General features: G+C 71.6%; 105 protein-coding genes, 1 tRNA gene and 3 pseudogenes (1 of these 109 cut by a window edge). 67 read left to right on the forward strand and 42 right to left on the reverse strand.

Annotated elements, in window-relative coordinates; genetic code table 11:
• Together ACK8GG_RS14945 and ACK8GG_RS14950 are read left to right on the forward strand one after the other, a co-directional pair.
• A partial coding sequence (locus tag ACK8GG_RS14945; protein ID WP_440356604.1) for an RNA-guided endonuclease TnpB family protein occupies window positions 1–471 on the forward strand: 471 nt, incomplete at its 5' end.
• Window positions 472–571: 100 nt separating this feature from the next.
• Entirely contained in the window at window positions 572–2,359 is a 1,788-nt protein-coding gene (locus ACK8GG_RS14950; protein ID WP_440356605.1) for a S9 family peptidase, read from the forward strand.
• Between the two features lie 75 nt (window positions 2,360–2,434).
• Here ACK8GG_RS14950 and ACK8GG_RS14955 read toward each other — a convergent pair whose 3' ends face one another.
• The 3 genes from ACK8GG_RS14955 to ACK8GG_RS14965 form a co-directional block, all read right to left on the reverse strand.
• Window positions 2,435–3,814: an FAD-dependent oxidoreductase gene (locus ACK8GG_RS14955; protein WP_502216355.1), complete on the reverse strand. Its 1,380-nt coding sequence runs from the start codon at window positions 3,812–3,814 to the stop codon at window positions 2,435–2,437.
• Between the two features lie 19 nt (window positions 3,815–3,833).
• Window positions 3,834–4,997 (reverse strand): carboxylate-amine ligase, encoded by a 1,164-nt coding sequence (locus tag ACK8GG_RS14960; protein WP_440356607.1) that lies wholly within the window; start codon window positions 4,995–4,997, stop codon window positions 3,834–3,836.
• Between the two features lie 93 nt (window positions 4,998–5,090).
• Window positions 5,091–5,759 (reverse strand): DedA family protein, encoded by a 669-nt coding sequence (locus ACK8GG_RS14965; protein WP_440356608.1) that lies wholly within the window; start codon window positions 5,757–5,759, stop codon window positions 5,091–5,093.
• A gap of 128 nt (window positions 5,760–5,887) precedes the next feature.
• Here ACK8GG_RS14965 and ACK8GG_RS14970 point away from each other — a divergent pair, with 128 nt between their 5' ends.
• A complete protein-coding gene (locus ACK8GG_RS14970; RefSeq protein WP_440355038.1) occupies window positions 5,888–7,570 on the forward strand; it encodes an alpha-amylase family protein in 1,683 nt (560 codons plus the stop codon).
• Window positions 7,571–7,610: 40 nt separating this feature from the next.
• On the forward strand, window positions 7,611–8,369 hold the full coding sequence (gene fabG / locus ACK8GG_RS14975) for a 3-oxoacyl-ACP reductase FabG (protein ID WP_440356609.1): 759 nt from the start codon (window positions 7,611–7,613) through the stop codon (window positions 8,367–8,369).
• Between the two features lie 75 nt (window positions 8,370–8,444).
• Here the strand turns inward: fabG and ACK8GG_RS14980 are convergent, their stop codons facing one another.
• Window positions 8,445–8,867: a hypothetical protein gene (locus ACK8GG_RS14980; RefSeq protein ID WP_440355039.1), complete on the reverse strand. Its 423-nt coding sequence runs from the start codon at window positions 8,865–8,867 to the stop codon at window positions 8,445–8,447.
• Entirely contained in the window at window positions 8,860–9,252 is a 393-nt protein-coding gene (locus ACK8GG_RS14985; protein ID WP_440351731.1) for a hypothetical protein, read from the reverse strand. Before ACK8GG_RS14985 ends, ACK8GG_RS14980 begins: the two co-directional genes overlap by 8 nt.
• A 138-nt stretch (window positions 9,253–9,390) precedes the next feature.
• Between ACK8GG_RS14985 and ACK8GG_RS14990 the strand changes: the two genes are divergently transcribed.
• The 6 genes from ACK8GG_RS14990 to ACK8GG_RS15015 all read left to right on the forward strand — a co-directional run bounded on the left by ACK8GG_RS14990 (window position 9,391) and on the right by ACK8GG_RS15015 (window position 15,558).
• Window positions 9,391–10,152, forward strand: coding sequence for a hypothetical protein (locus ACK8GG_RS14990; protein WP_440355040.1), 762 nt, complete (start codon window positions 9,391–9,393; stop codon window positions 10,150–10,152).
• 37 nt (window positions 10,153–10,189) lie between these two features.
• A complete protein-coding gene (locus tag ACK8GG_RS14995) occupies window positions 10,190–11,089 on the forward strand; it encodes a Gfo/Idh/MocA family protein (RefSeq protein WP_440355041.1) in 900 nt (299 codons plus the stop codon).
• Between the two features lie 134 nt (window positions 11,090–11,223).
• On the forward strand, window positions 11,224–13,134 hold the full coding sequence (locus ACK8GG_RS15000) for a sensor histidine kinase (protein WP_440356610.1): 1,911 nt from the start codon (window positions 11,224–11,226) through the stop codon (window positions 13,132–13,134).
• Complete coding sequence (locus ACK8GG_RS15005; protein ID WP_440355043.1) at window positions 13,098–13,754, forward strand: response regulator transcription factor; 657 nt, start codon at window positions 13,098–13,100, stop codon at window positions 13,752–13,754. Before ACK8GG_RS15000 ends, ACK8GG_RS15005 begins: the two co-directional genes overlap by 37 nt.
• Window positions 13,755–13,807: 53 nt before the next feature.
• Window positions 13,808–14,482: a GntR family transcriptional regulator gene (locus ACK8GG_RS15010; RefSeq protein WP_440355044.1), complete on the forward strand. Its 675-nt coding sequence runs from the start codon at window positions 13,808–13,810 to the stop codon at window positions 14,480–14,482.
• Between the two features lie 68 nt (window positions 14,483–14,550).
• The gene (locus ACK8GG_RS15015; protein WP_440355045.1) at window positions 14,551–15,558 is read left to right on the forward strand and encodes a 1-aminocyclopropane-1-carboxylate deaminase; all 1,008 of its coding nucleotides are present in this window, start codon (window positions 14,551–14,553) and stop codon (window positions 15,556–15,558) included.
• 66 nt (window positions 15,559–15,624) lie between these two features.
• On the opposite strand, the gene ACK8GG_RS15020 is transcribed toward ACK8GG_RS15015, so the two are convergent.
• Window positions 15,625–15,816, reverse strand: coding sequence for a DUF2795 domain-containing protein (locus ACK8GG_RS15020; protein WP_440351724.1), 192 nt, complete (start codon window positions 15,814–15,816; stop codon window positions 15,625–15,627).
• Between the two features lie 90 nt (window positions 15,817–15,906).
• Here ACK8GG_RS15020 and ACK8GG_RS15025 point away from each other — a divergent pair, with 90 nt between their 5' ends.
• On the forward strand, window positions 15,907–16,221 hold the full coding sequence (locus ACK8GG_RS15025; protein WP_440356611.1) for a hypothetical protein: 315 nt from the start codon (window positions 15,907–15,909) through the stop codon (window positions 16,219–16,221).
• A 19-nt stretch (window positions 16,222–16,240) separates the two neighbouring features.
• Here ACK8GG_RS15025 and ACK8GG_RS15030 read toward each other — a convergent pair whose 3' ends face one another.
• On the reverse strand, window positions 16,241–17,041 hold the full coding sequence (locus tag ACK8GG_RS15030) for a flavodoxin family protein (RefSeq protein WP_440356612.1): 801 nt from the start codon (window positions 17,039–17,041) through the stop codon (window positions 16,241–16,243).
• A gap of 158 nt (window positions 17,042–17,199) precedes the next feature.
• Here ACK8GG_RS15030 and ACK8GG_RS15035 point away from each other — a divergent pair, with 158 nt between their 5' ends.
• Together ACK8GG_RS15035 and ACK8GG_RS15040 are read left to right on the forward strand one after the other, a co-directional pair.
• Window positions 17,200–18,456 carry an erythromycin esterase family protein gene (locus tag ACK8GG_RS15035; RefSeq protein WP_440355048.1) on the forward strand — a complete coding sequence of 419 codons (1,257 nt, stop codon included), beginning with the start codon at window positions 17,200–17,202 and terminating at the stop codon, window positions 18,454–18,456.
• Window positions 18,457–18,750: 294 nt separating this feature from the next.
• Complete coding sequence (locus ACK8GG_RS15040) at window positions 18,751–19,899, forward strand: hypothetical protein (RefSeq protein WP_440351720.1); 1,149 nt, start codon at window positions 18,751–18,753, stop codon at window positions 19,897–19,899.
• An 80-nt stretch (window positions 19,900–19,979) separates the two neighbouring features.
• On the opposite strand, the gene ACK8GG_RS15045 is transcribed toward ACK8GG_RS15040, so the two are convergent.
• A complete protein-coding gene (locus ACK8GG_RS15045) occupies window positions 19,980–20,246 on the reverse strand; it encodes a helix-turn-helix domain-containing protein (RefSeq protein WP_440356613.1) in 267 nt (88 codons plus the stop codon).
• Window positions 20,247–20,330: 84 nt separating this feature from the next.
• On the opposite strand from ACK8GG_RS15045, the gene map reads away from it, so the two are divergent.
• The gene (gene map, locus ACK8GG_RS15050) at window positions 20,331–21,143 is read left to right on the forward strand and encodes a type I methionyl aminopeptidase (RefSeq protein WP_440356614.1); all 813 of its coding nucleotides are present in this window, start codon (window positions 20,331–20,333) and stop codon (window positions 21,141–21,143) included.
• Between the two features lie 16 nt (window positions 21,144–21,159).
• On the opposite strand, the gene ACK8GG_RS15055 is transcribed toward map, so the two are convergent.
• From ACK8GG_RS15055 to ACK8GG_RS15070, 4 genes and pseudogenes are all read right to left on the reverse strand, one after another.
• Window positions 21,160–21,732 (reverse strand): hypothetical protein, encoded by a 573-nt coding sequence (locus tag ACK8GG_RS15055; protein WP_440356615.1) that lies wholly within the window; start codon window positions 21,730–21,732, stop codon window positions 21,160–21,162.
• A 151-nt stretch (window positions 21,733–21,883) separates the two neighbouring features.
• Window positions 21,884–22,480, reverse strand: a complete 597-nt coding sequence (locus tag ACK8GG_RS15060; RefSeq protein ID WP_440356616.1) for a DUF4291 domain-containing protein — start codon at window positions 22,478–22,480, stop codon at window positions 21,884–21,886.
• Window positions 22,481–22,704: 224 nt separating this feature from the next.
• Window positions 22,705–23,022 (reverse strand): helix-turn-helix domain-containing protein, encoded by a 318-nt coding sequence (locus ACK8GG_RS15065; protein ID WP_440355052.1) that lies wholly within the window; start codon window positions 23,020–23,022, stop codon window positions 22,705–22,707.
• A gap of 2 nt (window positions 23,023–23,024) precedes the next feature.
• A pseudogene (locus ACK8GG_RS15070) lies at window positions 23,025–23,375 on the reverse strand (type II toxin-antitoxin system RelE/ParE family toxin).
• A gap of 568 nt (window positions 23,376–23,943) precedes the next feature.
• Here ACK8GG_RS15070 and hpnE point away from each other — a divergent pair.
• The 6 genes and pseudogenes from hpnE (at window position 23,944) to hpnH (ending at window position 30,905) form a co-directional block, all read left to right on the forward strand.
• Window positions 23,944–25,320 (forward strand): hydroxysqualene dehydroxylase HpnE, encoded by a 1,377-nt coding sequence (hpnE, locus tag ACK8GG_RS15075; protein WP_440355053.1) that lies wholly within the window; start codon window positions 23,944–23,946, stop codon window positions 25,318–25,320.
• Window positions 25,317–26,327, forward strand: a complete 1,011-nt coding sequence (locus ACK8GG_RS15080) for a polyprenyl synthetase family protein (protein WP_440351695.1) — start codon at window positions 25,317–25,319, stop codon at window positions 26,325–26,327. The genes hpnE and ACK8GG_RS15080 overlap by 4 nt, the downstream gene beginning before the upstream one ends.
• Complete coding sequence (gene shc / locus ACK8GG_RS15085) at window positions 26,327–28,312, forward strand: squalene--hopene cyclase (protein WP_440356617.1); 1,986 nt, start codon at window positions 26,327–26,329, stop codon at window positions 28,310–28,312. The genes ACK8GG_RS15080 and shc overlap by 1 nt, the downstream gene beginning before the upstream one ends.
• An 89-nt stretch (window positions 28,313–28,401) precedes the next feature.
• Window positions 28,402–28,866 (forward strand): annotated as a pseudogene (locus ACK8GG_RS15090) (phosphorylase family protein); the annotation flags it as partial.
• A 78-nt stretch (window positions 28,867–28,944) separates the two neighbouring features.
• Window positions 28,945–29,901 carry a 4-hydroxy-3-methylbut-2-enyl diphosphate reductase gene (locus tag ACK8GG_RS15095; RefSeq protein WP_440356704.1) on the forward strand — a complete coding sequence of 319 codons (957 nt, stop codon included), beginning with the start codon at window positions 28,945–28,947 and terminating at the stop codon, window positions 29,899–29,901.
• Between the two features lie 2 nt (window positions 29,902–29,903).
• The gene (gene hpnH / locus ACK8GG_RS15100; RefSeq protein WP_440351752.1) at window positions 29,904–30,905 is read left to right on the forward strand and encodes an adenosyl-hopene transferase HpnH; all 1,002 of its coding nucleotides are present in this window, start codon (window positions 29,904–29,906) and stop codon (window positions 30,903–30,905) included.
• A 142-nt stretch (window positions 30,906–31,047) separates the two neighbouring features.
• Here the strand turns inward: hpnH and ACK8GG_RS15105 are convergent, their stop codons facing one another.
• Complete coding sequence (locus ACK8GG_RS15105) at window positions 31,048–32,721, reverse strand: B12-binding domain-containing radical SAM protein (RefSeq protein ID WP_440356618.1); 1,674 nt, start codon at window positions 32,719–32,721, stop codon at window positions 31,048–31,050.
• A gap of 248 nt (window positions 32,722–32,969) precedes the next feature.
• Between ACK8GG_RS15105 and ACK8GG_RS15110 the strand changes: the two genes are divergently transcribed.
• Window positions 32,970–34,304 carry a glycosyltransferase gene (locus ACK8GG_RS15110; protein WP_440356619.1) on the forward strand — a complete coding sequence of 445 codons (1,335 nt, stop codon included), beginning with the start codon at window positions 32,970–32,972 and terminating at the stop codon, window positions 34,302–34,304.
• Window positions 34,305–34,440: 136 nt separating this feature from the next.
• Here the strand turns inward: ACK8GG_RS15110 and ACK8GG_RS15115 are convergent, their stop codons facing one another.
• Complete coding sequence (locus ACK8GG_RS15115) at window positions 34,441–35,340, reverse strand: DMT family transporter (RefSeq protein WP_440356620.1); 900 nt, start codon at window positions 35,338–35,340, stop codon at window positions 34,441–34,443.
• A 77-nt stretch (window positions 35,341–35,417) separates the two neighbouring features.
• Between ACK8GG_RS15115 and ACK8GG_RS15120 the strand changes: the two genes are divergently transcribed.
• The 3 genes from ACK8GG_RS15120 to hpnD all read left to right on the forward strand — a co-directional run bounded on the left by ACK8GG_RS15120 (window position 35,418) and on the right by hpnD (window position 38,438).
• Window positions 35,418–36,578 (forward strand): DMT family transporter, encoded by a 1,161-nt coding sequence (locus tag ACK8GG_RS15120; protein ID WP_440355059.1) that lies wholly within the window; start codon window positions 35,418–35,420, stop codon window positions 36,576–36,578.
• 127 nt (window positions 36,579–36,705) lie between these two features.
• The gene (hpnC, locus tag ACK8GG_RS15125; protein WP_440355060.1) at window positions 36,706–37,575 is read left to right on the forward strand and encodes a squalene synthase HpnC; all 870 of its coding nucleotides are present in this window, start codon (window positions 36,706–36,708) and stop codon (window positions 37,573–37,575) included.
• Window positions 37,572–38,438 (forward strand): presqualene diphosphate synthase HpnD, encoded by an 867-nt coding sequence (hpnD, locus tag ACK8GG_RS15130; RefSeq protein WP_440351688.1) that lies wholly within the window; start codon window positions 37,572–37,574, stop codon window positions 38,436–38,438. Before hpnC ends, hpnD begins: the two co-directional genes overlap by 4 nt.
• A 65-nt stretch (window positions 38,439–38,503) precedes the next feature.
• On the opposite strand, the gene ACK8GG_RS15135 is transcribed toward hpnD, so the two are convergent.
• Window positions 38,504–39,268 (reverse strand): SDR family NAD(P)-dependent oxidoreductase, encoded by a 765-nt coding sequence (locus ACK8GG_RS15135; protein WP_440355061.1) that lies wholly within the window; start codon window positions 39,266–39,268, stop codon window positions 38,504–38,506.
• Between the two features lie 305 nt (window positions 39,269–39,573).
• On the opposite strand from ACK8GG_RS15135, the gene ACK8GG_RS15140 reads away from it, so the two are divergent.
• Window positions 39,574–40,836: an SGNH/GDSL hydrolase family protein gene (locus tag ACK8GG_RS15140; RefSeq protein WP_440356621.1), complete on the forward strand. Its 1,263-nt coding sequence runs from the start codon at window positions 39,574–39,576 to the stop codon at window positions 40,834–40,836.
• A 51-nt stretch (window positions 40,837–40,887) separates the two neighbouring features.
• Here the strand turns inward: ACK8GG_RS15140 and ACK8GG_RS15145 are convergent, their stop codons facing one another.
• Window positions 40,888–41,523: a winged helix-turn-helix transcriptional regulator gene (locus ACK8GG_RS15145; RefSeq protein WP_440356622.1), complete on the reverse strand. Its 636-nt coding sequence runs from the start codon at window positions 41,521–41,523 to the stop codon at window positions 40,888–40,890.
• Window positions 41,524–41,586: 63 nt separating this feature from the next.
• Here ACK8GG_RS15145 and ACK8GG_RS15150 point away from each other — a divergent pair, with 63 nt between their 5' ends.
• The gene (locus tag ACK8GG_RS15150) at window positions 41,587–42,798 is read left to right on the forward strand and encodes a pyridoxal phosphate-dependent aminotransferase (protein WP_440356623.1); all 1,212 of its coding nucleotides are present in this window, start codon (window positions 41,587–41,589) and stop codon (window positions 42,796–42,798) included.
• An 18-nt stretch (window positions 42,799–42,816) separates the two neighbouring features.
• Here ACK8GG_RS15150 and ACK8GG_RS15155 read toward each other — a convergent pair whose 3' ends face one another.
• Together ACK8GG_RS15155 and ACK8GG_RS15160 are read right to left on the reverse strand one after the other, a co-directional pair.
• The gene (locus tag ACK8GG_RS15155) at window positions 42,817–43,077 is read right to left on the reverse strand and encodes a Txe/YoeB family addiction module toxin (protein ID WP_440355065.1); all 261 of its coding nucleotides are present in this window, start codon (window positions 43,075–43,077) and stop codon (window positions 42,817–42,819) included.
• Window positions 43,074–43,331, reverse strand: a complete 258-nt coding sequence (locus ACK8GG_RS15160) for a type II toxin-antitoxin system Phd/YefM family antitoxin (RefSeq protein ID WP_440355066.1) — start codon at window positions 43,329–43,331, stop codon at window positions 43,074–43,076. Before ACK8GG_RS15160 ends, ACK8GG_RS15155 begins: the two co-directional genes overlap by 4 nt.
• Before the next feature lie 110 nt (window positions 43,332–43,441).
• On the opposite strand from ACK8GG_RS15160, the gene ACK8GG_RS15165 reads away from it, so the two are divergent.
• The 5 genes from ACK8GG_RS15165 to ACK8GG_RS15185 all read left to right on the forward strand — a co-directional run bounded on the left by ACK8GG_RS15165 (window position 43,442) and on the right by ACK8GG_RS15185 (window position 47,438).
• Window positions 43,442–43,918, forward strand: coding sequence for a TauD/TfdA dioxygenase family protein (locus ACK8GG_RS15165; RefSeq protein WP_440355205.1), 477 nt, complete (start codon window positions 43,442–43,444; stop codon window positions 43,916–43,918).
• 23 nt (window positions 43,919–43,941) lie between these two features.
• Window positions 43,942–45,192: an ATP-grasp domain-containing protein gene (locus ACK8GG_RS15170; protein ID WP_440356624.1), complete on the forward strand. Its 1,251-nt coding sequence runs from the start codon at window positions 43,942–43,944 to the stop codon at window positions 45,190–45,192.
• Window positions 45,192–45,809, forward strand: coding sequence for a histidine phosphatase family protein (locus ACK8GG_RS15175; RefSeq protein WP_440355206.1), 618 nt, complete (start codon window positions 45,192–45,194; stop codon window positions 45,807–45,809). Before ACK8GG_RS15170 ends, ACK8GG_RS15175 begins: the two co-directional genes overlap by 1 nt.
• Entirely contained in the window at window positions 45,806–46,351 is a 546-nt protein-coding gene (locus ACK8GG_RS15180) for a chloramphenicol phosphotransferase CPT family protein (protein ID WP_440355068.1), read from the forward strand. The genes ACK8GG_RS15175 and ACK8GG_RS15180 overlap by 4 nt, the downstream gene beginning before the upstream one ends.
• Before the next feature lie 67 nt (window positions 46,352–46,418).
• Window positions 46,419–47,438 carry an enolase C-terminal domain-like protein gene (locus ACK8GG_RS15185; protein ID WP_440355069.1) on the forward strand — a complete coding sequence of 340 codons (1,020 nt, stop codon included), beginning with the start codon at window positions 46,419–46,421 and terminating at the stop codon, window positions 47,436–47,438.
• Between the two features lie 409 nt (window positions 47,439–47,847).
• Here the strand turns inward: ACK8GG_RS15185 and ACK8GG_RS15190 are convergent.
• The 5 genes and pseudogenes from ACK8GG_RS15190 to ACK8GG_RS15210 form a co-directional block, all read right to left on the reverse strand.
• A pseudogene (locus ACK8GG_RS15190) lies at window positions 47,848–49,021 on the reverse strand (IS30 family transposase).
• A 998-nt stretch (window positions 49,022–50,019) separates the two neighbouring features.
• A tRNA-Arg gene (locus tag ACK8GG_RS15195) sits at window positions 50,020–50,091 on the reverse strand.
• A 78-nt stretch (window positions 50,092–50,169) separates the two neighbouring features.
• On the reverse strand, window positions 50,170–50,856 hold the full coding sequence (locus tag ACK8GG_RS15200) for a winged helix-turn-helix domain-containing protein (protein WP_440351683.1): 687 nt from the start codon (window positions 50,854–50,856) through the stop codon (window positions 50,170–50,172).
• Window positions 50,857–51,029: 173 nt separating this feature from the next.
• A complete protein-coding gene (locus ACK8GG_RS15205; protein WP_440355072.1) occupies window positions 51,030–51,695 on the reverse strand; it encodes a DUF305 domain-containing protein in 666 nt (221 codons plus the stop codon).
• An 8-nt stretch (window positions 51,696–51,703) separates the two neighbouring features.
• A complete protein-coding gene (locus ACK8GG_RS15210; RefSeq protein WP_440355073.1) occupies window positions 51,704–52,507 on the reverse strand; it encodes a thioredoxin-like domain-containing protein in 804 nt (267 codons plus the stop codon).
• Between the two features lie 292 nt (window positions 52,508–52,799).
• Here ACK8GG_RS15210 and argS point away from each other — a divergent pair, with 292 nt between their 5' ends.
• From argS to ACK8GG_RS15240, 6 genes are all read left to right on the forward strand, one after another.
• A complete protein-coding gene (argS, locus tag ACK8GG_RS15215) occupies window positions 52,800–54,467 on the forward strand; it encodes an arginine--tRNA ligase (RefSeq protein ID WP_440356625.1) in 1,668 nt (555 codons plus the stop codon).
• Window positions 54,468–54,520: 53 nt separating this feature from the next.
• Window positions 54,521–55,906: a diaminopimelate decarboxylase gene (lysA, locus tag ACK8GG_RS15220; protein ID WP_440356626.1), complete on the forward strand. Its 1,386-nt coding sequence runs from the start codon at window positions 54,521–54,523 to the stop codon at window positions 55,904–55,906.
• 8 nt (window positions 55,907–55,914) lie between these two features.
• Window positions 55,915–57,231 (forward strand): homoserine dehydrogenase, encoded by a 1,317-nt coding sequence (locus ACK8GG_RS15225; protein WP_440355207.1) that lies wholly within the window; start codon window positions 55,915–55,917, stop codon window positions 57,229–57,231.
• Window positions 57,232–57,465: 234 nt separating this feature from the next.
• Window positions 57,466–58,515 carry a threonine synthase gene (thrC, locus tag ACK8GG_RS15230; protein WP_440351678.1) on the forward strand — a complete coding sequence of 350 codons (1,050 nt, stop codon included), beginning with the start codon at window positions 57,466–57,468 and terminating at the stop codon, window positions 58,513–58,515.
• A gap of 216 nt (window positions 58,516–58,731) precedes the next feature.
• Window positions 58,732–61,971: an efflux RND transporter permease subunit gene (locus ACK8GG_RS15235; RefSeq protein ID WP_440356627.1), complete on the forward strand. Its 3,240-nt coding sequence runs from the start codon at window positions 58,732–58,734 to the stop codon at window positions 61,969–61,971.
• 109 nt (window positions 61,972–62,080) lie between these two features.
• Window positions 62,081–62,884: a polysaccharide deacetylase family protein gene (locus ACK8GG_RS15240; protein WP_440355077.1), complete on the forward strand. Its 804-nt coding sequence runs from the start codon at window positions 62,081–62,083 to the stop codon at window positions 62,882–62,884.
• Here the strand turns inward: ACK8GG_RS15240 and ACK8GG_RS15245 are convergent.
• Window positions 62,865–63,290, reverse strand: a complete 426-nt coding sequence (locus ACK8GG_RS15245) for a hypothetical protein (RefSeq protein ID WP_440355078.1) — start codon at window positions 63,288–63,290, stop codon at window positions 62,865–62,867. The two genes, ACK8GG_RS15240 and ACK8GG_RS15245, sit on opposite strands and share 20 nt — an antisense overlap.
• Window positions 63,291–63,415: 125 nt before the next feature.
• On the opposite strand from ACK8GG_RS15245, the gene thrB reads away from it, so the two are divergent.
• Together thrB and rho are read left to right on the forward strand one after the other, a co-directional pair.
• Window positions 63,416–64,360, forward strand: a complete 945-nt coding sequence (gene thrB / locus ACK8GG_RS15250) for a homoserine kinase (protein WP_440356628.1) — start codon at window positions 63,416–63,418, stop codon at window positions 64,358–64,360.
• Window positions 64,361–64,651: 291 nt separating this feature from the next.
• Window positions 64,652–66,736 carry a transcription termination factor Rho gene (rho, locus tag ACK8GG_RS15255; protein ID WP_440356629.1) on the forward strand — a complete coding sequence of 695 codons (2,085 nt, stop codon included), beginning with the start codon at window positions 64,652–64,654 and terminating at the stop codon, window positions 66,734–66,736.
• A gap of 108 nt (window positions 66,737–66,844) precedes the next feature.
• Here rho and ACK8GG_RS15260 read toward each other — a convergent pair whose 3' ends face one another.
• Complete coding sequence (locus tag ACK8GG_RS15260) at window positions 66,845–67,741, reverse strand: phosphatase domain-containing protein (RefSeq protein WP_440356630.1); 897 nt, start codon at window positions 67,739–67,741, stop codon at window positions 66,845–66,847.
• A gap of 174 nt (window positions 67,742–67,915) precedes the next feature.
• On the reverse strand, window positions 67,916–68,038 hold the full coding sequence (locus ACK8GG_RS15265; RefSeq protein WP_440351671.1) for a hypothetical protein: 123 nt from the start codon (window positions 68,036–68,038) through the stop codon (window positions 67,916–67,918).
• A gap of 289 nt (window positions 68,039–68,327) precedes the next feature.
• Between ACK8GG_RS15265 and rpmE the strand changes: the two genes are divergently transcribed.
• From rpmE to ACK8GG_RS15355, 18 genes are all read left to right on the forward strand, one after another.
• Complete coding sequence (gene rpmE / locus ACK8GG_RS15270; protein WP_440351670.1) at window positions 68,328–68,552, forward strand: 50S ribosomal protein L31; 225 nt, start codon at window positions 68,328–68,330, stop codon at window positions 68,550–68,552.
• A 116-nt stretch (window positions 68,553–68,668) separates the two neighbouring features.
• Complete coding sequence (gene prfA, locus ACK8GG_RS15275) at window positions 68,669–69,757, forward strand: peptide chain release factor 1 (protein WP_440351669.1); 1,089 nt, start codon at window positions 68,669–68,671, stop codon at window positions 69,755–69,757.
• A 10-nt stretch (window positions 69,758–69,767) separates the two neighbouring features.
• The gene (gene prmC / locus ACK8GG_RS15280) at window positions 69,768–70,697 is read left to right on the forward strand and encodes a peptide chain release factor N(5)-glutamine methyltransferase (protein WP_440356631.1); all 930 of its coding nucleotides are present in this window, start codon (window positions 69,768–69,770) and stop codon (window positions 70,695–70,697) included.
• Window positions 70,697–71,341, forward strand: a complete 645-nt coding sequence (locus ACK8GG_RS15285; protein ID WP_440356705.1) for an L-threonylcarbamoyladenylate synthase — start codon at window positions 70,697–70,699, stop codon at window positions 71,339–71,341. Before prmC ends, ACK8GG_RS15285 begins: the two co-directional genes overlap by 1 nt.
• A 1-nt stretch (window position 71,342) precedes the next feature.
• The gene (locus tag ACK8GG_RS15290; RefSeq protein ID WP_440351667.1) at window positions 71,343–71,951 is read left to right on the forward strand and encodes an arsenate reductase/protein-tyrosine-phosphatase family protein; all 609 of its coding nucleotides are present in this window, start codon (window positions 71,343–71,345) and stop codon (window positions 71,949–71,951) included.
• Between the two features lie 139 nt (window positions 71,952–72,090).
• A complete protein-coding gene (gene glyA, locus ACK8GG_RS15295) occupies window positions 72,091–73,377 on the forward strand; it encodes a serine hydroxymethyltransferase (protein ID WP_440356632.1) in 1,287 nt (428 codons plus the stop codon).
• Entirely contained in the window at window positions 73,374–73,805 is a 432-nt protein-coding gene (locus ACK8GG_RS15300; protein ID WP_440355084.1) for a hypothetical protein, read from the forward strand. The genes glyA and ACK8GG_RS15300 overlap by 4 nt, the downstream gene beginning before the upstream one ends.
• 189 nt (window positions 73,806–73,994) lie before the next feature.
• The gene (locus ACK8GG_RS15305) at window positions 73,995–74,213 is read left to right on the forward strand and encodes a hypothetical protein (RefSeq protein WP_440351664.1); all 219 of its coding nucleotides are present in this window, start codon (window positions 73,995–73,997) and stop codon (window positions 74,211–74,213) included.
• A gap of 43 nt (window positions 74,214–74,256) precedes the next feature.
• A complete protein-coding gene (atpB, locus tag ACK8GG_RS15310; protein ID WP_440351663.1) occupies window positions 74,257–75,036 on the forward strand; it encodes a F0F1 ATP synthase subunit A in 780 nt (259 codons plus the stop codon).
• Between the two features lie 96 nt (window positions 75,037–75,132).
• Window positions 75,133–75,360, forward strand: a complete 228-nt coding sequence (gene atpE, locus ACK8GG_RS15315) for an ATP synthase F0 subunit C (protein ID WP_440351662.1) — start codon at window positions 75,133–75,135, stop codon at window positions 75,358–75,360.
• 30 nt (window positions 75,361–75,390) lie between these two features.
• On the forward strand, window positions 75,391–75,918 hold the full coding sequence (locus ACK8GG_RS15320) for a F0F1 ATP synthase subunit B (RefSeq protein WP_440355085.1): 528 nt from the start codon (window positions 75,391–75,393) through the stop codon (window positions 75,916–75,918).
• Window positions 75,918–76,742, forward strand: coding sequence for a F0F1 ATP synthase subunit delta (locus ACK8GG_RS15325; protein WP_440355086.1), 825 nt, complete (start codon window positions 75,918–75,920; stop codon window positions 76,740–76,742). The genes ACK8GG_RS15320 and ACK8GG_RS15325 overlap by 1 nt, the downstream gene beginning before the upstream one ends.
• An 83-nt stretch (window positions 76,743–76,825) precedes the next feature.
• Window positions 76,826–78,469 carry a F0F1 ATP synthase subunit alpha gene (gene atpA / locus ACK8GG_RS15330; RefSeq protein WP_440355087.1) on the forward strand — a complete coding sequence of 548 codons (1,644 nt, stop codon included), beginning with the start codon at window positions 76,826–76,828 and terminating at the stop codon, window positions 78,467–78,469.
• Window positions 78,470–78,479: 10 nt separating this feature from the next.
• Window positions 78,480–79,421 carry a F0F1 ATP synthase subunit gamma gene (locus tag ACK8GG_RS15335; RefSeq protein WP_440355088.1) on the forward strand — a complete coding sequence of 314 codons (942 nt, stop codon included), beginning with the start codon at window positions 78,480–78,482 and terminating at the stop codon, window positions 79,419–79,421.
• A complete protein-coding gene (gene atpD, locus ACK8GG_RS15340) occupies window positions 79,421–80,875 on the forward strand; it encodes a F0F1 ATP synthase subunit beta (RefSeq protein WP_440351657.1) in 1,455 nt (484 codons plus the stop codon). The genes ACK8GG_RS15335 and atpD overlap by 1 nt, the downstream gene beginning before the upstream one ends.
• 331 nt (window positions 80,876–81,206) lie before the next feature.
• On the forward strand, window positions 81,207–82,394 hold the full coding sequence (locus ACK8GG_RS15345) for an LCP family protein (RefSeq protein ID WP_440356633.1): 1,188 nt from the start codon (window positions 81,207–81,209) through the stop codon (window positions 82,392–82,394).
• A gap of 90 nt (window positions 82,395–82,484) precedes the next feature.
• Window positions 82,485–82,772, forward strand: a complete 288-nt coding sequence (locus ACK8GG_RS15350) for a F0F1 ATP synthase subunit epsilon (RefSeq protein ID WP_440351655.1) — start codon at window positions 82,485–82,487, stop codon at window positions 82,770–82,772.
• Window positions 82,773–82,784: 12 nt separating this feature from the next.
• Entirely contained in the window at window positions 82,785–83,246 is a 462-nt protein-coding gene (locus tag ACK8GG_RS15355; protein WP_440355090.1) for a DUF2550 domain-containing protein, read from the forward strand.
• Between the two features lie 75 nt (window positions 83,247–83,321).
• Here ACK8GG_RS15355 and ACK8GG_RS15360 read toward each other — a convergent pair whose 3' ends face one another.
• Window positions 83,322–83,894, reverse strand: coding sequence for a cob(I)yrinic acid a,c-diamide adenosyltransferase (locus tag ACK8GG_RS15360; RefSeq protein ID WP_440355091.1), 573 nt, complete (start codon window positions 83,892–83,894; stop codon window positions 83,322–83,324).
• Between ACK8GG_RS15360 and murA the strand changes: the two genes are divergently transcribed.
• Together murA and ACK8GG_RS15370 are read left to right on the forward strand one after the other, a co-directional pair.
• Window positions 83,893–85,290 carry a UDP-N-acetylglucosamine 1-carboxyvinyltransferase gene (gene murA, locus ACK8GG_RS15365; protein WP_440356634.1) on the forward strand — a complete coding sequence of 466 codons (1,398 nt, stop codon included), beginning with the start codon at window positions 83,893–83,895 and terminating at the stop codon, window positions 85,288–85,290. The genes ACK8GG_RS15360 and murA overlap by 2 nt on opposite strands.
• Before the next feature lie 97 nt (window positions 85,291–85,387).
• A complete protein-coding gene (locus ACK8GG_RS15370; protein ID WP_440351651.1) occupies window positions 85,388–86,236 on the forward strand; it encodes a 3-hydroxyacyl-CoA dehydrogenase family protein in 849 nt (282 codons plus the stop codon).
• Window positions 86,237–86,374: 138 nt separating this feature from the next.
• Here ACK8GG_RS15370 and ACK8GG_RS15375 read toward each other — a convergent pair whose 3' ends face one another.
• On the reverse strand, window positions 86,375–87,217 hold the full coding sequence (locus ACK8GG_RS15375) for an ABC transporter permease (protein WP_440351650.1): 843 nt from the start codon (window positions 87,215–87,217) through the stop codon (window positions 86,375–86,377).
• Window positions 87,214–88,062, reverse strand: coding sequence for an ABC transporter ATP-binding protein (locus tag ACK8GG_RS15380; protein ID WP_440356635.1), 849 nt, complete (start codon window positions 88,060–88,062; stop codon window positions 87,214–87,216). The genes ACK8GG_RS15375 and ACK8GG_RS15380 overlap by 4 nt, the downstream gene beginning before the upstream one ends.
• Window positions 88,063–88,246: 184 nt before the next feature.
• Between ACK8GG_RS15380 and ACK8GG_RS15385 the strand changes: the two genes are divergently transcribed.
• Window positions 88,247–90,256, forward strand: coding sequence for a protein meaA (locus ACK8GG_RS15385; RefSeq protein WP_440356636.1), 2,010 nt, complete (start codon window positions 88,247–88,249; stop codon window positions 90,254–90,256).
• Window positions 90,257–90,421: 165 nt separating this feature from the next.
• Here the strand turns inward: ACK8GG_RS15385 and ACK8GG_RS15390 are convergent, their stop codons facing one another.
• Complete coding sequence (locus tag ACK8GG_RS15390) at window positions 90,422–90,721, reverse strand: DUF1540 domain-containing protein (RefSeq protein ID WP_440351647.1); 300 nt, start codon at window positions 90,719–90,721, stop codon at window positions 90,422–90,424.
• A gap of 137 nt (window positions 90,722–90,858) precedes the next feature.
• The gene (locus ACK8GG_RS15395) at window positions 90,859–91,476 is read right to left on the reverse strand and encodes a DUF4126 domain-containing protein (RefSeq protein ID WP_440355096.1); all 618 of its coding nucleotides are present in this window, start codon (window positions 91,474–91,476) and stop codon (window positions 90,859–90,861) included.
• A gap of 71 nt (window positions 91,477–91,547) precedes the next feature.
• On the opposite strand from ACK8GG_RS15395, the gene nucS reads away from it, so the two are divergent.
• Window positions 91,548–92,207, forward strand: coding sequence for an endonuclease NucS (nucS, locus tag ACK8GG_RS15400; protein WP_440351645.1), 660 nt, complete (start codon window positions 91,548–91,550; stop codon window positions 92,205–92,207).
• Window positions 92,208–92,214: 7 nt separating this feature from the next.
• Here nucS and ACK8GG_RS15405 read toward each other — a convergent pair whose 3' ends face one another.
• A complete protein-coding gene (locus tag ACK8GG_RS15405; protein ID WP_440356637.1) occupies window positions 92,215–93,711 on the reverse strand; it encodes an aldehyde dehydrogenase family protein in 1,497 nt (498 codons plus the stop codon).
• A gap of 172 nt (window positions 93,712–93,883) precedes the next feature.
• Here ACK8GG_RS15405 and ACK8GG_RS15410 point away from each other — a divergent pair, with 172 nt between their 5' ends.
• The 4 genes from ACK8GG_RS15410 (at window position 93,884) to ACK8GG_RS15425 (ending at window position 97,612) form a co-directional block, all read left to right on the forward strand.
• Entirely contained in the window at window positions 93,884–94,375 is a 492-nt protein-coding gene (locus ACK8GG_RS15410; protein WP_440356638.1) for an FHA domain-containing protein, read from the forward strand.
• A 174-nt stretch (window positions 94,376–94,549) separates the two neighbouring features.
• Window positions 94,550–96,337, forward strand: coding sequence for a 3-hydroxyacyl-CoA dehydrogenase family protein (locus tag ACK8GG_RS15415; RefSeq protein ID WP_440356639.1), 1,788 nt, complete (start codon window positions 94,550–94,552; stop codon window positions 96,335–96,337).
• A gap of 74 nt (window positions 96,338–96,411) precedes the next feature.
• Window positions 96,412–96,735: an Rv1322 family protein gene (locus tag ACK8GG_RS15420; protein WP_440351641.1), complete on the forward strand. Its 324-nt coding sequence runs from the start codon at window positions 96,412–96,414 to the stop codon at window positions 96,733–96,735.
• Window positions 96,736–96,802: 67 nt separating this feature from the next.
• Complete coding sequence (locus tag ACK8GG_RS15425; RefSeq protein ID WP_440351640.1) at window positions 96,803–97,612, forward strand: alpha/beta hydrolase; 810 nt, start codon at window positions 96,803–96,805, stop codon at window positions 97,610–97,612.
• Between the two features lie 21 nt (window positions 97,613–97,633).
• On the opposite strand, the gene ACK8GG_RS15430 is transcribed toward ACK8GG_RS15425, so the two are convergent.
• The 7 genes from ACK8GG_RS15430 to ACK8GG_RS15460 form a co-directional block, all read right to left on the reverse strand.
• Window positions 97,634–98,737 (reverse strand): glycosyltransferase family 2 protein, encoded by a 1,104-nt coding sequence (locus ACK8GG_RS15430; protein ID WP_440356640.1) that lies wholly within the window; start codon window positions 98,735–98,737, stop codon window positions 97,634–97,636.
• A gap of 52 nt (window positions 98,738–98,789) precedes the next feature.
• Window positions 98,790–99,653, reverse strand: coding sequence for a glycosyltransferase (locus ACK8GG_RS15435; RefSeq protein WP_440355101.1), 864 nt, complete (start codon window positions 99,651–99,653; stop codon window positions 98,790–98,792).
• Window positions 99,650–100,486, reverse strand: a complete 837-nt coding sequence (locus ACK8GG_RS15440) for a glycosyltransferase family 2 protein (protein ID WP_440355102.1) — start codon at window positions 100,484–100,486, stop codon at window positions 99,650–99,652. Before ACK8GG_RS15440 ends, ACK8GG_RS15435 begins: the two co-directional genes overlap by 4 nt.
• Window positions 100,483–101,835 (reverse strand): O-antigen ligase family protein, encoded by a 1,353-nt coding sequence (locus ACK8GG_RS15445; RefSeq protein ID WP_440356641.1) that lies wholly within the window; start codon window positions 101,833–101,835, stop codon window positions 100,483–100,485. Before ACK8GG_RS15445 ends, ACK8GG_RS15440 begins: the two co-directional genes overlap by 4 nt.
• 30 nt (window positions 101,836–101,865) lie before the next feature.
• Complete coding sequence (locus tag ACK8GG_RS15450; protein WP_440356642.1) at window positions 101,866–102,705, reverse strand: hypothetical protein; 840 nt, start codon at window positions 102,703–102,705, stop codon at window positions 101,866–101,868.
• A gap of 41 nt (window positions 102,706–102,746) precedes the next feature.
• Window positions 102,747–103,985, reverse strand: coding sequence for a glycosyltransferase family 4 protein (locus tag ACK8GG_RS15455; RefSeq protein ID WP_440356643.1), 1,239 nt, complete (start codon window positions 103,983–103,985; stop codon window positions 102,747–102,749).
• Window positions 103,986–104,382: 397 nt separating this feature from the next.
• A complete protein-coding gene (locus ACK8GG_RS15460) occupies window positions 104,383–105,933 on the reverse strand; it encodes a lipopolysaccharide biosynthesis protein (RefSeq protein ID WP_440355106.1) in 1,551 nt (516 codons plus the stop codon).
• 256 nt (window positions 105,934–106,189) lie between these two features.
• On the opposite strand from ACK8GG_RS15460, the gene ACK8GG_RS15465 reads away from it, so the two are divergent.
• Together ACK8GG_RS15465 and ACK8GG_RS15470 are read left to right on the forward strand one after the other, a co-directional pair.
• The gene (locus ACK8GG_RS15465) at window positions 106,190–107,560 is read left to right on the forward strand and encodes a polysaccharide pyruvyl transferase family protein (protein WP_440356644.1); all 1,371 of its coding nucleotides are present in this window, start codon (window positions 106,190–106,192) and stop codon (window positions 107,558–107,560) included.
• Window positions 107,560–108,900 carry a Coenzyme F420 hydrogenase/dehydrogenase, beta subunit C-terminal domain gene (locus tag ACK8GG_RS15470; RefSeq protein ID WP_440355108.1) on the forward strand — a complete coding sequence of 447 codons (1,341 nt, stop codon included), beginning with the start codon at window positions 107,560–107,562 and terminating at the stop codon, window positions 108,898–108,900. Before ACK8GG_RS15465 ends, ACK8GG_RS15470 begins: the two co-directional genes overlap by 1 nt.
• A 141-nt stretch (window positions 108,901–109,041) precedes the next feature.
• Here the strand turns inward: ACK8GG_RS15470 and ACK8GG_RS15475 are convergent, their stop codons facing one another.
• The 3 genes from ACK8GG_RS15475 to ACK8GG_RS15485 form a co-directional block, all read right to left on the reverse strand.
• Window positions 109,042–110,373, reverse strand: coding sequence for a right-handed parallel beta-helix repeat-containing protein (locus tag ACK8GG_RS15475; protein WP_440355109.1), 1,332 nt, complete (start codon window positions 110,371–110,373; stop codon window positions 109,042–109,044).
• Between the two features lie 205 nt (window positions 110,374–110,578).
• Window positions 110,579–112,339, reverse strand: coding sequence for a coiled-coil domain-containing protein (locus tag ACK8GG_RS15480; protein WP_440355110.1), 1,761 nt, complete (start codon window positions 112,337–112,339; stop codon window positions 110,579–110,581).
• A 208-nt stretch (window positions 112,340–112,547) separates the two neighbouring features.
• Window positions 112,548–112,921: the 3' portion of a DivIVA domain-containing protein gene (locus tag ACK8GG_RS15485; RefSeq protein WP_440351628.1), read on the reverse strand. The gene runs 880 nt beyond the window's last position; 374 of the gene's 1,254 nt are visible here — the last part of the coding sequence; its start codon lies beyond the right edge, outside the window; its stop codon occupies window positions 112,548–112,550.

The following is a 112,921-nucleotide window of genomic DNA, read 5'->3' on the forward strand; positions in this document are numbered from 1 at the left end:
ACGATCGTGGTGGAAGACCTCAACGTGACCGGGATGCTGGCGAATCGGCGGCTGGCCCGGCACATCGCCGACGCCGGTTTCGCCGAGATCCGCCGGCAGTTGGCCTACAAGACCTCCTGGAACGGCGGCCGGCTGCTTACCGCCGGCCGCTGGTATCCGTCCTCGAAGACCTGCTCAGGATGCGGCGCGGTGAAAACCAAACTCGCCCTGTCCGAGCGCGAATACGAATGCCAGACGTGCGGCCTGACCCTGGACCGGGACCTCAACGCCGCACGCAACCTCGCCGCCCTCGCGGCCGAGATCACCACCGCCGGGAGTGGCCCGGTGGCAGGACGTGGAGCCGACCGTAAGACCCGCATCCGCGGGCAGGTGGCTGTGAAGCGTCTACCCGGCACCGCTGCGGCGGGTCAGACCGGGACCGTCCCATCGCAAGGCGGGACTGCCTCACGTGTGCTCATTAAAGCGCACTGAAAGGTAACGGGAGTCCGCCACCGCGTTCACCCCCTCTGGCGACCTGCTCTTTCTCGCGGCGCGCCCCGATCCCGAACAGGCCGACGGCGACGAGGAGCCGGTGGCCTCGCTCTGGCTGCTCCCCGCCGACGGTGCGGAGGCGCGGCTGGTCGCCACCCGGACGGCCGGGCTCGGCGGCCTGCGGACCGCGGCGGACGCGCCCGTGGTACTGCTCGCCTCGGACGTGCTGCCCCGTGCCACCGACGCCGCCGACGACGAGCGCCGCCGCAAGGAGCGCAAGGAGAAGAAGGTCACCGCGATCCTGCACGCCACCTACCCGATCCGCTACTGGGACCGCGACCTCGGCCCGGCCGCGCCGCACCTGTTCACCGCCCGGCTCGACACCGACCTGGGCGAACCCGTCGCCGGCCGGGCCGAGCCCCGCCTCGACCTGCACGACCTCACCCCCGACGCCCCCGCCACGCTCACGGAGCAATCCGCCGACATCGCGCCCGACGGTCGTACGGTGGTCGCGACCTGGCGGGTGCCGGCCGGGCGTGGCGGGGTCCACGACACGCTTGTCGCCATCGACGTCGCCGGCGGCGAGCGGCGGGTGCTGGTGGACGATCCGCAGGCGGACCTCTCCGCTCCGGTGATCTCGCCCGACGGCCGGCGGGTGGCGTACCTGCGCGAGACCCTCTCCACGCCCCAGCGGGCGCCGCGGTTCGAACTCTGGGTGGCCGAGTTGGCGACAGGGCAGCGGCGGCAGGTCGCCGCGGACTGGGACCGCTGGCCGCGCAGCCCGCTCTGGACGCGGGACGGGGCGGCGCTCTGTGTCATCGCCGATGACGACGGCCGGGCCCCGGTCTTCCGGATCGACCTGGCCACCGACGAGGTCACCCGGATCACCTCCGACGACGCCGCCTTCTCCGACCTTCAGCTCAGCCCCGACGGCGACACCCTCTACGCGCTGCGCACCTCGTACGCCGCCCCGCCGCACCCGGTGCGGATCGACGTTGCCGCCGCGGCCTCCTCGGGCACGCCGGTGCCGGCGACCCCACTGCGCGGCCCGGCGCCGCAGCCCGCGCTCCCCGGCACCCTCACCGAGGTCGAGGCGACCGCCGCCGACGGGCAGCGGGTGCGTTCCTGGCTGGCGCTGCCGGCCGGTGCCGGCGCGCAGAATCCGGCCCCGCTGCTGCTTTGGATCCACGGTGGACCGCTGAGCTCCTGGAACGCCTGGTCCTGGCGGTGGAATCCGTGGCTGATGGTGGCGCGCGGCTACGCGGTGCTGCTGCCCGACCCCGCGCTCTCCACCGGCTACGGCCAGGACTTCATCCAGCGCGGCTGGGGTGCCTGGGGTGGTGCGCCCTACACCGACCTGATGGCGATCACCGATGCGGCCGTCGCCCGCGAGGACATCGACGCCACCCGGACCGCGGCGATGGGCGGTTCCTTCGGTGGCTACATGGCGAACTGGATCGCCGGGCAGACCGACCGGTTCGACGCGATAGTCACCCACGCGAGCATCTGGGCGCTGGACCAGTTCGGCACGACCACCGACGCCGCCTACTACTGGGAACGGGAGATGACCGCGGAGATGGCCCACGACAACTCCCCGCACCGCTTCGCCGAGCGGATCGTCACGCCGATGCTGGTCATCCACGGCGACAAGGACTACCGGGTGCCGATCGGCGAAGGCCTGCGCCTCTGGTACGACCTGCTCTCCCGCTCGAGCCGGCCCGCCGACGAACAGGGCGGCACCCCGCACCGCTTCCTCTACTACCCGGACGAGAACCACTGGGTGCTCAGCCCGCAGCACGCCAGAATCTGGTACGAGGTGGTCCTCGCCTTCCTCGCCGAGCACGTCCTCGGCGAAGCGCCCCCGGCCCTGCCGGAGGTGCTCGGCTGAGCGGCGGGTGGCCGCCGGGACGGTCAGTCCCGGCGGCCACCCGAAGCGGTCGGCCGCACCGGCCGGTGGGAACGATCAGCCGCGGGCGCGGCGGTGGATCGTCTCGGCCGCCTTGCGGGCGGCGATCAGCACCGGGTCCCAGACCGGCGCGAACGGCGGGGCGTAGCCCAAGTCCAGGTAGACCATGTCGTCCACGGTCATGCCGTTCCAGAGCGCCACGGCGAGCGCGTCGATGCGCTTGGCCGCCTCGGCCCGCCCGACGATCTGCGCTCCGAGCAGCCGGCCGTCGAAGCGGTCGGCGATCAGCTTGACCGTCATCGGCTGCGCGTCCGGGTAGTAACCGGCCCGGTTCGTCGACTCGATCCGCTCGGTGATGAACTCGAAACCCGCCTCCACCGCGTCGCGCTCACGCAGCCCGGTGCGGGCAACCTCCAGCTCGCAGACCTTCGTCACCGCGGTGCCGATCACCCCGGGAAAGCCGGCGTAGCCGCCGCCGATGTTGATCCCCGCCACCCGGCCCTGCTTGTTGGCGTGCGTGCCGAGCGGCACGTTGACCGGCATGCCGCTGACCCGGTGCAGCGTCTCCACGCAGTCACCGGCCGCCCAGACCCCCGGTACGCCCCGCACCTGCATCCGCCGGTCCACCCGGATCCCGCCGCTGGGCCCCAGCGGCAACCCGGCCTCGGCGGCGAGCGCCACGTTGGGGCGTACGCCCAGGCCGAGCACCACCACGTCGGCGTCGATTGCGCCGTCGTCCGTGCTGACCTGGCACACCCGCCCGCCGGAGGCGCGCAGGCCGGTCACCTCCACGCCGGTGCGCAGCTCGATGCCGAGGCCGCGGATCGACTCGCTCACCAGCGCCGCCATGTCCGGATCCACCGTGGAGAGCGGCTGGTCGCCGCGTTCGACGACGGTCACCTTCAGGCCACGCTGTTTGAGCGCCTCGGCCATCTCCAGCCCGACGTACCCGCCGCCGACCACCACCGCCCGCCGTGGCCGGGGCTCGCCCTCGAGCCACCCGCGCAACGCCGCCCCGTCGTCGAGGGTCTGGATGCCGAAGACCCCGCCGGCGCGGATGCGCGCCCACTGCGGTGTCGCCGGATGCGCGCCGGCGGCGTACATCAGCGAGTCGAAGGGTTCGCGGAACTCGCTGCCGTCGGCGAGGTTGCGGCCGTGCACCTCACGCCGGTCCAGGTCGATGCCGGTCACCTCGTGCCGCAGCCGCACGTCGATGTCGTACGAGTCGCGGAAGGTCTGCGGGTCACGGGCGACGAGGTCGTCGCGGTCGCCGACCGCGCCGCTGATCCAGTAGGGGATGCCGCAGGCCGAGTAGGAGGTGAAGTTGCCCCGCTCGAAGGCGACGATCTCCAGGTCGGCGCGGTCGCGGCGGCGCCGGGCCTGGGACGCCGCCGACATGCCGGCGGCGTCCGCACCGATGACCACCAGGCGTTCCACGCTCACATCCTGACATTCATCAGGCGTCGCCCCGGGTCTGTCGGGCAACATCGTCGACCACGGCGCGCAGCTCGCCGGTGCGGGCGTACACGGCGCGCTGGCGGGTCGCGCCGGTGCCGTGGGAGCGCAGCGTCGCCAGCAGCTCCCGTACCAGTTCCAGGTCGCCGTGCTGCTTCAACGCCGGGGTGACGTGGCTGACGAGCCGGTCGACCAGCTCCCAGGCCGGCCGCAGCCCGCCCTCGAAGAGGTCCAGTGCCTCACCGTCGAGGCCGTCGTGCGCGGCCCGCCAGTGGGCGCCGACGAGCAGGTGGTGGTCGGCCCGCAGCGCCGGCCGGCCCGCCTCGATGTCGGTCATCGCGGTCGCCACCAGTCCGCGGGTCAGCGCGGCCATCAGGATGGTGTCGTCCAGGCTCGGGCAGACGTCGCCGATCCGCAGCTCCACCGTGGGGTAGTTCGCCGACAGCCGGGCGTACCAGTAGAGCATTCCGGTGTCGAGCATCATGCCGCTGGCGATCAGCTGGTCGATGAGGCGCTCGTAGTGGGCGTGCGACTCCAGCCAGGGTGTCGGCGCCACCGACGGCCACCGTTCCCACTCCACCGAACGCCAGCTGGCGTACCCGGTGTCCTCGCTGCCGGAGATGGGGGAGTTGGTGGTCATCGCGTGCAGCGTCGGCAGCCAGGGCCGGACGTGGTTGAGGACCTGCACGCCGGTCTCCGGGTCGGGGATCCCGACGTGCACGTGCATGCCGTTGTTGCCGGGGCCGGGGACGAGCAGCCGCAGCCGCTCCATGATCCGGTCGAAGCGGGGCTTGTCGACCACCGGCGGGACCGGGCCCTCGACCGGGCCGGTGCCGATGGCGAGCAGCCGTACGCCGGCCCGCTCGGCCGCGTCGGCGACGGCGGTACGCAGCATTGACAGCGAGTGGCGGATCGCCGACAGCTGCACCCCGGGCGGGCTGCCGATCTCGATCTGGCTGGTCTGCAGCTCCCGGTCGACCTGCCCGTGCAGCTCGGCCGGCACCTGCTCCATCACCAGGTCGACGGCGGGCACGGCGACGCCGGTGTGCGGGTCGACCAGCAGGAACTCCTCCTCGACGCCGACGGTGCGCAGCCCGGCCCCGCCCTGGGCCGAGGGCTGCTCCTGCGTTGTCGGGACCTGTCCGTGTGTCAGTGCGTCGGTCATGCCTTCCACCACCCGTTTCCGCGCCGCGACTGCTCCGCGGCGGTCGGGGGAGTCGTTACCCGCCGGCGGGTGGGCGGGAAACCCGGCGCCGGGTCACCGGGCACGGTCGCGCTCGGCGCGGGCCGATCGTGACTCGCGGCGCTTGCGGACGCGTTTGACCACCCACCGCGCCGCCGCCAGGCCGAACGCGGCGACCAGGAAGTAGTCGACCCAGCTGCTGTACCGCTCGACGTCCTCCCAGCGGTCACCGAGGGCATAGCCCAGGCCGATGAAGAGGGCGTTCCAGATGCCGCTGCCGACCGTTGTCAAGAGCAGGAATTCGCCCATCGGCATCCGGTTCGCTCCGGCCGGGATGGAGACGATCGTGCGTACCACAGGCACCATCCGGCCGAAGAAGACCGTGGCGCGGGCGTGTCTCTCGAACCACCGGTCGGCCTTTTCCAGGTCCTCCAGCTCGACCAGGGGGATCCGGTCCAGCCAGCGCTTGAGCCGGTCCTCGCCGATGCCGGCGCCGAGGTAGTAGAGCGCCACCGCGCCGAAGACCGAACCGAGGGTGGCGGCGACCAGCACGGCGAAGAAGTTGCTGCGCCCCTGGCCGGCTAGGTAGCCGGCCATGGCCAGCACGACCTCGCTGGGGATCGGCGGGATCGCGTTCTCCAGCGCCACGAGCAGACCGACACCGGGAGCGCCCAGGGAGTCGATGACGCCGGCGATCCAGCCGGTCAACCCTCCGATCTCGGTCGGGTCGGCGGCAAGCGGCATGGCGGCAGCGCTCCTCACTGGTGTCGATGATCCGGCCGTAACCTCCTACCCAGGCGGGCCGCGCTCATGCCGTGTCGTACGCGTCGGGCCGGTTTGGGCGGCAACCGAACCGGCTACGTCAGAAGGGCATGGACGACAGGTGGTACTCCAAGGCGGTCATCTACTGCCTCGACATCGACACGTTCGCCGACTCCGACGGTGACGGCGTCGGCGACATCCGGGGCCTCATCGGCCGGCTCGACTATCTCGCCCGGTTGGGGGTGGACTGCCTCTGGCTGCATCCGATCCACCCGTCGCCGGGGCGCGACGACGGCTACGACGTCACCGACTACTACAACGTGGATCCGCGCTTCGGCACCCTCGGCGACTTCGCCGACCTGCTGCACCAGGCGGAGAGCCGCGGCATCCGCGTCATCATCGACCTGGTGGTGAACCACACCTCCGACGAGCATCCGTGGTTCGTCGCGGCGCGCTCCGATCCCGGCTCGCCGTACCGGGACTGGTACGTCTGGTCCGACACCGAGCCGGCCGACCGCTTCCAGGGCATGGTCTTCCCCGGCGAGCAGCACGAGACCTGGAGCTACGACCGGAAGGCGAAGGGCTGGTACTACCACCGCTTCTACAAGTTCCAGCCGGACCTGAACTTCGGCAACCCCGCCGTCCGGGCCGAGATCAAAAAGATCATGTCCTTCTGGCTGCAGCTCGGGGTGGCCGGATTCCGCATCGACGCCGCCCCCTTCGTGATCGAGCAGACGGTGCCGGGGCAGCCGGAGGCGGCCAAGGACCTGGAGTTCCTCACCGAGCTCCGCGAGCACGTGCAGTGGCGCCGCGCCGACGCCGTGCTGCTCGCCGAGGCAAACGTCGAGCCCGACGAGCTGCCCGTCTACTTCGGCGACCTCGGCGGTTCGGCGAACCGGCTGCACATGCTCTTCGACTTCATGCTCAACGGGCGGCTGATGCTCGCCCTGGCCCGCCGGCACCCCGAGCCGGTGATCGAGGCGCTGCGGGACACCCCGGCCCTGCCGCGCGGATCCCAGTGGGCGACCTTCCTGCGCAACCACGACGAGATCGACCTCTCCAAGCTCACCGCCGAGCAGCGCGACGAGGTCTTCGCCGCCTTCGGCCCCGAGGAGCGCATGCGCATCTACGGGCGGGGCATCCGACGCCGGCTCGCCCCGATGCTCGGCAACGACCGGCGCCGCATCGAGTTGGCGTACGCGTTGCAGTTCTCGCTGCGGGGCACCCCGGTGCTGCGTTACGGCGAGGAGATCGGAATGGGCGAGGACCTCTCGTTGCCGGGGCGGCAGTCGATCCGTACGCCGATGCAGTGGTCCCACCAGCCCAACGCCGGATTCTCGCCGGCCGATCCGGACAAGCTCGTCCAACCGGTGATCGACTCCGGTGACTTCGGCTACGAGCGGGTCAACGTGACCGCGCAGCGGGCCGATCCGGGTTCGCTGCTGGCCTGGTTCCAGCGGATGATGGCCACCGTCCGCGAGGCGCCGGAGATCGGCCAGGGCAGCTGCACGCACGTCGACGTGAAGCTCCCGTCCGGGGTGCTCGCCCACCGCGCCGACGGGCCCACCGGCAGCATGCTCTTCCTGCACAACCTTGCCACCGACGATGCCGAGGTGGATCTGGGTTCGCTCTTCGCCGACGCGGACCATCCGGTCGACGTCCTCTCCGACCGTCGCTACGAGCCGGCCGGCAAGCTCGACGCGCTGCGGCTGGGCGGCTACGGCTATCGATGGATCCGGCTGCGCCGCAGCTGGTCACCGGAGGCGGTCCAGGCTCCGCCCGCGCTGGGTTAAGCTCCTGCGACCAGCTCGCAGATCATCGTCGGAGGTAAGCATGTCGGAGTCCGCCCGCGTCGCCATCGTCACCGGAGCAGCCAGGGGAATCGGGGCCGCTACCGCGCTCCGGCTCGCCGCCGACGGCATGGCGGTCGCGGTGGTCGACATCGATGCCGCGGCCACCGGCGAGACGGTCGCCACGATCGAGGCCGCCGGCGGCCGGGCGATCGGCGTCGGCGCCGACGTCTCCGACGCCGATCAGGTCGCCGCTGCCGTCGCGCGGGTGGCCGACGAACTGGGCGCGCCCACGGTGCTGGTGAACAACGCGGGCGTACTCCGGGACAACCTGCTGTTCAAGATGAGCCCGACCGACTGGGACACGGTGATGAACGTGCACCTGCGCGGGGCGTTCCTCTTCACGCAGGCGACGCAGAAGCACATGGTCGAGCAGCGCTGGGGGCGCATCGTCAACCTCTCCAGCACCTCGGCGCTGGGCAACCGGGGGCAGGTGAACTACTCGGCGGCGAAGGCGGGCCTGCAGGGCTTCACCAAGACCCTCGCCATCGAGCTGGGCCCGTTCGGGATCACCGCGAACGCGGTCGCACCCGGCTTCATCGTCACCGAGATGACGGCGGCCACCGCCGAGCGAATGAAGATCGACTTCGACGAGCTGCAGAAGCATGCCGCCTCGGAGATCCCGGTCCGCCGGGTCGGGCGCCCGGAGGACATCGCGCACACCATCTCGTTCCTGGCGGGCGAGGGCGCGTCCTTCGTCTCCGGGCAGGTCATCTACGTCGCCGGCGGTCCGAAGGACTGACATCGTCGCCGGGCTGCCGGGACTGCACCGCGGTCCCGGCAGCCAGCGGCGCCGGGCGCGATCAGGCCGTGCGGATCACCGCTCGGCGGGGCGGCTGCGGTAGAGCCAGAGCAGGCCGAGCACCGGCAGCAGCAGCGGGATGTAGCCGTACCCCTCGCCGAAGTGCGACCAGACGGTGGCGTCCGGGAAGAGCTCGGTGCGGACGACGCTGAGCAGCCCGACGCCGAGCACGCCGACGAGTTCGACACCGATGCAGGCCAGCGCCGCGCGCCGGCCTCCGGCGTCGCCACGGGCCAGTCCGACCGTCGCCACCAGGTAGATCAGGGCAGCGGCCAGCGAGAGCAGGTACGCCACCGGCGCCTCGTCGAACTTGGTGGCGATCTGCACGCCGGCCCGGCAGGTCGCGGCGATGGCGAAGAGGATGTAGACGGCGATCAGCAGCCGCCCCGGTCCCTGATTGGTCCGCAGCCTTTCGGCCTGTCGCGTCGGCTCAACCACCGGCCACCTCCCAGGTCTGCTGCAGGCGCACGATCAGCACCGGAATCGTCAGGCAGATGACGCAGACGATCGCCGACCCCCACCGGGTCGGCTCCATCTTCGCCAGCACCGCGGCGAGGGCGGGCAGGCAGACGGCGGTCACCAGATAGCCGGCGAAGGTGGCGGCCTCGCCGGGGCGCTCGCCGCCGCTGATCGCGATCAGCGCGACGGCGGTCAGCACCAGGAGCGAGACCTGCACCACCGCCAGGCCGATCATCTGGACGCGATCCGGCACCCACTGCCGGAACGCGGCGAACCCGCTGTACGCCGCCACCAGGAGTGGAATCACGATCGCCAGGGCCGCCGGTAGACCCGCCACGGGGCTCGCTGCTGCTGCGATGGTCACCGGCCCAGCCTACTAAGCCGTGTAGTACGCGTATTTCGCCGCCTCCGCCGGTGGCGCGTACGTCCCGTCGTCCCTAGGCTTCGGCCTGACCCGGCAACGCTTCGGCCCGGCCGGCAACGATACGAGGAGATTCAGCGCGTGGATGTGGTGATCCTGTTGCTGGTCTCCGTGCAGGTCGGCTGGAGTGTGCTGGGGCTCTCGGTGCTCGCGCTGATCCTGCGCCGCCCCTGGCGGCGGCGTCCCCGCGTCGACCCGAAGCGGGTGCGCGCCGAGGCGGCCGAACTCGCGGCCCACGCCGAGCGCCTCCAGATCCGCGCCGCCGCCGCGGTGGCCGAGGCGGTCGAAGCCGAACAGCGCTTCGCCGCCGCCGAGTGGGAGTGGCGCCAGGCACGGCAGACCCTGGAGGAGGCGGACCGGGCGTACGCCGCGGCGCGGCGGTCGGCTTTCGGCAGCCGCCGGCCGGGCCCGGGCGCGCCGATGCGCAGCGCCCGGGAACGGGCCGTGGAGCGTGCGGCCCTGGACGCCTACCGCCGGGGAGAACTGGACATCGAGCAGTTGCGGCGGGTGTGGCGGCGTACCGCGGAACCGGGCACGGCCCAGGTCCGCCGGGAACGGGCCGTGGAGCCGGCCCGGATGCGTCAACGCTGGGCGCGACGGCGCCACGACGCGGCATTCACGGTTGTCCGGCAGGCGTACGACGAGGTCCAGATCGCCGAGATCTGTGCCCGCGCCCTGGTCGCCGAGGCCGTGATCTCGGTGCTGGAGGCAGATCTGGCCGGGCGGGCGGTGAGTCGCCTGCCGCGGCGGCGCTGGGTGCCGGCTCCGCTGTACCGGCGGGCCGCACTGCGGGCGACGGTGCCGGTCGGCGCGTCAGCTGCGCCGGGAGCGCAGGCCGGTTAGTGTCGAACGCCCGCTCCACCGCTGTACGGGAGGCGTCTTGCTGCGGTTCGGTCTCTTCGGCACCGGCCACTGGGCCACCGTGGCCCACGGCGCCGCCCTGGCGACGCACCCGGGTGCCCGGCTCGCCGGTGTCTGGGGACGCGATCCGGCCAAGGCCGAGGCGCTCGCCCGACGGCACGACGTACCGGCCTTCGCCGACGTCGACGCCCTGATCGACGCGGTCGACGCGGTGGCGGTGGCCCTCCCACCGGATGTCCAGGCCGAGATCGCCGTCCGCGCGGCCCGCGCCGGCCGGCACCTGCTGCTGGACAAGCCGCTGGCGCTGACGGTCGCCGACGCCGACGCCGTGGTGGCCGCGGCCCGCGAGGCCGGCGTCGCCTCGATCGTCTTCTTCACCCGGCGCTTCCTGCCTCCGATCGCGGGCTTCCTCGCCGCCACCGCCGCCACCGGGGGCTGGCACGGGGCGCAGGCCAGCATGCTCGCCTCCATCTACCAGCCGGGGAACCCGTACGAGGGCTCCGGTTGGCGGCGTTCGCACGGCGGGCTCTGGGATGTCGGACCGCACGTGCTCTCGATGCTCGTGCCGGTGCTCGGCCCGGTCCGGCAGGTGGCGGCGATGAACGCCCCGCGGCAGACCACCCACCTGCTGCTCGCCCACGACGGCGGCGCGGCGAGCACGGTGTCGCTGACCCTTGACTCGCCGCCGGCGGCCACCTTCAGCGATGTGGTCTTCCACGGTGAGCAGGGGCGTGCCGCGGTGCCGCAGGGGCGGTGGGACCCGACCGAGGCGCTGGGCCTGGCCTTGGACCAGCTGCTGGAGCAGGTGCACACCGGCAGCCGCGACCACGAGTGCGACGTGCGCTTCGGCCGCGACGTGGTCGCCGTCCTGGCGGCGGCCGAGACCGCGATGGCGCAGGGCCGCACGGTCACCCTCTGACCGCGGACCCCGGCAGGCGGCAGCGGTCCGGGCTGCGCTCGTTGACGCCGGGCGGCACCGGTGGGGGTAGCCCCACCCCTGTCGGGCGGCTGCGGGCACTGTGCCGGGGCGGGCCCGGCGTCCAGACTGGTCACATGCAGCGTGTGGCCGAACATGTGCGAGCCCTGGGGCGCGGGGTGGTGTGGACGGGGGTCGCCGCGCTCGCCTGGCTCGCCGCGGCGGTGCAGTTCGCCGCCTTCGTCCCGGGCTTCGGTCTGGGGCTGGTGCTGCTCTTGCCGCCGGTGCTGCTGCTCGCCCGCCGGGTGCCACGACTGGCACGGCGCCTGGCGGGCGCCGGGGCAGCGCAGCCGGTGCCGGATTCCTACCGGCCCAGGCCCGCACCGCCGGTGCCCGGGCCGGACGGGCGTTACGAGCGTGAGCGCATCCTCTACCGCTCGCCGTGGGTGCCGAGGGCGATCGGCCACCTGGACTGGGTGCTGGGGGACCCGGCGACGTGGCGGGACCTGGGCTGGATGCTGCTGGCCCCGGTCTCCGCGCTCCTCGCCGGGTTGCCGGCGGCGCTGGTCGCCGGCGGCGGGTGGCTGGCGGTCACCGGCGGGCAACCCTGGGCGGTGCCGGCCGGGCTGGTGGCGCTGGCGGCCGGTCCGGCGCTCGCCCCGGCGCTGCTGCGTCTGCACGATCGTTGGAACCGCCGTCTGCTCGGCCCGCCGCGTGCGCCCGCGCGCAGCGGCTGGCGGCACTGGCTGGGTGTGCGGGTGGTGGCGCTGTTCCGGCTGCTCGCGCTCGCCGGGCTGACCCTGCTCGGCATACCGGTGGCGCTGCTGGTGTTGCTGGCGACCGTGCTCTCCTTCGGGGTCGGGCTGGTGCCGCTCTTCCAGCCGGTGGTGCGGGGTCTGCGGGTGCTGACGAACCTGCGGCGGCGGCTGGCCGGACGCTGGTCGGACCGGCCGGTGGCCGAGCCGTACCGGCCCCGCCCGGAGCTGCCGCCGCTCCGGCCGGACGGGCTCTACCCGGTCGGCCGCCATCTCTACCGTTCGCCCCGGGCGGCCCGGTACGCGGCCGGCGACAGCTGGGTACGCCGCGACCCGGCGACCTGGCGGGACATCACTTTCGGAATCGCCGATCCGTTCGTCGGCGTGGTGCTGCTCGCACCGCTGGTTGCGGTCGGCTACGGCATCCGAGGGCTGGTGCTGCCCTGGCTGGTCTCCCTCTTCACCGGCAACGGCGGCAACGACTGGTACGGCGCGCTCGCCGGCTCGTCGGCCGCGGCGCTCCCGGTCGGCGTGGCGCTGACCGTGCTGGGGCTCGCCGCCGCGCCGGCCGCGCTGCGCTGGCACGGGCGCTGGACGGCGCTGCTGCTCGGCCCGACCCGCCGCGCCGAACTCGACCTGCGGGTACGCCGGCTCACCGAGACCCGCGCCGACGCGACCCGGGAGCAGGCCACCGAACTGCGCCGCATCGAGCGCGACCTGCACGACGGCACCCAGGCCCGGTTGATCGCCCTCGGCCTGACGCTGAACCAGATCGACCGGCTGCTGGATCAGGACCCGGCGGCGGCGCGGGCCCTGCTGGCCGAGGCGCGGGCCGCCTCCACCCGGGCGCTGGGGGAACTGCGCGACCTGGTGCGCGGCATCCACCCGCCGGTGCTCGCCGAACGCGGTCTCGGCGACGCGGTGCGTTCCCTGGCGCTGGAGGCGCCGCTGCCGGTGGAGGTGACGGTGTCGCTGCCGCAGCGGCCGGAGGAGGCGGTCGAGTCGGCGGTCTACTTCGCCGTGCAGGAGCTGCTCGGCAATGTCCTCAAGCACGCGCAGGCGCAGCGGGTGCGGATCAGTCTGGCGCAGGACGGGGCAGTGCTGCGGGTCCGGGTCGCCGACGACGGCCGTGGCGGCGCCGACCCGGGCCGGGGCAGCGGACTGCACGGGCTGCGCCGCCGGCTCGGTACATTCGACGCGACCGTCACCGTGGACAGTCCGGTCGGCGGTCCGACCATCGTGGAGCTGGAGGTGCCGTGCGCGTCGTCCTCGCCGAGGATCTCTACCTGCTGAGGGAGGGGCTGGTCCGGCTCCTCGGCGATCACGGCTTCGACGTGGTCGCGGCGGTCGCCACCGGTCCTGACCTGTTGCGGGCGCTGCTGGAGCACCGCCCCGACGTCGCCGTGGTCGACGTCCGGCTGCCGCCGACGCAGACCGACGAGGGGTTGCAGGCCGCGCTCGCCGCCCGCCGCGAGATCCCGGGGCTGCCGGTGCTGGTCCTCTCCCAGCACGTGCAGCAGCTCTATGCCCGGGAACTGCTCGCCGACGGCTCCGGCGGGATCGGGTATCTGCTCAAGGACCGGGTCCTGGACGACGCGCAGTTCGTCGACGCGGTGCGCCGGGTCGCCGCCGGGGGCACCGCGATGGACCCGGAGGTGATCGCGGCGTTGCTGCGGCCGGGCCCGGTGCCCGGTCCGGTGGCGCGGCTGACGCCCCGGGAGCGCGAGGTGCTGGGGCTGATGGCCGAGGGCCGGTCGAACGCGGCGATCGGGCAGCGGCTCTTTCTCAGTGAGAGCGCGGTCGGCAAGCACACCGCCAACATCTTCGCGAAGCTGCAACTGGCCCCCTCCGACGACGACAACCGCCGGGTGCTCGCCGTGCTGGCGTACCTGCAGGGCGGCTCCGCGGGCTGAGCGGGCGACCGGGTGCTTGACAGTCACCCACTCGGGGTGAATTGATATATCACATGCAACTGCCCTCGGTGCCGCGCCGACTGCTCCGCGACCAGGCCTACGACGTGCTGCTCGCCGCGATCGTCGAGGGCGAGCTGCGCCCCGGCCAGGTGCTGCGCGACGGTGACCTCGCCACCGCCGTCGGGCTCTCCCGCACCCCCGTGCGCGAGGCCCTGGCCCGGCTCGCCGACGAAGGGCTGGTCGAGTCCAAACCGAACGCCTACACGCGGGTCGCACCGCTGCACCGGCGCGACTGCGAGGAGGCATTCGTCGTGCTGCGCGCCCTGCACACCCTCGCGGTGCGGGAGGCCGTGCCGCGGATGACCCCGGCCCACGTGGAGCGGATGCGGGCCGCCAACGTCGACTTCGCCGCCGCACTCGACGCCGGTGACGTCCTCGCCGCGCTCGCCGCCGACGACGACGTGCACGACGTCTATCTGGACGCCACCGGAAACCACACCCTGCGCAGCACCATCGAACGGCTCTCGCCGCGGATCCGGCGGCTGGAGCGGCTCCGGTTCGCCTCGCTGCCCGGCCGCGACTCGATCGGCGTCCACGAGCGCATCGCCGACGCCTGCGCCGCAGGCGACGCCGACCTCGCCGCCGACCTGGTCTACGCCAACTGGGACAGCCTCGGCCGGCTCATCGAGACGACCTTCGCCGACGACGACCTCGCGACCACCGGCTGACAGCCGGCACTCCGGGATCGCAACGGGCGCCCCGGTCACACGTCACCCCCACGATCGGAGTCACCCCCATGGCCCTCGCCGACCACCCGCGCGCACAACTGCTCTTCGGCCCCTCCCCGGTGCACCCGCTGGAGCGGCTCACCGCCCACCTCGGCGGCGCCCGGCTCTGGGCCAAGCGCGAGGACTGCAACTCCGGCCTGGCCTTCGGCGGCAACAAGGTCCGCAAACTCGAATACCTCGCCGCCGACGCCCTCGCCAAGGGCTGCGACACACTCGTCACCATCGGCGGGGTGCAGTCCAACCACACCCGCGCCGTCGCCGCCGTCGCCGCCCGCCTCGGCCTCAAGGCCGTGCTGGTGCAGGAGTCCTGGGTGGACTGGCCCGACGCCGTCTACGACAAGGTCGGCAACATCCTGCTCAGCCGCCTGATGGGCGCCGACGTGCGGCTGATCAAGGCGGAGTTCGGCATCGGTGTCAAGGAGAGCTGGGAGGCAGCCCTCGCCGAGGTCACCCGCGACGGCGGCACGCCGTACCCGATTCCGGCCGGGGCCTCCGACCACCCGCTGGGTGGGCTCGGCTTCGCCAACTGGGCACGTGAGGTCGAGCAGCAGGAGCGGGAGCTCGGCGTCTTCTTCGACACCGTGGTGGTCTGCTCGGTCACCGGCAGCACCCAGGCCGGCATGGTCGCCGGCTTCGCCGCCGGGCAGCGGCCGCGCCGCGTCATCGGCATCGACGCCTCCGCCAAGCCCGCCGAGACCCGCGACCAGATCCTGCGCATCGCCCGCCGCACCGCTGACCTGATCGACCTCGGACGCGAGCTGCGCGCCGACGAGGTGGAGCTGGACGAGCGCTACCACGGCGGGATCTACGGCATCGCCGACGAGCGGACGCTGGCGGCGATGCGGCTCGCCGGCCGACTCGAAGGCATGATCACCGATCCGGTCTACGAGGGGAAGTCGATGGCCGGGATGATCGACCTGGTCGCCACCGGCGAGATCGAGGCGGGCTCGAACGTCCTCTACGCGCACCTCGGCGGGCAGCCGGCGCTCAACGGGTACAGCGCGCTCTTCTCCTGAGCGCGACCTCCTGAGCGCGACCTCCTGAGTGCGACCTCCTGAGTGCGACCGGCGTCCGGCGGCGGTTCAGCCGAGGTCGTCGAAGGCGGAGCCGACCTCGCCGGGGGAGGTGAACTGATCAGCGGGGAGGCTGCGCAACCGCTGGATCAGGTTGGTGCCCGCCCCGTTCTCCTGCGCCCAGCGCACCAGATCCTCCCGCGAGATCGGGTAGTCCACGCCGGCGAGGAACTCCTGCAACTGCAACGCTGTCACGCTCATCGTGCCCGCGTACCCGGCCTCGGAGCGCTCACACACCGGGCGTCGGCGGGACAGGGCCGCCGGGCGGGCGCCGCGACGTACGATCCGGACATGAGCCTGCGCCCCGCCGAAGAGGTCCGTACCGCCCCGCTCGCCGCGCTCGGCCTGGTCGGGGGCTTCCTCGTCGCCAGGGAGACCGGAGTCCGCCCGCTCGGCGGCGCCGTGCTCGGGCTGGCCGGCCTCTACGCCGGGCGTACCTGGCTGGCCAAGACCGGCCCGGCCGGCACCGCCGCGCTCTCGGCGATCTACCTCGGCGGCTTCGGCGCCTCGCATCCGCTCGCCAAGAAGATCGGTGCCTGGCCGGCGGTCCTCGGCGTGGCTGGGGTCAGCGCCCTCGCGTCGTACCTGCTCGCCGACCGCCACTGACCGCGCTCTGCTGCGGGGGTCAGCCCCGGTACGGGTCGGCCGAGCCCTTCTCGATGCCGGCGCGGATGCGCCCCTCGACCAGCGCCGCGATCTTGTTGGCGACGAAGGGCACCTTGGTGTCGGTGAACCATTCGGCGTCGAACCAGCCGCGCTCCCGCCAGTACGCCTCGTCGACCGGCCCGTTCTCGGTGGTGTTGCGCACCAGCAGCCGGGCGACCCGGAAACCGATCAGGTCCGCGGTTGTCGGGGTGGGCTCCGTACCGGAGGTCACCGCCTCGACGGCGGTGCCGGCGATCTCGTCGAGCGCCGCGTCGACCTTGGCCCGGTAGGCCGGCTTGCGCAGGCCCGGCCCGTTGACGCCGAGCTGGGCGACGGTGTGGAAGCCCCAGCGGCGTACGGCGGTCTTGAGGTAGCCCAGCGCGGCGTCGTGCCCGGCGCCGGCCGCGGTGGAGAGCAGCACCGCCGGCTTGCCCAGGTGGGCGGGGCGGTGGATCAGGTACGCGAAGTGGTCCACGAAGCGCTTCATCGAGGCGGAGACGTGGAAGGAGTGCACCGGCGTGGCGAAGACGACCAGGTCGGAGTCGTCGAGCAGGCGGCGGGCCGCTGCGGTGCGGTCGTAGTTCGGGCAGGCCTGCTCGCCGGCGGTCATGCACGCCAGACAGGCGGGGCAGCTCGGGCCGAGTCCGAGGTCGTCGGTGCCCACGATCTCGGTCCGGACCTGGACCGCGCGGGCGCCGATCCGGTCGAGCAGCTCGCGGACGAGGCTCCCGGTCGTGCCGTCCATGCCGTGCCCGGTACCGATGACGACGCCGATCCGCATGCCTGCTCCGATCCTCGAATTCGCAAGATCGTATATCCGGAGCCGGCTCGTGTCGCCGCGCTTCCGGTGCGTGAGACCTCCCAGAACCGCACCGGCGGTGGCGCCCGGTCCCACCACCGGTGGCGTTTGTGCCCGCGGCGGGCCGGGTAGCCGCTGCCATGCTGGTTCAGCCGCTCGGCACACCCGGCGATTTCGACCCCGTCCTCGACCGGGCCCGCTCCGCGCGGGTGGTGATGCTCGGCGAGGCAAGTCACGGCACCCACGACTACTACCGGCTGCGGGAGCAGCTCACCCGCCGGCTGATCGCCGAGGCCGGCTTCTCGTTCGTGGCCGTCGAGGGCGACTGGCCGGACTGCGCCCGGGTCGACGACTCGGTGCGCTTCCACCCCGGCGGACCCGCCGACCCGCTCTCGGCACTCGAACGCTTTGAGCGCTGGCCCACCTGGATGTGGTCGAACGCCGAGGTGGTCCGCTTCTGCCGCTGGCTGCGCGCCTGGAACGTCGAGCAGCCCGCACCACTGCGGGCCGGCTTCCACGGGCTGGACGTCTACTCGCTCTGGGAGTCGATGCAGGCGATCTTCGACTACCTCGGCGAGGAGGATCCGCAGGCCCTGGAGGCGGCCCAGGAGGCGTACCGCTGCTTCGAGCCGTACGGCGGCGACCCGCAGGAGTACGGCCGGGCGAGCCGGTTCGTGCCGGGCCGCTGCGAGGACGAGGTGGTGCGGCTGCTGACGCGTACCCGGGAACGGGCGGCACGTGACGGCGCGGGTCGCTTCTCGGCGTGGCAGAACGCCGAGGTGGTGGCGGGCGCGGAGCGCTACTACCGGGCGATGATGGGCGGTGGGCCGCAGTCCTGGAACATCCGCGACACCCACATGGCCGACACCCTCGACCGGCTGATGGCGCAGTACGGGCCGCAGGCCAAGGGGATTGTCTGGGCGCACAACAGCCACATCGGCGACTCCCGCGCCACCGACATGACCGAGTCGGGACTGCTCAACCTCGGCCGGCTGGGACGGGAACGTTACGGCGACACCGACGTGCTGCTGGTCGGCTTCGGCAGCTACCAGGGTGAGGTGGTCGCGGCGAACCACTGGGGGGCGACCCCGCAGGTGCTGCCGGTGCCGCCGGCCCGGCCCGGCTCGGTCGAGCGGCAGCTGCACGAGTCGCTGCCCGACCGGGCGCTGCTGGTCTTCGACGGCATCGACGAGCCGGAGTGGGCTACCGACAGCGTCGACCACCGGGCGATCGGCGTGGTCTACGACCCGGAGTACGAGTCGTGGGGAAACTATGTCCCCACACGACTGTCGCAGCGCTACGACGCCTTCGTCTGGTGTGACCAGACCAGCGCTCTGCATTCACTGCCGGCCCACGAGATGCTGGGCGAGCTGGAGACTTTCCCCGCCGGCACCTGATCGCCGAGGCAGAGTTTTCGCAGGTCAGGAGCTGTGTGCCCGACTGGCCGTTTTATCGATCGGCGCAAATCTGGCCGCCGTTGGCCGACGGTGACAGGCGTAGGCTCGTCGATGTAGCCCACCGCGGCGTACGGCCGGCGTCTTCGGCGGGGCCCCTCTTCATCCGCCCCCATTTCTCCACCACCACTCGACATCCATAGCGGATGGAGCTCCCCCATGAGCTTATTTCGTTCGGTTTTGCGACTTTTCGAGCGGAATGTGCGACCCCTACCGACTCCACCGGAGGTACCGAGGGTGACACTCTTCGGCTGGGACGCCAGCGACTACGACGTGGACCGGGGACTGACCGTCCGCCGGGTCCGGGAAGCCCGGGCCGCCGGGATCGACTTCATGACCTACAAGGGCACGGAGCAGTCCCGGGACGGGACGTTCCACAGCCAGTACTACGGCGTCATGCTCACCGCCGCCAAGGACGCCGGGATCCCCTTCCTCGGCATGTACGTGGTGGTCCACTCCGGGGTCTCCACCGAAACCCAGGCCACCACCGCCATCGAGTACGCCGACCGGAACACCCCCTGGTGGCGCGACTTCAACGGGTTCTTCTGGCAGATCGACCTGGAGCGCTGGCCGACCGACGACGTCCCGCCGTCGGTCGGTGTGGACTTCGGCCGGGAAATCGAGCGCCGCACCGGCAAGGTCGCGATCATGTACGCCTCCCGGGGCGAGTACGGCTCCAGCCGCCTCGGCGATTTTCCCCGCTGGAATGCCGACTACCCCTACACCGTCGCCGAGAACTTCAGGAGGGCCTACGAGCGGGCCGGCGGCGACCGTGGCCCCGGGTGGGTCGAGTACGGCACACCCCGCCGGCTGCCCCGGATCTGGCAGTACACCGACTCGGCCATCATCGGCAGTCAGCGCACCACCGATGCCGACGCCTTCCGGGGCACCCTCGACGACTTCGCGGAAATGATCGGCGCGCGTGCGCCGGAAGGAGATGACGACGTGCTCGCTAGTTTCTTCGGCACCCCCCGCGCCGGCCAGACCATCGACGCCGACGACGAGTTCCACACCATCGAGTGGTCCGACGACGACGAGCGGCTCGGCTACCGGCTGCCTGCCGAGGGCATCATCAGCCAGCAGGCGACCGTGGATCTGCGCGGCCTGGAGGAGGGTGACATCGTCCGGCTGCGGGCGGAGTACCGCCGCCCCGGAAGTTCCGAGTCGGACACTCCGCTGGTCGCGCAGGAGCGGGTCTCGTACAACCCCGACACCACCGGCGGCGTCTTCGTCGTCACCATGCCGAACGTCAACGCCGAACTGCCCCAGGATGCGGAGGTGCGGCTCCAGGTGGCCGTCCGGGCCAACGACAACGACTCCCGGCGGCGCCTGGAGTTCGGGGACCTGACCCGGATGAGCGTGCTGGTCTTCCGCCGGCCGAGCTGACGATTTGCCGACCAAGGCGGCGCCGGTGGTCTCACCGGCGCCGCCGGCGTCTGTCAATGAGCGCCCGGACCGGTCGGCGTTCAGGACGCCTGGCGGACGGGCAGCTCGGCCAGCCAGATGTCGGCTAGGTCGGCCAGGGGGACGCCGAGGGCCCGGCTGAGGCCGACCACGGTGCCGAACGCCGGCGCTGGAAGGCGTCCCGCCTCGATCTTGCGCAGAGTCTCGGGGGAGATGCCGGCCGCCAGGGCGACCTCGACGAGGCTGCGGTCGGCCCGCGCGGCGCGCAGGGCCGCGCCGAGGCGCCGGCCCGCGGCGATCTGTTCGGCGGTGAGCGGCTGGCGGACCATGGGGTCAGGATATCCCTCCGGCGGGCCGGGCCCGGCGTGGTATAAAAATGCCGGTATAAAAATACCGCACAGGGAGGGGTTGTCGTGATCGAGCTGAAGTCCGCCGAGGAGATCGACCGGATGGCGGTGACCGGCCGGTTCGTCGGCGAACTCCTCGCCGAGCTGCGCGAGAACGCCGCGGTCGGGGTCAACCTGATCGAGCTCGAACACCACGCCCGCAGTCGCATCGCCGAACGCGGCGCCGACTCCTGCTACTGGGACTACTCCCCGTCCTTCGGTCGCGGTCCGTTCCGCAACGTGCTCTGCCTGTCGGTCAACGACGCGGTGCTGCACGGCCTGCCGCACGACTACGTCCTGCGTGACGGCGACCTGCTCAGCGTCGACATGGCGGTCGCCATCGACGGCTGGTCCGCCGACTCCGCCCTCTCGGTCATCGTCGGCGACCCCGACCCGGCCGACCAGAAACTCGTCGAGGCCACCGAGGTCGCGCTGGAGGCCGCCATCACCGCGGCCCAGCCCGGCGGCCGACTCGGTGACGTCTCCGCCGCGATCGGCGAGGTAGCCCGCTCCTACGGCTACCGGGTCAACAACGAGTTCGGGGGCCATGGCATCGGCCGCACCATGCACGAGGCCCCGCACGTCGCCAACGACGGCCGCGCCGGGCGCGGCATCCGGCTCATGCCCGGCCTCACCATCGCCATCGAGCCCTGGTTCTGCCGCAGCACCGACAAGATCAGGTACGACGGGGACGGCTGGACGATCCGCTCCGCCGACGGCTCCCGCACCGCCCACTCCGAACACACCGTCGCCATCACCGCCGCCGGCCCCCGCGTCCTGACCCGCCGCCCCGCCGAGGGCGCCTCGGCCGGTTCGGCCGGGATCCCCGCCACGGCCTGACCGTCACCCCGACCGGTCAGGAGTCCGGGCTCTCGGCCATGAGGGCGAAGACGTCCTTCCCGTACGCGGTCAGCACCGCCTGGATCGCCGCGTCGTCGGGGACCGTGGGGGCGTGCACCGTGATGGTCACCATCACGGTCGCCGGGCCCTGGGCGGCCATCAGGCTGTCTATCCGGCTGGTCTGCTCGCGGCCCAGGTGCTCGCTGGTGAACGTGAACGGTTCGCTGAGGCGGATGTACGCCTGATCGCCGACGCCGCCGAGAGGCTTCGCGGGTTCGGGCTGCGGGCTCAGTTCACCGGTTGTCTGCGTGTTGACCTGCACCGAGATCGCGTCCATGTCGGCTGTTGCCGCTCCCGCCGTGCACCGTCGCCGGACGTCGTCGCCGGGAGGCGCTTCGAACGCCCGCACCTTGACCGGTGTGCCGATGAACTCTGTGATCCAGGCGTGGTCGAGGCGCTCGCAGAGGTCTTCGACCACCCGGTACGACGTGGCTTCAGCGGGCGCCGGCGTGGCCTGGCCGGTGCAGCCCGACAGGGCGAGGGTCAGTAGGAGCGCGCCCGCCGGCCAGCGGGGAATCGACTTGATCATCGACGGATCGTGCCATGTTCTCTATCCACATGGGTTCCCGATCGCGACGAGGTGCGACAGGTGCGGAGCTGCCGACATCCGACGTCCTTGGCCATGCTGCGATCACACCGGGTTTCGGTGGGCCGTCGCTCGCAGAAGTGCTCTCCGCCGTTCAGGTGGCGTCGATCCGGGTGCCGATCGCGGCTGGCAGCGGATACGGGGTCTCCGTGGGCAGTAGCGATTCCGCCGTGGCGCGGTCGCCGGCGCGAAGCAGGTCCCGGATGCGGTGCGCGAGGCCGGTGACATCGTCCAGTCCCACGATCCACTGGTCGACGTAGCGGTCCACCGCCTGACCGGAGAGTCCGACCTGCAGCGACCGGTACGGCAGTGGGGCGAGGCGCAGGTCGCGCTCGGGATCCCACTGCACCCGTACCGGGCTCTGTTTCACCTGGTCCGACCAGGTGCGGCGGTCGGGGTGGAAGGCCGGCTGGAAGTGGCTGAGGGCGGAGTGCTCCAGCGCCCATTCGAAGCCGCTGCGGGTGATCCGTACGGCGAGGACCCGTTCCTGTCCGGGCTTTGCGGCCCAGCCGCAGCGGTACATCATCCAGCGGAACGACGGCTTGATCCAGGTCATCCGCTCCCGCCTGAACGGCGGCACGAAGCGTCCCGCCGCGAGCGCCGGCTCGGCGATCTCCGGCGGGTACGCCTGGTACACGGTGATGGTCTCGGCGTCGTGCAGGGCGCGGATCTGGCGCAGCGGAACGGACACCGCAGCATTCTCGAGACCGCGCCGGTGTCGCCTCAAGGGAGTTTCTCGCAGCGGCGTCTGCCGGGTCGGGTCCCGCGTGTGGCCCCCTGCGAGTCGTTGCCCGACGGGTCCTGGGCGACCAACCAAGATCGTTAGTCCAAAACCGGTGTTTCGAGGGCTCCGCGGCACCGGTTTCGGACTAACGATCTTGACGCCTCGCCTCGCCTCGCCTCGCCTCGCCTCGGTCAGGCGATTGCCGCGATGTTGCCGTCGTCGAAGTAGATCGCCTGGTGCAGTCGTCCACCCAGGGCGGCGGCGTAGCGGGCCACCACATCCTGGCCGGAAATCTTGCCCTGCTCGATCTGGGAGATGCGGCCCTTTGTGACGCCCATGCGTTCAGCGACCTGCTGTTGGGTGAGGCCCCGCCCTCGGCGCACCTCGGCGAGCCGGTGTCCGACAACGGTGGCGAGCAGCTCCTCCTTGCCGTTCTCGACGGCTTGCTCGCCGCCGGCCCGAGCCACGTGATCGGCTCGGATCTGGCTCCAGCTGACGTAACTGCTCATCCTCACCCCTCCTCGGTGCGTTCTTTCAGATAGATCTGATAGCGGTGCTCGGCTAAGGGGATGGCGTCGACGTACCACTGGTTCCAGCGCCCCGTTTTGTCTCCGGCGACCAGCAGGATGCTGGATCGCCAGGGGTCGAAGGCGAAGAGAATGCGCACGTTGCCCGGGCGCAATTCCTTGAGGTTGGCGATGGATGAGCCGTGGATGGTGTCGACCAGAGGCCGCCCCAAACCCGGTCAGGCCTCCGCAAGTAGATCGATGGCTTGCGCCACGCGGGCATGGGTAGCGCTGTCAAGCTCGTCCAGCCACCTGCGGACTTCATCGACGAGGTAGATCTCCCACTCCTCAGCCACCTGCCGAGTATAGCGAACGGTATACCTGGTTCGTCAATGGAGAGCGACGGCCCTGCCGGGAGATGGCGGCCTGAGCTGCGGCCCCCCGATCGGGTGAATCGGGGTTGGCGCCGGGTGGTTGAGCAGCGTAAGCGGCAGGGTGTAAACGTGATAGGCATTCGCGGTGAATTGATCCGGTACGTCCGATCCTAGCTGTTATGCTCACTTTGCACGAAGCGGAGACGGCTCCGGAGCCGGGTGGCGAGGTGGCCGCGCCGGCCGGGCGCCGGCGTACGACCACGCCGGCCGACGGCGGTCCCGCGCGATGACGGGGTGCGGCGCCGCTCCGCCGGCCAGGTCCGGCCCACGGGCCGTCAGCAGGACGTACTGACCGTGCGAAACGTAAGGACCGCGTGATGCTCCGATCCTTTGCCCCATCTCCCCGGCCGGGAGCGGCGGCCCACGTCGGCCGTCACCGTCCGCCCGGCCCGCGCACCCCCTCCGGCCTGCGCACCGAGTCGGGCCCGCGCACCGTGTCCGGCCTGCACACCGCGTCCCGCCCACGCACCGTGTCCGGCCGGCAGCCCGCATGACCGGCCCTGATCCACTCCCGACGCCGGCCGAGGGCGACGTCTGCGTCATCGGTGGCGGGCTGGCCGGCATCGCCGCCGCCCTGCGCCTGGCCGACGCCGGCGCCCGCGTTACCCTGCTGGAGAGCCGCCCCGAACTCGGTGGCGCCACCTACTCCTTCCAGCGCGACGACCTCACCGTCGACACCGGGCAGCACGTCTTCCTGCGCTGCTACACCGCGTACCGGGAACTGCTGGCGCGGCTCGGCACCGATGGCGACACCGATGTGCAGAAGCGCTTCTCGGTGCCGGTGCTGCTGCCCGGGCGTTCCGCGCACCTGCTCACCCGGTCCCGGCTCCCCGCCCCGGCCCACCTGCTTCCGGCGTTGGCGCGCTACCGGCTGCTCGACCGCGGCGAGCGGCTCGCCGCGATCCGGGCCGCCGCGGCCCTGCGGCACGTCGACCCCGACCTGCGCCACACCGACGAGGAGAGCTTCGGGGACTGGCTGACCGCACATGGTCAGAGCCCGCGGGCGATCCGCCGGCTCTGGGACCTGATCACCGTCGCCGCGTTGAACGTCCCCGCCGACCGGGCATCGCTGGCACTGGCGGCCCGGGTCTTCCGCACCGGCCTGCTGGAAAGCGCCGACGCCGGTGACATCGGCCGGCCCCTGGTGCCCCTGACCGACCTGCACGCCATCCCGGCCCGGCGGGTGCTGGCCGGGCTCCGCGTGCGGGTGCGTACCCACGCCCGGGTCGGCTGGATCCGGCAGGAGGAGCAGGGCTTCCGGCTCGGCATCAACGGCAGCGAGCTGACCACCCAGGCGGTGGTGCTGGCCGTACCACATCCGGCGGCGGCCCGGCTGGTGCCGGCTTCCGCCGCTCCGGACGCCGGGCGGTGGAGCCTGCTCGGCGCCGCCCCGATCGTCAACGTCCACCTCCGGTACGCCGCCCCGGTCACCGAACTGCGCTTCGCCGCCGCCGTGGAATCGCCCGCACAGTGGATCTTCGACCGCTCCACGCCGGAGATGGGCGGCGAACAGCACCTGGTCGTCTCGCTCTCGGCCGCCGACGCCGAACTCGCCCGCTCCACCGCAGACCTCGTCGCCGCGCAGCGCGCCGCCCTCGCCGAGCTCTTCCCCGCCGCCCGCGCCACCGCCGTACGCGACGCATTCGTCACCCGCGAACCCCGGGCCACCTTCCGGCAGGGGCCCGGCACGCGGGCGTACCGGCCACAGGCGGCGACCCGGATGCCCGGGCTGGCACTCGCCGGCGCGTGGACCGACACCGGCTGGCCGGACACCATGGAGGGCGCGGTGCGCAGCGGTACGGACGCCGCTGACGTCGTCTGCCGCCACCTGGCGTCCCGGCCCCGACACACGGAGGCCGCACGATGACCCTCGCAGGTACCCCCCGCACCGACCGGAGTCAGCAGAGCCTGGTCGAGCCGGCGATCCGGGAGCTGCTTGACCGCCTCGACGCCGGCAACCGGCTCATCTGCGGCTACCAGCTCGGCTACTGGGATGCCGACGGCACCCCGGCGACCGCCCAGGGTAAGGGGATCCGTCCCGCACTGGCGCTGCTCGGCGCCCGCGCCGCCGGTGAGGAGGCGGTCGACGGCGTACCGGCCGCGGCGGCCGTCGAGCTGACCCACAACTTCTCACTGCTCCACGACGACGTGCTCGACGGCGACACCGAACGCCGGCACCGCCCCACCGCCTGGACCGTTTTCGGCGTGGGACCGGCGATCCTCGCCGGTGACGCGCTCATCGGCCTGGCCTACGAGGCGCTCACCGACGCGCCCGGCGGCGGGCCGGCCGTACGGCGGCTCGCCGTCGACGTCCGGCGGCTGATCGCCGGTCAGTCCGCCGACCTGGAGTTCGAAAAGCGCGCCCAGGTCTCGCTCGACGAGTGCCTGCAGATGGCCGGGAACAAGACAGCGGCGCTGCTCAGCGGGGCGTGCGCCCTGGGTGCCCTGGTCGTGTCGGCGCCGGCGCCACTGGTCGACGGGCTCTCCCGCTTCGGCTGGCACGTCGGGGTCGCCTTCCAGCTCGTCGACGACCTGCTCGGCATCTGGGGCGACCCGGCCCGGACCGGCAAACCCGTCGGCGCGGATCTGCGGGCCCGCAAGAAGAGCCTGCCGGTGGTCCGCGCGATGACCCTCGGCGGAGCGGCCGGCCGCTCCCTGGCCGACCTCTACGGGCAGGCCGCCCCGCTCGGCGACGACGAGGTCGCCCGCGCCACCGAACTCGTCGAGGCCGGCGGCGGGCGGGACTGGACCGAGCAGCGGGCCCGGGAAGAGGTCGAACGCGCCTGGGCCGAACTCGACCAGCTGGCGCTCCCGGACGAGGTGCACCGGGAGCTGACCGACATCGCCTCCTTCATCACCGGAAGGGACCACTGATGACCGAGCTGCTGCAACCGAAGCCCGTCGGCGCCCCCGGCGGCACCGCGACCCGCCCCGGGCAGCGCCCGGCACCGGCCGGCGCCCCCCGGCTCACCGACGACCGGCTCCGCGAGGTCGTCGAGCGCGCCCGTGACCACCTCCTCGGCCTCCAGGACCAGGCCGGCTGGTGGAAGGGCGACCTCGAGACCAACGTGACGATGGATGCCGAGGACCTGCTGCTGCGGCAGTTCCTCGGCATCCGTACCGGGGAGCAGACCGCGGCGACCGGCCGCTGGATCCGCTCCCAGCAGCTCGCCGACGGCGCCTGGCCCACCTTTTACGGCGGACCGGGCGACCTCTCCACCACCATCGAGGCGTACATCGGGCTGCGGCTCGCCGGGGACACCCCGGACGCGCCGCACATGGCCGCCGCGGCGGCCTTCGTCCGGGCGGCCGGCGGCATCGAACGCAGCCGGGTCTTCACCCGGTTCTGGCTGGCGCTCTTCGGGCTCTGGCCCTGGCACGACCTGCCCGCGGTCCCGCCGGAGCTGGTGCTGCTGCCGAAGTGGATGCCGGCCAACGTCTACGACTTCGCCTGCTGGGCCCGGCAGACAATCGTGCCGCTCGCGGTGATCCGCGCGCTGCGCCCGGTCCGCGACCTCGGCGTCGACATCGACGAACTGCGCAGCGGCCTCAAGCCGCTACCCGCACCGCGGCTGCGCAGCCGCCGCGGCCTGCTGCACCGCGGCGACCGGCTGGCCGCCGCCTACGAGCGCTTCCCCCTGGAACCCGTACGGATGAACGCGCTGCGCCGTTGCGCGGAGTGGATCGTCGCCCGGCAGGAGGCCGACGGCGGCTGGGGCGGTATCCAGCCGCCCTGGGTCTACTCGCTGATGGCGCTGCACCTGCTCGGCTACCCGATGGATCACCCCGTCATGAAGGCCGGTCTGGACGGCCTGGACGGCTTCACCCTGCACCGCGACGGCCCGGACGGCCCGGTACGCCTGCTGGAGGCCTGCCAGTCACCGGTCTGGGACACCGCGCTCGCCGTCGTCGCCCTCTCCGAGACCGGGCTGCCCGCCGACGACCAGGCGATGACGAAGGCCGGGCAGTGGCTGCTCGGCGAGGAGATCCGGGTCAAGGGGGACTGGGCGGTACGCCGCCCGGCCACTCCGGCCGGGGGCTGGGCGTTCGAGTTCGCCAACGACATCTACCCGGACACCGACGACACCGCCGAGGTGATGATGGCGCTGCGGCGTACGGCAGTCCCGGCGCAGCCGGCGGTGCTGCGCGCCACCCGGTGGATGCTCGGGATGCAGTCGCGCGACGGCGGCTGGGCGGCCTTCGACGCCGACAACACCAGCGAGTTCCTGGCGGACCTGCCCTTCTGCGACTTCGGCGCGGTCATCGACCCGCCGAGCGCCGACGTCACCGCGCACGTGGTGGAGGCGCTGGCGCACGAGGGCTTCTCGCGGACCCCGGCCGTCCGGCGCGGGGTGGGCTGGCTGCTGGCACACCAGGAGCCGGACGGCTCGTGGTTCGGCCGCTGGGGCGCCAACCACGTCTACGGCACCGGCGCGGTGGTGCCGGCTCTGGCGGCGGCCGGGGTGCCGGCGAGCCACCCGGCGCTGCAGCGGGCGGCGCAGTGGCTGCTGACGCACCAGAACAGCGACGGCGGCTGGGGTGAGGACCTGCGCTCCTACCGGGAACCGGAGTGGATCGGCCGGGGCGCCTCCACCGCGTCCCAGACGGCCTGGGCGCTGCTCGCGCTGCACGCCGTCGGGCTGGGCGACGGGCCGGCCGCCAACCGGGGGCTGGCCTGGCTCGCCGCGACCCAGCAGGCCGACGGCGGCTGGGACGAGCCGTACTTCACCGGCACCGGCTTCCCACGGGACTTCTACATCAACTACGGCCTCTACCGGCTGGTCTTCCCGGTGACGGCGCTCGGGCGCATCCTGACCGCCCGGACCGGGGCCGCCGCGGCCGCCGAGACGGCGCCGTGACCCTCTCCGCGGCGCGCGACGCGCCGCAGCCGGCCGGCGCCGCCTCGATCGGCGCCGAGCCGGCTTCCGGCTGGACGATCTGCGCCCCGATGCGGCCCGAGGCGGCCGCGCTGCGCCGGGGCCTGGCCGCGCTCGACCCGCAACGGCGAGGCGCGGTACGGCGTACGGGTATCGGGGCGCGCCGGTCGCGGGCGGCCGGCGCCACGCTGGACGGCGGGCCGCTGGCGATCGCCGGGATCTGCGGGGGCCTGGCCGATGGGCTGCGCCCGGGGGACGTGGTGGTGGCCAGTGAGATCCGCACCGACCCGGAGGTGGACGGCGCGGGCCGGGTGGTGCCGCTGCCGGCGGCGCCGATGCTCGCCGCCGCCCTGCGCCGCCACGGCCTGAGGGTGCACATCGGACCGGTGGTGAGCACCGACCGGCTGGTCGGCGGGGCGGCGAAGGCGCGGCTGGCGGCGACCGGGGCGCTCGCGGTGGACCTGGAGTCGGCCTGGCTGCTGCCGGGCCCGCAGCGCCGTCCGGTCGCCTGCGTACGCGTGGTCGCCGACACCGCCGACGACGGGCTCTGGCGCCCGGCCACCCTGGACCGGGTGCGGGTCGCCCTGCGGGCGCTGCCGGCGGTGGTGCCGGCGCTGGCCGAGTGGGCCGCCGCGACCGGTCTGCGCCGCGTCGTGCTCGCCTCCCCGCGTTCCTTCTGCGCCGGGGTGGAGCGGGCGATCGCGGTGGTGGAGCAGGCGCTGGAACGGCACGGGGCGCCGGTCTACGTCCGCAAGGAGATCGTGCACAACGCCACCGTCGTCGCCGATCTGCGTGGGCGCGGCGCGGTCTTCGTCGACGAACTCGACGAGGTGCCCGAGGGGGCGCTGACAATTTTCTCCGCGCACGGGGTCTCCCCGGCGGTGCGCCGTACCGCGGCCGACCGCGCGCTGCCGGTCATCGACGCGACCTGCCCGCTGGTGACCAAGGTGCACGCCGAGGCCCGCCGCTTCGCCGGCCGGGGCGACACCGTGCTGCTGATCGGGCACGACGGTCACGAGGAGGTCGAGGGGACGCTGGGGGAGGCCCCGGAGCGGACCCGGCTGGTGGCCGACATCGCCGCGGCCGAACGGGTCCAGGTCGACGACCCGCAGCGGGTGTCGTACCTGGTGCAGACCACGCTCGCGGTGGACGAGGCCGACGGGATCGTGCAGGCACTGCGGCGGCGCTTCCCGGCGCTGGCCGCGCCCGCCTCGGACGACATCTGCTACGCCACCACCAACCGGCAGCAGGCCGTGCTGATGGCCGCCGCCGAAGCCGACGTGGTCCTGGTGGTCGGCTCGGCCAACTCTTCCAACTCGGTCCGCCTGGTCGAGGTCGCGCAGCGGGCCGGGGCACGGGCCCACCTGGTCGACGGCGTCGGTGACGTGGACCTGCGCTGGCTGGCCGGGACCCGCACCGTCGGGGTGACCGCCGGGGCGTCCGCGCCGCCCGGGTTGGTCGACGAACTCGTCGCGGCGCTGGGCGCGCTCGGCGCCGACGACGTGAGTGAACGCAGTGCCGCCGTCGAGGACATCCGCTTCACCCTTCCGAAGGAGGTACGCCGGTCGTGAGTATGCCGCTGCGACAAAGTATGCGAATAGGCCGATATCTGGTCGGTCAGAAGCTCCGCAGACGCAAGAAGTTCGCCCTGCTGCTGGAGCTGGAACCGCTCTTCGCCTGCAACCTCAAGTGCGCCGGCTGCGGCAAGATCCAGCAGCCGGCGAACCTGCTCAAGCGGCGGATGCCGGTCGAGGACGCGCTCGCCGCCGTCGAGGAGTGCGGTGCGCCGATGGTCTCCATCGCCGGCGGGGAGCCACTGATGCACCCCGAGATCGACACGATCGTGGCGGAGCTGGTGAAGCGCAAGAAGTACGTCTTCCTCTGCACCAACGCCGTGCTCCTGCCGAAGAAGATCGAGAAGTTCACCCCGTCGCCGTACCTGGCGTTCGCCGTGCACATCGACGGGCTCAAGGACCGCCACGACGCCTCCGTCTGCAAGGACGGAGTCTTCGACCAGGCGGTGGCGGCGGTACGTGACGCGCAATCGCGGGGGTTCCGCGTCACGACCAACACCACCTTCTTCAACACCGACACACCGCAGACCGTCATCGAGGTGCTCGACTACCTCAACGACGAGCTCAAGGTCAGCGAGATGATGCTCTCGCCGGCGTACGCGTACGAGAAGGCGCCCGACCAGGAGCACTTCCTCGGGGTGGCCGAGACCCGGGAGCTGTTCCGCAAGGCGTTCGCCGACGGGCGGCGCAAGCGCTGGCGGCTCAACCACTCGCCGGTCTTCCTGGACTTCCTCGAGGGGAAGGTGGATCTGCCCTGCACCGCGTGGGCGATCCCGTCGTACTCGCTGCTCGGCTGGCAGAAGCCCTGCTATCTGATGGCCGACGGCTACACGAAGACGTACCAGGAGCTGATCGACGAGACCGACTGGGACAGCTACGGCCGGGGCCGGGACGAGCGCTGCGCCAACTGCATGGCGCACTGCGGGCACGAGCCGACGGCGGTGCTGGCGACAATGAAGTCGCTCAAGGACTCGCTGCACGCGCTGCGCAGCACCACCTGACGCGACCCGCGCACCGAAGCGGCCCCCTGCGCGAGAGGGGGCCGCTTCGTTTGCGTGATCGGCGCTGTCGTGCCGGTGCCGTGAGAGAACAGGGCGGTTGGCTGCCGGTCAGCCGGTCTGCGTCGGGGTCAGCCGCTGCTGGTCAGACGCTGCTGGTCAGGTCCGGGCCGCCGGTGACGGAGGGCTCCTGCGCGGGCTCGGCCCGCTTGGCCGGGCGCGGGTTGTAGAAGCACTTCTCGGCCTCGCCGGCCGCCACCTCGCCCGCGAACGTGATCAGGTGGTGCGACACGGTCGCCATGTGGATCAGCTTCTCCACCCGGCCGCTGCGGATCAGCGGCACCGCCGCGGTCCAGAAGACCCGCCGGTAGTGGCTGCGTACCCCGATGCGCCAGAAGGTCCGGGCGATGACCTTCAGGCCGCGCCGCAGCTCGGCCCGGGTCGGCCGGCGCTTGGTGCTGTTGGGCAGCCGATTCGGGTACGTCTGCTCGCGCTGGTGGGCGAAGCGCCGGTACACCGCCTCCGGCGCGAAGGCGGCCGTCACCGTCCGCCGCCAGCTCTCCACCACCTCGTCGTAGGGCAGCAGGAAGTCGACGTTGGACTCGCGTTCGCTGAGGTCACCGCCGACGATGCGGCCGGCGGCGCTGAGACGGTCCCAGAGCGGCGTACGCGGCAGGGCGTGCAGCAGGTTGATGGTGAGCATCGGGATCTGCGACGCCTCGACGAAGGCCAGGATCCGGTCGCCGGTCTGCGCGTCGTCGCTGTCGAGTCCCATGATGATGCCGCCGACGACCTCCATGCCGTAGCTGTTGAGCCGCTCGATGGTGGTCAGCAGGGGAGTGCTCAGGTTCTGGTTCTTGCGCATCGCCTTGAGGGCGGCCGAATCCGGCGACTCGATGCCCATGAAGATCTGCACGAACCGGGCCTGGCGCATCTGTTCCAGGATGTCGGTGCGCTTGGCGATGTTCATCGTCGCCTCGCAGGCGAACGCGATCGGATAGCCGTGCTCGCGCTGCCACCGCACCAGGCCGTCGAGGAGTTCGACCGCGGCGCGCGGATCGCCGATGAAGTTGTCGTCGACGAAGTAGACGGTGCCGGGGTTGCCGCTGGCGAGCATCGCGTCGAGTTCTTCCAGGACCGCGTCGACCCGCTTGCGGCGCGGGCGCTGCCCGTAGAGGGCGGGAATGTCGCAGAACTCGCAGCGGAACGGGCAGCCGCTGGAGAACTGCACGCTGCCGAGCAGGTAGTCGGTCATGTCGAGCAGGTCGTAGCGGGGCAGCGGGAAGTTCTCCATCGGGAGGCGTTCGACGGTGGCGTACACCTCCTGCTCGGCCGGGCGGGCGGCGTCGGCATCGAGGCGGGTGAGCAGCGTGTCGGTGGCGTCGCCGATCTCGCCGACGTGCAGTACGTCGATGTCGGGATAGAGCTCGGGGCTGGCCGAGACCGACGGGCCGCCGAGCACGGTGATCCTGTCGTGGCGCCGGGCCCGTGCGGCGAGCCGGTCGATCTCGTCGCGCTGCACGTGCATGCCGCTGAGCAGGACGATCTCCGCCCAGCGGAAATCGTCATCGGTGGCCGGGCGCAGGTTCTCGTCGACGAAGCGCACCTGCCAGGCCTCGGGCAGGTAGCCGGCGAGGGTGAGCAGGCCCTGCGGTGGCATGAACGCGGCGGCGCCGACCAGCGGGAAGGCGTGGTCCATCGTGCCGAAGGACTTGGCGTACCGGGGCGAGACGGCCAGTACCCGTCGCGGGTTACGGCCGACCGCACGGGTCGGGCCAGAGGAACCTGGCCCGACCGTGGGCATCGGCAGTGAGGTCATCAGATCGACTTGCGGCCCGACTGGTTCAGCTCGCGCAGAACGTAGTCGATCATCACAGCGAACAGCCCGGTCGACGCGAGCAGAAGCAGACTGATCCTCGGTTTCCTACCCATTGCGCTCCTCCTTCGGGGATCTTCCGTTTAGCCGTCGCCCTTCCTCCGGCAGCGGCGCGGACCGGTACTTCCCATGATGATACGAACGAAACCCGCGTAACGCGTATATCCGGATAAGCCGGGTATGCGCCGTCGGTGAACGCATCGCTCGACCTGCCGGTCCGTCCACTTCCGGGCGTTCCCTCCGTCGCGGTCCTGGTCGAACTGGCCGCCGGGCCCTTCGCCGGCGGCCACGTCAAGTGCTGGGAACGCTTCGCCGAGGCGGCCGCCGCCCTCGACCCGCGCGACCTCGGCGTCGACCTGACCATCTACGTGCTCGGCGAGCGCGAGTGGATCCAGCCGCTCTCGCCTGCGGTGCGCTACGTGGCGCTGAAACCGGTGGTCGGCACCCGGTCGGTGGTGCGCCTCGTCGGCGGCGTGGACGCCACCGACTTCGCCCGCTACCACCCCCGGCTCGCCCAGCTGCTGCCCGGCCACGACGTCTGGCACCTGACACACGCCTTCGCCTTCGCCCGCACCGCCGTACGGCTCGCCCGGGACAACCCGCGGGCCCGGCTGGTGGCGTCGGTCCACACCGACGTGCCGGCGCTGACCGCCGCCTACGTACGCCAGACGATGCGGGGCATCCCCGGCCTGGCGTCGCTGGCAGTCCGGCGCGGTGGGCGGGCCGGGCCGGTCGAGTGGGCCGCCGCGCTCGCCCGCCGCCGCCGGGACCGGCTGCTGCGGGCCTGCGAACGGGTGCTGGTCGCCTCCGCCGACGAGCGGGCGGAGATCGCCAAGGTGCTCGGCGCAACAAAGGTGGCGCCGCTGGGTCGCGGCATCGACCGGGAACGGTTCCGCCCCGACCCCGGGGTACGGGCCGCGCTAACCGCCGGGCACGCCGTGCCACCGGACCGGCTGGCGGTGCTCTTCGTCGGCCGGGTCGACGCCTCCAAGCGCATCATCGTGCTCGCCGAGGCCGTCAGGTTGCTGCGCGACCAGGGCTATCCGGTGCACCTCGTCGTCGCCGGCAGCGGTTCCGACGCCGGCCGGCTGCCGGGCCTGCTCGGCGACGCGGTGACCCTGCTCGGCCCGGTGCCCCAGGACCGGCTCGCCCGCATCTACGCCGGCTGCGACGTGCTGGCGTTTCCGTCGCGTACCGAGACGGTCGGCAACGTGGTGGCCGAGGCGATGGCCTGCGGCCTGCCGGTGCTGCTGCCGGCCGGGGCGCGCACCAGCGGCTGGCTGCAGGAGCCGGGCAAGGACGGCGTGCTCGTCGCCGACGACACCCCGGGCGGCTGGGCCGCGGAGCTGGCCCGGCTGGTCGACCGCCCGGACCTGCGCCGCCAACTGGCCGTCAACGCCGCCCAGACCGCGAGTACCTGGCACCGCTCCTGGGAGCAGGTGCTGCGCGAGGAGCTGCTGCCGGTGTGGCGCGACACGGCGGACCGGCACGCGGGCAGCGGCGACCCGCTGCTTACCGTGGAGTGACCGCTGCCTGGCGTGACCCGCTGCCTGCCGGGCAGTGAGCCGCGGTGAAGTCCCGGACGAGACAATGAGGAAGCGGCGGACCCGCACCGGCCCGCCGCTTCGACGCACCCCGCCGACGTGCGGCGGGGAGTCCCTGTCAGCCGCCCTTGGCGCGCAGGTGTCCCGGGCGGGTCTCCTTGGCTCGCTGGTGCACGGCCGCCATCAGCGGCGAGGTGTCCAGCAGCACGATGCCGGCGAGGAGCACCAGGAGGCCGGCGATCGTCACGCCGCCGGCCAGCACGCCGGTGCGGATCGTCTCGCCGAAGAGGACGACACCGATGGTGACCGCCACGGCCGGTTCGGTCGCGTCGATCACCGGGGCGCTGGCCGAGAGCGGGCCGGCCTGGTAGGCGCTCTGGATCAGCAGCAGGCCGGCGATGCTCGCGAAGACCAGCAGGTACGTCTGCCAGGCGGTGAAGACAGCCGCGGCACCCTGCTCCATCTTGGTGACCGTGGCGTCCAGCAGTGCCGACTGGGTGCCCATGATGATGCCCGCCGCGAGCGCGATGAAGGAGGCGCGGACCGAGCCGGCCGTACGGCGGCTCACGGCGAGCGCGCCGAGGCTGATCACGGTCGCCGCGCCGAGCGCCATCAGCCAGTCGTCGGTCGGGATGGTGGTGGTGCCGTGGCGGGGATCCGCGGCGGCGATGGCGGCGACGAGACCGATCGCCACCGCGGCCGAGCCGATCCACTCCCGCCTGCCCAGGCGCAGCCGGCGCATCCGGGCGGAGAGCGGGATCGCGAAGATCAGCTCGCTGATGATCAGTGGCTGCACCAGGCTCAGCGGCCCGTACGCCAGCGCCAGGCTCTGGAAGCCGTAGGAGACCAGTGCCAGCACCATCCCGACCAGCCAGAGGCGGCGCTTGGCCAGCGCGATGAGCAGCTTCCACGACAGCGATTCGCTGCTCGGCCGGCTGGCTGCCTCGTACTGCTGGAAGACCCCGGCCAGCGCGAAGCAGGCGCCGGCCGCGAGGGCCGCCGGGATCGCGATGAGCATGGGGCGTCATTCCCGGGAAACGCCAGGGCAACCCGTAACGACGGGTTTATTGGCTTTCGGCCGGGTAACCGGCGCGGGTGGTATACGTCCTGGCAATTGCGGCCGCCGCCCTCTTCGGACTCGGCGCGGCGGTGCAGCAGCGCGTCGCCGCCCACGCCCCGGACAGGACAGTGCTGCGTCCCGCTCTGCTCTGGCACCTGGCCCGGCAGCCGTTCTGGCTGGTGGGGGTCGGTACCGCCCTGGTCGGCAACGTCTTCGCCGGCATCGCCCTGGGCATCGGCGGGGTGGCCCTGGTGCAGCCGCTGCTGGTAACCCGGCTGATCTTCGCGCTCCCGGTCGCGGCCCGGTGGAACCGGCGCCGGCTGCGGCGGCGGGAGTGGCTGGGGGTGATCGCCGTTGTCGGCGGACTCGCGGGCTTCCTGGTCGCCGGCCGCCCCAGTGCGGGCACCCACACCGCCGGCAACTCGCTGCGCTGGCTGATCACCGCCGCCGCCGTCGGTGTGGTCACGTTCGCGCTGGTCGTTCTCGCCCGGCGGCTGCGGCCCCGCACCGAGGCGCCGGTGCTCGGCGCGGGCGCGGGCATGCTCTTCGCCCTGCAGTCCGGGCTGATGAGCATCGCGGTGGCCACCCTCGCCACCGGGGGAGTGGACGCGATGCTCGCCGCCTGGCCGGTCTACGCGGTCATCGGCACGGCGGTGGTCGGCACGTTGATCGCGCAGAGCGCGTACAAGCTGGCGCCGCTGCCGGCGTCGTACCCGCCGCTGGCGACGACCGAGCCGCTGGCCGGTATCGCGGTGGGGGTGGCGTTGCTGGGCGGCACCTTGCAACTGCAGTCCGGGGCGGTCGCGATACAGGTCGCCGGACTGGTCGTGATGACCGTCGGGGTGTACGTCCTGGCGGCCTCGCCGCTGGTGACCGGGGCGCACCACGAGTCGGGGCGGTGGACCGCCGACGACGCGACCGTCGAGGCCCACGAGGAGGTCCGCGGATCCCGGGGCGGGCGCAACGAGCGGCCCCGCGCCGAGCGCCCGGGGCCGCAGCGGCCGGGCGGCGATCCCCGCCGCGATCTGCTCGGCCGCGCGTCGTCGCGGCGGGAGGTGCTGGGCCGGGGCCCGTCGCGGCGGGAGGTGCTGCGCCGGGTGCCGTCCCGGCAGGAGGTCTTCCGCCGGGCGCTGCCGACTCCGGGCTGGGCGCGGCCGGCCGTCGTCGGCGACCGGCGGGGGCGTCGCCGGCCCTGACCGGGCGGGGCGCGACAGCGGGGTTCAGGCCAGCCGCGGCGGCGAACTCGCCCGGGTCCACTTCAGTCCGAATCGCGGATGTTCGGGCGAAAAGCGCGGTTATGCTCCTCTGGACTAGGGAGGGCCAGTGAACAACCGCCTCGCCAAATCCGGTGCCCCGCCGTCACCGCGCCCGGTGGAGCAGGTACGCGCCGCCGAGAACTATCCGGTCGCACTGCGGGTGCTGCCCGCCCGCCTCCGCGGCCACCTGCACGCCCTGTACGGCTACGCCCGCTACGTCGACGACCTCGGCGACGAACCGGTGGCCCCCGGTGTCGACCGCCTCGCCGCCCTGGACGCCTTCGAGGCCGAGCTGCGCGACCTGTACGCCGGCCGCCTGATCCACCACCCGGTGCTGCGCGGACTTGCCCCCACGGTCGTGGAGTGCCGCCTGCCGATGGAGCCGTTGAGCCGGCTGATCGAGGCCAACCGCGTCGACCAGCGGGTCACCCGGTACGCCACCTTCGCCGAGCTGCTCGACTACTGCAAACTCTCCGCCAACCCCGTCGGCGAGCTGGTGCTGCGCGTCCTCCGGCAGGCCGACGCCCAGTCGATCGCCTGGTCCGACCAGATCTGCACCGCCCTGCAGATCGTCGAGCATCTCCAGGACATCGGCGAGGACCACGAACGCGGCCGGATCTATCTGCCGACCGAGGAGCTGACCCGGTTCGGCGTCGCCGAGGCGGAGCTCGCCGCGGCGACGGCGAGCCCTGGCCTGCGCTCACTCGTACGGATGCAGGCGCAGCGGGCCCGGCTCCAGATCGAGGCGGGCCGGCCGCTGATCGGCGCGCTGCACGGCTGGGCCCGGGTCGCCGTCGCCGGCTATCTCGCGGGCGGCCTGGCGACCCTCGACGCGCTCGCCCGCGCCGATCACGATCCGCTGCGCCGGCCGGTCCGCCCCACCCGCCGCCGGGTGCTCACCCACTGCGCGGCGGCGATCGGCAGGCGCCGGCGATGAGCGTCGAGCTCGATGAGGCGTACGCCACCTGCGAATCCATCACCAGGGTGCAGGCGGCCAACTTCTCGTACGGCATCCGGTTGCTGCCGCCGCCGAAGCGCAAGGCGCTCTCGGCGATCTACGCCACGGCGCGCTGCATCGACGACATCGGTGACGGCCGGCTCGCGGCCGCGGAGAAGATCCGGCGGCTGGAGTCGATCCGTTCCGCGCTGCACGCCCTGCCCCGTGAACCCGGCGAACGACCGGTGACGATCGCGCTCGCCGACGCGGTCCTGCACATGCCGATTCCGCTGGAGGCCTTCGACGAGCTCATCGACGGCTGCGTGGCCGATGTGCAGGAGCGCAGCTACCAGAGCTTCGGCGATCTCCTCTGGTACTGCCGCTGTGTGGCAGGCTCGGTCGGCCGGCTCTCCCTCGGGGTCTTCGGCGCCGACGACCTCGACCGGGCGTCCAATCTGGCCGATGCGCTGGGTGTGGCGCTGCAGCTGACCAACATCCTGCGCGACGTCCGGGAGGACCGGGAGAACGGGCGTATCTATCTGCCGGCCGAGGACCTGGACCGCTTCGGCGTGACCCTGGATCTCGACCCGGACAGTGGCTTCACCGATCCGCCGGACCGGCTGGCGGCCCTGCTGCGGTTCGAGGCCGAACGGGCACTGCGCTGGTACGACGTCGGACTGCGGCTGCTGCCGGTGCTGGACCGGCGCAGCGCCGCCTGCACCGCGGCGATGGCCGGGATCTACCGCCGGCTGCTGACCCGCATCGAGGCTGATCCGCTGGCGGTGACGACGCGCCGGGTGTCGCTGCCGAAGCCGGAGAAGGCGTGGGTGGCGGTCCGGGCCCTGGTCGGGCACTCGCACTGAGCCCCGGTGGCGTTACCGGCTGTTGTGGACCGTGGCCGGTCGGCGGATTCGCTGTGCCGGGGCGTTCAGGACCGGCCGCCGAAGCGACCGTCCATGCTCCGGTAGATGCCGGGCAACGCCCCGCGGACGGCCACCGGCAGGCGTAGCCAGCCGGGTACGTAGACGTCGCAGCGGCCCTGCACGACGGCGGCGGTGAGGGCGGCGGCGACCCGGTCGGCCGGTACCGGTCGTGGCCGCGCCCGGTGGTACGGCCGGCCGCGGCGGGCGAAGAAGGGAGTGTCGACCACTCCCGGCACCACCACGCTGACCCCGATGTCCTGCCCGGCGAGCTCGGCGCGCAGGCTCGCGGCGAAGATGTCCAGCCCGGCCTTGCCGGCGGCGTAGACCGCCTCGCCGGCGACGCCGAGCCGGCCGGCGATCGAGCCGACGTAGACGAGATGTCCGCCGTGGCGGCGCAGCCCCGGCAGGACGGCCCGGGTCAACTCGATCGGCGCCCGCAGGTTCAGCGCGAGCAGTTCGTCGATGTCGGCGGGGGGCATCTGCGCGAAGTCGCCGGCCCAGCCGAGCCCGGCATTGTTGACCACCACGTCGATCCGACCGGTCTCGGCCAGCGCCCGTTCGGCGAGTTCCTGCCCGGCGCCGGGCCGGGCGAGGTCGGCGACGAGCGGCAGCGCGCCGGTGTCGGCGGCGAGTTTCGCCAGTCTCGTCTCGTCGCGACCGGTGGCGAGCACCTGCGCTCCGGCGGCGGCGAAGCGCCGCGTCACGGCGGCGCCGATCCCGGACGAGGCGCCGGTGACCAGGGCGACCGCGCGGTCGAGTCGTACGGGCATCGGTTCTCCTCGCGGCAGCCGGTCGTCCTGATGTGACACCGGTCCGATCGGGACACTTCTCCGACAGGCTATCCACCCTTCGTGGTCGCCGATGGTGAATCCACCGGCTCCGACCTGGGCGAATGTGGGTTGCCGGAGGCGGTTGCGCGCCCCGTCGGCGGTTGCGCGATGATTCTGCCCGGACGCGGCGCCTAAGATCCTTTGTGGACGCGAGGCGCGGCGTACGCGATCGCGGCATCGACCATCATGATGAACGCGGGCCGACCGGCGTCGGCCGGCACCGAGAGAGCACGAGGAATGCCTGCATGCGCTCCCGACTGGTCCGGGCCGGCTGCTCCGGCATCGCCGTGTTGATCGCCCTGCTGTCGGCCGCGGCCGTGGACATGCGGGCCGAGGCGCCGCAGAGCGGCAGCTGGACCGGCACCTGGAGTGCGGCGATGGCGCCGGGGGGAACCACGGCCGCCAGAGGCCTGCGGGACATCACCCTGCGGCAGATCGTGCACGTGTCGCTGGGGGGCGAGCGGGTCCGGCTGCGGATCAGCAACGCGTACGGCACGGCCCCGCTCACCGTCGGCGCGGTCACCGTCGCCCCCGGCGGGTTCTCCCAGCTCACCGCGGCCGGAGCGGAGACGGACCCGGGGCCCGGCTCCTCCCCGCAGGTGGATCCGGTCGCGCTGCGCCCGGTCAGCTTCGGCGGCGCCGCGTCGCTGGTGGTGCCGGCCGGTGCCGAGTGGCTCTCCGACCCGGTCGACCTCTCCGTCGCCCCGAACTCCGATCTGGTCGTCAGCATGTACCTGCCCGGCGTGACCGGCGAGGTCACCTGGCACGCGAGCGGCCGGGCCACCTCCTACCGGGCCGACGGCGACGCCACCGCAGACAGCGGTGCGCAGTTCACCCCGCTGGGCACCGCCCGCTACTTCCTGGCCGGGGTGGACGTCATCTCCCGGGCCCGCGGGTCGGTGGTCTTCTTCGGAGACTCGCTCACCGACGGGGTCGGCACGACTATCGACGCCAACCGGCGCTACCCCGACCACGTCGCCGACCGGCTCCTCGCGCTGCCCGAGGCGCAGCAGTGCGGGGTGCTCAACGCCGGAATCAGCGGCAACATGCTCCTCGCCGACGCGGGTCGCTGGGGTGCGGCCGCGACGGCGCGGTTCCCGCGGGAGGTGCTTGCCCGCTCCGATGTGCGTACCGTCGTGCTGCTGCACGGGATCAACGACATCGGCCGCAGCCGCGGGGCGGTCACGGCCGACGCGCTGATCTCCGGCTACCGGCAGCTGATCGCCGCCGCGCACGACGCGGACATCCGGATCGTCGGGGCCACCCTGCTGCCGTACGAGGGGTCGCGTTACTTCAGCGCCGAGGGTGAGGCGGTGCGGCTGACGGTCAACGCCTGGATCCGTACCTCGGGGGAGTTCGACGCCGTGGTGGACCTGGACGCGACGCTGCGGGATCCGGCGCAGCCGGCGCGGTTGTCGCCGCAGTTCCACGTCGGCGACCACCTGCACCTCAACGACATGGGCAGCCGGACCGCCGCGGGGGTCTTCGAGCTGAGCGCGCTCTGCTGAGTGCTCGCCGCCGGCGCGGGGGCCCGTGCGGTGGTCTGTGACGTGCTCTGGTCACCGGGTGAGCAGCGCCTCGGTGAGGGCGGGCGTTCCTTCCAGCTTGGCGTCGCCGGCGCTGACGGCGTCGGCGAGGTGGGTCTGCCCGGCGGCCAGCGCGGCGGCGGTCTGCGCGCCGGTTGTCAGCACCGCGTCGGGCCGTGGCGCCGGGCCGTCGACGTGCCGCACGTCGTCGGCGGTGAGGACGAGGTGGAAGCAGGCCTCGTTGAGCTGCACCTGAAGGGTGAGCGGGTCGGCGGTGGTCCGCACCGCAGTGGCGACGGGCCGCAGCCGGCGGGCCAGGGGTGCGGCGAACCAGTGTCCGCGGACGGCGTCGCCGGTGGTGCGCGGGCCCAGCCGGTCCAGTCCCCAGTCGCATAGCGCGTCGAGGATCGGGGCGACCGCCGCACCGGCCTCGGTCAGCTGGTAGGTGCGCGCTCCGGCGCGCGCCCGGGTGACGAGTCCGTCGCTCTCCATCTGGCGCAGCCGGGTGGCGAGCACGTCGGTGCTGATGCCCGGCAGGTCGGCGAGCAGGTCGCTGTACCGGCGCGGTCCGGCCAGCAGTTCCCGCACGATCAGCAGCGCCCAGCGTTCGCCGAGGTGGTCCAGCGCGCGGGCGATGCCGCAGTAGTGGTCGTAGCTGCGGCGTGGCATGGGCAGCACCCTATCAGGGCATTGGTTGGACTTTCCAAGTAAAGACTTGGTATAACCAAGTGCATGCAGCTTGATCAGTCCGCGAAGCTCGCCGGCATCCACTACGACATCAGGGGGCCGGTGCTGCGCCAGGCGCAGCAACTGGAGGCGGAGGGGCACCACGTCCTCAAGCTGCACATCGGCAACCCGGCCCCGTTCGGCTTCGAGGCGCCGGCCGCGCTGCTGCAGGAGCTGATCCGCCACGCGCCGCTGGCCCACGGGTACGGCGACGCCAAGGGGCTGCTCTCCGCCCGGCACGCGGTCGCGCGGTACTACGCCGAACGCGGTGTCGCCGACGTGGACGTCGAGGACATCTACCTCGGCAACGGCGTCTCCGAGCTGATCGTGATGGCGCTTCAGGCGCTGCTGAACCCGGGCGACGAGGTGCTGATCCCGGCTCCGGACTACCCGCTCTGGACTGCGGCCACCACGCTCGCGGGCGGGAACCCGGTCCACTACATCTGCGACGAGACGGCCGGCTGGTTCCCCGATCTGGCCGACATCGAGGCCCGAATCACCCCGGCCACCCGCGCGCTGGTGCTGATCAACCCGAACAACCCGACCGGCGCGGTCTACTCCGACGAACTGCTCCAGGGCATCGTCGAGCTGGCCCGCCGCCACCAGCTCGTGCTCCTCTCCGACGAGATCTACGACCGCATCCTGTACGACGGCGCCACCCACACCTCGATCGCCGCGCTCGCCCCCGACGTCTTCTGCCTGACGCTCAGCGGCTTGTCGAAGGTCTACCGGGTGCCCGGCTTCCGGTCGGGCTGGATGGTGGTGTCGGGGCCCAAACAGCACGCCCGCGGATACCTCGACGGCCTGGACACCCTGGCCAACCTGCGCCTCTGCCCGAACATGCCCGCCCAGTATGCGATCGAGGCGGCGCTCGGTGGCCGGCAGGACATCGTCGACCTGGTGATGCCGGGCGGGCGTCTGCTGGAGCAGCGCAACTGCGCCGCGAACCTGCTCAACGAGATCCCGGGGGTCTCCTGCGTGGTTCCCCAGGGCGCGCTCTATGCCTTCCCGCGCATCGACCCGGCCGTCTACCCGATCGTCGACGACGAGCGCTTCGTCATCGACCTGCTGCGGCGGGAGAAGATCCTCGTCATGCACGGCACCGGCTTCAACTGGCCGCGCCCGGACCACTTCCGGGTGGTGACGCTGCAGCCCGTCGACGACCTGGACGCCGCGATCCGGCGCATCGGGCACTTCCTCGCCGGCTACCGGCAGTGACCGCCGCCGGCTGCGGTTTCACTGGTAGTGGTACCGGCAGGAGATGATCGTGATCTCGTTCGGTTCGACCGCGTACACCAGGCGATGCTCGTCATCGATGCGCCGTGACCGTAGGCCGGAGAGGTTGTTGCGCAGTAGCTCTGGCTTTCCGATTCCCGGCCCGTCGGGATCCCGCTTGATGTCGGCGATCAACGCGTTGATCCGCTTGAGCGTCTTGCGATCCTGGTTCTGCCAGTACAGGTAGTCATCCCACGCGTGATCGGTCCAGCCGAGCTTCACTCGCGCGTATCCAGATCCCGCTCCGCGGCGTTGCCGGCACGCCACTGTTCGACGCTTTCCATCAGACGTCGGGCATTGGCCGGAGACCTCAGCAGGTAGTTGGTTTCCATGATCGCGTCCCAGTCTTCCTTGCTGACCAGCACCGCGTTGCCACGCTTGGAGACGATCTCGACCGGCGTGTGATCATCATTCACTCGCTCGATCAGCGGGAACAGGGTCTTGCGCGCCTCGCTGGCGCTGATTGCCGCGGTCACTGTCGCCCCCTTCGGCCGAAAAGACGTACCGGATATGGTACAAGTATTCCAGGTTGTCGTCTACGCGCGGAACGTGGTCGACCAGCGCGCTGTGCTGTCGAGCCGTGCAGATGCCGGCCGGCAGCCGGAGCGGGCAACATCTGATCCCCGTGAACGAAAAAGGACCTGCCTGTCCTGGCGGGTCCCGATTGACCAAAGAGTGTGGTTTTGGTGAGTGCCCCCGGCGGGTCCAGAAGTCGTTCGCTGCCGACCCCGAATTCCTGGCCGAGCTGCGTGAGCGCTACCCGGCCCAACATCACCCACTTGTTCTGACCCACCCGGTTACGAAGGTGCCGGTGCTTTTTTCGAACAAGGTGTCAGGAGAGCGCCTCATCGGCACAACGGAGAGCCGCGGGCGGGAACTGCTCGATCTGGTCCACCGACGTGCCTCGTTGCCCGAATTCCACTGCCGGTTTTCCTGGCAGGTGGGCGACGTCGCCATGTGGGACAACCTCGCCGTACAGCACTACGCGGTGTCAGACTACGCGCCGCACGAGCGCCTGATGGAACGGGTGACGGTGTCGAGCCGAGGTCTCTGGCCGGCATGACGTCGTCCCTAGCTTCCCGTACCGTGGTGCTCATCGGACTTCGCCCGGGTGACCTGAACATCCTGGACACGCGAGGGCTCGACCTTCACACGGTCGTCAGCAGCCGTGCCGAGCGCGCGCTAACCGACCGGCTTCGTCAACGGTTGGCGTCGCTGCTCGTCCTCGACCTGCCCGGTCGCCGCATGGACGAGTACGACGAGCACGCCCCCGCGATCGCGGCGTGGGTCGGGCGACTCGCCGGGGCGGTTCGCGTCGTGAGTCTCTACGAGCACACCCAGCGGGTAGCCGCTCGGATACGGGAGATGACCGGGATACCGGGACTGCTCCCGGACGTTGCTCGTCGCTGTAGGGACAAGGTAGAGATGACCGAGGCCGTCTCCGCCGCAGGAGTGGCGACCGTCCCGACCCTTCCGGTTGACGCCGGCGCGGCGGTGACCGACGCATCCTCCTGGCTACATAAGGAGGGAGCTAATCGGGTCATCCTCAAGCCTCGCGCCGGTGCGGCCAGTGGCGGCGTCATGCAGTTCGCCTCGCCTCGTGAATTTGAGCGCTTCTTCATCGACCATCGCCTACCGCCGGATTACGAGGTCCAGCCGTTCATCGAAGATCCCGTGTGTCACATCGACGGACTGGTGCGTAACGACAAACTCCGGTTCCTCAGCGTCAGCCGGTACGTCGGAACCACACTGCGTTACCAGCGGGACCGCAAGCCGATGGGATCGGTGACGCTTGACCGGCACGCACACGAAGAGGCACGCGTCTTCACCACGGCCGTCCTCGATGCCCTGGACATCCGTGACAGCGTTTTTCATCTCGAGGCGTTCGGCGGCTCCGAGGGCTTCCGGTTCCTGGAGATTGGCGCCCGCTTCGGGGGAATCAACATCCAGCCGCACCTGCGCCGTGTTTACGGCATCGACCTCGTGACCGAGGCGCTGCGGGCCCAGGCCCTGCTGCCTTCGGTCGTCAATGGCCCGACCCTGGCGTGCGACCGGATCGCCCCGGGCAGCTCGGGATGGCTGATCGTGCCGCGTCCGTCCCCGGCGGCGTCGCGGGTCCGCGCCGTTCACCTGCCGCACCTGCCTCCGGCCGTTATTGAGGTCGTACGGCCGCAGGTGGGCGATGAACTGCGGGCGCAGGGCGCCGAACTGGACGCCGTGGTCCGGATGGTGCTGTCCGTGCCTGGTGGGAACGACGCCGAGGTGGAGGCACTGATCACATCGTTCGCAGACGCCGTCGCCGTCAACCTCGAGACGCGACAGGAGACCGTGTCGTGATGCTGATCCATTTCATCCGGCACGCAGAGTCCGCGAGCAACCTCACGGGCACGGTCACTTCAAAGATGCCGGGAACGGGTCTGTCCGCACTAGGACGCGAGCAGGCTGACAAACTCGCCGTGCACCTGAATCTCAGTGAGCAGGACGTCGTCGTCAGCAGCCCACTGCGGCGCGCCGTCGAAACCGCCGAACGTCTGGTCGCCAAGCGGGGATGCCAGCGCATCGTGCTCGAAGAGCTCCGGGAGTTCGAGGTGGGCGAGCTCGAAGGGCATACCGATCAGCAGGCCCGCGAACGACTCTGGGCCGCGTGGCCCACCTGGCTCGACAGTGGCCAGCTCGACCACAGGCCCGCTGAGGGGAGCGAGAGCGGCCGTGAGGCGCTGGCGCGCTTCCGGACTTCGCTGGCCGTCGTTGGCCAGCTGGGATTGGAACGGGCGTACGTGGTGAGTCACGGCACCCTGCTGCAACTGTGTCTGACGCACGACTGCGTGAACGTTCCCACCGCGGACACGGAGGATCGCTGGATCCCCAACACCGCAGTGGTGACCGCCGTCTACGACGGCACCGTGCTGATGTGCCGCCAGTGGGACACCATGACATTCGGAGCGAGTGTATGAACAATGAACTTTCGCAGGTGCTCGTGCTCAACGGCGGGTCCAGTTCCGGGAAGACCACGTTGGCGCGGCACCTACAGGACGTGCTCAACGGTTACTGGTTGCGGCTCGGAGTGGACACCCTCATCGAAGCCGCCCCCCACAAGCTCTTCGGCAACGGCGGTCTGGACCTAGCCGAGGACGGAGGCGTCGCAGTGGGGCCGGCCTTCGTCAAGGTGGAATCTCAATGGATGGCCGGCATCGCCGCGATGGCGGCGGCTGGCGCGCACGTCATCGTGGAGGACAACTTCGTGAGCGGCCCTACCGCACAGGAGCGCTGGCGGAAGGCGTTACACGGCCTCGTCGTCGGTTGGGTGGGCGTCCGCTGCGCCCCCGAGACTGTGGCCGCCCGGGAGGAGTGCCGACCGGACCGCATTGCCGGTATGGCAGCGAGCCAGGCGGAGTCGGTGCATAAGGGCATCACCTACGACCTCGTGGTCGACACTGGCTTGACCGGCCCCGACGAGCTGGCACGCATCGTTCGTGCGCACTTCTTTCATGACTGACTGGAATGCGAGGCCAGCAACGCCGAGGCGTGCCTCGAAGGTCACTCTCCGGGGGCACGATCTGGCAGTGCCGCTCGTCCACACCGCCTACGTCGGGGTTCGTGCGGGGAATGTCTTCCGATCGTCCATCGTGCTGTTGTCACGCGAGGGCAGCTGGGGATGGGGCGAGGCGCCGCACACGGGTGACCGACAGGGCTGGGCGGCCCGGCAGGAGCACCTGGCGCGTGCGGAGGAGGTCGTCGCCGCCGTCCCCGCTGCGACAACCCTGAGTTGGCCGGCTCTTGAAGAACTCGAGGAGCAGCTCTGCGCCGTGGCACCGCCGTGGGTCGCGTCAGGCGTGTCGATGGCCTGGTGCGACTGGGTGGCAAGGCGGTTGAATCGCTCGGTTCCCGACATACTGGGTGTTCCACGGCTCCCGGTCGTCCCCTCCACCCTGACGGTGTCTGCTCCGAACGCGAGGGCTGTGGCGGATCGGCTCAGTGCCGTGGCGCACGGAATCGCGATCAAGCTCAAGATCCGGGGTGTGATCGACCCAGCCTTCCTCGATGCTGCACGTCGGTTCTTTGCCGGCGAGTTGTCGCTGGATGCCAACGCCACCCTGACCGAGGGCGAGTACCGGAACGCGGTCCCTGCCCTCGCCGCTTATGGCGTGGCGCGGGTCGAGCAACCGCTCGCGCGGCTCGACGTCGACCTGCGCACCCCCGGCGGGCCGATGATCGTCGCCGACGAGGAGGTGGTGTCGCCTGAGGCGATCGAGAGACTGTTCCCATACGTCGATGGTGTCGTGCTCAAGGTGGCCAGACTTGGGGGTTTGGCGCGGGCGAGGAGGGCCCTGCTTCTCGCTCGTTCCCTGGGCCTTGAGGTACGTGTCGGCTGCTTCGGTGAAACCGACCTGGGCACTGCAGCCTCCTGCCTGTTGGCTGCGCTGGGGGCCACCTGCGACCTGGACAGTCACCGGTTGACCCGGACCCGGCCGTTCCTGGGCGTGGAAGGCGGGCTGGGAACGGTCGGCGCGCCGGCGGGGATTGGGTGGGGTGTCCGCCAGGCTGAGCACTACGAGGGGGAACTTCCCGATCTTTCGTGCTGAGTCGACGGGTCCGGGTGCCGAGAGTCCGGTCTGCGCTGGCTGATCGGGCCATCGGCTTTCTTGTATTCTCGCAGGAGGCTGCCGAGTCGATCGTGAAAAAGGACGTTCAGGTGTGTCAGCGTGGCGGGTTCCGTTATCGGTCCGGGCGGCGGACGCATAGTTCGCGCGTTGCCCTATGCGCCGATGAGGCCGATTCCTGTTGTGCTGGCGTTCTTGCTAAGGGCTTGCAGAGGATAAACACGCGGATTTCGGGTCCGGCTGAGTGGCTTGCGGTAGCCGTCCGCGACCTGCGGAGATGCCCTTCGGCAGACTGCTCGCACACTCGTGTCAACACCGGCTGAAGTTTGACCCCTCTGTTCCGGGTGGGTTCCAGGGCGGATTCGGGCGGTCGTCGCAACGGTGACGCTTTTCAGGGTGCCAGAGCGGCGTTGAAGACGTCGGCCGGGGTTCGCCAACCGAGGGTCTTGCGGGGCCGGTTGTTGAGCCGTTGCTCGATGGCGCGGAGATCGGCGGCGGTGTGCTGCGATAGGTCGGTGCGCTTGGGAAAGTACTGGCGCAGCAGGCCGTTGGTGTTCTCGTTCGTTCCGCGCTGCCATGGCCGGCCGGGATGGGCGAAGAACACTCCGTCATGCAGCAGCGGTGCAATCTGTTGGTGGTAGGCCATCTCCGCGCCCTGGTCCCAGGTCAGAGTGAGGCGCGCGGCCTCGGGAAGTTCTGCCAGCATGGCGAGGAGCGCGTCGCGGACGGCTTCGGCGGTGCGGTCGGCGGGCAGATGCACCAGCCGCAGGTATCGGCTGGTGCGGTCGACCAGGGTGGCGATGGCGGACTGGTTCTGCCGACCGACGATGAGGTCTCCCTCCCAGTCACCGATTCGGGTGCGGTGCAGAGCCGCGTCTGGCCGATGCTCGATCAACAGTGCGGGAGCGACGAAGCGGCAGCGGCGCTGATCGGCGTCGACGACGCCGCTTCCTCAGCGGCCTGCCGGTGCGAAGTCGGCGCGTGAGCTGGCGGCTGAGTCCACCTGCGCCGCCACGGTAGAGCGCCTGGTAGATCGTCTCGTGGCAGACGTGCCATGACGGCTGGTCGGGATAGGTCTGCCGAAGCCACGCGGCGATTTGCTGCGGGCTCCAATCCTCTTCCAGCTTGGCCTGAACAGCGGCCCGGAGACCGGCGTCGGCGAGTAGCCGGCCGCCCCGCGGGCGCCGAGCCCGCCGCCGGGCCCGTGCGTGCGCCAGGTCGCCGTCATAGACGCCCTGGTCGTGCGGGCGCACGTTGCGGCGCAGCTCCCGGCTCACCGTCGACGGCGCCCGGCCCAGCTGCTCAGCGATCGCCCTCATCGTCAGGCCCTGTCTGCGCAGGGTGGCGATCCGTTGCCGTTCCAACAGCGACAGGTACCTGCCTGATCGGACGTCCTCAGCCACCCGGGCCGGTGGCACGCCACCATTCTCGGCGCGCCACCGGTAGCCAGTTTTGCGACCGATCCCCACGATCCGGCAGGCCTCGAACGTCCCCACGCCCGACTGCAAGAGCCGCCAGTACTCCGTCTCCAGCTCAAGCCGGCGCTTTCGTCCTCGTCGTCCCATGAACACGCCTCACATGATCAGGTGTGTTGCGACAAGTACTGGAACCCACCCGGAACCACAGGGTCAGTTTTCAGGCGGAGCCGACAACTCGATGCTCATTGCCTGTTTGTGCAGGTCCAGCGGGTACGTACCACAACGGCGCCTCCTTGGGCTGGAATCTGCGTGTTGTTGATCTGCGAGCCCTAACGAACTCGTGCACGGTTGCCGGGACAGCCAGTCACCTCATTGGCGGTGAGGTTCGGCGGGTACGGCCTTGAGTGGCTTGTCGCGGTCATCACGGCACCCTTTCACCAGGCATAACGCCCGGCGGTTCATGGCGAAGGTCGTCCTCTGGTGGTCCTGGGGGTATCGGGCCGATCGGCGCAGTGGACAGCGGCCGAACTGCTGACAACCGGCCGATCAGGCTTGGACGCGCCGCCGAGGCTCAGTCGGGTGCGGGCGGCGTCGAGTACGAAGGCAGCGGTTGCCTGGGCCGCGTCACGGGCTGCTTCGGACAGGACGGTGGTGTAGATATCGGCGGTGGTGACGATGCTGGTGTGGCCGAGCATGTGTTGCACGAGCTTGAGATCGACGCCGGCGGGGAGGACGCGGCGGCGACGATAGAAGCGGTGCTCCGCGGTCGTAGCGTGGGTCCGCCGGGTTGCGCGAGCGCTCTCGCTATCTGGTGTCGCCCTCGGGGGCCGTCGTAGGTTCCGGCGCTCGCCCGAACCACTCCAGGACTTCCAGAATGGATTCTGCTTGAGCTGCCGCCGATCGTCGTCCGCGTTCGCCGTCGACGAGGGTGATCTCGTAGTCGAACTCCAGCTCAGGCGGCGTAGTCACGCCTCAGTTCACCATGAATCAGGATATCGAGGGCATAACACGCGCGTCGGGGTGTCGATTTAGAGTGTGCGGTTGCAGCAACCTGCTCCCCTGATCAACTTACCGTTTCCACAGCTCAGGTGAGCGCTAGGCATGTCCCAAAATTCGGACAATCATTACCTTGATAGTAAAAAAAGTGCCCCCGGCAGGATTCGAACCTGCGCCCCCGCCTCCGGAGGGCGGTGCTCTATCCCCTGAGCTACGGGGGCTCAGCGACTGAAGAAGAGTAGCAGGAACCCCCGGCGCGGGCCGAATCGGTATCGGCCTCGCGCCGGGGGGGTGTCGCGTTACAGGCGCCGGCCGCAGCTGGGCAGTGGATGCAGCTCGATGTGCCGGGGCAGGCGGCGGGGCCACTCGCCCTTCGGCCAGGAGCCGTCGATGATCAGGTGCAGGCCGGCGCCGGCGGGGCCGCTGAGCCGCAGTACGAAGTCGCGGGGGAGCGGCGGGTCCACGGTCGGCGTGGTGATCATGAAGCGGATCCGGCCCTGCGCCGAGATGGCGGAGATCGCCTCCGCGGCCGGCAGGGTGCCCTGCAGCCGGACCCGGCCGAGCCAGTGGACCTCCGCGCCGTGGTCCTGGGCCGCCCGCTCGATCGCCGGGTACGCGCTGCGCACCCAGCGTTCGACCACCGGTGCGCAGAGCCCGCAGGCCCGCTCGCGCGGCTCGCGTGGCCCCACCCCCCAGGAATCCAGGTACGTCCCCAGCTCGTCGGCGTCGACAGGCAGGCCGAGCTGGTCGCGGGCGAACTCGGCCAGGCTCTGCCGGCTCCAGAGTTCGTCGTCGAGCCGGAAGGCGTCCGGGTGCTTTCCCCGGATCGCGTCGATCAGCTCGAGCTCCTGTTCGCGACTGAGCGTTCCCGGCTCGCCCGGCCGCTGTCCGCGACGGGCGGCCGCAACCGTCCCGTCACCGCCGATGGTGTGTCGTCGGCACCAGCTGGTGACCGAGTTCCGCGCGTCCTTGAGTGCAACCCCCACGTCTAGGGCAACGAGCGCATATGCCACCGGTCACGATATCTAGGTGGAAAAGCATAGAAACCGTCTAGTTGGCCCATAAGCAGCAATATATGCGAAAGCCCCGATCCGGACTTTTGGTGCAGTCCGGATCGGGGCTCGCTGTCGCTCACCGGCTCAACGGCCGGCCACCCGTCCTACCCCTGGAGGCGCTCCAGTGCCGTCCGGAGGTTGGTCAGGTCCTTCTGCTGGGTGTTCTTCATCCGCTGCGCGGCCTCGGTGACCAGCTCGTGATCGCTCTGGTCCAGCAGCGCGTCGACCATGTGGATGCCGCCGATGTGGTGCTTGATCATCATCTCCAGGAAGAGGATGTCCAGTTCCTTGCCCTGCGCGGTGCGCAGGCGCTCCATCTCCTCGGTCGATGCCATGCCCGGCATCAGCCCGCCGTCGACCATCGACTCGCCGTCGGGCATCCACGCCATCCGGGGCTGCTCACCCGTCGGGTCGAGCTCCCAGGAGCGCAACCAGCCCTGCATCATGCCGTACTCGCCCTGCTGGGAGGCCGCGATGTCGACGCCGATCGAGCGTACGTCGGCGTCGCTGCCCTGCTGGAAGGCGATCAGGCCCATCGCGACGGCCTGCTGGTGGTGGGTGGACATGTCCCGGGCGAAACCGGCCTCGGGGGAGTCGTCGCCGGGGGTGCCCGGCCGGGCGATGAGCGCCCCCGCCGCCACGCCCAGCAGCATGCCGACGACGATCGCCAGCGCAACGGCGCCCAGGCCGTACCGGCGCTGCGCGCCGGTGGGCCCGGTCTGTGCCGGCTCGCCGGTCGTCGTCGGTTCGGTGACAGAGGAGGAGCTCATCGTGGTCCTTACATGCCGGCGAGGTTGCGGGGGGTGGTGCCGGTCGCGGTGACGCCCTGCTCGCAGAGGGCGTTCGGGCCCTCGATCGAGGCGTTGACGCGCAGCGCCCGGATGAAGTCGTCGATCCGGGAGTCGTCGGCGTTGTCGAGCTTGAGCTGGTAGCCCCAGGCCTGCAGCGAGATCGGGGAATCGAGACCATCGAAGGGGCTCATCATCATCTTCTCGGTGCCGACGACCCGCTCCTGGAGCTTGGCGACCTGCTCGGGGGCGAGGTCGGGCCGGTAGGTGATCCAGATCGCGCCGTGCTCCAGGCTGTGCACCGCGTGCTCGTTGGCGATCGGGGCGTCGTAGACGTTGCCCGTGCAGTTCTGCCACGCCGCGTTGTGCTCGCCGGCGACCGGCGGAACGACCGTGTAGTTCACGCTGCCGGTGACGTGGTTACCACCGGCCACCAGTTCCGGGTCGGACTCGCGGAAGTTGCTGATGCCGTCGATGGCGGCGGCCCGCTCCTCCCACGGCTTGGAGCCGTTGAAGGCGAGGAAGGCCGTGTAGCCGACGATCGACACCGCGACCAGGCCGACGACGGCGAAGAGAGCGATGGGGCCCCAGTTGGTGCCCTGGCTCACCTTCACGGGGGTGATCGGCTTGCGGCCCTTCTTGCCGGCGCTGCCGCTGGAGGTGCGGTTCGCGGTGGACTTGCGGGCGCTCGCCGGCGACTGATTGCCGCCGGCCGGCTTGCCGGCGCCCGACTTCTTTCCGCTGCTGACCACGTCGGGACGGCGCTGGTTGCCACCCGGGGTGCTGATGCTCATCGTGCCTCGTCTGGTCGGTCGGGATCGGAGACGGCGCCGTGCTGCCCGGTCGCCGAGCACCGAGTCTACCCGGGGAGACCAGTGCCACCATCGACCGAAAATCGCCGGTTGTCCACCGCCGTCCGGCCCTGTCGGTACGGACCTTGGGCCCGTCCTGAAAGCCCGGGCGCCGGTGGGAATCCGGAGCGGGGTCGCCGACGGGTCGCACCAGGGGCGCGACCGGACCGCCCGGTCACGGTGCCTGCGTCATGCAGGCGGAAAAGCGTTCGGGGCCTGCGGATAACATGATTCGGTGACTCCTGCAAAGCTCGCCGAGGCCGTCCTTGCCGCTGCCCACACCGTCTGCGCCGACCGCGGGCTCGACGCCGCCGTGCTGCCCGTCGCCACGACGGTGGAGCGACCCCGCAACCCCGAGCACGGCGACTACGCCTCCACGATCGCGATGCAGGTGAGCAAGCGGCTCGGGGTGCCGCCGCGGGAGTTCGCCACGGCGCTGGCCGAGACGCTGACGCGTACGCCCGGGATCAAGTCCGTGGAGATCGCCGGACCCGGCTTCCTCAACATCCGGCTCGACCCGGCCGCCGCTGGGCAGCTCGCGCAGCTCATCGTCGCCGCCGGTGGCCAGTACGGCCGCAGCGAGACGCTCGCCGGGCTCACGATCAACCTGGAGTTCGTCTCGGCGAACCCGACCGGCCCGGTGCACATCGGCGGGGCCCGCTGGGCCGCGGTCGGCGACGCGCTGGGCCGGCTGCTGCGCGCCACCGGCGCCGAGGTCGGCACCGAGTACTACCTCAACGACGCCGGCTCCCAGATCGACCGCTTCGCCGAGTCGCTGCTCGCCGCCGCCAAGGGCGAGCCCGCGCCGGAGAACGGCTACGCCGGGGCGTACCTCGGCGAGATCGCGCAGGCGATCATCTCGCGCCGGCCCGAGCTGCCCGGCCTCGACGACGCCGCCGCCCTGCAGGTCCTGCGGACCGAGGGCGTGGCGCAGATGGTCGAGGACATCCGGGCCTCGCTGCGCGCCTTCGACGTGCACTTCGACCTCTTCTTCAGCGAGCTGAGCCTGCACGAGCAGGGCAAGCTCGACCTCGCCGTGCAGCGGCTCGACGCGCAGGGCCGCATCTACGTCTCCGAGGGCGCCACCTGGCTGCGCACCACCGACTTCGGCGACGACAAGGACCGGGTGCTGCGCAAGTCCAACGGCGAGTGGACCTACTTCGCCGCCGACTGCGCCTACTACCTGGACAAGCGCGAGCGCGGCTTCGAGCGGGTGGTGCTGATGCTCGGCGCCGACCACCACGGCTACATCGGCCGGATGAAGGCGATGTCCGCCTGCTTCGGCGACGACCCCGCCCGCAACCTCGAGATCCTGATCGGCCAGATGGTCAACCTGCTCCGCGACGGCCAGCCGGTGCGGATGAGTAAGCGGGCCGGCACGGTCGTCACCCTGGAGGACCTGGTCGACACCATCGGCGTCGACGCCGCCCGGTACGCCCTGGCCCGTTACTCGGTCGACTCGCCCATCGACATCGACATCGAGCTCTGGACCCGGTCGACCCGGGACAACCCGATCTACTACGTGCAGTACGTCGCCGCCCGCACCGCCTCGGTGACGCGCAACGCCGCCGAGGTGGGGCTGCTGCGGGGCGACGAGGAGGCATTCCGCCCCGAGCTGCTCTCCCACGAGAAGGAGAACGAGCTGCTCAAGGCGCTCGGCGAGTTCCCGGCCGTGGTCGCCACCGCCGCCGAGCTGCGCGAGCCGCACCGCATCGCCCGTTACCTCGAGGAGAGCGTCGCGGCGGCGTACCACCGCTTCTACGACAACTGCCGGATCCTGCCGCGCGGCGACGAGGAGATCACCGACCTGCACCGGGCCCGGCTCTGGCTCAACGACGCCACCCGCACCGTGATCGCCAACGGCCTGCACCTGCTCGGCGTCTCGGCGCCCGAGCGGATGTGACCGGTGCCGACCCTGACAGTGGATAACGCTGAGCGACGAGAGGGGAAGCGCTGATGCGTGCCCACGAGGCCGGTGCCCTGCACGGTGACATCGGCGTACGCGGCCCCACCTGGCTGCGGGCGCCGGCGGACGTCAACGCCCTGGTGCCGCAGCTCTGGCCGCGCAACGTGCGCCGCGGTGAGCACGGGGCCCTCACCGTCGCCGGACGCGACGTCCGCGAGCTGGCCGCCGAGTTCGGCACGCCCGCGTACGTCCTCGACGAGGAGGACCTGCGGTCGCGCTGCCGGGACTTCCGGGCGGCCTTCTCCGGTGACGACGTCTACTACGCCGGCAAGGCGTTCATCTGCCGCGCCGTGGTCAAGATGATCGCCGAGGAAGGGCTGCACCTCGACGTCTGCAGCGGCGGCGAACTGGCGGTGGCGCTGGCGGCCGGGTTCCCGCCGGAGCGCATCGGTTTCCACGGCAACAACAAGTCGCTGCGCGAGCTCAGCCGCGCGCTCGACGCGGGCGTGGGGCGAATCATCGTCGACTCCGACCAGGAGGTCGACCGGCTGACCGCGCTGGCCCGCGAGCGGTCCGTACGCCCCCGGGTGCTCCTGCGGGTCACCGTCGGCGTCGAGGCGCACACCCACGAGTTCATCGCCACCGCCCACGACGACCAGAAGTTCGGCTTCTCGCTGGCCGGCGGCGCGGCGGCCGCGGCGGCGCTGCGCATCCTCGACGAGGACGTGCTGGAGCTGCGGGGCCTGCACTCGCACATCGGGTCGCAGATCTTCGACACCAGCGGCTTCGAGGTCTCCGCCCGCCGCGTGCTGGGGCTGCAGGCGCAGATCCGCGACGCCCGGGGCGTGCAGCTGCCGGAGCTGGACCTCGGTGGGGGCTTCGGCATCGCGTACACCACGCAGGACGACCCGGCCGCGCCGCAGGACCTGGCGAAGCGGATGCACAAGATCGTCGACGACGAGTGCAACGCGCTGGCACTGGCCGTCCCGCACCTCTCCATCGAACCGGGCCGCGCCATCGTCGGCCCGGCCGTCTTCACCCTCTACGAGGTCGGCACCGTCAAGGACGTCGAAGGGCTGCGCACCTACGTCAGCGTCGACGGGGGGATGAGCGACAACATCCGCACCGCGCTCTACGACGCCTCCTACTCGGCCACCCTGGCGTCACGCGCGTCACGTGTCACGCCTGTGCTGGCCCGCGTGGTGGGAAAGCATTGTGAGTCCGGGGACATCGTGGTGAAGGATGAATTCCTGCCCGCCGACGTGCAGCCCGGAGATCTTGTTGCGGTACCCGGCACCGGCGCCTACTGCCGGAGCATGGCCAGCAACTACAACCATGTGCCCCGGCCGCCGGTCGTCGCCGTCCGCGACGGTCAGGCCCGGGTGATCGTCCGGCGGGAGACCGAAGACGATCTGCTGGCATTGGATGTGGGATGACGAAACCTGTGCGCTTGGCGATCCTCGGCTGCGGCACCGTCGGCAGCGAGGTCGTACGGCTGATCCAGAGCCAGTCCGCCGACCTGACCGCCCGCATCGGGGCTCCGCTGGAGATCGCCGGCATCGCCGTACGTCGTCCGGGCCGGGACCGGGCCGGCCTGCCGGTCGACCCCGACATCTTCACCACCGACGCGCTCGGGCTGATCAAGCGTGACGACGTCGACCTGGTGGTCGAGGTCGTCGGCGGCATCGAGCCGGCGCGCAGCTGGCTGGTCGAGGCGCTGCGGGCCGGCAAGAGCGTGGTGACGGCGAACAAGGCCCTGCTCGCCGAGGACGGCGGCACGCTGCACGACGCCGCTGCCGCCGGCGGCGCGGACCTCTACTACGAGGCGGCGGTCGCCGGCGCGATCCCGCTGCTGCGCCCGCTGCGCGACTCCCTGCACGGCGACACGATCACGCAGGTCACCGGCATCGTCAACGGCACCACCAACTTCATCCTCTCGGCGATGGACGCCACCGGGGCCGGCTTCACCGAGGCGCTGGAGGAGGCGACCGCCCTCGGGTACGCCGAGGCGGACCCGACCGCCGACATCGAGGGCTTCGACGCGGCGGCGAAGGCCGCCATCCTCGCCTCGCTCGCCTTCCACACCCGGGTCACCGCCGCCGATGTGCACCGCGAGGGCATCACCCGGGTGACCGCCGCCGACGTCGCCAGCGCCAAGGCGATGGGCTGCACCATCAAGCTGCTCTGCATCGCCTCCCGGGGCACCGGCGCCGACGGCGCCGAGTCGGTCAGCGTCCGGGTGCACCCGGCGATGATCCCGCTGACCCATCCGCTGGCGAGCGTCGGCGACGCGTTCAACGCGGTCTTCGTCGAGGCCGAGGCGGCCGGGCAGCTGATGTTCTACGGCCGTGGTGCGGGCGGTGCGCCGACCGCCAGCGCGGTCCTCGGCGACGTGGTGGCGGTTGCCCGCAACCGGATCGCGGGGGTCTGCACCGCCAGCGAGTCGACCTATGCCGCGCTGCCGGTGCGCCCGATGGGCGAGGCGGTCACCCGCTACCACATCAGCCTCGACGTGGCCGACCGTCCGGGTGTGCTCGCCACCGTGGCGAACGTCTTCGCCCGCCAGGGCGTCTCCATCGCCACCGTGCGGCAGGCCTCGGCCGAGCCGGTCGACCCGGCCGCACCGGGTGGCGACGCCATCCTGGTGATCGTCACCCACCGGGCCACCGACGCCGCGCTGGCGGCCACCGTCGAGGAGCTGCGCGGGCTGGACATCGTCCGCTCCGTCGCCGGCGTGCTGCGGGTCGAAGGCGGATCCTGAGCCGCGCCCGCTTCGTGTTCGTCGGCCGGCGCCGGGGGCACGGTGTGGGCCGGGAGCGCGCCGAGGGCGGTGTGAGCCAGGGCGCGGTGAAGGCACGGTGTGGGCCGGGTCGCCCCGGGGGTGTCCCGACAGATGGGTCCGGCCCGGTGCGCGACGATGACGGCGCGAAGGACCGGGCACCCTGAACAGGCAATGGCCGGCACGCCGGCGGCCGACGAGGCGAGGAGACGTGTCATGTGGCGTGGGCTGATCGAGACCTACCGGGACCGCCTGCCGGTCACCGGCTCCACGCCGGTGATCACCCTGCACGAGGGGAACACCCCGCTGGTGCCGGCGCCGGTGCTCTCCAGCCGGCTCGGGGCCGACGTCTACCTCAAGGTGGAGGGCGCCAACCCCACCGGGTCGTTCAAGGACCGCGGCATGACGATGGCCGTCTCCAAGGCGGTCGAGGCCGGCAACAAGGCGATCATCTGTGCCTCCACCGGCAACACCAGCGCCTCCGCCGCCGCCTACGCGGCCCGCGCCGGGATCACCTGCGCCGTCCTGGTCCCGCAGGGCAAGATCGCCCTCGGCAAGCTGGCCCAGGCGCTGGTGCACGGCGCCCGGCTGCTCCAGGTCAGCGGCAACTTCGACGACTGCCTGGCGCTCGCCGCCAAGCTCGCCCAGGACTACCCGGTGGCGCTGGTCAACTCGGTCAACCCCGACCGGTTGCACGGGCAGAAGACCGCCGCCTTCGAGATCGTCGAGGCGCTCGGCGACGCCCCCGACATCCACTGCCTGCCGGTCGGCAACGCCGGCAACATCTCGGCGTACTGGATGGGCTACAACGAGGACTTCGACGCCGGCAACAGCACCCGCCGCCCCAAGATGTACGGCTTCCAGGCCGCCGGCGCCGCTCCGATCGTCAACGGCCAGGCGGTCCGGGAGCCCTCCACCATCGCCACCGCGATCCGCATCGGCAACCCGGCGAGCTGGACCAAGGCGCTCGACGCCCGGGACTCCTCGGGTGGGCTGATCGCCGCGGTCACCGACCGGGAGATCCTGGCCGCGTACCGGCTGCTCGCCCGCGAGGTCGGCGTCTTCGTCGAACTCGGCAGTGCGGCGAGCGTCGCCGGCCTGCTGCAGTCCGCGGCCGCCGGCAAGATCCCGCCCGGCTCCACCGTGGTCTGCACGGTCACCGGGCACGGGCTCAAGGACCCGGAGTGGGCGATCTCCACCGCCCCGGCGCCGAGCACCATCGCCAACGACGTGCTGGCCGCGGCGCGGGCGCTCGACCTGGCCTGATCCGCGCCGGCGGGAACCGGCCACAGGGGAGCGACCACCCACAGACGTACGGCGCGCAGTGCCGGCGCCGTGCGGGGTCGGCTGCTGGCCGCGGCGGTGCCGCCGTGATCCGGAACGTGACATCGACCCGCCGCCACCCCACAGGATCACGTCGGCGACGGTGAGGCAGACTTTGGCCGCCGCCTACGTCTTTCCTCCCAGGAGTGAACCCCGCCGATGTCGCTGCTCGCCAGATTCAGTCTTGCCAATCGAGGGTTGATCGCCCTCATGGCCGTGATGATCACCGGGTTCGGCCTTTTCGCCGTGCCGTCGCTCAAGCAGCAGCTGCTGCCGTCGATGGAGATCCCGGCGGCCTTCGTCATGGCGGCCTATCCCGGCGCCGGCCCCGAGATCGTCGAAGCGCAGGTGACGGTCCCGATCGAGAAGGCCGTCCAGGGCGTACCCGGTCTGGAGTCCGTAACCTCGACGACCCGCGAGGGCCTGGCCTTCGTGCAGGTCGGCTACGAGTTCGGCACCGACATCGACGACGCGGTCAACAAGATGCAGACCGCGCTCAACCGCATCTCCGCCCAGCTCCCGCAGGGGGTGGAGCCGACGGTGCTCTCCGGTGGCACCGACGACCTGCCGAGTCTGATGCTCGCCGCCAGCGGCGGCGCGGACGCGACCGAGCTGGCGGGCAGGCTGCGCGAGACCGTGGTGCCGGAGCTGTCGGCGATCGAAGGGGTCCGCACGGTCGAGGTCACCGGCGACAGCGAGCAGCTCGTCGTGATCACGCCGGACGCCAGGAAGCTGCAGGCCGCGAGGCTGCCCGTCACCGCGATCGGCACCGCGCTCAAGTCCAACGGCATGGTGGTGCCGGCCGGCGCCGTCGCCGATGGCGACAAGAACCTCGTCGTGCAGGCCGGTGGGCGCATCGCCACCCTCGACGACCTGCGCGGCATCTACCTGACCGGCCCCGGGGCCCGCCCCGTGCGGCTCGGCGACGTCGCCGCCGTCGAGCAGCGGGTCGCCCCGCCGACCTCGATCAGCCGTACCAACGGCGAGCAGAGCCTCGGCATCTCCATCACCGCCACCCCCGACGGCAACGCGGTCGCTATCTCACACGCCGTGCAGGAGGTGCTGGCCGATCTGGAGGCCGCCACCGGCGCGGAGCTGACCGTCGTCTTCGACCAGGCCCCGTTCGTGGAGCAGTCGATCGAGACCCTGACCACCGAAGGACTGCTCGGCCTGATCATGGCCGTCCTGGTGATCCTGGTCTTCCTGCTCTCCATCCGTTCGACGATCGTCACCGCCGTCTCCATCCCGCTCTCGGTGGTGGCGGCGCTGCTGGCGCTCTGGCTCGCCGACTACTCGCTCAACCTGCTGACCCTCGGCGCGCTCACCATCGCCGTCGGCCGGGTCGTCGACGACTCGATCGTGGTGCTGGAGAACATCAAACGCCACCTCGGGTACGGCGAGGCCAAGCGTGACGCCATCATGACCGGCGTCCGCGAGGTCGCCGGCGCGGTGACCGCCTCCACCCTCACCACGGTCGCGGTCTTCGCCCCGATCGCCCTGGTCGGCGGCTTCGTCGGGCAGATCTTCATGCCGTTCGCCGTCACCGTGACGGTGGCGCTGCTCGCCTCGCTGCTGGTCTCACTGACCGTCATCCCGGTGCTGTCGCACTGGTTCCTCAAGCCGGCCGACGGATCGGCCGACACCACGGCGATCCGCAAGGCCGCCGAGGAGCGCGAGCTGCGGGGCTGGTTGCAGCGGGCGTACCTGCCGGTGATCCGTTTCGCGACGGTCCGCCGCTGGAGCACGCTGGCGATCGGCGTGCTGGTGCTCGGGTTGACCGTGGGTCTGGCCAGCCGGCTGGAGACCAACCTCTTCGACGACGCCGGGCAGAACACCATCAGCGTCACCCAGAAGATGCCGGCCGGGACCAGCCTCGCCGCCACCGACGCGGCGGCCAGGAAGGCCGAGGCGGTGCTCGCCGGTCTCGACGAGGTCGAGACCTATCAGGTGAGCATCGGCGGCTCGGGCATGGCCTTCATCGGTGGCGGCGGCACCGACCAGGCGAGCTTCTCGATCACCCTCGACCCCGATGCCGACGTGGCGGCCGTCACCGAGACGCTCCGCGGTGAGTTCGACGCCCTCGGCGCCGGTGAGTTCCGCTTCGGTGCCGGCGGCGGCGGGTTCGGTAGCAGCGAGCTGCAGGTGCTCGTGCAGGCCGCCGACGACGAGACGCTGGCCGCCGCCGCGGAAGAGGCTCGGGCCGCGCTCGCCGAGACGCCGGGTCTGACCGACGTGAGCACCAGCCTCGCCGAGCGGGTTCCCCGCGTCGAGGTCACCGTCAAGCGGGCCGAGGCGGCCGCGCGGGGCCTGACCGACGCCGCGGTCGGGCAGCTGGTGGCGCAGGCCTACCAGGGAACGTCGCTGGGGCAGGTGGCCGTCGGCGGGGTGCAGCAGAAGGTGCAGCTCAGCACGGGGGCCGTGCCGCCGATGACGGTGGAGCAGCTGCGGGCCCTGCCCGTGCCCGGCGGAACCCTCGCCGACGTCGCCGACATCACCCAGGTCGACGGGGCGATCGCCCTGACCCGGATCGACGGCGCCCGCACCGTCACCGTCAGCGGCACGCCGAACGGCTCGGACCTGGGCGCGATCACGGCGGACGTCACGGAGCGGATCAACGCGCTCGACGTGCCGGGGGCGACCTTCACCGTCGGCGGCGTCAGCGCCGACCAGGAGGAGGCCTTCGCCGATCTCGGCCTGGCCGTGCTCGCCGCGATCGCGCTGGTCTTCCTGATCATGGTGGTGACCTTCCGGAGCCTGATCCAGCCGCTGATCCTGCTGGTGTCGGTGCCGTTCGCCTTCACCGGCGCGATCGCGTTGCTGCTGATCACCGGCAAGCCGCTCGGAGTGCCGGCACTGATCGGTGTGCTGATGCTCGTGGGCATCGTGGTGACCAACGCGATCGTCCTGCTCGACCTGGTCAACCAGTACCGGGCACAGGGCATGTCGGTCAGTGAAGCGGTTGTCGAGGGCAGCCGGCACCGGCTGCGGCCGATCCTGATGACGGCGATCGCGACGATCTTCGCGCTGACCCCGATGGCGATCGGCATCACCGGTACCGGTGGCTTCATCTCCCAGTCCCTGGCGATCGTGGTGATCGGCGGATTGATCACCTCCACGCTGCTGACGCTGGTGCTGGTGCCGACCCTCTACACGCTGGTCGAGGGCGCCCGGCAGCGCCGGCGGGACCGCCGGGGTGCGGCACGCCCGGTCTCACCCGCTCAGACGGGTGCGGCGCCGGCCGCCCCGGCCGAGGCGGCGAGGACGGAGACGGCTGCACCGGAGGATGCGCCGGAGCCGGCGCGTGCGGCGCCCTCCGGGGCACTCGCCGACGGCACCGACCAGTTCGAGGTGCTGCGACTGCCCAAGAGCCGCCAGTCGCCGCTGCCTCCGCAGGAGTAGCAACGGCGGACCGCGGGGCGTTTCGGCAGGTGGGCGTACCTGTCGGAGCGCCCCGCGCGCTTGCCTGCCGGTGGTAATCTCCGGCGCCACACGGGGGATCGGAGACACAATGATGATCGGTGATGGAACGCGCCGCCGTGCGCTGCTGCGCGGCGGAGGGCTCATCGCGGCGGGGGCCGCAGCCGGCGCGGTCGGCTTCACCGAGTACGACCGCATGTCCGGCCGCCGCCTGCCGCTGGGCCCCAGCCCGGCCGCCGCCACGGTCGGGGTCGGCGAGCAGCGACCCGGCGAGGCCCGCCTGGACGTGGTCTGGGGGGCCGCCCCGACCCGCCGCGCGATCGCGCTGACCTTCGACGACGGCCCGGGTCCGGAGTGGACGCCGCTGGTGCTGGACACCCTGGAGCGTCTCGAGGTGCCGGGGACCTTCTTCATGGTCGGGCGCGACGCCGAGCGGCACGCGGCGCTGGTCCGGGGCCGGATGGAGCGGCACGAGGTCGGCAGCCACACCTGGGCGCACCAGGACCTGGCCCGGATGGGCGCCGACGAGGCGTACGACAACCTGCGGCGCGCGCACGACGCGATCGCCGCGGCCACCGGCAAGGAGCCGCGGCTGCTGCGTCCACCGTGGGGACACCTCGGCGGCAGCACGCTGCACGCCGCCGCGCGAATGCGCTACCGGCTGGTGCTCTGGTCGGCGCAGATGCTGGAGTCCGCCTACCCGGACGACCCCGCCGGCCACGCCCGGTACGTCGTCGAGCAGGTGACGCCCGGAACGATCCTGCTCGCGCATGACATCGGGCGGCCGGAGCGGCTGGTCGGGCTGCTCGGACTGCCGCAGATCATCGGCGAGCTACGGGACCGGGGCTACGAGTTCCGCACCGTCTCCGACCTGCTCAGCGAGGCGCAGGCGTAGGGGCGTACGGGTCGGTGTCGACCTGCCCGCCACCGGGGCCGTACGCCGGGTACGCCCCGGGGTGGGGTGCGGCCGGCGGCGCGGCCGGGCGTCCGACGAACACCGCCGCGATCAACAGCGCCACTCCCACGCCCAGGGTGAGGCTCGAGGCGAGCCCGTAGGCGAAGAGGATGAGGTCCATGCTGGCCACCCGGCGGTCGAAGGTGAATTCGATCAGCAGCGGCCACGTGGCGCTTAGCACGAAGTCGAATAGCAGCAGGAGCAGGCCGGCCAGGAGGAAGCGTCGGGCCCTGCCGGTCAGCCGGCGCCGGCCGGCGGTGGCCATCACCAGGCCGGCCACCAGGGCGACCAGCAGCGGCAGGCCGCTCACCAGTTGTGCGCCGATGATGATGCCCACACTTCTCATGGTCCCTCTTTCCTCGCGGCGTGCCGCACACCTTATCGGCGGCTGTCTAAAGGAGGGTGCCCGCGCGTTGTCCCAGGCAGCGGACGCGGCGTCGAAAGCGCTGGCCAGCCGCCTAGCATGAGCCAATGCCCCTCTCCTTCACCACCGATCCGGTGACCGTCACGGTGCCGGCCACCAGCGCGAACCTCGGCCCGGGCTTCGACTCGCTGGGACTGGCGCTCGCGCTGCATGACGAGGTCACCGCCGAGGTGACCCCGGCCGGGTGCCGGGTACGGGTCGAGGGGGAGGGAGCCGGTGAGCTCCCCACCGACGAGCGGCACCTGGTCGTACGCGCCATGCGGGCCACCTTCGACGTGCTGGGCGCCCAGCCCACCGGCCTGACGGTGCGCTGCCGCAACCGGATTCCGCAGGCGCGGGGGATGGGTTCGTCGTCGGCGGCGATCGTGGCCGGCGTGCACCTGGCCCGGGGGCTGGTGACCGACGGCGCCGAGCGCCTCGACGACGCCGCGGTGCTGCGGCTGGCCGCGCAGATCGAGGGGCACCCGGACAACGTCGCGCCCTGCCTGCTCGGCGGCTTCACAATCGCGTGGACCGGGGCCGAGGGCGCGCACGCCGTTTCGCTGCCGCCCTTGCCGCAGGTGCGGCCAACGCTCTTCGTCCCGGCCGGGCGTGGTCTGACCGCCGTGGCCCGCGCCGCGCTGCCGGCCGCCGTGCCGCACGCCGACGCGGCGTTCAACGCCGGGCGCAGCGCTCTGCTGGTCGCGGCGCTGACCCGTGATCCGGCGCTGCTCTTCGCGGCCACCGAAGACCGGCTGCACCAGGACTATCGCGCCGCCGGGATGCCGGAGACCGCCGCGCTGGTCGCCCGGCTGCGTGCGGACGGTGTGGCGGCGGTCGTCAGCGGCGCCGGGCCGACCGTGCTGGCGCTGACCGAACCGCCCGCCGAATGCGGATCGGATCCGGGATGGTCGAGGCGGAGTTTGGCCGTGGATGTCGACGGAGCACGGGTGAATAGGGGTAGACTGGGAATCGCCGAGCGGGGCCCTGTTGCCGCAGGTCGGAAGAGTTGATTACGCTCTAGACTTAGCACAGCCGCGAAGCATGCGATCTTCCTGTGGGTCGGCGCACCCCGAAGCTTTCGGCGGTTAGCTCGTCTTACCCCTGCCTAGGCCACGCCGGCACCGCAGTTTCCACGGTCGTCGCAGCCGGTTCTACCTGCTCATCTGTGCTGTTGGTGGGCGGAATCCGGCCGGCTGTGCCCAAACTCCCGCGACGCATCACGCGCGGCGGGGTGCACCGAGGCCGCCCGGCCACCCATTTCTCCACCCGGGCAGTCCCGGCCTATCGAGGGAAGGAATCCATTGAGCGACACCACCGACGTGACGTCGGATGTTTCCAACGTCGCTGGCGATGCCACTACCGCCGCCCCTGTCCGGCGCCGTCGGTCTGGCACCGGCTTGGCGGCGATGCTTCTGCCGGAGTTGCAGAGCCTGGCCGCGTCGCTCGGCATCTCGGGTACAGCCCGGATGCGCAAGGGTGAACTGATCAGCGCCATCACCGAGAAGCAGGGCGCCGCCGCAGGCGCGCCCCGCCCCCGGGTCGAGGTGGCGGCGGCAACGGCGCCGGCACGCGAAGAGGTCCGGGCCGAGGTGCGCGCAAGCGACCGTCCGTCGGCGGAGCAGCCGGCCCAGACGGAGGCGGCCGAGGGCCGTACCCGCTCCCGGCGCAACCGGGCGGGTGCGAGCGCCGAGGCGCGCACTACCGAGCCGCGCACTACCGAGGCACGTGCCACCGAGCCGCGTGCCGCCGAGGCGCGTACGGCCGAGCCGGTCGTTGCCGAGGCGCGGACCGCGGAGGCTCCGGCCGAGACCGGCGAGCGCACCGAGGGCCGCGGCGGACGGGACCGTGCCGAGCGCGGTGACCGTGCGGAGCGTGGCGATCGTGCGGAGCGCGGGGACCGTGCGGAGCGTGGTGACCGTGCGGAGCGCGGCGATCGTGCCGAGCGTGGCGATCGTGCCGAGCGTGGCGATCGTGCCGAGCGTGGGGACCGTGCCGAGCGCACCGAGCGTGGGGACCGTGCCGAGCGCACCGAGCGCAACGAGCGGGCCGACCGCAACGACCGTGGTGAGCGGGCCGAGCGGGGCGACCGCAACGACCGTGGGCAGCGTGGCGTGGAGCGCGATCGCGACAGCGACGACGACGAAGAGGGCGGCGGCCGGCGGGGCCGGCGCAGCCGTTACCGCGACCGTCGTCGTGGCCGCGGTGAGCGGGTCGAGGGCGAGAGCACCGGTCGTGAGCCGCAGGTCAGCGAGGACGACGTGCTCGTCCCGGTGGCCGGCATCCTCGACGTGCTGGACAACTACGCCTTCGTGCGGACCACCGGCTACCTGGCCGGCCCGAACGACGTCTACGTCTCCATGTCCCAGGTCAAGAAGTACGGCCTGCGCCGCGGTGACGCGGTTACCGGCGCCGTGCGCGCCGCGCGTGATGGCGACCAGCGGCGGGACAAGTACAACCCGCTGGTGCGGCTGGACACCATCAACGGGATGGAACCGGACGAGGCCAAGCGCCGGCCGGAGTTCTACAAGCTCACCCCCCTCTACCCGCAGGAGCGTCTGCGGCTGGAGACCGAGCCGAACATCCTCACCACCCGGGTCATCGACCTGGTCATGCCGATCGGCAAGGGCCAGCGGGCGCTGATCGTCTCGCCGCCGAAGGCCGGTAAGACGATGGTGCTGCAGGCGATCGCCAACGCGATCACCACCAACAACCCGGAGTGCCACCTGATGGTGGTCCTGGTCGACGAGCGGCCCGAAGAGGTCACCGACATGCAGCGCTCGGTCAAGGGCGAGGTCATCGCGGCCACGTTCGACCGTCCGCCGCAGGACCACACCACGGTCGCCGAGCTCGCCATCGAGCGGGCCAAGCGACTGGTCGAGCTGGGCCACGACGTGGTCGTGCTGCTCGACTCGGTGACCCGGCTCGGCCGGTCGTACAACCTGGCGGCGCCGGCCAGCGGCCGGATCATGTCCGGTGGTATCGACTCGACCGCGCTCTACCCGCCGAAGCGCTTCCTCGGCGCGGCGCGCAACATCGAGAACGGTGGCTCGCTGACCATTCTCGCCACCGCGCTGGTGGAGACCGGATCCATGATGGACACGGTCATCTTCGAGGAGTTCAAGGGCACCGGCAACGCCGAGCTGAAGCTGGACCGGAAGATCGCCGACAAGCGGGTCTTCCCGGCCATCGACATCCACCCGTCGGGCACCCGCAAGGAGGAGATCCTCCTCGCCCCCGACGAGCTGGCGATCACGCACAAGCTCCGTAAGGTGCTGCACTCGCTGGACTCGCAGGCCGCACTGGACCTGCTGCTGGACCGGCTCAAGAAGTCCCGGACCAACATCGAGTTCCTGATGCAGATCGCGAAGTCGACGCCGGGCGAGTAACGCCGGCGAAGCTCACGAAGGGGGGTACGGCCACTGTGGTGGTCGTACCCCCTTCGTCGTCCCCGCCGAGTGCCCGGCGGTGACGCGCTGCGCCGCCCCGCGAAGTGCTCAGAAGTCGCCCTCGGCCACCTGGAAGACGGTCAGTCCCAGCGCCCGCCACATCCGCACCACCTGCATCCGGTCGTCGAAGACGCCGACCACCCGGTACCGGTCGCGGATCTCCCGGTCGAAGATCTCCCGCTTCACCACCGCGTCCTTGCGGGAGTCGCCGACGGCGCGCATGTGCAGCGCCAGGTACGGCACGCCGACGTGCGCGCGCAACCACACCTCGGTGTCGGCCCGCGCCGACTCGTCGCGCCCGGAGCAGAAGACCACGCCGTAGCCGGCGGCGTGCATGGCGCGTACCGCCGAGATGACCGCGCCGTTGGGCAGGTCCCGGCCGACCCGGCTCATGTCGTACGGGCTGCGGTCGTGGGTCAGCGCGACCGTGCCGTCGATGTCGACCAGGACGATCTCCGGCGCCTGCGCGGGCGGGTCGTAGACGGTCGCCGGGGCGCCGGGGGAGACCTGCGGGACCGGCAGCGGCAGGGTGCGCCCGGCCAGGAAACGTTCGTGCATCCGTTCGATCACCTCCGCCCCGACCCGGTCGGGCTCCGGCCGCTCGGCGTCGCGGCGCAGGCACTCCGCCAGCGGTACGTCGGTGAAGTCGTGCACCTCGAAGGCGGCGCCGAACCGGGCCGCCAGTTCCGCCCACTCCCGCAGCACACGGGAGCGCAGGTTCGTGTCGTCAACGCAGACGCTCACCCCGGCCCGCAGCAGCGCCTCGACCTGGGCGCGCTGCGCCACCGTCACCTGCCGCTCGGCCCAGGAGGTGTGCAGCCGCGCGCCGTGCAGCATCAGGCGCAGGTCGTCCCGGTTGACCCGGACCGCCTGCGGCTGCAGGCCGCGGGCGAAGGTGGTCTTGCCGGACGCCGGCAGGCCCCGGGTCGCGATCAGGCGGGTCATGCTCCACTCCAGGTGTGCGGGGTGTCGTCGGCGGCGGGGCGCACCTGCCGCCAGAGCAGCGGCCGGTAGTCCTTGCCGTCCAGCCGCAGGAAGAGCGCCCTGGCCTGCGGATGACGGGCGGCCCGGGCGGCGAAGTCGCGCCGGGTCCAGCCCGCCGGCAGCCCGGCGACGATCTCACCGTACGCCGTAGGGGTGTCGCTGCGCCCGGACCAGGCCGGCGGCGACCGCTTCGGCCAGGGCCGCCGGGTCGACGACGTCGGCGAGGGGGACGCGGGGGACCGCGGTGAGCGTGGACATGCGGGTGCCTTTCGGGACCGAGGGGGAATGCCGTACCCGGGAACGCCGCGTCGCCGCCGACGGCGGACCGTCGCCGGGACGGCGCAGCGCGGCATCGCCGGGAATGCGACGAAGCGCCGGTACGTTAGCCAGAACGGACCGATGTGTGCAGCCCGATTTCGAGGGCGGCGCCGCCCTCTGGCACACTGGTCAATCGGCCACCGGTTCCGGTTCACGCCCAGCTCGTCGCGGCGATGCGCGACCGGCGCAACGGCGACCCGGCGACCACCGACGAAAGGACCGAGGCGAGATGAAGTCCGACATTCACCCGCAGTACGCGACCACCGAGGTCAGCTGCACCTGCGGCAACACCTTCACCACGCGCAGCACCGCGAAGGGCGGCTCGATCAACGTCGAGACCTGCAGCGAGTGCCACCCGTTCTACACCGGTAAGCAGCGGGTCCTCGACACCGCCGGCCGCGTGGCGAAGTTCCAGCAGAAGTACGCCAAGGTTCAGGCCAAGAAGGCCAAGTAGCCGTACCGACGACGCCCGCCTCCCGGTTTCGCACCGGGAGCGGGCGTTGTCCGCGTTAGGCCCCCGTTTCGCCCCCGATCGTCCCCCAGAGTTTCCCGCGCCGAGGAGTCGTCGTCATGAGCAACGAACGGTTGAGCGCACTTCTCGAGGAGTACGCCGAGCTGGAGAAGCGACTGGCGGACCCGGGGATCCACGCCGACCAGAACACGGCTCGCCGGGTGGGGCGGCGCTACGCGGAACTGGTGCCGGTGGCGAAGGCGGCCGGGGAGCTGGAGGAGGCGCGCGCCGACCTCGTCGCCGCGCGCGAGCTGGCGGCCGAGGATCCGGCCTTCGCCGAGGAGGCCGAGGCGATCTCCGCGACGCTGCCGGCCCTGGAGCAGCGCCTCTCCGAGCTGCTGATTCCCCGCGACCCGCACGACGCCAAGGACGTGATCATCGAGATCAAGGCCGGCGAGGGTGGTGAGGAGTCAGCGCTCTTCGCCGCCGATCTGCTGCGGATGTACACCCGCTACGCCGAGCGGCACGGCTGGGTCACCGAGGTGATCGACGCGCAGGACTCCGACCTCGGCGGCGTCAAGGACGTCTCGCTCGCCGTCAAGACCAAGGGCGTGCCCGAGGGGGGCAACGGCGTCTGGTCGCGGCTGAAGTGGGAGGGGGGCGTGCACCGCGTGCAGCGGGTGCCGGTCACCGAGTCGCAGGGGCGTATCCACACCTCCGCCGCCGGCGTGCTGGTGCTGCCGGAGGCCGAGGACGTCGACGTCACCATCGACCCCAACGAGCTGCGCATCGACGTCTTCCGTTCCTCCGGGCCGGGTGGCCAGTCGGTCAACACCACCGACTCGGCGGTGCGGATCACCCACGTGCCGACCGGGATCGTCGTCAGCTGCCAGAACGAGAAGAGCCAGCTGCAGAACCGCGAGCAGGCGATGCGGATCCTGCGCGCCCGGCTGCTCGCCGCCGCCCAGGAGCAGGCCGATGCCGCCGCCTCCGACGCCCGCAAGGCGCAGGTGCGCACCGTCGACCGCTCCGAGCGGATCCGCACCTACAACTTCCCGCAGAACCGGATCACCGACCACCGGATCGGCTACACGGCGTACAACCTGGACCTGGCGCTCGGCGGCGAGCTGGACGCGGTGCTCGACGCGCTCTCCGAGGCCGACCGGGCGGCGCGGCTCGCCGGCGACAGCGAAATCGCCCGGCGCTGACGGCCGCATCATGACCGGCCCGGTACGCCCCTCGGTGGCGATCGCCGCCGCCACCCGCCGCCTCGCCGCGGCGGGGGTCGCCTCGGCCCGCGCCGAGGCGGAGCTGCTGGCCGCGCACGTGCTCGGTGTCGGCCGCGGCCGGCTGGCGCTCGCCGACGACCTCGACGCGGCACAGCTCGCCCGGTACGAGTCGCTGGTGGCCCGCCGGGAACAGCGTGAACCGTTGCAGCACCTGCTCGGCACCGCCCCCTTCCGCCACCTTGAGCTCGCGGTCGGCCCCGGGGTCTTCATCCCGCGCCCGGAGACGGAGCTGCTCGCCGGCTGGGTGATCGAGCAGGCCCGCCGGCTGGCCGGGCCGCGCGGTGACGGGTTGCGCGTCGTCGACCTCTGCAGCGGCTCCGGGGCGATCGCCCTGGCGGTGGCGCAGGAGCTGCCCGGCGCGTCGGTGGTCGCCGTCGAACGATCCCCGGCGGCGCTGGCGTGGCTGCGCCGCAACGCCGCCGACCGCACGGCGGCCGGCGACACCCCGGTGGAGGTGGTGGCCGCCGACGTGACCGCGCCCGACCTGCTCGCCGAGCTCACCGGCGCGGTGGACCTGCTGGCGGTGAACCCGCCGTACGTGCCGGACGCCGTGGAGGTGCCGGCCGAGGTCGCCGGGCACGACCCGGCCGAGGCGGTCTTCGGTGGCCCCGACGGCCTCGCGGTGATCCGTCCGCTGATCGCCGCCGCGGCGCGGCTGCTGCGCCCCGGCGGGCTGCTCGCCATCGAGCACGACGACACGCACGGCGCGCTCGTGCCGGCGCTGCTGGCCGCCGCCGGACGCTTCACCGGGATCACCGGGCACGCCGACCTGACCGGGCGGGCGCGCTTCGCCACCGCACGACTGGCCGAAGTCGGCGATTCGCGGGCCGCCGCGACGTGGCAGACTGACTCCCCGTGATGCTCTATGACTGCCGCTCGCTCGCCGACCGGGACCGCGGCATCGCCGCCGCCATCGAGGCGGTCAAGAACGGTGAGCTGGTCGTGCTCCCGACCGACACCGTCTACGGCATCGGTGCCGACGCCTTCACCCCGTACGCCGTCAAGGCGCTGCTGGAGGCGAAGGGCCGGGGCCGCAACGTCCCGCCGCCGGTGCTGATCGGTTCCCGCCGCACCCTCGACGGCCTGGTGCTGACGTTGCCGCAGGAGGCGCGCGACCTGATCGAGGCGTTCTGGCCCGGCGCCCTGACCATCGTCGTCGCGCACGCCCCGAGCCTGAGCTGGGACCTGGGGGACAAGACCGGCACGGTGGCGGTGCGGATGCCGATGCACCCGGTGGCGCTGGAGGTGCTCAACGAGACCGGCCCGATGGCCGTCTCCTCGGCGAACAAGCACGGCCGGCCGGCGGCGACCACCGCCTCCGAGGCCCGCGACCAGCTCGGTTACTCGGTCCGGGCCTACCTGGAGGCGGGCCCCTGCCCGGATCCGGTGCCGAGCACGATCGTGGATCTGACCGGCGACACCCCGACGGTGCTGCGGGCCGGCGCGATCGACCTGGACCAGCTGCGCGAGGTCGTACCGGACATCGAGAGCCCGGTGAGCTGAGATGCCCCCCTTCACCGTGCTGCACGTCTGCATGGGCAACATCTGCCGCTCGCCGATGGCCGAGCGGCTGCTCGCCCTCGCCGTGCGGGAGCGGCTGGCCCGCAGTGGCGCCGGCGTCGACCCGGAGACCCTGCTGCACAGCCACAGCGCCGGCACCGGCGGCTGGCACGCCGGCGAGCAGATGAACCCGCCGGCGGCCCGTCAGGTGCACGCCCGCGGTGGCCGGACGGAGGGCTTCGCCGCCCGCAAGCTGCTCTCCGAGCACATCGACGGCGCCGACCTGGTCCTCACCGCCACCGCCGACCAGCAGGAGTACGTCGCCGCGCTGCGGCCGGACGCCACGGCGCGGACGTTCGTGCTGGGGGAGTTCGGCCGGCTGCTGCCCGGCGTCGACCTGGCCGCCCTGCCGCCGGCCGCGCCGACCCCGGCCGCGGTGTACGCCCGCGGGGTGGCGCTGGTCGAGGCCGTCGACGAGTCGCGCCGGCTGGTGCCGCCGCTGCCCGGCGACGACCTGGACGATCCGTGGGGCCGGGGCGACCAGTGCTTCAGCCGGGTCGCCGACGAGATCGAGGAGACCGTCCACCCGCTGGCGACAGTCCTGCTGCCCTGACCCGGCGGTGCCGCCGCCCGGGCCGGGTGGTGTGGCCGCCCTGACCGGCGGTGTCGCGGCCCACCGGGCTGTGCCGCCCGCCCTGGCCGGTGGCGGTGAAGGCGCTGGCCCTGGCGGGCCGGGGCTAGACTCTGCGGTCGTGGCCGAGCAGACGCGCACCTTCTGGGGACCGGACTTCGACGAGCTGACCAGGACCGATCCGGAGATCGCCGCCGTCGTAATCGCCGAGCTCGACCGGCAGCGCAGCGGGTTGCAGCTGATCGCCAGCGAGAACTTCACCTCCCCGGCGGTGCTCACCGCCGTCGGCTCCACCCTGACCAACAAGTACGCCGAGGGTTACCCCGGCCGTCGCTACTACGGCGGCTGCGCGGCGGTGGACCGGGCCGAGGAGCTGGCGATCAACCGGGCGAAGGAGCTCTTCGACGCCGAGCACGCCAACGTCCAGCCGCACTCCGGTTCCAGCGCCAATCTCGCCGCGTACGCCGCCCTGGTGCAGCCCGGCGACACCGTGCTCGCGATGGAGCTGCCGCACGGGGGACACCTGACCCACGGCAGCCGGGTCAACTTCTCCGGCAAGTGGTTCGACACCGTCGGCTACCCGGTCCGCTCCGACACCGAGCTGATCGACTACGACGAGGTACGCGCGCTCGCCCTCGCCCACCGGCCGAAGCTGATCATCTGCGGCGCCACGGCGTACTCGCGGCTGATCGACTTCGCGGCGTTCCGTGAGATCGCCGACGAGGTCGACGCGTACCTGATGGTGGACGCGGCGCACTTCATCGGCCTGGTCGCCGGCCGGGCGATCGGCTCGCCGGTGCCGTACGCGGACGTGGTGACCTGCACCACCCACAAGGTCCTGCGCGGTCCGCGGGGCGGGATGATTCTCTGCCGGGAGGGGCTGGCCGAGCGGATCGACAAGGCCGTTTTCCCGTTCACGCAGGGAGGACCGCTGATGAACACGATCGCCGCCAAGGCGGTCGCGCTGCACGAGGCGGCGCAGCCGGACTTCCAGACGTACGCGGGCCAGGTGGTGCGCAACGCGCAGGCGCTCGCCGCCGGGCTGGCCGGCGAGGGGATGCGCCCGGTCTCCGGGGGCACCGACACCCATCTGGCCCTGGTCGACCTGCGGGAGCTGGACGTGACCGGCCGGGACGCCGAGGAGCGCTGTGACGCCGCGATGATCACTTTGAACAAGAACGCCATTCCGTACGACCCGCTCTCGCCGATGGTCGCCTCCGGAATCCGGGTCGGCACCGCCGCCGTCACCACCCAGGGCATGCGGGAGGGGGAGATGCGCCAGATCGCCGGGCTGATCGCCCGCGCGGTACGCGTCGATCCCGGCACCCCCGCCGCGGGTGAGTGCCTGGCCGCGGTCGCCGCCGACGTCACCGACCTGGTGACCGCCTTCCCGGTGTACCCGCGATGAGCGCGCCACCCGCGGGACAGCCCGGTGCCATCCGGGAGCGGCTGCCCTACCTGCGCACCACCCTGCTCGCTTCGCTGGCGCTGCTGCTGGTGGCGATGCCGGTCGCGGCGCTGGTGAGCGGTCCGGTGGCGGCTGCCGGGACGGCAGCCGGCGTGGGGCTGGTCGTCTTCAGCTACCTGGTCTCCGGCGTCTCGGTCGCCTGGGCGGACGCGGTGAACCCCAGGCTGATCATGCCGGTCGGCCTGGTCACCTACGGGATCAAGATCGTGTTTCTGGGGGTGGCGATGACCGCCATCGCCGCGACGGGCTGGGCCGGACTGCGCCCGATGGGGATCAGCGTCATCGTCGCCGTCCTGGTCTGGATCGCGGCGCAGCTGGTCTGGACGCTGCGGGCGCCGCTGCCCTACGTGGACCCCGACGCGCGCTGATTCGCGGCAGATCCCTTGCCGGACGGCAAAAAGGGCGAAAAGAACTGCGGGGCAGGGGCATCCAGGACTGTGTGTCGGGAGTAACGTGACCGACGGCCGCGCCGCCATACCCGCCCCGCCCGCACCGGAACCCTGTGCGGGGGGTGCCTCATATCTCGTGCCCGCTGGGCTGATATCGTTCGCGACGTCATGACCGGCAGCCCGCACCCCCCCAAGCCCGACGAAGAACCGTCGGGCATTGCGGGAGCGGTGCCCGGTTACCTGATCGCCGGAATCGGCGTTTGGGGATTCCTCGGATGGCTGGCGGATCGGTGGCTCGACCTGCCGTCCAACATCGGAATCATGATTGGCATGATGGTCGGTGCCGCCGGTGCTATTTACCTGATCATGAAAAGGCTCAGTGCTTGATTGCCGGCACGTGCCGATCCTGTCGAATGCGGAGGATGACGCGGTGAGCGCAGAGCTGGTCGCAGCCGAGGGACTTCCCTGGCCCCCCAGCGTCGATGACTTCTTCCTGCCCCCGGTTGCCGGGCCGTTTGTGACGAAGTTCTCGATCATGATCTGGATCGCGGTCGCGCTGCTGCTGATCTTCTTCTTGACCACGTACCGCAACCCGAAGATCGTCCCGGGCAAGGGTCAGTGGATGGCCGAGACGCTCTACGGCTTCGTCCGGGACAACATCGCCAAGGAACAGATGGGCACCGCGGGCATCAAGTTCGCGCCCTACCTGACGGTGCTGCTCAGCTTCATCGCGCTGACCAACCTCTTCGGTATCGTGCCGTTCCTGCAGATCTCGCCGAACTCGCACATCGCATTCCCGCTCGTGCTCGCGCTGATCTCCTACGTGCTCTACCTCGGTATCGGCATGCGCAAGCACGGCGCGCTGGGATACATCAAGAAGAGCCTGATCCTGCCGGGCATCCCCTGGCCGATGCACTTCCTGCTGGTGCCGATCGAGTTCCTGCAGGTCTTCATCATCCGGCCGGCGACGCTGGCGATCCGACTCTTCGCGAACATGTTCGCCGGTCACCTGATCCTGCTGGTCTTCACCGTCGGCGGCTTCGTGATGCTCAACTCCGAGAGCCTGTTCATCCAGGTCGCCTCGGTCGGCGCCTTCGCGATGTCGGTGCTGATGACCTTCTTCGAGGCTCTGGTCGCGGTGCTGCAGGCGTACGTCTTCGTCGTGCTGACCGCCAACTACATGGGCGACTCGTTGGCCACGGAACACTGATCCCACCCGGGGCGCCCCCGGTGGTGACCCGAGAGCTTTCTGGCACACCGTCGTACGCGTGAACAGTTCACGCGCCAACTAGGAGGAATCCGCGCAATGAACGTCCTTGCCGCGATCGAGGGCAGCGTCAACACCATCGGCTATGGCCTCGCGGCCATCGGCCCGGCCATCGGTGTGGCCCTGATCTTCGTTGCCTACATCAACTCCAGCGCCCGTCAGCCCGAGTCGGCCGGCTACAACCGGACCTGGCTCGTCCTGGGCTTCGCCCTCGTCGAGGCCCTGGCGCTCTTCGGTCTGGTGCTCGCGTTCGCCGTCGGCGGCTGATCACCCGTACCGTCATCCCGGAGGTCTGACATGTTCCTCGCCGCTGAAGGCGGGCACAGCCCAATCCTGCCGATCTGGCAGGAGATCGTGGTTGGCTCGATCTCCTTCGCCCTGCTCTGCTTCGTCCTGCTGAAGTTCGTCCTGCCGCGCATGGAAGAGATGTACCAGGCGCGCGTCGAGGCGATCGAGGGTGGACTGAAGCGGGCCGAGGCCGCCCAGGCCGAGGCCAACCAGGTACTCGAGCAGTACCGTGCCCAGCTCGCCGAGGTTCGCACCGAAGCGGCGAAGATCCGGGACGACGCGCGGGCGGATGCCGAGGGCATCCGGGCCGATGTGCTGGCCAAGGCGCGCGAGGAATCCGACCGGATCATCGCGGCCGGCAAAGAGGCACTCGCTGTCGAGCGGGCCACCATCTCGCGGGAGCTCCGCGCGGAGGTGGGCACGATCGCCATCGACCTGGCCAGCAAGATCGTCGGCGAGTCCCTCGCTGACGAGGCGCGTCGCAAGGGCACCGTCGACCGGTTCCTGAGCGACCTGGAGAGCGCGGGAGCCCGTTGATGCAGGCTGCCAGTCGAGAGGCGTACGCCGCTGCGGCGGAGCGCCTGGAGGCGTACCTCGGTCAGGCCGGCGACCCGGCCGCGATCGCCGCGGTCGCCGCCGACCTCGCCTCGGTCGCCGATCTGCTCCGGCGGGAGCCCCGGCTGCGCCGGGTGCTCTCCGACCCGGCTCGCGCCGGTGCGGACCGCAGCGAGCTCATCAACGGCGTGCTGACCGGCAAGGTCAGCCCCGCCGCTGCCGAGATCGTCGCCGGTGTGGTGGCCGACCGCTGGTCGGCCCCCTCCGAGCTGCTCAACGCTCTTGAGCGGCTCAGCGTCTCGGCGCTGCTCGCCAGCGCCGACGTCGTCGGTGACCTCGGTGAGGTCGAGGACGAGCTGTTCCGCTTCGGTCAGGTGGTCGACGCCAACCCGGCGCTGAGCACGGTGCTTGCCGACCGCAACGCGCCGATCGCCCAGCGCGCTGAGCTGGTCCGGTCGCTGCTGGCCGGCAAGGCGAAGCCCGCGACGGTCTCCCTGGCGGAGATGGCGCTGGCCGGCTTCGGTGGACGTTCGTTCGCCGGCGCCCTCACCAAGCTGGTCGAGCTCGCCGCCGAGCGGCGGGAGAAGCGGGTGGCCTACGTCACCGTCGCTGCTCCCCTCGACGAGGCGGAAGAGCAGCGGCTGGGCGCAAAGCTCTCCCAGCTATACGGTCGGGATGTCACTGTCAAGCAGACGGTGGATCCGAGCGTGCTCGGAGGCATGAGCGTCCAGGTCGGGGCCGATCTCTACGACGGCACCGTGCTGCGCCGGCTCACCGAGACCCGCAACGCGCTCGCCAAGCGCTAAGAACCGTAGGCGCCACCCCAGCGCCGAGAAGACGACATCCACGCCGTTCCGGTTAACCGGGCCCTGAATAGAGGAAGCAGAGGATGGCCGAGCTGACCATCTCGTCGGAGGAGATCCGCGGCGCCCTTGAGCGCTACATCTCCTCCTATTCGCCCGACGTCTCCCGCGAGGAGGTCGGCACCGTCGCCGACGCCGGTGACGGCATCGCCCACGTCGAGGGTCTCCCCTCGACCATGACGAACGAGCTCCTGGAGTTCGAGGACGGCACGCTCGGCGTTGCCCTCAACCTCGACGTCCGGGAGATCGGTGTCGTCGTCCTCGGCGACTACTCCAAGATCGAGGAAGGCCAGCGGGTCAAGCGGACCGGCCGGGTGCTCTCGGTACCCGTCGGTGACGCTTTCCTCGGCCGTGTCGTCGACGCGCTCGGCGCGCCGATCGACGGCCTCGGTGAAATCGCCAACGAGGGCTACCGCGAGCTCGAGCTCCAGGCCCCGAACGTGATGGCCCGGCAGTCGGTCTTCGAGCCGATGCAGACCGGCCTCAAGGCCGTCGACGCGATGACCCCGGTCGGCCGGGGCCAGCGGCAGCTGATCATCGGCGACCGCAAGACCGGCAAGACCACGGTCGCGCTCGACACCATCCTCAACCAGCGGGACAACTGGCTCTCCGGCGACCCGAAGAAGCAGGTCCGCTGCATCTACGTCGCCGTCGGCCAGAAGGCCTCGACGATCGCCTCGATCAAGGGCATCCTCGAGGAGAAGGGCGCGATGGAGTACACCACCATCGTCGCCTCGCCCGCCTCGGACCCGGCCGGCTTCAAGTACCTCGCGCCGTACACCGGTTCGTCCATCGGACAGCACTGGATGTACGCCGGCAAGCACGTCCTGGTGGTCTTCGACGACCTGAGCAAGCAGGCCGAGGCGTACCGCGCCGTGTCGCTGCTGCTGCGTCGTCCGCCGGGCCGTGAGGCGTACCCGGGTGACGTCTTCTACCTGCACTCGCGTCTGCTGGAGCGCTGCGCCAAGCTCTCCGACGAGCTGGGTGGCGGCTCGATGACCGGTCTGCCGATCATCGAGACCAAGGGCAACGACATCTCGGCGTTCATCCCGACCAACGTCATCTCCATCACCGACGGTCAGATCTTCCTCGAGACCGACCTGTTCAACCAGGGTGTCCGTCCGGCGATCAACGTCGGTACCTCGGTCTCCCGGGTCGGCGGCGCCGCCCAGGTCAAGCCGATGAAGAAGGTCGCCGGTTCGCTGCGGCTCAACCTCGCCCAGTACCGCGAGCTGGAGGCCTTCGCGGCCTTCGCCTCCGACCTGGACAAGGCCTCCCGTCAGCAGCTGGACCGCGGTGCGCGGCTGGTCGAGCTGCTCAAGCAGCCGAACTACGCGCCCTTCCCGGTGCAGGAGCAGGTCGTCTCGGTCTGGGCCGGCACCGAGGGCAAGCTCGACGACGTCCCGGTTGGCGAGATCCGTCGCTTCGAGGCCGAGTTCCTGGAGTTCCTGCGGCACAAGTACGCCACGACGCTCCAGTCGATCGCGGACCACAACTGGAACGACGACATCATCAACGCGCTGGACGAGGCGATCACCCGCTTCAAGCAGATGTTCCTCGGCAAGGAGGACGAGCTGCGGGTGAACGACGCTCCGGTTCAGCCGCTCGAGGGCGAGCAGGACCGGGAAACCGTCACGCGGTACCGGAACGCCCCGGCCGAGAACGCGTAAGGGCTGACTGATGGCGGCCCAGGTTCGTGTTCTTCGTCAACGGATCCGCTCGGCGAAGTCGATGAAGAAGATCACCAAGGCGATGGAGCTCGTTGCGACGAGCCGTATCGCCAAGGCCCAGTCCCGGGTGGCGGCGTCGCTGCCGTACGCCCAGGCCATCACCGGTGTGCTGACGGCGCTCGCGTCCAACGCGGGCACCGACCGGCACCCGCTGCTCAACCCGCGTCCGAAGATCCGTCGGGCCGGTGTCCTGCTCGTCACCAGCGACCGGGGTCTCGCCGGTGGCTACAGCTCCAACGCCATCAAGATGGCGGAGGGGCTGATGGCGCGGCTGCGCGCCGACGGCAAGGAGCCCGTGCTCTACGTCATCGGCCGCAAGGGCGTGACCTACTACAAGTTCCGCAACCGCGAGCTGGCGGGGAGCTGGACCGGCTTCTCCGAGCAGCCCACCTTCGCGGATGCCCGGACGGTCGGCGAAGAGCTGATCAAGGCCTTCGTGGCCGGTGCCGACGACGGCGACGCCGACGCGGGCAAGGACGGGATCCTCGGGGTCGACGAGTTGCACATCGTCTACACCGAGTTCAAGTCCCTGATCACCCAGACGCCGGTCAGCCGGTTCATGGCGCCGATGCAGGTCGAGGAGCGGCCGCGTACCGAGGCGGGCACCCATGCCCTGCCGGAGTACGACTTCGAGCCGAACGCCGACGAGCTGCTCGACGCGCTGCTGCCGAAGTACATCAACACCCGGATCTACGCGGCGTTGATCGAGTCGGCGGCGAGCGAGTCGGCGGCACGGCGGCGGGCGATGAAGAGCGCCACGGACAACGCCGAAGAGATGATCGAGAAGTACACCCGTGAGATGAACTCGGCCCGCCAGGCCGGGATCACCCAGGAGATCAGTGAGATCGTCGGCGGCGCGAACGCGCTGGCCGCGTCGGGAAGTGAAGTGTGATGACTGTATCGACTGCCGCTGGCGGACCAGCGGAGACCAAGACGGCCACGGGTCGCGTGGTCCGGGTCATCGGCCCGGTCGTCGACGCCGAGTTCCCGCGCGACGCCATGCCGTCCCTGTTCAACGCCCTCAATGTCACCGTCTCCCTTGCCCAGGGTGACAAGGTGCTGACCCTGGAGGTCGCCCAGCACCTGGGTGACACCATGATCCGCGCCATCTCGATGCAGCCGACCGATGGTCTGGTCCGCGGCGCCGAGGTACGCGACAGCGGCCTGCCGATCCAGGTGCCGGTCGGTGACGCGGTCAAGGGCCACGTGTTCAACGCGATCGGTGAGTGCCTCAACCTGAAGCCGGGTGAGAAGCTCGACGTCAAGGAGCGGTGGGGCATCCACCGCAAGGCTCCGGCCTTCGCCGACCTGGAGCCGAAGACCGAGATGCTGGAGACCGGCATCAAGGTCCTCGACCTGCTCGCCCCGTACGTCAAGGGCGGCAAGATCGGCCTCTTCGGCGGCGCGGGCGTGGGCAAGACGGTGCTCATCCAGGAGATGATCACCCGTGTCGCCCGCAACTTCGGTGGTACCTCGGTCTTCGCCGGCGTGGGTGAGCGCACCCGTGAGGGCAACGACCTCATCGCCGAGATGACCGAGTCGGGCGTCATCGACAAGACCGCGCTGGTCTACGGCCAGATGGACGAGCCCCCGGGCACGCGTCTGCGGGTCGCGCTCTCCGCGCTGACCATGGCGGAGTACTTCCGTGACGTGCAGAAGCAGGAGGTGCTGCTCTTCATCGACAACATCTTCCGCTTCACCCAGGCCGGCTCCGAGGTCTCCACCCTGCTGGGCCGCATGCCCAGCGCCGTGGGTTACCAGCCGACCCTGGCCGACGAGATGGGCGAGCTCCAGGAGCGGATCACCTCCGTCCGGGGTCAGGCCATCACCTCGATGCAGGCGATCTACGTGCCGGCGGACGACTACACCGACCCCGCTCCGGCCACCACCTTCGCCCACCTCGACGCGACCACCAACCTCGAGCGGTCGATCTCCGACAAGGGCATCTACCCGGCCGTGGACCCGCTGGCGTCCTCGTCCCGGATCCTCGCCCCGGAGTTCGTCGGCATCGAGCACTTCACGGTCGCCACCGAGGTGAAGCGGATCCTGCAGAAGTACAAGGACCTGCAGGACATCATCGCCATCCTCGGTATCGAGGAGCTCTCCGAGGAAGACAAGATCACCGTGCAGCGCGCGCGGCGGATCGAGCGCTTCCTGTCGCAGAACACCTACGCGGCGGAGCAGTTCACCGGCATCCCGGGCTCGACGGTCCCGATCAAGGAGACCATCGAGGCGTTCAAGAAGATCAGCGAGGGCGAGTACGACCACTTCCCCGAGCAGGCGTTCTTCATGTGCGGCGGTCTCGAGGACCTGGAGCGTCAGGCCCACGAGCTGATGAAGGGCTGACCTTCGCGGTCGCACCAGAGTTCACTGTCGAAGGCCGCGCCGGAGCATCCGGCGCGGCCTTCGCCGTCTCCGTCTCCCTTCGACGGGTCCACGTCCCGTCCGCGCTGCCACCGCCGGCGGAGGTGCTGCGGTGGCCTCCCTGGGCGCTGCTCGGGTCCGGAACCGGAGCGCGTGGAACGCGAGTCAGGTCGGACAAGCGATGCTGTCGCCGGTAACCTCCCTGTCATTCCTCCACCATCACCGATGCGTATGGTTCGGTCCGCACCTGCGGCCGGAGCCGTCGGTGGCCCGGCGCGTCCCGTGACCGGCGCGAGGACGAACGGAGGCAGTCGTGAGCAAGGCCGAGACCGTAGCCGTAGCCGAAGCCGCAGATGAGGCCGGCGGGAGCAGCACGGTCACCCCGCGACGGCAGCGCCGGTGGAAGGCACCCCGCTGGGCCTGGGTCTGCACCGTGCTCGGCGCCGTGCTGATACTGCTCAGCTCCGGGGTGCTCGTGGGCTATCGGACGCTGGTGGCCCGTTACGAGGGCGCGATCAACCAGCAGGACCTCTTCGACGACAAGGCGGCCCAGGCCGCCCCGAAGAAGAGCACCATCACCGGTCCCTTGAACATCCTCCTGGTCGGCGTCGACGTCCGTCCCGGCTCGACCAACGCGCCGCTGGCGGACTCCATCATGATCCTCTCGGTCGACGAGGATCTCCAGAGCGCCTTTCTCTTCTCGCTGCCACGGGACCTGCTGGTGGAGATCCCGGCCTTTCCCAAGGCCGATTTCCACGGCGGGACCTACAAGCTCAACTCCGCGATGGCCGAGGGCAGCCTGATACCCGGCGCGGAGCGTCCGGACACCGCCGCCGGCTTCGAGTTGCTGGCCAAGACGGTGAGCGCGGCCACCGGCATCGAACGTTTCGACGCCGGCGCCATCATCAACTTCTCCGGGTTCCGCAAGATCGTCGACGCCATGGGGGGCGTCGAGATGTACATCGAGCGGGACGTCGTCTCCGAGCACCGCAAGCCGGACGGCACCCACCGCGACCCGAACCCGTACGGCGAGGGGTACGTCGGCCCCCAGGCGCAGTACAAGAAGGGCACCCGGCAGCTCAACGGCTGGCAGGCGCTGGACTACGTCCGGCAGCGCTATCCCGCCAACGGCGTGCCCGATGCCGACTACGGCCGGCAACGGCACCAGCAGCAGTTCATCAAGGCGATGGCGGCCAAGGCCACCAGCGCCGATGTGATCGCCGATCCGCTGAAGCTGGACCGGGTGCTGCGGGCCGCGGGCGAGTCGCTGATCTTCAGCGGTCGCGGCAACGGGATCGCCGAGTTCGCGTACGCGCTGCGCGGCATTCGCCCGGAAGCCATCCAGATGATCAAGCTGCCGGCGACCAACGTCGGCGTGGGCGACGCGTACCAGGGGGAGCAGTTCCTGCCGGTGGCCCAGGAGTTCTTCACCGCGCTGGGCAAGGGCCAGGCGGAGGCTTTCGTCGTCGAGCACCCGGGTCTGATCAGCACCACGCAGTAGGACAGTGGTATGCATCTCGCCACCCGCCTGGGAGCGCCCGCCACCTCGGGACTAGAATTTCGCCATCCGTAGCCGCAGCAAGGAGACAGCGTGGCAAAGCAGCTTCACGTCGAGCTCGTAGCCGTCGAGGAAAAGGTCTGGACGGGTGAGGCCGACATGGTCATGGCCCGGACGACCGAGGGCGAGCTCGGTGTGATGCCGGGTCACCTGCCGCTCCTGGGCCAGCTCGCCGAACCCGGCAAGGTACGGATCAAGCGGGCCGGCGGCGAGGAGATCGTCTACGACGTCTCCGGCGGGTTCCTCTCGGTCACCGGCACCGGAGTGACGATCCTCGCCGAGGACGCCAGCCCGGCAACCCCCGAGCCCAGCTCCCACTGAGCCGGTCCGCCGATGGAGATCTTGCAGGGGATCGGAATCGGCGTCGCCGTACTGGTCTGTGCGGCACTCTTCCTCCGTCTTCGGCGGATCCTGGTCTGCCGCTCCGGCGGGATCATCAACATGAGCGTGCGGGTCACCACCATGCTCGACGGGCGTGGCTGGTCGCCGGGCTTCGGCCGGTTCCGCGGCGACCAGCTCTGCTGGTACCGCACGCTCAGCTTTGCCGTACGCCCCAAGCGGGTGCTCTCCCGGCACGCGCTGACAGTGCAGCGCCGCCGCCACCCCCAGGGGCAGGAGACGCTCGCTCTCCCCGGTGACTGGATCATTCTCAGCTGTCACAACGGCGAGGTTCCGGTGGAGATCGCGATGTCGACCGCCACCCTGACCGGATTTCTCTCGTGGCTCGAGGCCGCCCCGCCCGGGGCGGCCTCGCCGCGTCTCGTCGCCACCCCGCAGGATCGCCCAGCGGCCTGAGCCGGCCGCCGGGCCCGCCGCGAGGCAGGAGCTACCACCAGCAGGGCTGCCTGCTGCCGGAAGCCCTCTACCGGCTCAGCGCTTGCCGCCGGGAACCCATAGCACGTCGCCCGCCGGATTTGCCGTCCTTGCCAGGATGAAGAGCAGATCCGAGAGCCGGTTGAGATACTTGGCCGGCAGGGGACTGGTCCGCTCCGGATCGTGCTCGACCAGCGCCCACGCCGCTCGTTCGGCCCGGCGGGCGATCGTCCGCGCCATGTGCAGCAGCGCCGCGCCGGGGGTGCCGCCGGGGAGGATGAAGGAGTCCAGGTTGGCAAGTCGCTCGTTGAACTCGTCGCACCAGCCCTCCAATCGCGTGACGTACTCCTCCAGCACGCGCAGCGGGGGGTACGCCGGCTCCGGCTCGACCGGGGTGGCGAGGTCCGCCCCGGCGTCGAAGAGGTCGTTCTGAATGGTGGTGAGCACCGCGCGTACCTCGTCGTCGAGGCCGCCCATCGCCAGCGCCATGCCGATGGCGGCGTTGCACTCGTCGACGTCGGCGTACGCCACGAGGCGCGGGTCGTTCTTGCCGACCTCCTCGTTGTTGCTCAGCCTGGTCCGGCCGGCGTCGCCGGTGCGGGTGTAGATGCGGGTGAGGTGAACAGCCATGACGCACAGCGTACGGAACGTCGACGCTGCGGCCGGTGGGCCGTCGTCCGCCGCGCACCCGCCCGGTGACGATCCGGACGCCTGCGTCATCCGGGTCGACGGCGCGGCGCGGCTGCGCGGGACCGTGCCGGTGGTGGGGGCGAAGAACTCGGCGCTGAAGCTGATGGCCGCCGCGCTGCTCGCCCCGGGCCGGACGGTCATCACCAATGTTCCCCGGATCACCGATATCGCGATCATGGGCGAGGTGCTGCGCCGGCTCGGCTGCGGGGTCACCTTCGGTCCCGACCCGCAGGCGCCGCCGGCCGCGGCGGACCGCGCCCGGACGGTCACCCTCGACGTCCCGCAGCGCCCCGGTTCGGCGGCCGACTACGACCTGGTACGCCGCCTGCGCGCCTCGATCTGCGTACTCGGTCCGCTGCTGGCCCGCTGCGGGCACGTGCGGGTGGCCCATCCCGGCGGCGACGCCATCGGCTCGCGGGGCCTGGACATGCACATCGCCGGGCTGACCCTGATGGGGGCGCAGATCGGGGGAGAGCACGGCTTTGTGATCGCCTCCGCACCGCAGGGCCTGCGCGGCGCCGAGATCTGTCTCGAGTTCCCCAGTGTCGGGGCCACCGAGAACCTGGTGATGGCGGCGGTGCTGGCCCAGGGGGTGACCACGATCGACAACGCGGCCCGGGAGCCGGAGATCGTCGACATCTGCACGATGCTGACGGCGATGGGCGCCCGGATCGACGGGGTCGGCAGCTCGACCCTGCGCATCGAGGGGGTTTCGGAGCTGCACCCGGTGCGGCACGCCACGGTCGGGGACCGCATCGTCGCCGGCACCTGGGCGTTCGCGGGGGCGATGACCCGCGGGGACGTCACGGTCACCGGGGTGGATCCACGGTTCCTGGAGATCGCGCTGGAAAAGGTGATCCTGGCCGGCGGTCTGGTCGAGACCCGGGCGGACGCCTTCCGGGTCCGGATGGATCAGCGGCCCCGCGCGGTCGACGTGGCGACCCTGCCCTATCCCGGCTTCGCCACGGATCTGCTGCCGATGGCGATCGGGCTCGCCGCGGTCAGCGACGGCGCTTCGCTGATCACTGAGAACATCTTCGACGGGCGGTTCATGTTCGCCAACGAGATGGTCCGGCTCGGCGCGGACATCAAGACCGACGGGCACCACGCGGTGGTCCGCGGCCGGGAGCGGCTCTCCAGTGCCCCGGTACGCGCCACCGACATCCGCGCCGGCGCCGGCCTGATCATCGCCGGGCTCTGCGCGGACGGGGTCACCGAGGTTTCGCACATCCACCACGTCGACCGGGGCTACCCGGACTTCGTGGCGGATCTGCGGGCGCTCGGCGCACGGGTCGAACGGGTGCCGGCGCCGCAGGAGCCGGTCTTCGCCCTCTGAGGGTCGCGGTGGCCGGGCTCCTCCTTACCGATCGTTCAGCGGCGCCGGTTAGGGTGCTGCTGGGAGTACAGCCGTAGCAGTTGAGGGAGTGAGCAGGATGGCGGGTCGACTCGCGGTCATCGGAGCGGGACTGATGGGTTCCGGCATCGCCCAGGTGGCGGCGCAGGCGGGCTGGCAGGTGACCCTGCGGGACCTGGACGAGGCGGCCACCTCGCGGGGCATCGCCGGGATCCGCAAGTCGCTGGAGAAGTTCGCCGCCAAGGGTGCGATCACCACCGAGTCGGTCGAGGAGGCGCTGGGCCGGATCACCCCGACCACCGAGTTCGAGGCGGTCGCCGACGCCGACATCGTCGTCGAGGCGGTCTTCGAGAAGATCGAGGTCAAGCACGAGGTCTTCCGGCAGCTCGACAAGCACTGCGCGCCGCACGCGGTGCTCGCCACCAACACCTCGGCGATCCCGGTGACTCAGATCGCGGCCGTCACGCAGCGGCCGGAGTCGGTCGTCGGCACCCACTTCTTCTCCCCGGTGCCGATGATGAAGCTCTGCGAGCTGGTGCGCGGCTACAAGACCAGCGACGAGACGCTGGCGACCGCCAAGGCCTTCGCCGAGGAGATCGGCAAGACCTGCGTGGTGGTCAACCGCGACATCGCCGGTTTCGTCACCACCCGGCTGATCACCGCGCTGGTGGTGGAGGCGGTCAAGCTGGTGGAGTCCGGCGTGGCCTCCCCGGAGGACGTCGACATCGCCTGCAAGCTCGGCTTCGGCCACGCGATGGGCCCGCTGGCCACCACCGACCTGACCGGCGTGGACGTGCTGCTCAACGCCGCGCGCAACATCTACCAGGACACCCAGGACGAGAAGTTCTTCCCGCCGGAGCTGCTGCAGCGCATGGCCACCGCCGGTGACCTGGGCCGCAAGACCGGCAACGGCTTCTACAGCTACTGACCCGGTCGCGGCCCGCCTGGCGCCGGAGCGGGTAGCAGGGGAGCGGACGTACGAGAAGGGGCACCGGTTGTGACACCGGTGCCCCTTCTCCATGCCATGGCCTGGCCGTGGCTGTGCCGTTGTCTGCGTTCGGTGGCGTCAGCCGTCTCGCTTGGTGGTCCAGCGGAAGGTGCCGAGGCAGAGGACCAGGCCCACCACGCACCAGATGCCGAGGACCAGCGCCACCCGCCCCAGTTCGAAGGAGCCGCCCGGTTCGGTTGCCCCGAAGGACTCCGGCAGGAAGACCGAGCGCAGCCCCTGGCACATCCACTTCAGCGGGAAGATCGCGGCGACCTGCTGCATCCAGCCGGGCAGGCTGGTGAAGACGAAGAAGACGCCGGAGATGAACTGCAGGATCAGCGCCACCGGCGTGATCACCGCCGAGCCGCTGCGGGAGGTCCGGGCCAGCGAGGACATCGCGATGCCGCAGAGCGTGCAGGCGGTGATGCCCAGGACTGCCACCCAGCCGAAGGTCCACCACTTCTGCGCGGTGGCGGGCAGCTCCAGGTCGAAGAGGGCGACCGAGACGGCGAGCAGGATGACGGTCTCGGCGATGCCGATCGCGATCACCATGATGATCTTGCCGACGAAGTAGACCCATTTCGGCATGGGTGTGCCGCGGTAGCGCTTTAGCACGCCGCGGTCGCGCTCGATCGGGATCCAGATGCCCAGGTTCTGGAAGCTGACCGTCATCAGGCCGGTGGCGATCATGCCGGTGATGAAGTACTGCGTGTAGCTGACCCCCGGCGCGATCTCGTCACTGAAGATCGCCGCGAAGATCAGGATCATGATCACCGGGAAGCCCATCGTGAAGACGACGGACTCCCGGCTGCGCAGGAACTGCCGGATCTCCAGGCCGCCCTGGCGCAGCCCCAGCTTCACGAGGTTGCTCCGGACCGCGGTCGCCGGCGCGGTCGCGGGGCGGGTCGTCGTCGTGCTCATCGGTGCCCAATCATCTTCAGGTAGATGTCCTCGAGCGTGGGCCGGGTGACGGTCAGCCCCGGCACCTCGCCGTCGTGCCGTTCGGCGAGTTCCCGCAGCACCGCCGTCGGGGTGGCGGTCTCGATCTGCTCCAGCGCCCCGTCCGGGGTACGCCAGCTCACCGTCGCCAGCGCGCTCTGCCGGCCGCCGAGCAGCGCCGGGGTGGAGACGTCGATGATCGTGCCGCCGCTGATCACACCGACGCGGTCGGCGAGCGACTCGGCCTCGTCCAGGTAGTGGGTGGTCAGCAGGATGGTGGTGCCGGCCGCCGAGAGGTCGCGGATCAGCTCCCAGAACTCGCGCCGGGCCTCCGGGTCGAAGCCGGTGGTCGGCTCGTCGAGGAAGAGCAGCTCCGGGCGGCCGATGATGCCGAGCGCCACGTCGAGCCGGCGCTTCTGACCGCCGGAGAGGCTGTGCGTGCGGGCCTTGCGCTTGGCGTCCAGCCCGACCCGCGCGATGACCTTGTCGGGGTCGTCGGCGTTGGGGTAGAAGGCCGCGAAGTGGTGCACCACCTCGGCCACGGTCAGCTCGTCGAACTCCCCGGTGCCCTGCAGCACGATGCCGACCCGGGAGCGCCAGTCCGCGTCGGCGTGCGCGGGGTCGACGCCGAGCACGCTCACCTCGCCGTCGTCGCGGTTGCGGTACCCCTCCAGGATCTCCACCGTGGTGGTCTTGCCGGCGCCGTTCGGTCCGAGCAGCGCGAAGACCTCACCCCGGTGGACCTCAAGATCGACACCGGCCACGGCGACGTTGCCGCCATAGGATTTGCGCAATCCGCGTACCGAGATCGCGAGTTCGTCACCCATGGGTTCAACTATGTCTCTCGTGCGCACGCCACCTACCGTCGGGGTGGCTGCTGTCACGTTCTGTGATCGCAGGATCCGGGGCGCGTCGCGGTCGGCCTGCTGACACGGGTGGGTTGGGCAGTCGGTGCCCGTTGTGTGGTTTTTCACCATCGGCAGTAACTGGTGAGTAACTTAGACTCCGCGCATGGACGAGAAGGCAGAGTCGAGCCGGTTGCCCGAGCGGGACCGGCCCTGGGTGATGCGTACGTACGCGGGGCACTCCTCCGCCGCCGCCACCAACGCGCTGTTCCGCCGCAACCTGGCGAAGGGCCAGACCGGTCTCTCGGTCGCCTTCGACCTGCCCACCCAGACGGGTTACGACCCCGACCACGAGCTGGCCACCGGCGAGGTGGGCCGGGTCGGCGTCCCCGTCTCCCACATCGGCGACATGCGGGCGCTCTTCGAGGGCATCCCGGTCGGCCAGATGAACACCTCGATGACGATCAACGCACCGGCGATGTGGCTGCTCGGTCTCTACGAGACCGTCGGCGAGGAGCAGGGCGCCGAGAAGGCCCGGCTGGCCGGCACCACGCAGAACGACATCATCAAGGAGTACCTCTCCCGGGGCACCTACATCTTCCCGCCGGCCGCCTCGCTGCGGCTGACCGCGGACGTCGTGGCGCACACGCTGACCCACATGCCGAAGTGGAACCCGGTCAACATCTGCTCGTACCACCTGCAGGAGGCCGGCGCGACGCCCGTGCAGGAGGTCGGCTTCGCGCTCGCCACCGCCGTGGCGGTCCTGGACGCGGTCCGCGACTCCGGCCAGGTGCCCGCCGAGCGGATGGGCGACGTGGTGGCGCGCATCTCCTTCTTCGTCAACGCCGGCGTGCGCTTCGTCGAGGAGATGGCGAAGATGCGCGCCTTCAACCGCCTCTGGGAGGAGATCACCCGCGACCGGTACGGCGTGACCGACCCGAAGCAGCGCCGCCTCCGCTACGGCGTGCAGGTCAACTCTCTCGGGCTGACCGAGGCGCAGCCGGAGAACAACATCCAGCGCATCGTGCTGGAGATGCTCGGTGTGACCCTCTCCCGCAACGCGCGCGCCCGGGCGGTGCAGCTGCCGGCCTGGAACGAGGCGCTCGGCCTGCCCCGGCCGTGGGACCAGCAGTGGTCGCTGCGGATGCAGCAGGTGCTCGCCTTCGAGTCCGACCTGCTGGAGTACCCCGACCTCTTCGACGGTTCGTACGTGGTCGAGGCGCTGGTCGACGAGATCGCCGACGGCGCCCGCCGGGAACTGGACAAGATCCAGGAGCTCGGCGGTGTGGTCGCCGCCGTCGAGACCGGCTACCTCAAGAGCGCCCTGGTGGCGTCGCTGACCGAGCGCCGCCGGCGGCTGGAGGACGGCAGCGACGTCGTCGTCGGGGTCAACAGGTTCACCGAGACCGAGCCGTCGCCGCTGACCGCGGCCGGCGCCGGCGCCGTCGAGCAGGTCGACCCGGCGGTGGAGCAGGCCGCCGCGGACGCCGTACGCGCCTGGCGGGCCGGGCGGGACCAGGCGGCGGTCGACGCGGCGCTGGAGAAGCTGCGCGCCGACGCCGCCGGCACCACCAATCTGATGGCCGCCACCCTCGCCTGCGTCAAGGCCGGCGTCACCACGGGGGAGTGGGCCGGGGCGCTGCGCGAGGTCTTCGGCGAGTACCGCCCGCCGACCGGGCTGGCCGGCGGCGCGGGCCTGGTCGCCGACGAGACGCTGGTTCAGGTGCGCGAGCGGGTCGCCGCCACCGCCCGGGAGCTCGGCAGCGGCCGGTTGCGGCTGCTGGTCGGCAAGCCGGGCCTGGACGGGCACTCCAACGGCGCCGAGCAGATCGCCGTACGCGCCCGCGACGCCGGCTTCGAGGTCATCTACCAGGGCATCCGGCTCACCCCCGCGGAGATCGTCGCCGCGGCGGTGGAGGAGGACGTCGACCTCGTCGGCCTCTCGGTCCTCTCCGGTTCGCACCTGGCCGCGGTGCCCGCGGTGCTCGACGGGCTGCGGGCCGCCGGGCGCGCCGATCTTCCGGTGGTGGTCGGCGGCATCATCCCGGCCGACGACGCGGCCCAGCTGCGGGCTGCCGGAGTGGCGCAGGTCTTCACCCCGAAGGACTTCGGCCTGACCGAGATCATGGGCCAGATGGTCACGGTGATCCGGCGGGCGAACGACCTGACGGACTGAACGCGCCTGGGCGGTTGCGCCCGCGAGAGCGCTGCCAGAATCCTTCGCCCTCGGAACGTGACGCAGCCGCACAGCCGGCCCACTCGGGGCCGCTGTGCGGCTGTCGTTGGTCTCTGCGCGACCGGGCTGTGGTCACGGCGGTTTTCCGCCGCGCCGCGGTGCGGACTACGACTGCGGCTGGTACGTCACGCAGTCGGCCAGGTCGAGGTCGGATCCGACAGAGATCGCCGGCGCGTGGCACTCCAGGTCGGAGTTGTGCACGCAGTCGGACCGCTTGCAGGCCCCGACCTGCGCGAGGGCGTCTGTCACCCCGCCCTGCTGCGGCGAGTCGAAGAAGGTGTCGCAGTGCGCGTGCTCTGCCGTTCCGATGGTGATGGCGAACGCTCGGCACTCTTCCTCGGCGTTGTATGAACAACTGGTCGCGGTGCACTGCTGCACGCGGGGCATCTCCAGAACCGCGGTCATCTTGACCTCCCTTAGCGGAAAAGCTATGTCCCGATTCTGGGGGTTTGCCGAATACGTCACGCGCAAACCTGCGAGGTCCACCCGATCGGGGCAGCCCTCGCTTCTCGCGGGCCGGCCGGACGCTGCCATGGTGCGGCTCAGACGTCGAAGCCGGCTTCCCGGGCGGCGAGCCGTCCGCGCCGCCGGGCCCGCCGGCGGCGCCAGAGCCAGCCGGCGAAGAAGACCAGCGCCACCAGGAAGACCAGCACCAGCGCCGGCAGCAGGATCGCCACCAGGGACATCGCCACGCTGGTGGCGTCCTCGGCGGTGCTCGCCACCGGCGCCCCGAGCCCTCCGGTGGTCGCGTTGATCACCGGCCGGGCGACCGTCTTGAGGCCGTGCACGATCAGGGCGATCACAATGCCGGCCACCACCGGCAGCCACTGGCCCTCCGAGACGAAGGCCCCCGGATCGCTGACGGTCACCGTGTCGGCGCTGGTGCCCGCACCGAAGGCCAGACCGCCGGCGGCCGGCCGGACCGCCGTCTGGAGCACGTCGTTGATGTGGTCGAGCACCGGAACCTTGTCGGCGACGACCTCGACCGCCAGCAGGGCCGCCATGATGACGAGCACCCAGCCGTTGGAGAGCCACTGCCAGGTGTCCGGCAGATCGAACAGATCGGTGAAGCGGGACAGCAGCCCGACGATCAGCAGGGGGATGTAGGCGTTCAAGCCGGCCGATGCGGCCAGCCCCGTTCCGGTGAGGACTTCGAACACCCGTTCAGGATGACACCGCCGCGCCACTGCCGCTGACTGGAGCGCCCACGGGTCTCCGCTACCCTCGTCGGGTGCGGTTGGTGATTGCGAAATGCTCGGTGGACTACGTCGGACGGCTCTCGGCTCATCTGCCGACGGCGACCCGGTTGCTGATGGTCAAGGCGGACGGCTCCGTCTCCATCCATGCCGACGACCGTGCCTACAAGCCCTTGAACTGGATGAGTCCGCCCTGCCGGCTCGAAGAGGCACCGGGCGTCTGGCGGGTGGTGAACAAGGCCGGCGAGGAGCTGCGCATCACCCTGGAGGAGATCTTCCAGGACACCTCCTACGAGCTCGGTGTCGATCCCGGCCTGCGCAAGGACGGCGTCGAGGCGCACCTGCAGGAGCTGCTGGCAGCCAACCCGCAGACCTTCGGCGAGGGCTACACCCTCGTACGGCGGGAGTACATGACAGCGATCGGGCCGGTCGACCTGCTCTGCCGCGACGGCGCGGGCGCCGCGGTGGCGGTGGAGATCAAACGCCGCGGTGAGATCGACGGGGTGGAGCAGCTGACCCGCTACCTGGAGCTGATGAACCGGGACCCGCTGCTCGCGCCGGTCGCCGGGATCTTCGCCGCCCAGGAGATCAAGCCACAGGCCCGGGTGCTCGCCACCGACCGGGGCATCCGCTGCGTGGTGGTCGACTACGACAAGCTGCGCGGCATCGAGCGCGACGAACTGACGCTCTTCTGACGGGCACTCAGCGTCCGCGGTACAGCAGCTTGACGGCGCGCACGATCCGGGCGACCTGCGCCGGGGTCCGCTCGAAGGTCATCGCCGGCATCGGGGAAGGCGCCCGGCGGCGGGTGATCGCCTTGGCGCGGCCGAACTCGCGCAGCCCGTCGTCACCGTGGACGCGGCCGAAACCGGACTCGCCGACCCCGCCGAAGGGGAGGGTGGACATGCCGGCGAAGGAGAGGGTGGAGTTCACCGCCGTCATCCCGGAGCGCAGCCGCCGCGCGGTCGCCATCGCCCGTCGCCGGCCGAAGACCGAACCGCCCAGGCCGTACGGGAGCGCGTTCGCGCGCTCGACCGCCTCGTCGACGTCCCGCACCTTGTTGATCACCAGGGTCGGGCCGAAGGTCTCATGCCGTACGGCGTCGGAGTCCTCCGGCACGTCGACCAGCACCGTCGGCGACACGAACGGGGGCTGCACCGCCTCGGGGCCGCCGAGCAGGGCCTTGCCGCCGCGGGCGAGCGCGTCGTCGATGTGCCGCCGGATCACCTCGACCTGGCTCGGCATGGTGATCGGACCGATCTCGCCGTCCGCGCCGACGGAGAGGCGCTGCGCGCGCTCGACCACCTTGGTGACGAAGGCGTCGTGCACCTCGGCGACGGCGTAGACACGCTCGATGCCGATGCAGGTCTGCCCGGCGTTGGTGAACGCTCCCCAGACGCAGGACTCGGCCGCGGCATCCAGGTCCGCGTCGGAGTCGACGATCATGGCGTCCTTGCCGCCGGCCTCCAGCAGCACCGGCGTCAAGGTCTGCGCGCACTCGGCCATCACCTTGCGGGCGGTGACGGGTGAACCGGTGAAGGCGATCTTGCCGACGCCGGCCAGGCAGAGCGCGGCGCCGGTGTCGCCGAGACCGTGCACGACCTGCAGGACCGGCCGCCCTCCGACGAGCTCGGTGAAGGTGTCGACGAGCCACTGCCCGATCGCGGGGGTGTACTCGCTGGGCTTGAAGACCACCACGTTCCCCGCGGCCAGCGCGTACGCCATCGAGCCGAGCGGGGTGAGCACCGGGTAGTTCCAGGGGCCGATGACGCCGACGACGCCGTACGGCTGGTATTCGAGGTGGGCGGAGAACTCGGCGACGAGCATCCGCGAACGCACCCGGCGCGGTCCGAGCACCCGGCGGGCGTTGCGCGCCGCCCAGTCGACGTGCTCGATGGCCGAGACGATCTCGATCGTCGCGTCCGCCACCGGCTTGCCGCCCTCGGCGTGGCAGAGTCCGGCCAGCTCGTCGATGCGCGTGGCGAGCAGTGAGCGCCACTTCAGCAGGTACTGCCGGCGGCCGGCGTGGCCGAGTGCGGCCCACCAGTCAGCGGTGGCGTGCGCCCGCGTGAGGGCCTGGCCGACCTCTGCGGGGCCGGCGACCGGAAAGCGGCCGACCTCCTGCCCGCCGGCGGGATTTGTCGAGATCAATTCGCCACGCTCGACGACCGGCGTGCCGGGGAGGTGAACGGCAGTCATAACGGGAGTGTAATCCCGCTGTTACTGACGGGTAAGACTCTGCGTGTCCGGAATTTTACGGGCATCGCTGCGTTTCGCGGCAGCGCGCCGACTCGCGGCACAACTACTCTTCGGGTCGGAGTGGTCACCGGACGTCGGTGGCGTGCTCCACACCCGACGGAGGGCTCTGCGGATGGACGACGCGCTGCTGACACCTTCGCTCACCGTGCTCACCGGCGCGATGCGCGGCACGCGATTGCGGCTGCCGCTCGGGACCCACGTGATCGGGCGTGGTCCCGAGGCGACCGTCCTCATCGACGACCACCGGATCAGCCGGCGGCACGCCGCAATCCGGCTCGCCCCGCAGGAGGCATTCCTGGTCGACCTCGGCTCGACCAACGGAACGTGGTGCAACGGGCAGCCGGTCGGCGCCGAGACCCGGCTCGCCGACGGCGACCGCATCCGGCTGGGCCTGGTCGAGGTGCGCTACTGCGACCCCGCCGCCGCGGACACCGTGCCGGTCAACGACTTCCGCAACCTGCCGCTGCTCAGCCGTACGCTGCACCGGCGCGTGCTGGTGCCCGGTGGTGCCGGCATCCCGCAGGTGCGTACCCCCGCTCCCGTGCACACCGACCGCTCGGTCACCGCGCCCATCGACGAACCGGTGCCGGCCGCCGACCACTGAGACGCCGGAGATGGCCGGGTGCTGCGGCAATTGGGCCTTTCGCAGGCGTACCGGCCCGGTTGCCCGTCCTGTCGTGACAAATCCCACGGCATCTCGACAACTCACCGTTACGTGGCAGACTCGCGCGCATAAACCAGATCGTGGGATCGGCCTGTTCGCGAGGGGGAGGGCGTCGTGGCACGCGAATTCACCAGTGTCGCTGTGGTGGGGCTCGGCACCATGGGTGCCGGCATCGTCGAGGTCTTCGCCCGCTACGGGCACAACGTCCTCGCCTCGGACATCTCCGAGGACGCGGTCGAGCGCGGCCGGCAGAAGATCATCGGCTCCACCGACCGGGCCGTCGCCAAGGGCAAGCTGACCGAGGCCGACCGCGACGCCCTGCTGGCGCGGATCAACTTCGTCGTCGGCCTGGAGCGGCTGGACGCCGTCGACCTGGTCATCGAGGCCGTCCCCGAGCAGCTCGAACTCAAGCAGCGGATCTTCGCCGAGCTGGACCGGGTCTGTAAGCCCGAGGCGATCCTGGCCACCAACACCTCCTCGTTGAGCGTCACCGAGATCTCGGTGGCGACCGGCCGCCCCAACCAGGTCGTCGGCCTGCACTTCTTCAACCCCGCCCCGGTGATGAAGCTCGTCGAGGTGGTCCGCACCGTGGTCACCGCCCCCGACGTGATCACCGACGTCGAGGCGCTCTGCGCGCAGCTGGGCAAGACCGACGTGACCATCAGCGACCGGGCCGGCTTCATCGCCAACGCGCTGCTCTTCGGCTACCTCAACCACGCCGTGCAGATGCTCGAGTCCCGCTACGCCACCCGCGAGGACATCGACGCGGCCATGAAGTACGGCTGCGGCCTGCCGATGGGCCCGCTCGCGCTGATGGACCTGATCGGCCTGGACACCGCGTACGAGATCCTCGACACCATGTACCGGCGGGGTGGGCGCGACCGCCGCCACGCGCCGGTGCCCCTGATCAAGCAGATGGTCACCGCCGGTCTGCTCGGCCGCAAGTCCGGCCGCGGCTTCTACACCTACGAGAAGCCCGGCTCCCCGGTGATCGTGGCCGACGAGCAGACCCCGGTCGCCGACAGCGCCTCCGCCGACGCGGCCCGTGGCATCGCCAAGGTCGGCGTGGTCGGCTCCGGCACCATGGCCACCGGCATCGTCGAGGTCTTCGCCAAGGCCGGCTACGAGGTCGTCTCGGTGACCCGGGGCGCCGAGAAGTCCGCCCGCGTGCGCGCGGCGATCGAGAACTCCCTCAACAAGGGCGTTGCCCGGGGCAAGCTCAGCGAGCCCGACCGGGACGCGGCGCTGGCCCGCGTCACCTCCTCGGCGAACCTCGAGGACCTCGCCGACGTGGACCTCGTCGTCGAGGCCGTGGTGGAGGAGCTCAGCGTCAAGAAGGCGCTCTTCGCCAACTTCGACGAGATCTGCAAGCCGGGCGTCGTGCTCGCCACCACCACCAGCTCGCTGCCGGTGGTCGAGGTGGCCATGGCCACCCAGCGTCCGGCCGACGTGGTGGGTCTGCACTTCTTCAACCCGGCGCAGGTGATGCCGCTGGTGGAGATCGTGGAGACGATCCGTACCTCCGCCGAGACCGCCGCCACCGCCCGCGCCGTCACCGCCGCGCTGCGCAAGGTCGGCGTCAGCTGCACCGACCGGTCCGGCTTCATCGTGAACGCGCTGCTCTTCCCGTACCTCAACGACGCGGTGAAGATGCTCGAGGCGAACTACGCCACCGCCGACGACATCGACCACGCGATGAAGCTCGGCTGCGGCTACCCGATGGGCCCCTTCGAGCTGCTGGACGTGGTCGGCCTGGACGTCTCGCTCGCCATCACCCGGGAGCTCTACCTGGAGCTGCGTGAGCCCGGCTTCGCCCCGGCGCCGCTGCTGGAGCACCTGGTCACCGCCGGCTACCTGGGCCGCAAGACCGGCCGGGGCTTCCGCGACTACACCAAGCGCTGAGCGGCCCGGATCACCACCCGAGCGCCCGGTGCCGGTCGGCCACGGCCGGCCGGCACCCGTACGCTTGAACGACCATGAGCCCCCGCCGCAACCGTCCCCGCCGAGACGACGCAGAGCTGGACGAGGGCCGCCTCCGGCAGGGTGTCGGCTCCGTGCAGTCCTGGCGTGACGGTGACTGGCAGGTGCGTGGCATCGCCGGCGGCGCGTCCGCCAAGACGTACCGCTGTCCGGGGTGTGACCAGGAGATCCGGCCCGGCACCGCGCACGTGGTCGCCTGGCCGTCCGACGGGCGGGGCGACCTGAGCGACCGGCGGCACTGGCACTCCGGCTGCTGGCGCGCCCGCGACCGGCGCGGCCCGAACCCGCACCGCGGCCACGGCGCCCCCCGCTACGGCTGACGCGATCTCGGTCACCCTGTCGGCGACCCGCTCTGCGCGGACGCCGCCGCCGGGCGAGACTGTAACGGTGAGCACACCCATCCGCGCCGCGTCGATCCTGCCCGCCCATCGCGAGGAGATCGAGTTGCACACCGCCGACGGCCTGCGGCTGGTCGGCGAGCTGGCCCGCCCCCTCGACCGGGAACCGGCCGGCACCCTCATCTGCCTGCACCCGCTGCCCACCCACGGCGGCATGATGGACAGCCACCTCTTCCGCAAGGCGGCCTGGCGCCTGCCGGCGCTCGCCGACCTCGCGGTGCTGCGCTTCAACACCCGCGGCACCAGCAGCGTGCGCGGCACCAGCGAGGGCAGCTTCGACAACGCCGTCGGGGAGCGGTACGACGTGGCGGCGGCGATCGAGTACGCCGAGTTCCACGACCTGCCCAACCGCTGGCTGGTCGGCTGGTCCTTCGGCACCGACCTGACGCTGCGCTACGGCTGCGACCCGGCGGTGGCCGGGGCGATCCTGCTCTCCCCGCCGCTGCGCTACTCCAGCCCCGAAGATCTGGCGGTCTGGGCCGAAAGCGGTAAGCCGGTCACCGCGCTGGTCCCCGAGTTCGACGACTACCTGCGGCCGGAGGAGGCCCGGCGCCGGTTCGCCGCCATCGGGCAGGCGGAGGTGGTCGGCGTGCCCGGCGCCAAGCACCTCTGGGTCGGCGACGCCGAGACGGCGCTGGACGAGATCGTGCGCCGGGTGAATCCGCAGGCGGCGGTGCCGCTGCCGACGACCTGGGACGGGCCGATGGAGACCGGTGACGCCAGCGCGTACGCCGACCGGACGGTGGCGGCCTTCGCCGACCAGCCGGTGCCGGGCCCGCAGCAGCGTACGGCGGAGTAGCCCGGGGCCGGGCACCCGCGATCAGTCGGGGTGCCCGTCGGCGACCCGGCCGGCCCGCCTTCCGCTCACCGTCTCGGGGTGGCCCGGAGTCCCCGGCCCTGCGCCACTCGCGGTGTCCGGCCCGATCCTGGTCGCGGCGTCGAGCCCGCTGCCGGTGGTGGTCCGCGCGCCGGTCTCATCCGCCGGCGCCGGCCAGCCGGCCAGCCAGTCGTGGCGGCGCTGCCAGGCGGTGCGCCACGGTGCCCGGCTGGACCCCGCCGGCAGCGCCGCCCGCAGGGCGACCCCCGCCAGGAGCAGAGCCCGTCCGGTCCGTGCCCGCCGGGCCGGCCACCGCAGCCGCAGATAGGTGGCCTTGCCGCGCAGCAGCATCAGCAGCTTTCCGGTGCCGGTGGAGGCGGCGCCGCCACGGTGCCGTACCCGGGCGTCGGGGACGAGCGCCGGCGTCGCCCCGAGCCGCGCCGCGCGGGCACAGAAATCCGCGTCCTCGCTGTACATGAAGTAGTCCGGCGTGAAGCCGCCAAGGGCGTCGAAGAGGCGGTGTTCGATCAGCAGCAGGCAGCCCGAGGCGGCGGGCACCACGGCCGGCTCCCGCCGGTTCAGCCGGGGCAGCTCCTCCGGGTTCGACCAGGACCAGCGTCGCGCCACCGTGGAGAGTCCGGTGGCGAAGCAGAGGCTGCCGTGCAGCGACGGCAGCGCGAAGACCGAGCGGCCGTCGTCCCTGCCGTCGGGGCGCAGGGTACGCCCGGCGTAGACGCGGTGCCGGGGATGAGCGCGGGCGTAGCCGACGAGAGCCGAGACGGGGTCACCGACCGGTTCGGTGTCCGGATTGAGCAGCAGCAGCCATTCGCCCCGTGCGACGCCGGCCGCGACGTTCACCGCCCGGCCGAAGCCGATATTGTTCGCCAGTTCGATCATCCGGGCCTGGGGAAAGGCGGCCCGGACCGCCGCCGCCGAGCCGTCCGCGGAGGCGTTGTCGACGACGATCACCTCGTACGGCACGGCGGTCGGGGAATCGTGCAGCAGCCGCAGTGCCCGCAGGGTGAGCGCCCGGGTCCCGTACGACACGACGACGACCGAGACGAGCGGGCGCACGGCGGCCGTCTGCGGGGTTGGGGAGCCGCTCACCGGGCCGGCTCCGGGGCAGCGGGCTGACCGCGCCGCGCCGGGCGGTTACGGTTCACCGGGCAGCCTCCGAGGTCCGGGCCCGGCTGGACTCGTCGCGCGCCCACTGCCGGGCGGCGCCGGGCCGGCGGCCGGCGAGCGCGGCGGCGAGGGTGAAACCCAGGTAGACGAGCGCGGCCGGCCAGAGCCGGGGCGCGGGCGCCACCACGTCCCGCAGCCAGGAGAAGCGCCGGGCCGGCGTGGCCCAGGGGGCGTAGGCGCGCAGCGCAGCGTTCGCCGCCCGGACCCGGGTCAGCCGGCGGAGCAGGTCGATGCTGCGCAGCGGAGTGGCGATCACCACGGACGCCTCGGTGACCTCCCGGCGCTGCTTCGGGTCGAAGATCGAGTTCAGGAAGAGGTCATCGGCGAGCAACTCGGGGAAGTCCGGGAAGCCGGCCCGCCCGGCGCGCGACAGCGCCACCGCGCCCCGGCCGAAGAGGGCACCCCGGAACGCGGGCAGCCGGCTGTTGATCGCGTAGTAGGCGCGGACCAGCGCGGGACGCCCCGCGGTGTCGAGCACCCGGCGCGGAGTGACCGCCCAGACGCTGCGGACGAGCGCGGCGCGCAGCGCCCGGGCGTCCGCGGTGCCGAGCAGGACGTCGGCGTCCAGATAGAGCCGGGGAAAGACCTCGCTGGCCCGGTCGCCGGCGTTGAGGGCGGCGGCCTTGCCCGCCTGGGCAAGCTCGATCACGCGTACGCCGGGGAAGTCGCGGGCGACCTCGGCGGTGCGGTCGGTGCAGCCGTTGGCGACCACCACCACGTCGAACTCGCCCGGTTCGGCGCCGGCGAGCAGCCGGCGCAGGCAGCGGCCGATGACCGCCTCTTCGTTGTGGGCCGCGATCACCACCCCGAGCGGCGGCCGGGGGCCGGTCGCGCTCACCACGGGGCCCGGGCGCCGATGCCCAGCCGGATCCGCCGTCCGATGTTACGGATCCGCCAGCGCCATCCCTCGTACGCCCGCAGGTCCAGCGGCGCACGCTGCACCACGAGCGCGGCGTGGCGCATCTGGTCGGTCCAGTCGGCGACCGTCCGGCAGCCGGTGTTGCGGGCCGAGAGGGGCAGCCGGGCCAGCAGGTCGGCGTCGGTGCGGTAGATGGTGTGCGGGCTGCGGGGGTCGTCCATGTGCTCCTCGTGCAGGAACGGGTGGTACCAGCCGTTGACCCAGCCGGCGCGGGCCGCCCGCAGGCACCAGGCGGTGAACGACTCGTCCGGCCGCAGCGGGCCGAGCTGGTCGAGCACCTCCCGTTTGACCAGGTAGCCGCTGCCTTGTATCCAGTGGTTGCGCATCAGCCGGTGCCCGCCCGGGTAGTCGGCCAGCTTCTTGGCGACCAGGTCCGGGTCCACGTCGGAGTCCGGAAAACGCCAGCAGCCGATCACCCCGAAGCGGGGGTTGTCAGCGTGGGCGGCCGGCAGCACCCGCAGCCACGCCGGGTCCGGCAGACAGTCGTCGTCGACCTTGCCCAGGTACGCGCCGGTCGCCTCCTGCCAGAGCCAGTTGGTGGGCGTACGCAGGCCGGTGTTGACCGGGCTGTGGTGGAACCGGTGCAGCCGGGGATGGTCGCGGTGGGCCAGCACCGCCCGCAGTGTCTCCTCGTCGGTGCCGTTGTGCCAGAGCCAGACCCGTGCCTGCGGCGGGCAGGATTCCAGCAGGTGCGGCAGGGCGAGCCGGACGTACTCCGGCCGATTGTGGGTGATCATCAAAATGTCGATCATGTTTGTCCGCTCTCGTTGATCCGGGCAGCCCGGGTGATCCGCCACAGCGCTCCGACCAGTCCGAGCAGCAGGAAGAGGGCGACCCGGTAGGTGGAGAAGTGCAGCGCGTCGAAGGTGGCGGCGGTGACGCCGGCGACGGCGATCGCCACGGCGAGGGTGACGGCGAGGTCGCGGTCGGCGGCGTCGGAGCTGTACAGCCGTACGCGCACGGCGACGAAGATGCCGGTCAGCAGCAGCAGCGCGAGCGCCGCCGTGCCGACGATGCCGGTGGTGACCAGCGAGAGCAGCCACTGGTTGTCGAGCAGCTGATACCGCTCGATCAGCCAGGTGCCCACGCCGCGCCCGAACCAGGGGCGTCCCTCGAAGTAGGGCCGGACGTAGTCGTAGTCCTCCAGCCGGCCCTGCACGCTCGGGTCCCGGTTGCCGACGAGCACCAGGGCCCGCAGGGTGGCGAGCAGTCCGGGGCGCACGACCTGGATCACCACCGCCAGCACCAGGCCGAGGGCGAGCACGTTGAAGCTGGTCCGCAGCGGCCAGGCCACCAGGAGCAGCAGGATCGCCGCGGCGAGGGCGAGCACGCCGGTGCGGGACAGGGAGATCGGGATGACCGCCGCCTGGACCATCGCCAGCGCCCCGAAGAGCTGCCGGCTGCGGCGGGTCGGGGCGAAGCGGGCCAGGTGGATGGCGATCAGCAGGCCGATCACCATCAGCACGCTGAACTCGATGTAGTGCCCGGCGGTGCCGGCGACCCGGACCAGGCCGCCACCGCCGCGCGCGTCGAAACCGACCGGGTCGCGCTGGAAGACCAGCAGCGGCGGAAGCCGCATGTAGACGGTGAGGTCGACCCGGAGCGCGAACTGCCCCAGCGCGACCAGGGCCATGCCCGACGAAGCCCAGCAGAGCCAGCGCAGGATCCGCTCGATCCGTTCCCGGTTGAGCACTCCGTCGGCGACCGCCAGCATGATGCCGCCGCCGGCCAGGGTCGCGAGGATCGCCCGGTCGGCGCCGTTCTGTTCCAGCGCCGGCAGTCCCCGGAGCTGACCGGCCAGGTAGGAGGCGCCGAGGGCGGCGACGTATCCGAGCAGCGCCCAGCGCATCGGCTGACGGCCGTGGGTTGCCAGCTCCGGATGCAGCCGGGTCACCAGCCACCAGATCAGCAACCCGAGACCGACCACCAGCCCGGGGCGGCCCAGCGAACTCAGTGGCAGGAAGACGAGCTGGGTGGGGAGCAGATAGGCGAGCAGAACCGCTACCACCACGACGCCGGTGGCGTCCCGGAAGGGCCGCAGTGTCGGCACGGTGCTGTCGTAGACGGTGCTGCTGCGGCGGGTGGAGAGGTAGGTGGGCACGTCGGCTCCGTGTCGTCGTCGGCGGCCCGGTCAGGTGACCGGCTGCTCCAGGTCGCCCTGGGCGGGGGTGGTGGACAGCGCGGTCGTGGCCGGACGCGAACGCCCCTTGCCGCTGTGCGCGCCGCGCCGCGCCGGGGTCAGCGTCGCCCGTCCTGTCGCCAGGACCGGCTCCAGCGGCTCCGGCGCGTCCTCGTGCGATCGCGGTGCGATCGGGGCCTGGCCGGCGGTGCGGGCGAGGTGCCGTTCGGTGCTGCGGCGCCGCGTGATCAACCGGCTGATCACGTCCACCAGCGCGGCCAGCACCGCGGCGATCAGGAAGCCCAGCGCGACGGTCACGATCTGGACCCGCAGGATGCTGGAGCGCGAGTTGGTGATGTTCAGGCCGGGGTCGAGCACCTCGGTGGTGATCTGCTCGCCGGGCCGGCCCGGGTAGCCGGCCTGGCGGGCCTCGACCTCGTCGCGGATCAGCTGGTTCACCGCGGTGACCGTGGTGAGGGACTTCGCCTCGCTGTCGCTGGTCACGTCGACGGTCAGGATCGCGCTGCGGTTGAGCACCTTCATCTCGTACGACGGGTCGCCGCCCTGCGCGGCCACCTTCTGCCGGAACTCGTGCGAGGAGAGCGCAATCTGCACGGCCTGTGCCATGGGGGCCTCGCCGACGCGCAGCCACGGGTTGCCCGGCGCCCGGTCGCGGTCACCTCCGGGGACCGGGGCGACGGTCGGCGGCACCATGAGCACGGCCGAGGTCGTCTTGTACTCCGGTGGCATCGCGCCACCGACGACAAGAGCCGCCGCGAGGGCGCCGAGCAGTACGGGCGCGGTGACGTACCACCGCCGAACCATCAGCTTCAGCAGGTCGAGAAGGTCCATCGGTCGCCTTTCAATCCGGACCGGGCCGGCTAGGAGGTTCGTCAGGTGGTGGTGAGCCGGTCGGTCGGGGCCGGCTCCTGTGCGGGGCTTTCCGCCGTCGTCGCGGACGGGGCGCCGGGCAGCAGCCGGCGCCAGAGCGCGAGGTAGGCCTTGACCTGGTGGTCCCAGGCGAGTTCGGTCTCGAACCGGGCCCGCGCCACCCGTTGCATGTCGGTGCGGGTCTCACTGTCGGCGAGGAGCTGGTCGATGGCCTTGGCCAGTTCGTCGGGGTCTCCGGTCGGCACGTAGTGGGCGGCCCCACCCGCGGTACGCCGGGTCTCCAGCATGTCCACCGCGACGACGGGCAGGCCGCGGGCGACGTACTCGACGGTCTTGGCCATGGTGGAGAGCTGCGCCATCCGGGTCGGTGGGTCGGGCTGGACCGCGATCGTCGCCGTACGCAGCAGCGCGCCGACCTCGTCGGCCTCCAGCCAGCCGGTGAAGGTGACCAGGTCGGTCAGGTCGTGCTCGTCGGCGAGCTCGCGCAGCCGTGGCAGGGAGTCGCCGTCGCCGGCCACCACCACCCGCCAGTCGTCACGGCCCCGCAGGTGCACGAGCCGTTCGGCGGTGAGCACCACCGCCTCGACATGGTCCTGCGGGTTGATCACACCGAGGTAGACGACGGTGAAGCGCTCCTTCTCCCCGGCGGCCCGCGGCGTCGGGATGCCGTCATGGCGTACCTCGGCCAGGGTGGGCCCGTTGCGGACCACCACCACCCGCTCCGGCGCGCACCCGCCGCGGTCGACGGCCAGTTCCCGGTACGACTCGTTCGTCGAGATCACCGCGGAGGCGCAACGCCAGGAGAGCTTCTCGAACAGTCGCAGGATCCACAGCACAGTGCGGCGGGGCCGGTCGGTCTTGCACTCGTACAGTTCGGGGCTCAGGTCGTGGTGGTCGAAGACGAACGGGCGCCCGGCGGCCCGCAGGAGCAGCGCCAGCGGCCAGAAGACGTCCGGCGGGTTGCAGACCTGCACCGCGTCGACGCGGTCGCGCACCAGCAGCGCGAGCAGCCGGGCGGTGACCGCGATCAGGGCCCAGGCGAACTCGGCCGCGAAGGAGAGCACCCCGCTGCCGGCGAGCGGCTGGGGGAAGGAATGGATGCGGGTGGCGACGGTGCCCGGCAGCGTGGCGGGGCGCTGGGGCCCGCGGGGACAGATGACGCTCACCCGGTAGCCGGCCGACTCCAGCGCCTGGCACTCCCGGATGACGCGGCGGTCCCGTTCGGCGGGGAGGTTCACCACAGCGATTACGATGTGCGGTCGGCGTTGCGCCATCTCTGCACTCCATCCGGCTGTGCGCGCGAGCCCTCGGGTCGGCCGCCCCGGCGAGCCGAATCTTCTCGGCATCGCGTATCGGGGTGGGCCGGTGCGGGGCGCGTGCGGGTCGACGCTGTCCAATTGGCTTCAACCTCCCGACGCTCGCCGGGGTTATTGTTTCGGACGTTAAGAAACGCGAAATTTCCGTGTACGCGAGCCGCCGCACCACCGGCTTGGCAATTCGTGCGGCACTGCGGTAATAGAGGCCGGGGTGAATTGTGAGAACAATTTTGCGACAATGGTTCGCCAATTTCCGAGATCGGGGACTGTCGCCTTTGGTGGAAAGCGGAAGGAGTCCCCGTGCCCGAGAGCAACGCCCCGGTCAGCGGCGTCCGGCAGGCTGGGGCGCGGCCTGCCCCGGCTCCGACAGCGGGACCCGCTCCGCGCCACGCAGCCGCTCCCGCACCAGCGCCCGCACCCGGCGGTCGGTCACCCAGAGCACAGCGGCCGCGGCGGCGGCCGCGGCGGCGGCCAGCAGCACCAACTGGGCCAACGGCACCAGCCGCTCCACCGACAGCCGGGCGGCCATCGCCGGTACCACCAGCCCGGCGACGAGACCGGCGAGCACCGCAGGAACGGTCGGGGCCAGGAAACCACGCAGCGGTGCGCCCACGGTGCGCCGTACGGTCAGCCAGACGGTGAAGACGCTGACCGTGAACTGGACGGCGATTCCCCCCAGCGCGATCATGCTCGCCTGCCGCACCGGTGCGGCGCCGGTGAACGCCACCCCGAGCGCCACCAGCGTGGCGACCCCGAGCAGCCCTCCGGCCCAGGTCACCGCGGCCAACCGGGCCGGCCGGCCGATCGCCTGCAGGGCCGGCCCCAGCAGCACCCGGTAGACGTTGGCCGCGGCGTACAGACAGAGCAGCCGCATCGGTGTCTGGGTTCCGCTCCACTGCGGACCGAGCACCGCGACCAGCGGGGTCGCGGTGGCCGCGAGGACCCCGAGTGCCGGCAACCCGAGCGCCGCGCCGAAGTGCTGCAGCCGGGCCAGGTGCGCGGCGAATGCTTCGCGATCGCCCTGCAACCGTGACAGCGACGGGAGCGCTACCTGCTGCAACGAGCGGACCGTGGCTTCGACCAGGACGTCCGGCAGGCGGGCGGCGAGCCGGTAGATGCCGGTCGCGGCCGGGCCGAAGAAGAGTCCGGCGACGATGATGTCGGCCCGGTTGCTGAGCAGAGTGCCGATCCCGGCGTTCGCGGAGTGGGCCGAAAATGCCCACAACTGGCGGAGAGCACCCGGGGCCGGCTTTCGGCTGGGTCGCCACGGGCAGACCAGCCAGACCACCACCAGCCCGATGGCCCCGTTGACCAGTTGCTGGGCCACCAGCGCCCAGATCCCCGCCCCGGCGAGCGCCAGTCCGATGCCGACCGCGCCACTGATCAGCGCCGCGGCGAGGGTGCGCAGCGCGATCGACCGGAACTGCAACTCCCGCCGCAGCACCGCCTCCGGCACTACGACCAGCGCCTGGATCGGCACCAGCGGGGCCAGGGCCAGACAGACCGCGGTCAGCTCCGGGGCCCGGTTCATCAGCGCCCAGAGCGGGCTCGCTGCGGCGGTGAGCAGCCCGAAGACCGTGCCGGCCAGTAGCAGCGCCCGGAAGGCGGCGTCCAGATGCCGGGCGTCGAGCTGGTCACGCTGCACGATCGCCGAGACCAGACCCTGCTGGATGAGGGTCTGCACCACCGTGATGAAGACCAGCGCCATCGCGATCAGGCCGAACTCCCGCGGCCCGAGCAGCAGTGCCAGCACGAAGGTGACCACCACGGCCGAGACGAGCCGACCGGTCGTCAGCAGGTACGACCAGCCGATGGCGCTGCGCACCTGGTTGCGCGGGGGAGATGACTGCACGACGGGATCAACGACCGACACGCACGCAGGACAGCCGCCCGCGCCCGACTTTTCACGTTGTACCGCTGTCCACCGAATCCATCTGCGGCGAATTCCGTTTCACCCAGAGGGCGCGTACTCGGGACCTGCGCTCGCGGACCTGGCGAAACTGTCGACCGGTGAGATGGACGGCTGAGGGGCCGCGGCCGCTCGGCCTGGCCTGCTCTCCCTTTCGGAAAGGACGCGACTGGTGGTACGACGAGACGTTCCCGGGCCTGGCCCGGTCATCCGGGACGGAGTGCCGCGAACACTGCGCCGAAGCACACCCCGGCGCGGAAGCGGTGATCGAGCTGCGGCGTTCGGGGACGGCCCCGTTACCCCGACGGTCTGCCTCTTCGGCGTCGCCGCCGGCCACCGCAACCTCGGCGTCGGCGCGCTGCGCGCGGCGGCCGCCGCCGAGCTGATCAAACGGGAACCCGACTGCCGGCTCACCGTCTTCGACGAGGGCTGGGGACAGCGCGCCGGCGAAGTGCTCGTCGCCGGCCGATGGGTGCCGATCGAGCTCTGCGGCGTGCGCAACTCCCGCCGGCTGCACCGCCGCGAGTCGTACCTGAACATGCGCCTGTCGGCGGCGCTGGGCGGGCTCGGCAACCCCGGCCTGGCCCGGATCGACGCCGCCGACGCGGTCTTCGACATCAGCGGCGGGGACAGCTTCAGCGACCTCTACGGGGAGCACAGGTTCCACACCGTGGCCTGGCCGAAACGCCTCGCCGTGCTGCGCCGCCGCCCGCTGGTGCTGCTGCCGCAGACGTACGGGCCGTTCCGCTCGCCGAAGCTGCGGGCGCAGGCGGCAGGGCTGCTCCGGGCCGCCGCCATGGCGTGGGCCCGGGACGCCGACTCGTACCAGGCGATGCTGGAGCTGCTCGGCGACGACGCCGACCCGGCCCGGCACCGGCTCGGCGTGGACGTGGCCTTCGCGCTGGAGCCCCGGGAGCCCGACGAGGCCCTCCGCGACCTGCTCGCGGAGTGGTTCGCGGCCGCGCCCGGGCCGGTCGCGGGAATCAACATCAGCGGGCTGCTGACGCGCCCCGCCCACGCCGCCGGGTTCGGTCTGGCAACCGACGGGGGCCGGGTCCTGCTGCGGCTGGGGGAACGACTGCTCGCCGAGTCCGACGCGCGGCTGCTCATCGTGCCGCACGTACACACCCCGGGCGAGGCCGACGACGACGTCGCGGCGGCCCGCTGGCTCGCCGACACCCTCGCCGCCCGCCACCCCGACCGGGTGCTCCGGCTCCCCGAAGGGCTCGACCAGCATCAGACGAAGTGGGCGATCGCCCGTACGGACTGGTTCTGCGGGGCCCGGATGCACGCCACCATCGCGGCGCTCTCCTCGACGGTGCCCTCGGCGGTCCTCGCCTACAGCGACAAGGCACGGGGTGTCTTCGCCGGGGTGGGGCAGCAGGGGCACGTGGCCGACGCCCGGCGCCTGGGCGACGCCGAGGTCGACGAGCTGCTCTGGAGCTCCTGGACCGGGCGGGCGCGGGCCCGCGCGGAACTCACCGCCCGGGTGCCGGAGATGCTGCGCCGCGCCGGCGAGCAGATGGACGAGATCCTCACCTGTGTCCGAGGCGAGGCAGCCGCGCCGCCGCGGCAGCGGGTGGTCTCCTGATGCCCCGCCCGCACAGCGTCCACGAGGTCGCCGCCCACCGCCTCTGCACCGGCTGCGGGGTCTGCGCCTATCTCGCGCCCCAGGACGTAGGAATGGTCGACGTGCCCGACGAGGGCCGCCGGCCCATCCCGCTGCGCCCGGTCGGGCCCGGCGCCGGCGCCGGGGCGGCACTCGACTGCTGCCCCGGCGCCGGACTGGCACACGACCGGGCCCGTCCGGCGCCCGGCGAGATCGGTGAACTGCACGCCGCCTGGGGACCCGTCCGTGCCCTCTGGGAGGGGTACGCCGCCGATCCGCAGATCCGCTACGCCGGCTCAAGCGGGGGAGTGGCGACCGCGCTCGCGGCCTTCTGCCTGGAGCGGGAGGAGATGGCCGGCACCCTGCACATCGGTCCCCGCGCCGACGTCCCGTACCTCAACGAGCCCCGCTTCTCCCGTAGCCGCGACGAGCTGCTCGCGGCCGCGGGATCCCGCTACGCCCCGGCCAGCCCCTGCGAACGACTCGACCTGATCGAGTCGGAGCCGCGGCCGTCGGTCTTCATCGGCAAGCCCTGCGACGTGGCGGCGGTACGGATGGCCCGGCGGGTCCGCCCCGAGCTGGACCGGCGGGTCGGGCTCACGATCGCGGTCTTCTGCGCCGGTACGCCGAGCACCGCAGGCACCCTGGAGATGCTGCGCCGGATGGGGGTCACCGACCCGCAGCGGCTGGAGTCGGTGCACTACCGGGGGCAGGGCTGGCCGGGAGACGCCCGCGCGCGGACCCGCGAGGACCGGGCCGGCTGGCACCGGCGGCTGAGCTACGAGCAGTCCTGGGGCGAGGTGCTCCAGCGGCACCGGCAGTGGCGGTGTCACCTCTGCGCCGACCACACCGGAGAGTTCGCCGACGTCTCGGTGGGAGATCCCTGGTACCGGCCGACCGGGGACGACCCGGGCCGGTCCCTGGTGCTGGCCCGTACCGAACGGGGGGCCCGCCTGGTGCAGGCCGCCATCGCCGCCGGGTACCTCGTGCTGGAGCCCGCCGCGCCGGGGGTGCTGCCGGCCTCCCAGCCGAATCTGCTGCGGGCCCGCGGGGCGGTCTGGGGCCGTATCGGCACGCTGCGGCTCGCCGGGCTGATGGCGCCGCGGCTGCGCCGCATGCCGATGGCGGCGATCTGGTGGCGGCGCCTGTCCGTCCGGGAGAAGGCCCGCTCCACCGTCGGTACCCTGCGCCGGGTACGGCAGCGCGGCCTGCGCCGCCCATTGGAGCTCACGGCGCCGGACCATCCGCGGCAGCGTGCGGCCGATCCGGCCGTCGGGCCGCAGCAGCGTGCAACTGATCCGGTGGGCGGACGCGAGGGCTAGCAGACGTGCCGGGGTCCGGCGGCGCCCGACGCCGGACCCGGCCGACCCCCCCGCTCGTCGCCGAACACCGGGAAAACGGCGGCGTGGACGGGATCCCGCTCCGACGCGGTCGGCGCGAATTCGGCGCCGGGCCGGCGTGGCTCAGCCCAGCACCGGTTGGACGTTGTCGAACCAGACGTTGCTGTGCTGCTCGAAGACGATGCCGGCCTGGTCCGGATCGGAGACGACACCGTAGCGCTGGTTGCGGCCGTACCGGTTGTCGCGGATCAGGATGTTGGCGCCGTTCAGGTCGGCGCGGGTGTGGACCGAGTAGTTGCCGCCGTCGCAGTAGTTGCCCACGAAACGCACGTCGCGCACCACCCCGGTGGTGGAGCCGATCATGATGCAGGCGTTCATCGGGTCGTCGGTGTCGTCGCGGTAGGCGTCCAGCCGGTTGCCCCGTACCAGCACGTTGCGCCCGCCGGTGATCTGCAGGGTGTCGTTGTGCGAGCCCGGCTGTCGGCTGAGGCTGTGGATCCAGGAGTCCTCGACGACGGTGTTGTCGCTGAGCCGGGGCCCGTCCAGGGCGTGGTGGATGTTCACCCGCCGGGCGGTGTAGTTCGCGCAGCAGATGGCGGTGGAGTTGCGGCCCGTGCCGTCGATCTCGACGTCGGAGATGAGCAGGTTCGCCGCGCTGTCGTGGGTGCGGATGCTGAACGTGGAGCTGTCGCAGGTTATCCGGGACTTCTCGATCGTCACGTTCTTCGCGCGCACCTCGACGCAGCCGGTCAGGTCGATGCCGCTGACCACCTCGCCGTCGGTGTTCAGACGCAACTTGCCGCTGACCTTGCGCAGCTCGGTGCCGGGCGGCACTCCGGTACTGGTGGGACCGGGCCACTGCTCCAGGGGCAGCCGGGCGGGCGCGGCGGCCCGGGACATGTCGGTCTCGGTGACCGCCGGGAGCCGGTAGGCGACGCCGTCGCTGCGGGAGCGGATGACGGCGGCGGGCGCGTCCCGCCGTTGCGCGAAGGGCTTCCCGCAGCCGTACGCCTCGACCTGCACCGCCACGTACCCGCCGGAGACGATGCCGTCGGTCTGCGGGCCGGCGCAGTGCAGTTCGGTCTCCTCGATGCGGGCGCCGGTGATGCCGGGGCGGACCGTCACCAGCGCCGCGGCGTCGGAGCTGATCCGCAGGCCGCGCAGGGTGACGTCGGCTGCCGCGATCTCCACCGGCCGGTCCAGATGCTCTCCCTGGAGGAGCTGTCCGGGCCGGTCCAGCACCAGGGGGCCGCTCTCTGTGTCCTGATCGGGCACCGTGGATTCGCTCTCGGCGGCACCGTCGAGCGCGAGGTACGCGCCACCGGCGGCGAGCGCCAGGGCGAGCAGGAGGACGGGGGGCAGGCGGAGCCGCCTGCCCCAGCGGGGAACCGGCTGCCAGATAGGTCCGGCGCCGGTCCGGGGCCGGTCCGGCGCGCGGGAAGTACCGAGATTCATGCGGGATGGCCTCCGCCGGTCGCGGTCGTCGTGGGACGAGCGGGCGGTGATGGGCGAACCGCCGCCGGAAGGATGTTACCGGCGGTGACTGTCAGGTCACGGCATCTCGCGGGCGTCGGCGCGGTCGGCGCCCCACGGGCGCTCGAGGTCAGGAGCGGGTGGCGCGCAGCGCCGGTGCCACCACAGGGGCGGCACCGGCGCGCTCTCACTCCGAATCGACGGCGACCTTCTTGGACTTCTTGCCGTTCGGCTTGGTCCCGCGCAGCGGGGCGGTGTCGGCGATCTGTTCGGGCCCGCCGGGCTTGTGACCGTCACCGGCGGCGACGATCGTCATCGTCGTCTCGCTCTCGTCCGCCGCGGTGACCCCGTCGGAGGTCGGGTCGTCCAGATCCGTGGCCTGCTGCTCGTCCGGCTCGGCGGTCGCCCGCCGTACGTCGGCCTCGGCGGCGGCCACCGACTCGCCGGCCGCCTCCACCACCTCGTGGGTGTCGGCCAGCCGGTCCCGTTCGCCGGCGAGGTGGTCGTGCACCTCGCCGAGGCGGCTCTGGATCTGGTCGTACTCCTGACGCGACGTCCAGGTCTCCTGCCGCAGGTCGGCGAGCTGCTGCTGCGCCTGGGCCAGCTCCAGCATCACCGAGGCGAGCTGCTGCCGGCCGGCGACCGTCTCCTGCTGGGTGGCGGCGAGGTGCTGCTGCGTCGTCGCCAGGTGCTGCGTCGCCGCGGCGGCGTACTCCTCGAACTGCCGCTTCGACGCCAGCACGTGCTGGTCGGCCTCGCGGCGCTTCGCCTCGGCCTCCTGCCGGGCCCGGGTCAGCTGCGCCTCACGCTCGGCTTCGGCCTCGCTGCGGATCCGCTGGGCCTCCTGCTCCGCCTCCCGGCGCAACCCGGCGCGCTCGGCCTCGGCCTCGGCCTGCTTGGCGGCGATCTCCTGCTCCATCGCCTGCCGCTGCTCGTCGATCTCCTGTTCGGCCCGCTGACGCAGGGCCACGAGCTCCCGCTGGGTCTGCTCCCGCGTCTGCCGCACATGCGCCTCGGTCTCGGCGCGCATCCGCTGCACGTACGCCTCGGTCTCGGCGCGGCTGCGGTTGCCTGCCTCGGTGGCCTGGTCGGTGATGAGCTTCGCCTGCTCGACGGCCTTGGCGTGGATCGTCTCGGCCTCGGCGCGCAGCCGGTTGCCCTCCTCGACGGCGGCGACCCGGATCGCCTCGGCCTCGCGGCGGATCCGCTCGGCCTCCTGCGCAGTCTCCTGCTTGAGCCGGGCGACCTCCGCCTGGGTCTGCTGCCGCAGGCCGGTGACCTCCTGCTCGACCTGCGCGCGCAGCCGGTCGGCCTCTTCGACGGACTTGGCGTGCACCGACTCGGCGGCCGTGCGCAGCCGCTCGGACTCGGCGTTGGCGGCCTGCACGGTCGCTTCGGCCTGCTGCCGGGCCGCGGTCGTGGTCGCCTGCGCCTCCCGCTTGGCGTCGGCCAGCGCGGCCTCGGCCTCGCTGCGTCTGGCGCTGCTGAAACGGTCCTCTTCCGCTCGCCGCGAGGAGAGCGCGATCTCGAAGTCGCGCAGCGTCTCGTCGGCCGTTTCCCGGGCCTCGGTGAGGATCCGTTCGGCCTCGGCGCGACGCTGCTGGATCTCCTCGTTGGCGGCGAGCTGAATCGCTTCGGCCTGCTCCTCCGCGAGGGTGAGGATCTGCTCGACGCGCGGCCCGAGGTGCCGGAACGAGGCCCGGTCCTTCACGCCCACCTGGCGTCGCACGTTGGCCAGGTCGCGCTGGAGCACCTCTACCTGGCCGGCCAGCTTGTGGATCTGGGTGTACGCCTGCTCGCGTTCGGCCGCCAGGGTGGCGATCTCGTGTTCGGCACGCGCGACGTACCGGTCCACCTGCCGTTTTTCGTAGCCCCGAAGAGCGGACTCGAAGCTTGGCTCCGTGGTCACGTCCCCACCGAGGGCGAAGAGTTCCTCGCCGTTCGACATGTTTCCCATCCTCACACGCATCAAGCGGTCTTGGGGCAATACGGACGGGCTTTGATGCGGACACAGGTCACGATCGGCCCGGAGGATGTCGACACCCTACGCCGGGCGTGCGGCGAGGGCCGAACCGGACCTGCCGGTTCGACCCTCGCCGTGCTGCCCCCACCGGCCCGGTGAACCGGGCCGGTGCATGTCCCGACGACCCGTCGGCTCAGCTCTGCGCGTCGGCGTTGACCTTGCCCTCGGCGGGGGCTTCGGCGGCAGGGGCGGCCGCGTCGGCCTTGGCGGCCGGCGAGGGGACGATGCCGGCGAGGCCGGAGAGGAGCTGGCCGAGCTGGGAGTTGACGGCGTCGCGCTGGCGGTTGAGGTCCTCGACCTCGCGCCGCGCCGCCTGCAGCGCCATGTCGGCCTCGTTGCGGGCCTCGCTGAGCAGCCGGTTCGCCTCGTTGCGGGCGTCGGTCACCGTCTTGTCGGCCTCGGCCTTCGCCTTGCTGACGGTCTCCTCGGCGGTGCGCTCGGAGTCGACCCGGCGCGCCTCGGCCCGCTGCTCGATCTCCTTGGCCCGCTCCTGGGCGGTGCGGGCGC

The sequence above is a fragment of the Melissospora conviva genome, from assembly GCF_049523535.1.
In the GTDB taxonomy this organism is placed as follows: domain Bacteria; phylum Actinomycetota; class Actinomycetes; order Mycobacteriales; family Micromonosporaceae; genus Melissospora; species Melissospora conviva.

Bases quoted from the DNA above. Each gene is read 5' to 3' on its own strand.
- ACK8GG_RS14965 (WP_440356608.1), bottom strand. From the start codon at position 5,759: ATGCCGCTTGCCGCCGACCCGACCGAGATCGGAGGGTTGACCGGCTGG.
- thrB (WP_440356628.1), top strand. From the start codon at position 63,416: ATGCCCCTCTCCTTCACCACCGATCCGGTGACCGTCACGGTGCCGGCC.
- ACK8GG_RS15290 (WP_440351667.1), top strand. From the start codon at position 71,343: ATGCCCCCCTTCACCGTGCTGCACGTCTGCATGGGCAACATCTGCCGC.
- ACK8GG_RS15135 (WP_440355061.1), bottom strand. From the start codon at position 39,268: ATGCCCGTACGACTCGACCGCGCGGTCGCCCTGGTCACCGGCGCCTCG.
- ACK8GG_RS15180 (WP_440355068.1), top strand. From the start codon at position 45,806: ATGAACAATGAACTTTCGCAGGTGCTCGTGCTCAACGGCGGGTCCAGT.
- ACK8GG_RS15385 (WP_440356636.1), top strand. From the start codon at position 88,247: ATGGACGAGAAGGCAGAGTCGAGCCGGTTGCCCGAGCGGGACCGGCCC.
- ACK8GG_RS15080 (WP_440351695.1), top strand. From the start codon at position 25,317: ATGACCCTCGCAGGTACCCCCCGCACCGACCGGAGTCAGCAGAGCCTG.
- ACK8GG_RS15205 (WP_440355072.1), bottom strand. From the start codon at position 51,695: ATGAGCTCCTCCTCTGTCACCGAACCGACGACGACCGGCGAGCCGGCA.
- ACK8GG_RS15480 (WP_440355110.1), bottom strand. From the start codon at position 112,339: ATGTCGAACGGCGAGGAACTCTTCGCCCTCGGTGGGGACGTGACCACG.
- ACK8GG_RS15370 (WP_440351651.1), top strand. From the start codon at position 85,388: ATGGCGGGTCGACTCGCGGTCATCGGAGCGGGACTGATGGGTTCCGGC.
- ACK8GG_RS15450 (WP_440356642.1), bottom strand. From the start codon at position 102,705: ATGGACCTTCTCGACCTGCTGAAGCTGATGGTTCGGCGGTGGTACGTC.
- atpD (WP_440351657.1), top strand. From the start codon at position 79,421: ATGACTGTATCGACTGCCGCTGGCGGACCAGCGGAGACCAAGACGGCC.
- ACK8GG_RS15470 (WP_440355108.1), top strand. From the start codon at position 107,560: ATGCCCCGCCCGCACAGCGTCCACGAGGTCGCCGCCCACCGCCTCTGC.
- hpnE (WP_440355053.1), top strand. From the start codon at position 23,944: ATGACCGGCCCTGATCCACTCCCGACGCCGGCCGAGGGCGACGTCTGC.
- ACK8GG_RS15405 (WP_440356637.1), bottom strand. From the start codon at position 93,711: ATGACTGCCGTTCACCTCCCCGGCACGCCGGTCGTCGAGCGTGGCGAA.
- atpE (WP_440351662.1), top strand. From the start codon at position 75,133: ATGAACGTCCTTGCCGCGATCGAGGGCAGCGTCAACACCATCGGCTAT.
- ACK8GG_RS15045 (WP_440356613.1), bottom strand. From the start codon at position 20,246: ATGGTCCGCCAGCCGCTCACCGCCGAACAGATCGCCGCGGGCCGGCGC.
- ACK8GG_RS15065 (WP_440355052.1), bottom strand. From the start codon at position 23,022: ATGAGCAGTTACGTCAGCTGGAGCCAGATCCGAGCCGATCACGTGGCT.
- hpnD (WP_440351688.1), top strand. From the start codon at position 37,572: ATGAGCGTCGAGCTCGATGAGGCGTACGCCACCTGCGAATCCATCACC.
- ACK8GG_RS15325 (WP_440355086.1), top strand. From the start codon at position 75,918: ATGCAGGCTGCCAGTCGAGAGGCGTACGCCGCTGCGGCGGAGCGCCTG.
- ACK8GG_RS14970 (WP_440355038.1), top strand. From the start codon at position 5,888: ATGGACGACAGGTGGTACTCCAAGGCGGTCATCTACTGCCTCGACATC.
- ACK8GG_RS15240 (WP_440355077.1), top strand. From the start codon at position 62,081: ATGATGATCGGTGATGGAACGCGCCGCCGTGCGCTGCTGCGCGGCGGA.
- ACK8GG_RS15260 (WP_440356630.1), bottom strand. From the start codon at position 67,741: ATGACCCGCCTGATCGCGACCCGGGGCCTGCCGGCGTCCGGCAAGACC.
- ACK8GG_RS15000 (WP_440356610.1), top strand. From the start codon at position 11,224: ATGCAGCGTGTGGCCGAACATGTGCGAGCCCTGGGGCGCGGGGTGGTG.
- ACK8GG_RS15285 (WP_440356705.1), top strand. From the start codon at position 70,697: ATGCTCTATGACTGCCGCTCGCTCGCCGACCGGGACCGCGGCATCGCC.
- fabG (WP_440356609.1), top strand. From the start codon at position 7,611: ATGTCGGAGTCCGCCCGCGTCGCCATCGTCACCGGAGCAGCCAGGGGA.
- ACK8GG_RS15300 (WP_440355084.1), top strand. From the start codon at position 73,374: ATGAGCGCGCCACCCGCGGGACAGCCCGGTGCCATCCGGGAGCGGCTG.
- ACK8GG_RS15305 (WP_440351664.1), top strand. From the start codon at position 73,995: ATGACCGGCAGCCCGCACCCCCCCAAGCCCGACGAAGAACCGTCGGGC.
- ACK8GG_RS15265 (WP_440351671.1), bottom strand. From the start codon at position 68,038: ATGTCCACGCTCACCGCGGTCCCCCGCGTCCCCCTCGCCGACGTCGTC.
- ACK8GG_RS15380 (WP_440356635.1), bottom strand. From the start codon at position 88,062: ATGGGTGACGAACTCGCGATCTCGGTACGCGGATTGCGCAAATCCTAT.
- ACK8GG_RS15025 (WP_440356611.1), top strand. From the start codon at position 15,907: ATGAGCCTGCGCCCCGCCGAAGAGGTCCGTACCGCCCCGCTCGCCGCG.
- ACK8GG_RS15440 (WP_440355102.1), bottom strand. From the start codon at position 100,486: ATGATCGACATTTTGATGATCACCCACAATCGGCCGGAGTACGTCCGG.
- prfA (WP_440351669.1), top strand. From the start codon at position 68,669: ATGAGCAACGAACGGTTGAGCGCACTTCTCGAGGAGTACGCCGAGCTG.
- lysA (WP_440356626.1), top strand. From the start codon at position 54,521: ATGCGTGCCCACGAGGCCGGTGCCCTGCACGGTGACATCGGCGTACGC.
- ACK8GG_RS15335 (WP_440355088.1), top strand. From the start codon at position 78,480: ATGGCGGCCCAGGTTCGTGTTCTTCGTCAACGGATCCGCTCGGCGAAG.
- ACK8GG_RS15030 (WP_440356612.1), bottom strand. From the start codon at position 17,041: ATGCGGATCGGCGTCGTCATCGGTACCGGGCACGGCATGGACGGCACG.
- ACK8GG_RS15115 (WP_440356620.1), bottom strand. From the start codon at position 35,340: ATGCTCATCGCGATCCCGGCGGCCCTCGCGGCCGGCGCCTGCTTCGCG.
- rpmE (WP_440351670.1), top strand. From the start codon at position 68,328: ATGAAGTCCGACATTCACCCGCAGTACGCGACCACCGAGGTCAGCTGC.
- ACK8GG_RS15390 (WP_440351647.1), bottom strand. From the start codon at position 90,721: ATGACCGCGGTTCTGGAGATGCCCCGCGTGCAGCAGTGCACCGCGACC.
- ACK8GG_RS15010 (WP_440355044.1), top strand. From the start codon at position 13,808: ATGCAACTGCCCTCGGTGCCGCGCCGACTGCTCCGCGACCAGGCCTAC.
- ACK8GG_RS15020 (WP_440351724.1), bottom strand. From the start codon at position 15,816: ATGAGCGTGACAGCGTTGCAGTTGCAGGAGTTCCTCGCCGGCGTGGAC.
- ACK8GG_RS15420 (WP_440351641.1), top strand. From the start codon at position 96,412: ATGAGCCCCCGCCGCAACCGTCCCCGCCGAGACGACGCAGAGCTGGAC.
- ACK8GG_RS15035 (WP_440355048.1), top strand. From the start codon at position 17,200: ATGCTGGTTCAGCCGCTCGGCACACCCGGCGATTTCGACCCCGTCCTC.
- ACK8GG_RS15210 (WP_440355073.1), bottom strand. From the start codon at position 52,507: ATGAGCATCAGCACCCCGGGTGGCAACCAGCGCCGTCCCGACGTGGTC.
- ACK8GG_RS15165 (WP_440355205.1), top strand. From the start codon at position 43,442: ATGCCGGCCGGCAGCCGGAGCGGGCAACATCTGATCCCCGTGAACGAA.
- murA (WP_440356634.1), top strand. From the start codon at position 83,893: ATGACGCACAGCGTACGGAACGTCGACGCTGCGGCCGGTGGGCCGTCG.
- ACK8GG_RS15245 (WP_440355078.1), bottom strand. From the start codon at position 63,290: ATGAGAAGTGTGGGCATCATCATCGGCGCACAACTGGTGAGCGGCCTG.
- prmC (WP_440356631.1), top strand. From the start codon at position 69,768: ATGACCGGCCCGGTACGCCCCTCGGTGGCGATCGCCGCCGCCACCCGC.
- ACK8GG_RS15015 (WP_440355045.1), top strand. From the start codon at position 14,551: ATGGCCCTCGCCGACCACCCGCGCGCACAACTGCTCTTCGGCCCCTCC.
- ACK8GG_RS15140 (WP_440356621.1), top strand. From the start codon at position 39,574: ATGCGCTCCCGACTGGTCCGGGCCGGCTGCTCCGGCATCGCCGTGTTG.
- ACK8GG_RS15320 (WP_440355085.1), top strand. From the start codon at position 75,391: ATGTTCCTCGCCGCTGAAGGCGGGCACAGCCCAATCCTGCCGATCTGG.
- ACK8GG_RS15175 (WP_440355206.1), top strand. From the start codon at position 45,192: ATGCTGATCCATTTCATCCGGCACGCAGAGTCCGCGAGCAACCTCACG.
- ACK8GG_RS15150 (WP_440356623.1), top strand. From the start codon at position 41,587: ATGCAGCTTGATCAGTCCGCGAAGCTCGCCGGCATCCACTACGACATC.
- ACK8GG_RS15055 (WP_440356615.1), bottom strand. From the start codon at position 21,732: ATGATCAAGTCGATTCCCCGCTGGCCGGCGGGCGCGCTCCTACTGACC.
- ACK8GG_RS15145 (WP_440356622.1), bottom strand. From the start codon at position 41,523: ATGCCACGCCGCAGCTACGACCACTACTGCGGCATCGCCCGCGCGCTG.
- atpA (WP_440355087.1), top strand. From the start codon at position 76,826: ATGGCCGAGCTGACCATCTCGTCGGAGGAGATCCGCGGCGCCCTTGAG.
- ACK8GG_RS15410 (WP_440356638.1), top strand. From the start codon at position 93,884: ATGGACGACGCGCTGCTGACACCTTCGCTCACCGTGCTCACCGGCGCG.
- ACK8GG_RS15360 (WP_440355091.1), bottom strand. From the start codon at position 83,894: ATGGCTGTTCACCTCACCCGCATCTACACCCGCACCGGCGACGCCGGC.
- thrC (WP_440351678.1), top strand. From the start codon at position 57,466: ATGTGGCGTGGGCTGATCGAGACCTACCGGGACCGCCTGCCGGTCACC.
- ACK8GG_RS15475 (WP_440355109.1), bottom strand. From the start codon at position 110,373: ATGAATCTCGGTACTTCCCGCGCGCCGGACCGGCCCCGGACCGGCGCC.
- hpnH (WP_440351752.1), top strand. From the start codon at position 29,904: ATGCCGCTGCGACAAAGTATGCGAATAGGCCGATATCTGGTCGGTCAG.
- ACK8GG_RS15235 (WP_440356627.1), top strand. From the start codon at position 58,732: ATGTCGCTGCTCGCCAGATTCAGTCTTGCCAATCGAGGGTTGATCGCC.
- ACK8GG_RS15105 (WP_440356618.1), bottom strand. From the start codon at position 32,721: ATGACCTCACTGCCGATGCCCACGGTCGGGCCAGGTTCCTCTGGCCCG.
- shc (WP_440356617.1), top strand. From the start codon at position 26,327: ATGACCGAGCTGCTGCAACCGAAGCCCGTCGGCGCCCCCGGCGGCACC.
- ACK8GG_RS15355 (WP_440355090.1), top strand. From the start codon at position 82,785: ATGGAGATCTTGCAGGGGATCGGAATCGGCGTCGCCGTACTGGTCTGT.
- ACK8GG_RS15375 (WP_440351650.1), bottom strand. From the start codon at position 87,217: ATGAGCACGACGACGACCCGCCCCGCGACCGCGCCGGCGACCGCGGTC.
- ACK8GG_RS14960 (WP_440356607.1), bottom strand. From the start codon at position 4,997: ATGACCGACGCACTGACACACGGACAGGTCCCGACAACGCAGGAGCAG.